102 protein-coding genes and 2 pseudogenes (2 of these 104 only partly in view) are annotated in these 112,779 nt (G+C 67.5%); 44 read left to right on the forward strand and 60 right to left on the reverse strand.

The window, feature by feature from the left end; all coding sequences use genetic code 11:
• Positions 1-6,625: the 3' portion of a non-ribosomal peptide synthetase gene (locus QFZ83_RS05810; protein ID WP_307503691.1), read on the forward strand. 722 nt of this gene lie to the left of the window's left edge; 6,625 of the gene's 7,347 nt are visible here — the last part of the coding sequence; its start codon lies beyond the left edge, outside the window; the stop codon is at positions 6,623-6,625.
• A gap of 85 nt (positions 6,626-6,710) precedes the next feature.
• On the opposite strand, the gene QFZ83_RS05815 is transcribed toward QFZ83_RS05810, so the two are convergent.
• The 3 genes from QFZ83_RS05815 to fhuF form a co-directional block, all read right to left on the reverse strand.
• Positions 6,711-8,864, reverse strand: a complete 2,154-nt coding sequence (locus QFZ83_RS05815) for a TonB-dependent siderophore receptor (RefSeq protein WP_307503696.1) — start codon at positions 8,862-8,864, stop codon at positions 6,711-6,713.
• 114 nt (positions 8,865-8,978) lie between these two features.
• Positions 8,979-9,824: a formyltransferase family protein gene (locus QFZ83_RS05820; RefSeq protein ID WP_307503698.1), complete on the reverse strand. Its 846-nt coding sequence runs from the start codon at positions 9,822-9,824 to the stop codon at positions 8,979-8,981.
• A 154-nt stretch (positions 9,825-9,978) separates the two neighbouring features.
• Complete coding sequence (gene fhuF / locus QFZ83_RS05825; RefSeq protein ID WP_307503701.1) at positions 9,979-10,800, reverse strand: siderophore-iron reductase FhuF; 822 nt, start codon at positions 10,798-10,800, stop codon at positions 9,979-9,981.
• 285 nt (positions 10,801-11,085) lie between these two features.
• Between fhuF and QFZ83_RS05830 the strand changes: the two genes are divergently transcribed.
• The 7 genes from QFZ83_RS05830 (at position 11,086) to QFZ83_RS05860 (ending at position 21,657) form a co-directional block, all read left to right on the forward strand.
• Positions 11,086-12,768: a cyclic peptide export ABC transporter gene (locus tag QFZ83_RS05830; protein ID WP_307503704.1), complete on the forward strand. Its 1,683-nt coding sequence runs from the start codon at positions 11,086-11,088 to the stop codon at positions 12,766-12,768.
• A gap of 65 nt (positions 12,769-12,833) precedes the next feature.
• On the forward strand, positions 12,834-14,135 hold the full coding sequence (locus QFZ83_RS05835) for a lysine N(6)-hydroxylase/L-ornithine N(5)-oxygenase family protein (protein ID WP_307503707.1): 1,302 nt from the start codon (positions 12,834-12,836) through the stop codon (positions 14,133-14,135).
• An 82-nt stretch (positions 14,136-14,217) separates the two neighbouring features.
• Positions 14,218-15,378 (forward strand): efflux RND transporter periplasmic adaptor subunit, encoded by a 1,161-nt coding sequence (locus QFZ83_RS05840; protein ID WP_307503711.1) that lies wholly within the window; start codon positions 14,218-14,220, stop codon positions 15,376-15,378.
• Positions 15,375-17,363 (forward strand): MacB family efflux pump subunit, encoded by a 1,989-nt coding sequence (locus QFZ83_RS05845; protein ID WP_307503713.1) that lies wholly within the window; start codon positions 15,375-15,377, stop codon positions 17,361-17,363. The genes QFZ83_RS05840 and QFZ83_RS05845 overlap by 4 nt, the downstream gene beginning before the upstream one ends.
• 16 nt (positions 17,364-17,379) lie before the next feature.
• Positions 17,380-18,816 carry an efflux transporter outer membrane subunit gene (locus tag QFZ83_RS05850; protein WP_307503717.1) on the forward strand — a complete coding sequence of 479 codons (1,437 nt, stop codon included), beginning with the start codon at positions 17,380-17,382 and terminating at the stop codon, positions 18,814-18,816.
• A 140-nt stretch (positions 18,817-18,956) separates the two neighbouring features.
• Positions 18,957-19,196, forward strand: a complete 240-nt coding sequence (locus QFZ83_RS05855) for a hypothetical protein (RefSeq protein ID WP_307503720.1) — start codon at positions 18,957-18,959, stop codon at positions 19,194-19,196.
• Positions 19,197-19,233: 37 nt separating this feature from the next.
• A complete protein-coding gene (locus tag QFZ83_RS05860) occupies positions 19,234-21,657 on the forward strand; it encodes a penicillin acylase family protein (RefSeq protein WP_307503723.1) in 2,424 nt (807 codons plus the stop codon).
• Between the two features lie 25 nt (positions 21,658-21,682).
• On the opposite strand, the gene QFZ83_RS05865 is transcribed toward QFZ83_RS05860, so the two are convergent.
• The gene (locus QFZ83_RS05865; protein WP_307503725.1) at positions 21,683-22,387 is read right to left on the reverse strand and encodes a glutathione S-transferase N-terminal domain-containing protein; all 705 of its coding nucleotides are present in this window, start codon (positions 22,385-22,387) and stop codon (positions 21,683-21,685) included.
• A gap of 66 nt (positions 22,388-22,453) precedes the next feature.
• Complete coding sequence (locus QFZ83_RS05870; protein ID WP_307503729.1) at positions 22,454-23,290, reverse strand: phosphate/phosphite/phosphonate ABC transporter substrate-binding protein; 837 nt, start codon at positions 23,288-23,290, stop codon at positions 22,454-22,456.
• A 255-nt stretch (positions 23,291-23,545) separates the two neighbouring features.
• Here QFZ83_RS05870 and QFZ83_RS05875 point away from each other — a divergent pair, with 255 nt between their 5' ends.
• The 4 genes from QFZ83_RS05875 to QFZ83_RS05890 all read left to right on the forward strand — a co-directional run bounded on the left by QFZ83_RS05875 (position 23,546) and on the right by QFZ83_RS05890 (position 29,110).
• Positions 23,546-24,865 carry an MFS transporter gene (locus QFZ83_RS05875; protein ID WP_307503732.1) on the forward strand — a complete coding sequence of 440 codons (1,320 nt, stop codon included), beginning with the start codon at positions 23,546-23,548 and terminating at the stop codon, positions 24,863-24,865.
• A gap of 67 nt (positions 24,866-24,932) precedes the next feature.
• Positions 24,933-26,381, forward strand: a complete 1,449-nt coding sequence (locus QFZ83_RS05880; protein ID WP_307503734.1) for an FAD-binding oxidoreductase — start codon at positions 24,933-24,935, stop codon at positions 26,379-26,381.
• 3 nt (positions 26,382-26,384) lie between these two features.
• Positions 26,385-28,016 carry a tannase/feruloyl esterase family alpha/beta hydrolase gene (locus tag QFZ83_RS05885; RefSeq protein WP_307503737.1) on the forward strand — a complete coding sequence of 544 codons (1,632 nt, stop codon included), beginning with the start codon at positions 26,385-26,387 and terminating at the stop codon, positions 28,014-28,016.
• Positions 28,017-28,096: 80 nt separating this feature from the next.
• Positions 28,097-29,110, forward strand: coding sequence for a LysR substrate-binding domain-containing protein (locus tag QFZ83_RS05890; RefSeq protein ID WP_307503740.1), 1,014 nt, complete (start codon positions 28,097-28,099; stop codon positions 29,108-29,110).
• Here QFZ83_RS05890 and QFZ83_RS05895 read toward each other — a convergent pair.
• Together QFZ83_RS05895 and QFZ83_RS05900 are read right to left on the reverse strand one after the other, a co-directional pair.
• Positions 29,095-30,711, reverse strand: coding sequence for a class I adenylate-forming enzyme family protein (locus QFZ83_RS05895; protein WP_307503743.1), 1,617 nt, complete (start codon positions 30,709-30,711; stop codon positions 29,095-29,097). The genes QFZ83_RS05890 and QFZ83_RS05895 overlap by 16 nt on opposite strands.
• Positions 30,712-30,865: 154 nt before the next feature.
• Positions 30,866-31,705, reverse strand: a complete 840-nt coding sequence (locus tag QFZ83_RS05900; RefSeq protein WP_307503745.1) for a hypothetical protein — start codon at positions 31,703-31,705, stop codon at positions 30,866-30,868.
• A 162-nt stretch (positions 31,706-31,867) separates the two neighbouring features.
• On the opposite strand from QFZ83_RS05900, the gene QFZ83_RS05905 reads away from it, so the two are divergent.
• The gene (locus QFZ83_RS05905; RefSeq protein WP_307503748.1) at positions 31,868-32,521 is read left to right on the forward strand and encodes a DUF1345 domain-containing protein; all 654 of its coding nucleotides are present in this window, start codon (positions 31,868-31,870) and stop codon (positions 32,519-32,521) included.
• Between the two features lie 9 nt (positions 32,522-32,530).
• Here the strand turns inward: QFZ83_RS05905 and QFZ83_RS05910 are convergent, their stop codons facing one another.
• The 3 genes from QFZ83_RS05910 to QFZ83_RS05920 are packed head-to-tail and all read right to left on the reverse strand — an operon-like array spanning position 32,531 to position 35,585.
• On the reverse strand, positions 32,531-33,463 hold the full coding sequence (locus QFZ83_RS05910) for a DMT family transporter (RefSeq protein WP_307503751.1): 933 nt from the start codon (positions 33,461-33,463) through the stop codon (positions 32,531-32,533).
• A 19-nt stretch (positions 33,464-33,482) separates the two neighbouring features.
• Positions 33,483-33,980, reverse strand: a complete 498-nt coding sequence (locus QFZ83_RS05915; RefSeq protein ID WP_013542683.1) for a methylated-DNA--[protein]-cysteine S-methyltransferase — start codon at positions 33,978-33,980, stop codon at positions 33,483-33,485.
• 6 nt (positions 33,981-33,986) lie between these two features.
• Complete coding sequence (locus QFZ83_RS05920) at positions 33,987-35,585, reverse strand: DNA-3-methyladenine glycosylase 2 family protein (RefSeq protein ID WP_307503756.1); 1,599 nt, start codon at positions 35,583-35,585, stop codon at positions 33,987-33,989.
• A gap of 110 nt (positions 35,586-35,695) precedes the next feature.
• Here QFZ83_RS05920 and QFZ83_RS05925 point away from each other — a divergent pair, with 110 nt between their 5' ends.
• Complete coding sequence (locus QFZ83_RS05925) at positions 35,696-37,078, forward strand: phosphomannomutase/phosphoglucomutase (protein ID WP_307503760.1); 1,383 nt, start codon at positions 35,696-35,698, stop codon at positions 37,076-37,078.
• Positions 37,079-37,083: 5 nt separating this feature from the next.
• Positions 37,084-38,466: a 3-deoxy-D-manno-octulosonic acid transferase gene (locus tag QFZ83_RS05930; RefSeq protein ID WP_307503762.1), complete on the forward strand. Its 1,383-nt coding sequence runs from the start codon at positions 37,084-37,086 to the stop codon at positions 38,464-38,466.
• Positions 38,467-38,609: 143 nt separating this feature from the next.
• Here the strand turns inward: QFZ83_RS05930 and QFZ83_RS05935 are convergent, their stop codons facing one another.
• From QFZ83_RS05935 to QFZ83_RS05950, 4 genes are all read right to left on the reverse strand, one after another.
• Positions 38,610-40,157, reverse strand: coding sequence for a TolC family outer membrane protein (locus tag QFZ83_RS05935; protein WP_307503765.1), 1,548 nt, complete (start codon positions 40,155-40,157; stop codon positions 38,610-38,612).
• A 22-nt stretch (positions 40,158-40,179) separates the two neighbouring features.
• On the reverse strand, positions 40,180-40,515 hold the full coding sequence (locus QFZ83_RS05940; RefSeq protein WP_307503767.1) for a rhodanese-like domain-containing protein: 336 nt from the start codon (positions 40,513-40,515) through the stop codon (positions 40,180-40,182).
• Between the two features lie 13 nt (positions 40,516-40,528).
• On the reverse strand, positions 40,529-41,206 hold the full coding sequence (locus QFZ83_RS05945; RefSeq protein WP_013542677.1) for a protein-L-isoaspartate O-methyltransferase: 678 nt from the start codon (positions 41,204-41,206) through the stop codon (positions 40,529-40,531).
• A gap of 92 nt (positions 41,207-41,298) precedes the next feature.
• A complete protein-coding gene (locus QFZ83_RS05950; protein ID WP_307503774.1) occupies positions 41,299-41,976 on the reverse strand; it encodes a TetR/AcrR family transcriptional regulator in 678 nt (225 codons plus the stop codon).
• A gap of 105 nt (positions 41,977-42,081) precedes the next feature.
• Here QFZ83_RS05950 and msrA point away from each other — a divergent pair, with 105 nt between their 5' ends.
• The 5 genes from msrA (at position 42,082) to QFZ83_RS05975 (ending at position 46,516) form a co-directional block, all read left to right on the forward strand.
• Positions 42,082-42,633, forward strand: coding sequence for a peptide-methionine (S)-S-oxide reductase MsrA (gene msrA, locus QFZ83_RS05955; RefSeq protein WP_307503778.1), 552 nt, complete (start codon positions 42,082-42,084; stop codon positions 42,631-42,633).
• Positions 42,634-42,653: 20 nt separating this feature from the next.
• Complete coding sequence (locus QFZ83_RS05960; protein WP_307503781.1) at positions 42,654-43,049, forward strand: hypothetical protein; 396 nt, start codon at positions 42,654-42,656, stop codon at positions 43,047-43,049.
• 78 nt (positions 43,050-43,127) lie between these two features.
• Entirely contained in the window at positions 43,128-45,230 is a 2,103-nt protein-coding gene (locus QFZ83_RS05965; protein WP_307503783.1) for a TonB-dependent receptor, read from the forward strand.
• 160 nt (positions 45,231-45,390) lie between these two features.
• The gene (locus tag QFZ83_RS05970; protein WP_013542672.1) at positions 45,391-46,341 is read left to right on the forward strand and encodes an AEC family transporter; all 951 of its coding nucleotides are present in this window, start codon (positions 45,391-45,393) and stop codon (positions 46,339-46,341) included.
• 16 nt (positions 46,342-46,357) lie between these two features.
• On the forward strand, positions 46,358-46,516 hold the full coding sequence (locus tag QFZ83_RS05975; protein ID WP_306883055.1) for a hypothetical protein: 159 nt from the start codon (positions 46,358-46,360) through the stop codon (positions 46,514-46,516).
• A gap of 6 nt (positions 46,517-46,522) precedes the next feature.
• Here QFZ83_RS05975 and pdxH read toward each other — a convergent pair whose 3' ends face one another.
• Complete coding sequence (pdxH, locus tag QFZ83_RS05980; protein ID WP_307503787.1) at positions 46,523-47,176, reverse strand: pyridoxamine 5'-phosphate oxidase; 654 nt, start codon at positions 47,174-47,176, stop codon at positions 46,523-46,525.
• A gap of 29 nt (positions 47,177-47,205) precedes the next feature.
• Here pdxH and QFZ83_RS05985 point away from each other — a divergent pair, with 29 nt between their 5' ends.
• Positions 47,206-47,781, forward strand: coding sequence for an NTP transferase domain-containing protein (locus tag QFZ83_RS05985; protein ID WP_373457492.1), 576 nt, complete (start codon positions 47,206-47,208; stop codon positions 47,779-47,781).
• Between the two features lie 19 nt (positions 47,782-47,800).
• On the opposite strand, the gene QFZ83_RS05990 is transcribed toward QFZ83_RS05985, so the two are convergent.
• The gene (locus tag QFZ83_RS05990) at positions 47,801-48,340 is read right to left on the reverse strand and encodes a superoxide dismutase family protein (RefSeq protein ID WP_013542668.1); all 540 of its coding nucleotides are present in this window, start codon (positions 48,338-48,340) and stop codon (positions 47,801-47,803) included.
• Positions 48,337-49,065 carry a gamma-glutamylcyclotransferase gene (locus QFZ83_RS05995; protein WP_307503793.1) on the reverse strand — a complete coding sequence of 243 codons (729 nt, stop codon included), beginning with the start codon at positions 49,063-49,065 and terminating at the stop codon, positions 48,337-48,339. The genes QFZ83_RS05990 and QFZ83_RS05995 overlap by 4 nt, the downstream gene beginning before the upstream one ends.
• A gap of 135 nt (positions 49,066-49,200) precedes the next feature.
• On the opposite strand from QFZ83_RS05995, the gene QFZ83_RS06000 reads away from it, so the two are divergent.
• From QFZ83_RS06000 to QFZ83_RS06025, 6 genes are all read left to right on the forward strand, one after another.
• A complete protein-coding gene (locus QFZ83_RS06000) occupies positions 49,201-49,764 on the forward strand; it encodes an OmpA family protein (protein ID WP_306883051.1) in 564 nt (187 codons plus the stop codon).
• A gap of 133 nt (positions 49,765-49,897) precedes the next feature.
• Positions 49,898-51,280, forward strand: coding sequence for a chromate efflux transporter (gene chrA, locus QFZ83_RS06005; protein WP_307503795.1), 1,383 nt, complete (start codon positions 49,898-49,900; stop codon positions 51,278-51,280).
• Between the two features lie 10 nt (positions 51,281-51,290).
• On the forward strand, positions 51,291-52,553 hold the full coding sequence (locus QFZ83_RS06010; protein ID WP_307503798.1) for an MFS transporter: 1,263 nt from the start codon (positions 51,291-51,293) through the stop codon (positions 52,551-52,553).
• A gap of 179 nt (positions 52,554-52,732) precedes the next feature.
• The gene (edd, locus tag QFZ83_RS06015) at positions 52,733-54,568 is read left to right on the forward strand and encodes a phosphogluconate dehydratase (RefSeq protein WP_307503800.1); all 1,836 of its coding nucleotides are present in this window, start codon (positions 52,733-52,735) and stop codon (positions 54,566-54,568) included.
• Entirely contained in the window at positions 54,559-55,203 is a 645-nt protein-coding gene (eda, locus tag QFZ83_RS06020) for a bifunctional 4-hydroxy-2-oxoglutarate aldolase/2-dehydro-3-deoxy-phosphogluconate aldolase (protein WP_013542663.1), read from the forward strand. The genes edd and eda overlap by 10 nt, the downstream gene beginning before the upstream one ends.
• Position 55,204: 1 nt before the next feature.
• Positions 55,205-55,933: a haloacid dehalogenase type II gene (locus tag QFZ83_RS06025; protein ID WP_306883047.1), complete on the forward strand. Its 729-nt coding sequence runs from the start codon at positions 55,205-55,207 to the stop codon at positions 55,931-55,933.
• Between the two features lie 4 nt (positions 55,934-55,937).
• Here QFZ83_RS06025 and QFZ83_RS06030 read toward each other — a convergent pair whose 3' ends face one another.
• From QFZ83_RS06030 to QFZ83_RS06055, 6 genes are all read right to left on the reverse strand, one after another.
• Entirely contained in the window at positions 55,938-56,510 is a 573-nt protein-coding gene (locus tag QFZ83_RS06030; RefSeq protein WP_307503804.1) for a DUF1697 domain-containing protein, read from the reverse strand.
• A gap of 18 nt (positions 56,511-56,528) precedes the next feature.
• A complete protein-coding gene (gloA, locus tag QFZ83_RS06035) occupies positions 56,529-56,942 on the reverse strand; it encodes a lactoylglutathione lyase (protein WP_307503809.1) in 414 nt (137 codons plus the stop codon).
• Positions 56,943-57,005: 63 nt separating this feature from the next.
• On the reverse strand, positions 57,006-57,704 hold the full coding sequence (locus tag QFZ83_RS06040; RefSeq protein WP_307503812.1) for a glutathione S-transferase family protein: 699 nt from the start codon (positions 57,702-57,704) through the stop codon (positions 57,006-57,008).
• A 101-nt stretch (positions 57,705-57,805) separates the two neighbouring features.
• Positions 57,806-58,489 carry an ABC transporter ATP-binding protein gene (locus QFZ83_RS06045; RefSeq protein ID WP_307503816.1) on the reverse strand — a complete coding sequence of 228 codons (684 nt, stop codon included), beginning with the start codon at positions 58,487-58,489 and terminating at the stop codon, positions 57,806-57,808.
• The gene (locus QFZ83_RS06050; protein WP_306883043.1) at positions 58,486-60,159 is read right to left on the reverse strand and encodes an iron ABC transporter permease; all 1,674 of its coding nucleotides are present in this window, start codon (positions 60,157-60,159) and stop codon (positions 58,486-58,488) included. The genes QFZ83_RS06045 and QFZ83_RS06050 overlap by 4 nt, the downstream gene beginning before the upstream one ends.
• A gap of 46 nt (positions 60,160-60,205) precedes the next feature.
• Positions 60,206-61,264 (reverse strand): Fe(3+) ABC transporter substrate-binding protein, encoded by a 1,059-nt coding sequence (locus QFZ83_RS06055; RefSeq protein WP_307503819.1) that lies wholly within the window; start codon positions 61,262-61,264, stop codon positions 60,206-60,208.
• 229 nt (positions 61,265-61,493) lie between these two features.
• Between QFZ83_RS06055 and QFZ83_RS06060 the strand changes: the two genes are divergently transcribed.
• Positions 61,494-62,309: an alpha/beta fold hydrolase gene (locus tag QFZ83_RS06060; protein ID WP_307503822.1), complete on the forward strand. Its 816-nt coding sequence runs from the start codon at positions 61,494-61,496 to the stop codon at positions 62,307-62,309.
• Positions 62,306-63,439: a PAS domain-containing sensor histidine kinase gene (locus QFZ83_RS06065; protein WP_307503825.1), complete on the forward strand. Its 1,134-nt coding sequence runs from the start codon at positions 62,306-62,308 to the stop codon at positions 63,437-63,439. Before QFZ83_RS06060 ends, QFZ83_RS06065 begins: the two co-directional genes overlap by 4 nt.
• Before the next feature lie 33 nt (positions 63,440-63,472).
• Here QFZ83_RS06065 and QFZ83_RS06070 read toward each other — a convergent pair whose 3' ends face one another.
• Together QFZ83_RS06070 and QFZ83_RS06075 are read right to left on the reverse strand one after the other, a co-directional pair.
• A complete protein-coding gene (locus QFZ83_RS06070) occupies positions 63,473-64,228 on the reverse strand; it encodes a hypothetical protein (RefSeq protein WP_307503828.1) in 756 nt (251 codons plus the stop codon).
• A gap of 229 nt (positions 64,229-64,457) precedes the next feature.
• A complete protein-coding gene (locus QFZ83_RS06075) occupies positions 64,458-65,006 on the reverse strand; it encodes a PaaI family thioesterase (RefSeq protein ID WP_013542652.1) in 549 nt (182 codons plus the stop codon).
• 75 nt (positions 65,007-65,081) lie between these two features.
• Between QFZ83_RS06075 and QFZ83_RS06080 the strand changes: the two genes are divergently transcribed.
• The 3 genes from QFZ83_RS06080 (at position 65,082) to QFZ83_RS06090 (ending at position 68,398) form a co-directional block, all read left to right on the forward strand.
• Positions 65,082-65,537, forward strand: a complete 456-nt coding sequence (locus QFZ83_RS06080; protein WP_013542651.1) for a MarR family winged helix-turn-helix transcriptional regulator — start codon at positions 65,082-65,084, stop codon at positions 65,535-65,537.
• Between the two features lie 94 nt (positions 65,538-65,631).
• On the forward strand, positions 65,632-66,951 hold the full coding sequence (locus tag QFZ83_RS06085; RefSeq protein ID WP_307503832.1) for an MFS transporter: 1,320 nt from the start codon (positions 65,632-65,634) through the stop codon (positions 66,949-66,951).
• Positions 66,952-66,970: 19 nt separating this feature from the next.
• On the forward strand, positions 66,971-68,398 hold the full coding sequence (locus QFZ83_RS06090) for an MATE family efflux transporter (protein WP_307503835.1): 1,428 nt from the start codon (positions 66,971-66,973) through the stop codon (positions 68,396-68,398).
• A gap of 59 nt (positions 68,399-68,457) precedes the next feature.
• On the opposite strand, the gene QFZ83_RS06095 is transcribed toward QFZ83_RS06090, so the two are convergent.
• From QFZ83_RS06095 to QFZ83_RS06115, 5 genes and pseudogenes are all read right to left on the reverse strand, one after another.
• Complete coding sequence (locus QFZ83_RS06095; RefSeq protein WP_307503838.1) at positions 68,458-68,778, reverse strand: hypothetical protein; 321 nt, start codon at positions 68,776-68,778, stop codon at positions 68,458-68,460.
• Positions 68,779-69,022: 244 nt separating this feature from the next.
• Positions 69,023-69,763, reverse strand: a pseudogene (locus tag QFZ83_RS06100) (aldolase); the annotation flags it as partial.
• 46 nt (positions 69,764-69,809) lie between these two features.
• Positions 69,810-70,451, reverse strand: coding sequence for a 2-dehydro-3-deoxy-6-phosphogalactonate aldolase (locus QFZ83_RS06105; protein WP_307503841.1), 642 nt, complete (start codon positions 70,449-70,451; stop codon positions 69,810-69,812).
• Positions 70,448-71,365, reverse strand: a complete 918-nt coding sequence (locus QFZ83_RS06110) for a 2-dehydro-3-deoxygalactonokinase (protein WP_307503844.1) — start codon at positions 71,363-71,365, stop codon at positions 70,448-70,450. The genes QFZ83_RS06105 and QFZ83_RS06110 overlap by 4 nt, the downstream gene beginning before the upstream one ends.
• 1 nt (position 71,366) lies before the next feature.
• Positions 71,367-73,103 carry an IlvD/Edd family dehydratase gene (locus tag QFZ83_RS06115; RefSeq protein WP_307503847.1) on the reverse strand — a complete coding sequence of 579 codons (1,737 nt, stop codon included), beginning with the start codon at positions 73,101-73,103 and terminating at the stop codon, positions 71,367-71,369.
• Between the two features lie 152 nt (positions 73,104-73,255).
• Between QFZ83_RS06115 and QFZ83_RS06120 the strand changes: the two genes are divergently transcribed.
• The 5 genes from QFZ83_RS06120 (at position 73,256) to QFZ83_RS06140 (ending at position 78,369) form a co-directional block, all read left to right on the forward strand.
• On the forward strand, positions 73,256-74,005 hold the full coding sequence (locus QFZ83_RS06120) for a FadR/GntR family transcriptional regulator (RefSeq protein ID WP_013542643.1): 750 nt from the start codon (positions 73,256-73,258) through the stop codon (positions 74,003-74,005).
• A gap of 105 nt (positions 74,006-74,110) precedes the next feature.
• Positions 74,111-75,496: an ABC transporter substrate-binding protein gene (locus tag QFZ83_RS06125; protein WP_307503850.1), complete on the forward strand. Its 1,386-nt coding sequence runs from the start codon at positions 74,111-74,113 to the stop codon at positions 75,494-75,496.
• Positions 75,497-75,555: 59 nt separating this feature from the next.
• Positions 75,556-76,428, forward strand: coding sequence for a carbohydrate ABC transporter permease (locus QFZ83_RS06130; protein WP_307503853.1), 873 nt, complete (start codon positions 75,556-75,558; stop codon positions 76,426-76,428).
• Positions 76,425-77,276 (forward strand): carbohydrate ABC transporter permease, encoded by an 852-nt coding sequence (locus tag QFZ83_RS06135; RefSeq protein ID WP_307503856.1) that lies wholly within the window; start codon positions 76,425-76,427, stop codon positions 77,274-77,276. Before QFZ83_RS06130 ends, QFZ83_RS06135 begins: the two co-directional genes overlap by 4 nt.
• A 19-nt stretch (positions 77,277-77,295) precedes the next feature.
• On the forward strand, positions 77,296-78,369 hold the full coding sequence (locus QFZ83_RS06140) for an ABC transporter ATP-binding protein (RefSeq protein ID WP_307503859.1): 1,074 nt from the start codon (positions 77,296-77,298) through the stop codon (positions 78,367-78,369).
• An 18-nt stretch (positions 78,370-78,387) separates the two neighbouring features.
• On the opposite strand, the gene QFZ83_RS06145 is transcribed toward QFZ83_RS06140, so the two are convergent.
• Together QFZ83_RS06145 and QFZ83_RS06150 are read right to left on the reverse strand one after the other, a co-directional pair.
• Positions 78,388-79,428, reverse strand: a complete 1,041-nt coding sequence (locus tag QFZ83_RS06145) for an endonuclease/exonuclease/phosphatase family protein (RefSeq protein WP_307503861.1) — start codon at positions 79,426-79,428, stop codon at positions 78,388-78,390.
• Positions 79,429-79,535: 107 nt separating this feature from the next.
• Positions 79,536-81,359, reverse strand: a complete 1,824-nt coding sequence (locus QFZ83_RS06150) for a DEAD/DEAH box helicase (protein WP_307503863.1) — start codon at positions 81,357-81,359, stop codon at positions 79,536-79,538.
• A gap of 300 nt (positions 81,360-81,659) precedes the next feature.
• On the opposite strand from QFZ83_RS06150, the gene ettA reads away from it, so the two are divergent.
• Positions 81,660-83,321: an energy-dependent translational throttle protein EttA gene (gene ettA / locus QFZ83_RS06155; protein ID WP_306883028.1), complete on the forward strand. Its 1,662-nt coding sequence runs from the start codon at positions 81,660-81,662 to the stop codon at positions 83,319-83,321.
• Between the two features lie 3 nt (positions 83,322-83,324).
• Here the strand turns inward: ettA and QFZ83_RS06160 are convergent, their stop codons facing one another.
• From QFZ83_RS06160 to QFZ83_RS06180, 5 genes and pseudogenes are all read right to left on the reverse strand, one after another.
• Complete coding sequence (locus QFZ83_RS06160) at positions 83,325-83,783, reverse strand: carboxymuconolactone decarboxylase family protein (protein WP_307503866.1); 459 nt, start codon at positions 83,781-83,783, stop codon at positions 83,325-83,327.
• A 30-nt stretch (positions 83,784-83,813) separates the two neighbouring features.
• A complete protein-coding gene (locus QFZ83_RS06165; RefSeq protein WP_307503869.1) occupies positions 83,814-84,212 on the reverse strand; it encodes a MerR family transcriptional regulator in 399 nt (132 codons plus the stop codon).
• 51 nt (positions 84,213-84,263) lie between these two features.
• Positions 84,264-85,969: pseudogene (gene pabB / locus QFZ83_RS06170) on the reverse strand (aminodeoxychorismate synthase component I).
• 67 nt (positions 85,970-86,036) lie between these two features.
• On the reverse strand, positions 86,037-87,437 hold the full coding sequence (locus tag QFZ83_RS06175; RefSeq protein ID WP_307503872.1) for a TAXI family TRAP transporter solute-binding subunit: 1,401 nt from the start codon (positions 87,435-87,437) through the stop codon (positions 86,037-86,039).
• 25 nt (positions 87,438-87,462) lie between these two features.
• Positions 87,463-88,497 (reverse strand): P1 family peptidase, encoded by a 1,035-nt coding sequence (locus QFZ83_RS06180; RefSeq protein WP_307503875.1) that lies wholly within the window; start codon positions 88,495-88,497, stop codon positions 87,463-87,465.
• Between the two features lie 48 nt (positions 88,498-88,545).
• On the opposite strand from QFZ83_RS06180, the gene QFZ83_RS06185 reads away from it, so the two are divergent.
• Positions 88,546-89,847: an FAD-binding oxidoreductase gene (locus tag QFZ83_RS06185; RefSeq protein ID WP_307503881.1), complete on the forward strand. Its 1,302-nt coding sequence runs from the start codon at positions 88,546-88,548 to the stop codon at positions 89,845-89,847.
• 21 nt (positions 89,848-89,868) lie between these two features.
• Here the strand turns inward: QFZ83_RS06185 and QFZ83_RS06190 are convergent, their stop codons facing one another.
• The 21 genes from QFZ83_RS06190 to QFZ83_RS06290 form a co-directional block, all read right to left on the reverse strand.
• Entirely contained in the window at positions 89,869-90,087 is a 219-nt protein-coding gene (locus tag QFZ83_RS06190; protein ID WP_307503884.1) for an addiction module protein, read from the reverse strand.
• Between the two features lie 54 nt (positions 90,088-90,141).
• Entirely contained in the window at positions 90,142-90,432 is a 291-nt protein-coding gene (locus tag QFZ83_RS06195; RefSeq protein ID WP_307503887.1) for a copper-binding protein, read from the reverse strand.
• A gap of 12 nt (positions 90,433-90,444) precedes the next feature.
• Positions 90,445-90,906: a DUF411 domain-containing protein gene (locus QFZ83_RS06200; RefSeq protein ID WP_307503890.1), complete on the reverse strand. Its 462-nt coding sequence runs from the start codon at positions 90,904-90,906 to the stop codon at positions 90,445-90,447.
• A 23-nt stretch (positions 90,907-90,929) separates the two neighbouring features.
• Positions 90,930-91,445, reverse strand: a complete 516-nt coding sequence (locus tag QFZ83_RS06205) for a cupredoxin family protein (RefSeq protein ID WP_307503892.1) — start codon at positions 91,443-91,445, stop codon at positions 90,930-90,932.
• A gap of 31 nt (positions 91,446-91,476) precedes the next feature.
• The gene (locus tag QFZ83_RS06210) at positions 91,477-92,859 is read right to left on the reverse strand and encodes a multicopper oxidase family protein (RefSeq protein WP_307503895.1); all 1,383 of its coding nucleotides are present in this window, start codon (positions 92,857-92,859) and stop codon (positions 91,477-91,479) included.
• A 1-nt stretch (position 92,860) separates the two neighbouring features.
• Positions 92,861-94,339 (reverse strand): TolC family protein, encoded by a 1,479-nt coding sequence (locus tag QFZ83_RS06215; RefSeq protein ID WP_307503898.1) that lies wholly within the window; start codon positions 94,337-94,339, stop codon positions 92,861-92,863.
• A gap of 77 nt (positions 94,340-94,416) precedes the next feature.
• Positions 94,417-94,842 carry a hypothetical protein gene (locus QFZ83_RS06220; RefSeq protein ID WP_307503901.1) on the reverse strand — a complete coding sequence of 142 codons (426 nt, stop codon included), beginning with the start codon at positions 94,840-94,842 and terminating at the stop codon, positions 94,417-94,419.
• Between the two features lie 24 nt (positions 94,843-94,866).
• Positions 94,867-95,145, reverse strand: coding sequence for a hypothetical protein (locus QFZ83_RS06225; protein ID WP_307503903.1), 279 nt, complete (start codon positions 95,143-95,145; stop codon positions 94,867-94,869).
• Complete coding sequence (locus QFZ83_RS06230; protein ID WP_307503905.1) at positions 95,142-96,134, reverse strand: glycerophosphodiester phosphodiesterase; 993 nt, start codon at positions 96,132-96,134, stop codon at positions 95,142-95,144. Before QFZ83_RS06230 ends, QFZ83_RS06225 begins: the two co-directional genes overlap by 4 nt.
• Positions 96,131-96,712, reverse strand: coding sequence for a DUF1439 domain-containing protein (locus tag QFZ83_RS06235; RefSeq protein WP_041942982.1), 582 nt, complete (start codon positions 96,710-96,712; stop codon positions 96,131-96,133). The genes QFZ83_RS06230 and QFZ83_RS06235 overlap by 4 nt, the downstream gene beginning before the upstream one ends.
• A 54-nt stretch (positions 96,713-96,766) precedes the next feature.
• Entirely contained in the window at positions 96,767-97,273 is a 507-nt protein-coding gene (locus QFZ83_RS06240; protein ID WP_307503910.1) for a GNAT family N-acetyltransferase, read from the reverse strand.
• A 15-nt stretch (positions 97,274-97,288) separates the two neighbouring features.
• Complete coding sequence (locus tag QFZ83_RS06245) at positions 97,289-97,774, reverse strand: ATP-binding protein (RefSeq protein ID WP_307503913.1); 486 nt, start codon at positions 97,772-97,774, stop codon at positions 97,289-97,291.
• Between the two features lie 193 nt (positions 97,775-97,967).
• A complete protein-coding gene (locus QFZ83_RS06250) occupies positions 97,968-98,753 on the reverse strand; it encodes an amino acid ABC transporter ATP-binding protein (RefSeq protein WP_307503916.1) in 786 nt (261 codons plus the stop codon).
• Positions 98,737-99,390, reverse strand: a complete 654-nt coding sequence (locus tag QFZ83_RS06255; RefSeq protein ID WP_307503919.1) for an amino acid ABC transporter permease — start codon at positions 99,388-99,390, stop codon at positions 98,737-98,739. The genes QFZ83_RS06250 and QFZ83_RS06255 overlap by 17 nt, the downstream gene beginning before the upstream one ends.
• A gap of 26 nt (positions 99,391-99,416) precedes the next feature.
• On the reverse strand, positions 99,417-100,079 hold the full coding sequence (locus QFZ83_RS06260; RefSeq protein WP_307503923.1) for an amino acid ABC transporter permease: 663 nt from the start codon (positions 100,077-100,079) through the stop codon (positions 99,417-99,419).
• Positions 100,080-100,094: 15 nt separating this feature from the next.
• Entirely contained in the window at positions 100,095-100,895 is an 801-nt protein-coding gene (locus QFZ83_RS06265; protein ID WP_307503926.1) for a transporter substrate-binding domain-containing protein, read from the reverse strand.
• The gene (locus tag QFZ83_RS06270) at positions 100,892-101,659 is read right to left on the reverse strand and encodes a GntR family transcriptional regulator (RefSeq protein WP_307503929.1); all 768 of its coding nucleotides are present in this window, start codon (positions 101,657-101,659) and stop codon (positions 100,892-100,894) included. Before QFZ83_RS06270 ends, QFZ83_RS06265 begins: the two co-directional genes overlap by 4 nt.
• A 96-nt stretch (positions 101,660-101,755) precedes the next feature.
• Complete coding sequence (locus QFZ83_RS06275) at positions 101,756-103,090, reverse strand: MFS transporter (RefSeq protein WP_307503932.1); 1,335 nt, start codon at positions 103,088-103,090, stop codon at positions 101,756-101,758.
• A gap of 25 nt (positions 103,091-103,115) precedes the next feature.
• Entirely contained in the window at positions 103,116-104,189 is a 1,074-nt protein-coding gene (locus QFZ83_RS06280) for a hypothetical protein (RefSeq protein WP_307503935.1), read from the reverse strand.
• A 191-nt stretch (positions 104,190-104,380) separates the two neighbouring features.
• Positions 104,381-105,148 (reverse strand): SDR family NAD(P)-dependent oxidoreductase, encoded by a 768-nt coding sequence (locus tag QFZ83_RS06285; RefSeq protein WP_307503937.1) that lies wholly within the window; start codon positions 105,146-105,148, stop codon positions 104,381-104,383.
• Positions 105,145-105,660: an ester cyclase gene (locus tag QFZ83_RS06290; protein ID WP_307503940.1), complete on the reverse strand. Its 516-nt coding sequence runs from the start codon at positions 105,658-105,660 to the stop codon at positions 105,145-105,147. The genes QFZ83_RS06285 and QFZ83_RS06290 overlap by 4 nt, the downstream gene beginning before the upstream one ends.
• A gap of 142 nt (positions 105,661-105,802) precedes the next feature.
• Between QFZ83_RS06290 and QFZ83_RS06295 the strand changes: the two genes are divergently transcribed.
• A complete protein-coding gene (locus tag QFZ83_RS06295) occupies positions 105,803-106,525 on the forward strand; it encodes a Crp/Fnr family transcriptional regulator (protein ID WP_307503943.1) in 723 nt (240 codons plus the stop codon).
• A gap of 13 nt (positions 106,526-106,538) precedes the next feature.
• Here QFZ83_RS06295 and QFZ83_RS06300 read toward each other — a convergent pair whose 3' ends face one another.
• Positions 106,539-107,516 carry a tripartite tricarboxylate transporter substrate binding protein gene (locus tag QFZ83_RS06300; RefSeq protein ID WP_307503946.1) on the reverse strand — a complete coding sequence of 326 codons (978 nt, stop codon included), beginning with the start codon at positions 107,514-107,516 and terminating at the stop codon, positions 106,539-106,541.
• 41 nt (positions 107,517-107,557) lie between these two features.
• Positions 107,558-107,998, reverse strand: a complete 441-nt coding sequence (locus QFZ83_RS06305) for an OsmC family protein (RefSeq protein ID WP_307503949.1) — start codon at positions 107,996-107,998, stop codon at positions 107,558-107,560.
• A 239-nt stretch (positions 107,999-108,237) separates the two neighbouring features.
• Here QFZ83_RS06305 and QFZ83_RS06310 point away from each other — a divergent pair, with 239 nt between their 5' ends.
• From QFZ83_RS06310 to fhuE, 4 genes are all read left to right on the forward strand, one after another.
• Positions 108,238-109,941, forward strand: a complete 1,704-nt coding sequence (locus QFZ83_RS06310) for a long-chain fatty acid--CoA ligase (RefSeq protein WP_307503952.1) — start codon at positions 108,238-108,240, stop codon at positions 109,939-109,941.
• A 102-nt stretch (positions 109,942-110,043) separates the two neighbouring features.
• A complete protein-coding gene (locus QFZ83_RS06315) occupies positions 110,044-110,547 on the forward strand; it encodes a sigma-70 family RNA polymerase sigma factor (RefSeq protein ID WP_307503955.1) in 504 nt (167 codons plus the stop codon).
• Entirely contained in the window at positions 110,544-111,593 is a 1,050-nt protein-coding gene (locus QFZ83_RS06320; RefSeq protein WP_307503957.1) for a FecR domain-containing protein, read from the forward strand. Before QFZ83_RS06315 ends, QFZ83_RS06320 begins: the two co-directional genes overlap by 4 nt.
• A gap of 73 nt (positions 111,594-111,666) precedes the next feature.
• Positions 111,667-112,779, forward strand: partial view of a ferric-rhodotorulic acid/ferric-coprogen receptor FhuE gene (fhuE, locus tag QFZ83_RS06325; protein ID WP_307503959.1) — the 5' portion only. It continues 1,380 nt past the right edge of the window; the window shows 1,113 of its 2,493 coding nt (coding positions 1-1,113); its start codon is at positions 111,667-111,669; its stop codon lies beyond the right edge, outside the window.

The following is a 112,779-nucleotide window of genomic DNA, read 5'->3' on the forward strand; positions in this document are numbered from 1 at the left end:
TGATGCCGAGCGGCCGCCGCGCCAGACCTTCAACGGCGCGCTGCATGGTTTCGCGCTGGAGCCGGAGCTTGGCATGGCGCTGCAGAAGTTCTGCCGTGCCGAGAAGTGCACGCCCTTCGTCATCCTGCTCGCGACCTGGCAGATGCTGCTGGGTTGGTACAGCGGGCAGAGCGACTTCGCCGTGGGCACGCCCAATGCGGGCCGCCACCGCGACGAGGTGCGAGACCTGCTGGGCTTCTTCATCACAACGCAGGTGTTCCGTGCGCGGCTCGCACCGCAGTTGAGCCTGCGCCAGATCTGCCGGCAGGTGCGGGCGGACGCGATGCATGCGCTGCAACATGCGGACCTGCCCTTCGAGGTGCTGCTGGCCAGTCGCAAGGTGTACCGCGACGCCGCGCGCAGCCCCTTGTTCCAAGTGATGTTCGGCGTGCAGATGGCTGATGGCGCGGTCGAGGTCGCGTTCGACAGCACGCGCGCGGAACTGATTCCGGCCGAGCACGTCGGTGCGAAGTTTGACCTGTCGCTCGATTTCCATATCGATGCGCGCAGCGCCTTCGCGCAGCTCGAGTACAACACCGACCTCTTCAGCCAAGCCACCGCGGCGCGGCTGGCGAACTGCTATGTGCGCCTGTTGGAAATGCTCACAGCCGATCCGGACCGCAGCTTTGCAAGCATCGACCTGTCGAGCGCCGCGGAGCGCGCGCAGTTGTCTGCGTGGGGTGTGAACGCGCAGAGCTACCCGCATGGCGAGCCGGTGCATGCGCTGATGGAACGGCAGGCGCGCCTGCGGCCCGAAGCGGATGCGCTGGTGCTCGGCGATCAGGTGCTCAGCTACGGCGAGCTCAATGCGCGGGCTAATCGCCTGGCACACCGGCTGATCGGCCTGGGCGTGGGCGCGGAGCACCGCGTGGGCATCGCGGTGGAGCGCTCCATCGAGATGGTGGTGGGCATCCTGGGCATCCTGAAGGCCGGCGGGACCTATGTGCCGCTGGACCCCGAGTACCCGGCCGAACGTCTGGCCTACATGATGGCCGACAGCGGGCTGGGCTTGCTGGTGACGCAGTCGCATGTGGCTGCACGCATGCCCACGGACGAGTCGATCGCGAAGCTCGCACTGGACACGCTCTCGCTGGACGACGAACCCGCGCACGACCCGCAGGTGGCGGTGCACGGCCACAACCTGGCGTACCTGATCTACACCTCCGGCTCCACCGGACGGCCCAAGGGCGTGGGCATCCCGCACCAGGCACTGGTGCAGCACGCACAGGAGTCGGTGCGCTTCTTCGGACTGACGGCGGCCGACCGGATGCTGCAGTTCTCGACGCTGAACTTCGACGGCTTCATCGAGCAGGTGTTCCCGCCGCTGGTGGCCGGTGCTGCCATCGTGCTGCGCGGTCCCGCGCTGTGGGACAGCGAGACCTTCTACGGCGAGCTGATCGATCGGCGCATCAGCGTGGCCGACCTGACCACCGCGTACTGGCACCTGCTGGCACAGGACTTCGCGCAGGATGCCGCGCGCCATGGTGTGCGCGACTACGGCGTGCTGCGCCAGGTGCACGCAGGCGGCGAAGCGATGCCGCCGGAAGGCCTGAAGGCTTGGCGCGAAGCAGGGCTTGCGCATGTGAAGCTGCTCAACACCTACGGACCGACAGAAGCCACGGTCACCGCGTCGGTGCTGGACTGCGCACCGTACCTGCGCGAGGGCGCAACGGTGCCGCTGCGCATGCCGATCGGCGAGCCGCTGGCCGGGCGCGCGCTGCGCGTGGTGGGCGCAGACCTGAGCCTGGTGCCGCAGGGCGTGGCGGGCGAGCTGTGCATCGGCGGGGATCTGCTGGCGCGCGGCTATCTCGGGCGCGCGGCGCTGACGGCCGAGCGCTTCGTGGCCGATCCCTTCGATGACGCGGGTGGTCGGCTGTATCGCACGGGCGACCTCGTGCGCTGGAACGCCGATGGGCAGTTGGAGTACCTGGGGCGCATCGACCACCAGGTGAAGGTGCGGGGCTTCCGCATCGAACTGGGGGAGATCGAGGCGCAACTGCTGGCGCAGCCCGAGGTGCGCGAAGCGGTGGTGGTGGCCAACGAAGGCCCCACCGGTGCGCGGTTGGTGGGGTACGTGTCGCTGCAGCAGGGGCAAGCCATCAAGACGACCCAACTGCGAGAGAGGTTGGGCCAGGCGCTGCCGGACTACATGGTGCCTGGCGCGCTGGTGGTGCTGCAGGCGCTGCCGCTGAATCCGAACGGGAAGGTGGACCGCAAGGCGCTGCCGCAGCCGGAGTATGCGAACGAGCAGGCGCACGAGGCGCCCGAGGGCGAGGTCGAGCAGGCGCTGGCGGCGGTGTGGGCGCAGGTGCTGGGCGTGGCGCGCGTGGGGCGCAATGACAACTTCTTCGAGCTCGGCGGCGATTCGATCCTGAGCCTGCAGATCGTGGCCCGCCTGCGCAACGCGGGCTGGAAGGTCACGCCCCGGCAGATCCTGGAACGCCAGACCATCGCCGAACTGGCGCTTGCCACGATGCGGGCCGGCGAGGGTGACCATGGCGGCGTGCAGCGCGCGATTCCTTTGCTGGGTACCGCGAACAGGAACGACGGGCTTGCACTGTCGCATGCACAGGCCCGCCAGTGGTTCCTGTGGCAGCTCGCGCCGTCGAGCATCGCGTATCACATCGCCGGCGGCTTCCGGCTGAGCGGCGAGCTGGCGGTCGATGTGCTGAGAAGCAGCTTCCAGGGTCTGGTGGAACGCCATGAATCACTGCGCACGGTGTTCCGTGCCAGGGACGACGGACTGGCCGACCAGGTCATCCATGCCGCTTTGTCGCTCGATGTGCCGCTGATCGACCTCAGCGGCCTGGACGCCGGCGCGCGCGAAGCGCAGGCCGAGGCGCATGCGCACAAGGTGCACCAGACGCCGTTCGACCTCGGCAACGGGCCGCTGCTGCGTGTGGCGCTGATACGGCTTGCGCCGACGGAACATGTGCTGGTGGTGGTGATGCACCACATCGTGTCGGACGGCTGGTCGATGCAGCTCATCGTCGACGAGTTCGTCAAACGCTACCGCGCCGGTCTGCGCGGCGAGGACGCGGCCCTCGCGCCGCTGTCGGTCCAGTATGCGGACTACGCGGCCTGGCAGCGGGACTGGCTCGCGAACGGCGAACGCGATCGGCAACTGGCCTACTGGCGCCAGGAACTGGGCACGGCCCAGCCGGTGCTGCGCCTGCCCACCGATCGCCCGAGGCTGCCGAATGCGAACTACACGGCGGCGCATTGCAGCACCGAGCTGCCGCTGGCGCTGGTCCAGGCGTTGCAGCGGCTGGTGAAGGCGAATGGCGCGACGCTCTTCATGTCCTTGCTGGCCGGCTTCAACGTGCTGTTGCATCGTCACACGGGACAGGAGGACATCCGCGTGGGCATGCCCGTGGCCAACCGCCACTGGATCGGCACCGAGGGCATCGTCGGTTTCTTTGTGAACACGCTGGTGCTCCCAGGGCGCATTTCGCCGCGGATGGCGCTCGGCGATGTGTTCCTCCAGACCAAGGAAGCCGCGCTGGGCGCGCAACTGCACCAGGACCTGCCGTTCGAACAACTCGTGGATGCGTTGCAGCCCGAACGGGACATGAGCCAGACGCCGCTGTTCCAGGTCATGGTGAATCATCAGAAGTTCCAGGCCAAGGCGGACTCGGACCTTCCCGGACTGGCGCTGCGGGACTACGCGCTGGGCGAGCGCGGTGCGCAGTTCGAACTGACGCTGGACCTGCTGGAAGACGAGCGCGGCAGCGTCCATGCCACCCTGAGCTATGCCAAGGAACTGTTCGAGCCCGCGGCCATGCAGCGCATGCTGGCGCACTACCTCGTGCTGCTCGATGGTCTTGCGCACAGCCCTCAGCAGGCCGTCGGCGACGTGGCACTGCTGGACGCCGCGGAGCGCGCGCAGTTGTCTGCGTGGGGTGTGAACGCGCAGAGCTACCCGCATGGCGAGCCGGTGCATGCGCTGATGGAACGGCAGGCGCGCCTGCGGCCCGAAGCGGATGCGCTGGTGCTCGGCGATCAGGTGCTCAGCTACGGCGAGCTCAATGCGCGGGCCAATCGCCTGGCACACCGGCTGATCGGCCTGGGCGTGGGCGCGGAGCACCGCGTGGGCATCGCGGTGGAGCGCTCCATCGAGATGGTGGTGGGCATCCTGGGCATCCTGAAGGCCGGCGGGACCTATGTGCCGCTGGACCCCGAGTACCCGGCCGAACGTCTGGCCTACATGATGGCCGACAGCGGGCTGGGCTTGCTGGTGACGCAGTCGCATGTGGCTGCACGCATGCCCACGGACGAGTCGATCGCGAAGCTCGCACTGGACACGCTCTCGCTGGACGACGAACCCGCGCACGACCCGCAGGTGGCGGTGCACGGCCACAACCTGGCGTACCTGATCTACACCTCCGGCTCCACCGGACGGCCCAAGGGCGTGGGCATCCCGCACCAGGCACTGGTGCAGCACGCGCAGGAGTCGGTGCGCTTCTTCGGACTGACGGCGGCCGACCGGATGCTGCAGTTCTCGACGCTGAACTTCGACGGCTTCATCGAGCAGGTGTTCCCGCCGCTGGTGGCCGGTGCTGCCATCGTGCTGCGCGGTCCCGCGCTGTGGGACAGCGAGACCTTCTACCGCGAGCTGATCGATCGGCGCATCAGCGTGGCCGACCTGACCACCGCGTACTGGCACCTGCTGGCACAGGACTTCGCGCAGGATGCCGCGCGCCATGGTGTGCGCGACTACGGCGTGCTGCGCCAGGTGCACGCAGGCGGCGAAGCGATGCCGCCGGAAGGCCTGAAGGCCTGGCGCGAAGCAGGGCTTGCGCATGTGAAGCTGCTCAACACCTACGGACCGACAGAAGCCACGGTCACCGCGTCGGTGCTGGACTGCGCACCGTACCTGCGCGAGGGCGCAACGGTGCCGCTGCGCATGCCGATCGGCGAGCCGCTGGCCGGGCGCGCGCTGCGCGTGGTGGGCGCAGACCTGAGCCTGGTGCCGCAGGGCGTGGCGGGCGAGCTGTGCATCGGCGGGGATCTGCTGGCGCGCGGCTACCTCGGGCGCGCGGCGCTGACGGCCGAGCGCTTCGTGGCCGATCCCTTCGATGGCGCGGGTGGTCGGCTGTATCGCACGGGCGACCTCGTGCGCTGGAACGCCGATGGGCAGTTGGAGTACCTGGGGCGCATCGACCACCAGGTGAAGGTGCGGGGCTTCCGCATCGAACTGGGGGAGATCGAGGCGCAACTGCTGGCGCAGCCCGAGGTGCGCGAAGCGGTGGTGGTGGCCAACGAAGGCCCCACCGGTGCGCGGTTGGTGGGGTACGTGTCGCTGCAGCAGGGGCAAGCCATCAAGACGACCCAACTGCGAGAGAGGTTGGGCCAGGCGCTGCCGGACTACATGGTGCCTGGCGCGCTGGTGGTGCTGCAGGCGCTGCCGCTGAATCCGAACGGGAAGGTGGACCGCAAGGCGCTGCCGCAGCCGGAGTATGCGAACGAGCAGGCGCACGAGGCGCCCGAGGGCGAGGTCGAGCAGGCGCTGGCGGCGGTGTGGGCGCAGGTGCTGGGCGTGGCGCGCGTGGGGCGTAACGACAACTTCTTCGAACTCGGCGGCGATTCGCTGATGGCGCTCAAGCTGCTCGCGAGAATGCAGCGCACCCAGGACCCGCGACTGAAGTTCTCGCTGCAGGATCTGCTCCAGAAACAGACCATCGCGAAGCTGACCGCCGGCCTGCCGGCCGACGCGCTGCCGCAGCCGTTGCTGTTGTTGAACACGGGTGCCGCACCCGTCGGCGCCGCACCGCTGTTCTGCATCGCGCCGGGGCTCAGAAATGCGCTCGACTACCAGCCGCTGGCCCGGCATCTCGAAGGCCAGCGTGCGGTCTACGGCCTCAGCTACACCGACACGACGCGGCTCGATTCCGTCGCGCAGATGTCGGCGTACTTCGTGGACCTGATCCGCGCGGCCAGGCCGTCCGGTCCGGTGGCTTTGCTCGGCTGGTCGCTGGGCTCGGTCATGGCCATGCACACTGCCAGCCTGCTCGAGCGGGAGGGCATCGAGGTTTCCTTCGTCGGCCTGGTCGACAGCTTCGTGATGGACGACGAATTCGATCCAGGCAGTTGGTACGACGACCTGAGGCAGTTCGTGGCCGAGGTCGCGACCGAGACGGCCGGTGCGGCGCAGGTCGAGGCGATCCTCGATCGCTTCGAATCGATTCGCAACGAATCCGAAGAGGTGGTCCACGGCGCCGTGAGCGAGATGATCGCGGCATTGGGCATTGACATGGGAGCGATCGATGTCGTCGGGCGGGTCGCGGCGGCGCGGCGTTTCAACGCGGCCACTGCGGCAATGCCGCCGCTGCCGAAGCTGGCGGCGGTTGCGCCGCATCTCTGGTGGAGCCGGCGCAGGACGGCCGAGGAGCGGGCGTTGCTGCTGCAGGACCTGGGCACGGCGCCAAACGCCAGCGTGGACCTCGACACGAATCACCAGGGAATCATTCGCCATGCGGCCTTGTTCGCCGGCGTGCGCTCGGCGCTTGCGGCCACCGAAGCGTCAGTGGCCGCCGGTGCTGATGGTGGCGAGACATGGGCCGCTGCGCGGCTGGAAATGGCGTGAGGCGATAGGGAAAGCAAAAGGGCCGCGATCCGAAACCCGGATCGCGGCCCTTTTCTTCAGGTTCGCCAGAACCTGGACGACGGCATCAGAACTTGTAGCGGGCCGTCAGCGTGATCGAGCGGCGGGCGCCGCTGTAGCACGAGTCCACATAGCAGCTCGCGATGTACTTCTTGTCGCCGAGGTTGGACACGTTGAGCGCATAGCGCCACGGGCCTTGTTCGTAGCGAATTGCGGCGTCCAGCACCGTGTAGCTCGACGAGAAGAAGGTGTTGTGTTCGTTGCCGGGGCTCCTGCCCACGTGGCGTACGCCGCCGCCGAAGCCCAGGCCGTTGCCCATCGTGTAGTCGAGCCAGACCGACGCGATTTCCTTCGGCTTCTCGGGCAGGCCCTTGCCGATTTCTTCCGGATCGGAACTGCTCGTGACCTTGACGTTCATGCGGGTGTAGGAGCCCGAGATGCTCAGGCCCGGCAGCAGTTCGCCCTTGGCTTCCAGCTCGATGCCGCGCGATCGCACCTCGCCGATCTGTCGGCCCTCGAAGGTCTCCGGATCGAAGGAGACCACGTTGGACTTGCGCAGGTCGAACACCGCAGCGGTCAGCAGCAGCCTGCTGCCCGCGGGTTGGTACTTGACGCCCACTTCCACCTGCTTGCCGCGGGTGGGTTTGAAGGGGTTCTTGTCGGCGTCGAGGCCGCCGCTGGGCAGGAACGATTCGGCGTAGCTGATGTAGGGCGCAACACCGTTGTCGAACAGGTAGGTGAGGCCGGCGCGGCCGCTGAACTTCCTGTCGGGCTGGATGGTGAGGCTGCTGTTCAGCGGGTCGTTGGTGATCTGGCGGACATGGTCCTTGCGGCCGCCGAGCGTGAGCACCCAGCGGTCGTCGAACTTGATCTGGTCCTGCAGGTAGTAGCCGATCTGCCGGGTGTCCTGCCGGTAGATGTTCAGCGGCGTGGTCGGATAGGGGATGTATTGGCCATAGACCGGCGTGTAGAAGTCCAGTGTGGGCGCGGGATCGCGGTACTGGTTCGCCGAGCCCTTCTGCTGGCTGAAGTCGACGCCCCACAGCATCGTGTGCTGCACCGAGCCGGTCTTGAACTTGCCTTCGACGCTGGTGTCCATGACCGATTGCGACATCGGATCGTTCCAGGTGCGGGCGACCCGGTCGAGCGTGCGGCCGTCTTCCTGGAGGCCGGTGGTCCAGACCACGCGGCGATGCAGTTCCAACTGCGAGAAACGGTAGTTCTGGCGCACCGTCCAGCCATCGGCGAATTCGTGCTGGAAGCGGTAGCCGATGCTCTTTTGCTGCTGCGCGATGGCGCTGAAGCTGTAGTCGCCCATCTTCAGCGCGGTGGGACGCAGCTCCTTGTCCGGAACGAAATAGGTGTCTTCGGCCGAACTGTTCTTGATGTATTCGCCATACAGCGTGAGCGAGGTCCTCGCGCTGGGCTTCCATTGCAGCGAAGGCGCCAGCACGGTGCGCGTGCGGTTGAGTTTGTGGCCGTCCGGATAGCGATCTTCGTCGTTGCTGTCCAGGCCCACGCCGATGAGGCGATAGCTCCAGTCGGAGGTTTCCCCGAAGCGATCGCCGATGTCGAAGGCCAGCTGCTTGCGCTGGTGGTTGCCGATCTGCAACTCGATCTCGCGGTTGCGCTCGCCCGATGCCAGCTTGGTGACGCGGTTGGTGATGCCGCCCGCATCGCCCTGGCCGAAGATCATCGACGACGGGCCGCGCAGCACCTCGACCCGCTCGAACATGTAGGGATCGCTTATGTAGTTGGTGACGTTGAAAGGCGACTGGGCCAGGCCGTTCTGATAGATGCTCAGCCCCGCGGGAAAGCCGCGGATCGAGATGTCTTCCCAACCCCGGTTGTCCGGGCCGTTGATGTTGGTGATCACGCCTGGGGTGTAGCGAACCGCGTCCATGGCGTTCTGCACGCCCCGTGCATTCATTTCGTCGCGGCCGATGACGGAAATCGACTGCGGAATCTCGAGGACGGGCGTGTCGGTCTTGGTGCCGCTCAGGCTGCGCTTGGCGGCGAAGCCTGTCACCGGACCCATCGGGCTTTCTCCCTCGGCCGTGACCCGCACTTCGGGCAACGCGCTGCCCGAAGCGGGCGTCGCCGGGGCGGGCGTCTGCGCCTGCGCCGAAGCCGCGGGGCTCCAGAGGGTCACGGCGGCGCCGAAGGCCGCTGCGAGCGAGGAACTCAGCAGACGCTGACGAGGCAGGGGAGGAGAGCGCATGGAAAGGACTTCTTAAGATTTAAACCGGGCGAATTTTAATGAGAATTGTTCTTATCTGATCGAACGTATTTCACAAACTAGTTGTGCTGTCGCAACGTTTGCCTGCGTCACGCCTCAGCCGAGCCGGCCCCGCCGTACGTGCGGCGCCAGCAGCGCCAAGCCTTGGTGCATAGCCGGGAAGAGGCTTCTGTTGAAGTTGTTCCAACGCAATTCGAGGATCGTGTCGTCGGGTGCTATGTCGGTTTCGAGCGCGTCGAAGATCACTTCTCCCGAGTCGATGCCGTTGTCGACGTAGTGCAGCGACGCACCTGTCTTCGAGACCGTCGGCACGGAGACTTTTTCCATCGTGGTCCAGTTCGCCACCTTCAGGCCCTGCGCGCCGTGCAGCGCGTCCAGCGTCGCGCAGGCGCCGCGGCGCTCGTACGGCGACTCGATGCGCGTGATGCCGGGATGAATATTGACCATGCTGCGGTGGAAGTGCGCGCCAGGACGCACCAGCTCATCGAGGATGACCAGGAGCCCATCGAGCAGCACCAGGTCGGCCTGCAGCGTCAGCAGCTTGTCGAGCAGCGCGCGTTCGAAGGCGCTCTTTCCCGGCACGCGCTCGGCCGAGTTCAGCGGCAGCCGCCGGTAGGCCGAGGGCACCGGATGCAGCATGTCGCGCAGCAGCTTGCCTTGTGCCCGCAGATCGGCGGGAAAGATCCATTTCCGGTCGGGATGCCAGGAGAAGCCATAGTCCGCCAGGGCGGCCTGGTCGCGGGGGGACTGTGCATCGTCGTCGTAGACGATGCCTTCGAGCGAGTAGGCATCGCCCAGCGGCGTGGTGTCGAGTGCCTCGGCCAGGTACTCGAGCGGCGACTTCATGTAGCGCTGTTCGCCCTTGTAAGCGATGTGCTGGCCGGCCTTGTCGGCGGCGGCATTCCTCAAGGACAGGATGTAGACGAGTTTTGCCTTGGACATGGATGTGTATGGTCTCGATGGGTTGAAAGCGGCGGGCGAACACGAACTGGCCTCTCGCCACTGGCCTAAAGAACGAGACGGAATGGCCCGCGATCTGTTCACCGGGTCGGCCGACGTGGCTCGATGCCGGAGGGCCTCGCTCCCTCCCCGCCCCTCAGGCCAGCGGACCTTCGAGCGCGCCCGCGTCCTCTTCTTCCTCTTCTCCCCCCTTGCGGTAAGCCGGCGAGAGCGGGCAGGCATTGCAATGGGTCTCGTGGGGAAGCAGGTAGTAGAGGCAGCACTGCCGGTGCAGCCGGAACGATGTGTGGCGCCCCTCGTGGACCAGGCGGATCTCGCGCTGGCGCCCGAAGAGGGGGTTGGTGCGCTGTTCCCCCGCTTCGGCTTCGGCGGCGTGCGGCCAGGTGGCGCTTTGCAGCAGGTACGCGATGTCCTGCGCGATGGGCTCGGAACCGCCGGTGAGTGCCAGCGCCTGGCCGAGGATGGGTTCCAGGTGCCGCGCTGCGTTGCCCCAGAGGATCTTCGGTGCGAGCCGGGTCAGGCTGGAAAGCGCCGAGAACAACGGCGCCAGGTGATGCAGCAGCAGCGGCGCGTAGCGTTCAGCCGTGCGCGTGTCGGGACGAGCGGTGCCGAGTTGCCTGATATGAAAGCTCACGGGGCCACCCCGGGCATCCAGCCGCAGCCAGATCTGGGCCGCCTCCACCGGAAACACGTGGTGCAGCACGCTGGCCGCGGCGACCACGGGCGGCAGCAGCGCCTCCAGGTAGTCGAGGGTCCAGGCCGAGGCGACGGCCCGCAGGTCGTCGCCGGAGCTGTGCCTGAAGCGGGCCTGCAGTTGCAGCACATCGAGCAGCCGTGCCCGCGACCCCACGAGGTCCGAAACGCACACGGCATCCGCGGGGACCGCGTCCGCGCATGCGAGCCGCTCGCCGAGCGGCGCCAGTTCGCCGCGGAAGATGGGCGCGAGCAGCGGGATCACGCGTCTGCCCGCCGCAAGACGGTGGAACGATCGAAGAAAAGAGGAAATGCGGCTTGCACACAGACAGGACGCGCGGGACCGCCGCATGTTCATTCCGGCGTGGAGGCCGCGATGCCCTGGTCTGCGTGAACCCGCGTGAACATTGGCGGGCTCGATCCGTCTATGAGGGAAGCGGCGCTGTGCCGACCGGAGGAGCGCTCGAAGAGGGCGTCTTCCAGCCATCTTGGTTCGGCCGCGCATGCGCGGTCGGTTGACGTCGCCTCGTGAAGGCGGAAAGAGTTCTGAATGACATCCAACAGCGGCAATGCCGCAGAAGTCGCGCGCCTGCTGAAGCCGTTCGCTCCCTGGATCGTGCTGTCCGCCATCACGGGCATCTGCGCGGGTGGCGCCACGGTGGCGCTCCTGCGCACGATCAACGAGGTCCTGAACCAGCAAGGGGGCATGGCCGGCGGGCTGCTGCTGACCTTCGTCGTGCTCTGCGCCGTCGCGTTGCTGGGGCGCATGGTCTCCGACGTCTCTACCAACTTCGTCGGCCAGCGCCTGGTGGCCCAGGTGCGCAAGAGCCTGGCCCAGAAGATCCTGTCGGCGCCCATCGACGCGCTGGAGCGCTATCGCACCCACCGCCTGATGCCGGTGCTGTCGCAGGACGTGGACATGATCAGCGACGCCGCCTTCGTGGCATCGTCCACGCTGATCTCCCTGGCCGTTGCACTGGGCTGCCTGGGTTACCTGGCCTGGCTGTCCTTGCCGCTGTTCGGCCTGCTGCTCGTGGCGCTGGTGATTGGTACGGCGATCCAGACCATCACCCAGACCCGCGGCGAAGCTGGCTTCTGGAAAGCGCGCGAGCAGGAAGACCAATTGCACAAGGCCTACCGCGCGATCAGCGAGGGCGCCAAGGAACTGCGCATGCACCGCGATCGCCGCACGCGCATGTTCAGCGGCCAGGTCGAACGCATCGTGGACCGGATTCGCGTGGTCAACGGCCGCGCGATCAACACCTTCGTGATGGCCACCGCGTTCAGTTCGGCACTGTTCTTCCTGCTGATCGCGCTGATCCTGGGCTGGGCCTCGTTCCGCACCACGGAGCCCGTGGTGCTCAGCGGCTTCGTGCTGGTGCTGCTGTTCCTCAAGGGACCGATGGACCAGATCGCGGGCACCCTGCCCAGCGTGGGCCGCGCCAAGGTCGCGTTCCAGCGCATCGCCGATCTCTCGGCGCGCTTCGCCACACCGGAGCCTCATCTGCACCTGGACCGCGCCTCGCAGCCCGTGACGCTGGCCGATGGCATCGGGATGCGCGGCGTGCGCTACGCCTTCGAGGGGGCCGAGGGCGGCGAGTCCTTCGTGCTGGGGCCGATCGACCTTGAGCTTCGGCGCGGTGAAATGGTTTTCGTGGTGGGCGACAACGGCTCCGGAAAGACCACGCTGATCAAGCTGCTGCTGGGCCTCTATGCGCCGCAGCAAGGCGACGTGCTGCGCGACGGTGTCGCGGTGACGCCCGAAACGCGCGACGACTACCGGCAGCTCTTCACGACGGTGTTCTCCGACTTCTACCTGTTCGAGGACCTGGTGGCGCGCGAGAAGGGCGAGTCGGGCGAGAGCGCGCTTCCGCAGGCCGCGCTGCCCTATCTGCAGCGCCTCGAGATTGCCCACAAGGTGAGCGTGAAGGACGGCTCCTTCAGCACCGTGGACCTGTCGACCGGCCAGCGCAAGCGTCTCGCGCTGGTGCATGCCTACCTCGAGGGCCGGCCGGTGCTGGTGTTCGACGAATGGGCCGCCGACCAGGACCCGACCTTCCGCCATCTTTTCTACACCGAGCTCCTGCCCGAGCTGCGTGCCAAGGGGCACCTGCTGGTCGTGATCTCGCACGACGACCGCTACTTCCACCTGGCCGACCGCGTCATCACGATGCGGGCCGGACGCGTGGCGGAAGACCGCAGCCCCGCGCACCTGGAAAGCCTCGCCGCATGAGCAGGAGGCCCGCATTTTCTCGGCCATCCAAGGCGCTCGCCCATCACCACAGGAGTTGAAGATTCATGCAACACATCCATGACCTGATCGGCGTCGGGTTCGGCCCGTCCAACATCGCGCTGGCCATTGCGCTCGAGGAAAAGCGCCATGGTGGCAAGCCGCTGGATGCCCTGTTCCTCGAGCGGCAGAACAGCTTTGCCTGGCATCCGCACATGCTGCTGGACCATGCGCACATGCAGATCTCGTTCCTGAAGGATCTGGCGACGCTGCGCAACCCCACCAGCCGCTTCACCTTCATCAACTACCTGCACGAAAACGGCCGGCTGCCCGACTTCATCAACCTCAAGAGCTTCTTCCCGAGCCGCCATGAGTTCAACGACTACCTCAGTTGGGCTGCGCGCCAGTTCAAGGAATCGTGCGCCTACGGCGAAGAGGTGTTCGAGGTGCTGCCCGAGAAGCAGGGCGGCGAGGTCTCGCTGCTGCGCGTGCGTTCGCGCAGTGAAGACGGCCGCGTGCAGGAGCGGATCGCGCGCAACCTCGTGGTGAGCATCGGCGGTACGCCCAACATCCCCGAGGGCTTTCGCGCCCTGCGCGCCGACGGACGCGTCTTCCACTCCAACAGCTACCTCAAGGACATCGCGCGCCACGGCCAGGCCCAGCGCGTCGCGGTCATCGGCGCCGGCCAGAGCGCGGCCGAGATCTTCATGGACTTGCAGGCGCGGCCGAATGCTCCGCAGGTCGACCTGATCATGCGCGCCCGCTCGATCCGTCCGGCCGACGACAGCCCCTTCGTCAATGAAGTCTTCAATGTGGATTTCACCGACTATGTGTTCAGCCGTCCGAGCGACGAGCGCGCCGCGCTGCTCGACGAGGTATCGCAGACCAACTATGCCGTGGCCGATCTCGACCTGATCCAGCAGATCTTCAAGGTCTTCTACAACCAGAAGGTGGCGCACGGCAATCGCCTGCGCATGCTGCGCCAGCACGACGTGAGTGCGGTGCGTGCCGCGGCGGACGGCATCCACCTGACGCTGCGCGACCAGGACGAGGGGCTCGAGAGCACGGCGCGCTACGACGCCGTCGTGCTGGCCACCGGCTACGCACGCGAGCAGCACAGGGACCTGCTGCAACCGCTGGAGGCCTACCTCGGCGATTTTTCAGTCGATCGCTATTACCGCCTGAAGACCTCGCCGGATTTCCATCCGGGCATCTTTCTGCAAGGTGCCTGCGAGGACAGCCATGGCATCAGCGACACGTTGCTGTCGGTGACTTCGGTGCGCACCGGCGAGATCGGCAATGCGCTGCTTGCCGCCACGCCGCGCATGCGCCAGGCAGTGCGCAGCGAGTCGCAGGCCGTTCAGATATAGATTGACAGAGACCGGCCCAGCGGGCGGTGCCTGCGCCACACGGCGCGGCGCCCGCAAGGCCTTGGCCCGTTGGCCCATCGACATGCGCAGAATCGCCTATCTCCTTCTCGTTTTTCTCCTGATCTCGGTTGCGACCGGCTATCTCTGGGCGCGCCGTCCCTCGGGCGAGGTCGAGTCGACCGCGGCGTGGCGTGCGTCCATCGAATCGAGCGTCACGGCGTTCGGCACATTGCAGCCGCGGCGCTATGTGGACGTCGGTGCCCAGGTCTCGGGACAGATCCTGCGGCTCAACGTCCAGCCGGGCGACATCATCGAGAAAGGACAGTTGCTGGTCGAGATCGATCCCAGCGTGCAGCGCGCCACGGTCGATGCCGGCCGCGCGTCGCTGGCCGGACTTCGTGCCCAGCTCGCCGACCAGCGCGCGCAGCACCGCCTGGCGAGTCAGCAGCATGCGCGCCAGCGCCAGATGGCCGCCGACGGCGCCACCCGCGAAGAAGACGTGCAGAACGCAGAGGCCGCGCTCGCTTCGGCCGCCGCGCGCATCGACAACCTCGAAGCCCAGATCGCGCAGACGCAGGCCACCCTCAAGGCCGACGAGGCGCGCCTTGGCTACACGCGCATCTATGCGCCGATGGCCGGCACCGTGGTCTCCGTGGCCGCTCGCGAAGGCCAGACGCTCAACGCCACCTACCAGACACCCGACGTGCTGCGCATCGCCGACCTGTCCTCGATGACCGTGTGGTCCGAGGTGTCCGAGGCCGATGTGGGACGCGTCAAGGCCGGCATGCCGGTCTACTTCACCACGCTGGGCAACAGCCGGCGGCGCTGGCACGGCAAGGTGCGCCAAGTGCTGCCCGCGCCGCCCCCGGCGGGTGTCAAGACCGGTGCCAGCGACAGCAGCACCGCGGCGCCCGCCGCGCCCAGCAAGGTCGTGGTCTACACCGCGCTGTTCGACATCGACAACGCCGACGGCGAGCTCATGCCGCAGATGACGGCCCAGGTCACTTTCGTGGAGTCGTCCGCCGCCGAAGCGGTGGTCGTGCCGGCTGCCGCCCTGGTGCCGGTGCCCGGTGCCGAGGCGGATCGCTTCATGGTGCGGGTGTTGCGCACCGACGGCAGCGTCGAGACGCGGCCACTGCGCGTCGGCGTGCGCAACCGTGTCGTCGCGCAGGCGCTCGACGGTATCCAGGTGGGCGACCGCATCGTGACCGGCCTGGCCGACGGCAAGACCGCGAAACCATGAGCGTGACGACGCCGGGCCCGGCGGCCATCGAGGGGTCGCCGCTGGTCGAACTGCAGGACATCCGCAAGTCCTACGGCCAGCCGCAGCAGACGGCCGACGATCCATCGCCCACGCAGGTGCTGCGCGGCATCTCGCTGAAGATCCGTGCTGGCGAGTTCGTTGCCATCGTGGGTGCCTCGGGCTCGGGCAAGTCCACGCTCATGAACATCCTTGGATGTCTCGATCGGCCGAGCAGCGGACGCTATCTGTTCGAGGGCAAGGACGTCTCGGGCTTCGATGCCGACGCGCTTGCGCGATTGCGCCGCGAGGCGTTCGGGTTCGTGTTTCAGGGCTATCACCTCGTGCAGACCGAATCGGCGCGCGAGAACGTCGAGATTCCCGCGCTCTATGCCGGCATGCCCGAGGCCGAGCGCCGCGCACGCGCTACTGCGTTGCTCGAGCGGCTGGCCATGGGCGCGCGGCTCGACCACCGGCCGCACCAGCTCTCGGGCGGCCAGCAGCAGCGCGTGGCGATCGCACGCGCGCTGATGAACGGCGGGCGCATCATCCTGGCCGACGAGCCCACCGGCGCGCTCGACAGCCAGAGCGGCGCCGAGGTCATGAAGCTGCTGCACGAGCTTGCCGATGCGGGCCATACGGTAATCCTGATCACGCACGACCGGCAGGTCGCCGCGCAGGCGGGCCGCATCGTGGAGATCCGCGATGGCGAGATCGTGGCCGACTCCGGCGATGCGCGTCCGGCTAGCGGAGTGGCCCTCGCGCACGAGGTCCGGCGTGGGCAGGGCCCCGGGCAGGCGTCGCTGTCCGCCGACCTGCATGAAGCGGCCCGCGCTGCCTGGCGCGTGATGTGGAGCAATCGCTTCCGTACCGGGCTGACGCTGCTGGGCATCGTCATCGGCGTCGCGTCGGTCATCGCGATGCTGGCCGTCGGCGGCGGCTCGCAGCAGCAGGTGCTCGCGCAATTCGAGACCTTCGGTGTCCGCACCATGTTCGTTTCCGCCCGCGAGAGCAGTGCGCGCGCACCGAGTGCGCCACTCACGCTCGACGACGTCGATACCGTGCGCAGCCTGCCGAACGTGGAAGCCGCCACGCCTTACATCGAGGACCGGGTGGTGGTGCGGCGCGGCAACGTCGACCATGGCTCGGAAGGCGGCGGTACCACGGTGGGCTTCACCCATGTGCTGGGATGGCGCATCACCGAGGGCGCGATGTTCGATGCCACGGACGAGGAGCGCGCGGCCAAGGTGACCGTTATCGGGCAGACCGTTCGCAAGACCCTGTTCACGGATGGCACCAATCCGATCGGCCAGGACATCCTGATCGACAAGGTGCCGTTCCAGGTGATCGGCGTGCTCGCCGCCAAGGGAACGACCGACGGCGAAGACCAGGACGATCGTGTCATCGTTCCGTTCTCCTCGGCCGCGGCGCGCATCTTCGGCCACCGCAATCCGACTTGGATCGCCGTGCAGATACGCGACATGAACCAAGCCACGGCCACGGCGAACGCCATCGAGGACCGGCTGGCGGAACAGCGAAAGGTGCGCGACGTGCATGTCTGGAATCGCGTCGAGGCGATCCGCGTGCAGTCCGAGACCGCACGCGCGATGACGATGATGCTCGGCCTGATCGCCACGATCTCGCTGGTCGTGGGCGGCATCGGCGTGATGAACGTGATGCTGATGACCGTGCGCGAGCGCACCCGCGAGGTCGGCATCCGCATGGCGACAGGCGCTCGGCAGATCGACATCCTGCGGCAGTTCATGACCGAGGCCGTGCTCGTGACTTCGGTCGGCGGCACCGTGGGCGTGATCGTGGGGCTCGCGATTGTCTCGATGCTGATGCTGGCTGACGTGCCGGTTGTCTTCTCGCTCCTTGCCAGCCTCGGCGCCTTCTGCTGCGCCGTGTTGACCGGCCTGATCTTCGGCTTCATGCCCGCGAGAAATGCGGCCCGGCTGGATCCCGTCGTGGCGCTGGCCTCGCAATAGTCGCACAGGGAGCACCATGCAGAAAATTGAAATGCGTTGGTTGCGGCGCCTCTCGCCCGTGACGTGGGTGGGCGCGTTGTGCCTCGCCGGTTGTGCCGCTCCCGCCGACGTGTCGCTGAACGCGGTGGAACTGCCCGCATCCTGGCAGCGTACGCAGCCCGACGCGAATGCCTCGACCGTCGATGCGCGATGGTGGAGCCACCTCGGCAGCACCGAACTCGATGCGCTGATCGCACAGGCGCAAGCGCGCAACCAGGACCTGGCGATGGCGCTCGCCCGTGTCGATGGCGCGAGGGCGCAGGCGCGCATCGCGGGCGCGCAGCGGCCGCCCGAACTGACAGGCCAGATCGACGCAAGCCGCCAGGGCCGCATGGGCGGACAGGCGGCGGTCGACGGCAACGCGCATGCGATCGGCTTCGCCGCGCGCTACGAACTCGACCTGTGGGGGCGCCAGGGCGCGCTGCATCGCGAGGCGCAGCAAGGCCTGCGTGCCAGCGTGTTCGAGCGCGACGCGGTGCAGCTCAGCGTGACGGCCGAAGTCGCGTCGTCCTGGCTGCAGATGGTGGGCTTGCGCGAGCGCGTTGCGATCGCGCGCAGCAATCTCGAGAATGCGCAGCGGGTCCTGCGGCTGGTGGAATCGCGCGGCCGCGCCGGTGCAGCCACGCCGCTGGACCTTGCCCAGCAGCGCGGCCTGGCGGCGGCGCGGGAGCGCGAACTCGCGCGACTGCAGCAACAGGCGCGCCATGCCGAGACCGCACTGTCTCTTTTGCTAGGCCTGCCCGCACCCGAACCCACAGCGACATCGGCTGCGGAGCGGACGCGGCTCGAAGCACTGCGGATTTCTCCCATCTCGGCGGGACTGCCGTCGCAACTGCTGGTGCGCCGTCCCGATCTCGCGCAAGCCGAAGCGCGGCTGGCGGCTGCCGATGCGAACGTGCGGGCGGCACGTGCCGCGATGCTGCCGCGCGTCACGCTGACGGCGTCTGTCGGCCTGCAAGGGCAGGCGCCCGGCGGTTTGTTCGACAACCCGATCTACAGCCTCGCTGCCGGCCTGGCCGCGCCCATCTTCGACGGCGGGCGGCTGGCGGGCGAACGCGACCTTGCCGAAGCGAGGCGCGGGGAATTGCTCGGCGCCTACCGCGCGGCCATCATCGGCGCCTTCGCGGATGCGCAGACAGCGCTCGACGCGGTGGCGGGCTCCGATGCGCAGGCATCGGCACAGGTCGAGGAACTGCTGCAGGCGCGCCGCGCGGCGGAACTCTCCGAGCTGCGATACCGGGCCGGTGCCGAGACGCTGCTCGTTCTGCTCGATGCGCAACGCGTGCTGTACAGCGCGCAGGATCTGGACGTCCAGTTGCGGCAGGGGCGGCTGCAGGCGCGCGTTGCGTTGTACCGGGCGCTGGGTGGCGGATGGCGCGACGAGGCCGGCGTGCTCGCGCAAGGCGAGCGCTGAAGACCCTGCGCGGCTTCGCTCGAATCGCCTGTCAGGTGAGCGCCTGCTTCTTCGGAGGACTCCGAAATGAACATATGCGAGGGCTCTGCGTCAATACGAAAGACAAAGCCAACCCCGGCACAGATCCAACGCAGTCGACGATGGCCACCAGAACTTCTGTTTCCGCAGCGACTGCCGTCGACACGGCCTGGTCGCTTTTTTGCCAGTTTCACGACGTGCCCTCGCACGTCCACGCAGAGCGGCTCGTCCACTGGCTCGGAGAGGACCCGCGGCACATGCGTGCGTTCGACGATGCGCTCACGTTGTGGGCGCTCGCGGGTGCCGGCCTGGTCAAGCCCGCGTTGGAAGAAGCGCGGCGCCGCGGCTCCGATCTGCAATAGCCGGTTTGCGTACCTGCTGCGCACCGTTCAAGGATGCATGAAAACAATCCCCAGACCTGGTGGCCGCGCGTGGCGTCGCGGTATCGCGGCGGTCGCCCTTGCCGCCACATTGACCGCCACGCTCATCGGCACCGCTCCGGCATGGGCCCGGCGTGAAGGCCAACCGGCGACGGCATCGATCGAGATACGCCGTACCGGCGATGGCATTCCCCACGTTCGCGCCACTACCTGGCGAGGCCTGGGCATCGGCTACGGCCAGGTGCAGGCCGAGGACGCGCTGTGCACGCTGGCCGATGCCTTCGTCACCTACAGCGGGCAGCGCTCCCTGTATTTCGGCGCGGACAGGAAGCCCGCCAAGCGCTCGACCTTCGGCATGCCCGTCAACCTCGATCTCGATTTCTTCTTCAAGGCCTTCGCCGGCCCCGATGCGGTCGAGGCACTCAAGCGCGAGCAGCCGGCCGATCTCGACGAACTCATCGCAGGCTACGCCGAGGGCTACAACCGGCATGTGCGATCGCTTCAAAAGAGCCGCGGCAAGGGTGCGCGGCACGCCTGCAGCGATGCTCCGTGGGTGCGGACCATCGAACCGGACGATGTCTATCGGCGCATGATCGCCGCCGCTCTGGCAGGCGGATACGCGCATTTCGTCTCTGAGATCGTGAATGCGAAACCCGCGGCAACCGCACCGCCTGTACCGTCGGACCATCTCTCGCTGTCGTCCCGGCTCGAGATCCCCGTGGGCGACGCGCGCGGCATCGGCAGCAATGTGCTGGCCTTCGGCCAGGCCGCCACAGGCGAGCGCGGCGGCAGCGTCCTGTTCGGCAACCCGCACTGGTATTGGGGCGGACCGGACCGCTTCTATCAGGCCCACCTGACGCTGCCGGGAAAGATGGACGTGGCGGGCGTGTCCTTCCTCGGCATTCCGGTGATCATGATCGGCTTCAACAACGACGTCGCCTGGAGCCACACGGTGTCGGCGGCACGGCGCTTCGGGCTGTTCGATCTGGTGCTGGACCCGTCGGACCCCACGCGCTATCTGGTCGACGGCGTGTCCGAGCGCATGCAGACCCGGCAGGTGGCAGTGGAAGTGCGCCGGCCCGACGGAATCGAGGCGGTTCACCGCACGCTCTACCGCACGCGCTTCGGGCCGGTGGTCGATCTGGGCGCGCGCAATCCGGCGCTCGGCTGGAGTGCCCGCAAGGCGATTGCGATGCGCGATGTCAATGCGAGCAATGCGCGCATCTTTCCGAACTTTTTCCGCTGGGGCCAGGCGCGTTCGCTGGACGAATTCATCCAGATCCAGAAGCAGGAGGCCGCGATGCCGTGGGTCAACACCGCTGCCATCGGGCGGGGCGACGGTCGCGTCTGGTACGCCGACATCGGTGCGGTGCCCGCGGTGCCGGACGATCTGCGCGCAGCCTGTGCAACGCCGCTGTCGAAGGCCTTCGCCGCAATCGATGCCGACGCGCCCGTGCTCGATGGCAGCCGATCGGCTTGCGAATGGAAGGCCGGCCAGGCTTCGGAGCAACCCCGTCGCATGCCCCCCGACCATATGCCAAGCCTGCTGCGCGAGGACTACGTGGCCAACATGAACGACAGCTACTGGCTTACCAACCCGGCGCAGCCGTTGACGGGTTTCGCATCGATCCTCGGCGGCGAGGGGCAGGCGCTGAGCATGCGCGGGAGAGAAGGGCATCGCATCGCGAGCGAGCTCTCGAATGCGGGCTCGACCTCGTCCCGGCAATTGGCGGAGCGCGTGATGCAGAAGACGCAGCAGGCCCGCTCCTATACCGCGGATCAGTTCAAGCAACCCCTGCTTGATGCCGCATGCGCAGCGTCCGGCCAGGTCGGGCCGACACCGGATATGCGGCAGGCCTGCCGAATCCTTCGCAATTGGTCGAACCGCGCCGGTGCACAGGATCGCGGGGCACTGCTGTGGGACGCCTTCTGGACCCGGCTGCAGCAGATTCCAGCCGGTGAGCTCTACGCGAAGGCGTTCTCGGCGGAGGCGCCGCTACGGACGCCGGCCGCCATCAATGCCGCAGACCCGCGCGTGGCGAGTGCACTCGCCGGCGCGGTCGACGACATGCGGCAGAAGGGCCGGGCGCTGGACGCGCCGCTGGGCACGCTGCGCTTCGCCCGAAGCGAAGGCCGTCGGATTCCGCTTTTCGGCGGCTGCGATGCCGAAGGCTATTTCACCATCGCCTGTGCCAACGAAGGCGACTACACCATGGGCGATCGCTCCCACGGCAACACCTACCTGCAGGTCGTGTACTTCGACCGGCGCGGCGTGCATGCCCGCACGCTGCTCGCGCACGGTGAAAAGGAAACCGCGGTAACGAACGGACTGGGCGCCGCACCGGTGGTGCGTTACGCGAAGAAGGACTGGCTGCGCTTCCCGTTCCACGAGGAAGACATCGCGCGCGATCCGGCGCTGGTGCGGCAGACGCTCCGGCCCTGATGAGGGCCAGCCAGTCGCCGGGTTCTCAGCCCCGCTTGGGAATATTGAGCCCCGTCACCACCGCAGGCCGCGCCACGAACGCCTCGAGCACCCGCGCCACGTTCTTGAACTCGCTGAACCCCACCAGCTCGCCCGCTTCATAGAAGCCGATCAGGTTGCGGATCCACGGGAACGAGGCGATGTCCGCAATCGTGTATTCGTCGCCCATGATCCATGCGCGATCCGCGAGGTGCTTGTCGAGCACGCCGAGGAGGCGCTTCGATTCGGCCACGTAGCGGTCGCGCGGGCGCTTGTCTTCGTAGTCCTTGCCGGCGAACTTGTTGAAGAAGCCGAGCTGTCCGAACATCGGACCGATGCCGCCCATCTGGAACATCACCCACTGGATGGTTTCGTAGCGGCCGGCGGCATCCTTCGGGATGAATTTGCCGGTTTTTTCTGCGAGGTAGATCAGGATCGCGCCCGACTCGAACAGCGCGAGCGGCTTGCCGCCGGGCCCGTCGGGATCGAGGATCGCCGGGATCTTGTTGTTCGGGTTGAGCGACAGGAACTCCGGCGACATCTGGTCCTGGGTCTCGAAGCTCACCAGGTGCGGCTCGTAGGCGAGGCCGGTTTCCTCCAGCATGATCGACACCTTCACGCCGTTGGGCGTGGGCAGCGAATAGAGCTGCAGGCGGTCAGGGTGCTGGGCGGGCCACTTGGCCGTGATGGGGAAGCTCGAGAGATCGGTCATGGGTGTTCCTGAAAAAGCGCAAGCGGGGGATTCTGCCCCCGCTTGCGCTTTTTCAGAGGCCGGGCTTCAGATGCCCAGCCAGCGCATCAGGTCCGCTTCCGAGTCGTTCGTGGGCGCGACGAACCCCGTGTAGTTCGATGCTGCGAGCGCACGCTTGCCCGCATCGCTCTGGCTGAGGCCGAGCAGCGTCTCGCGCACGGTCGCCACGGTGGCGGCATCGGTCTTGGTGGACATGAGCCACTGCTTGATCGGCACGCCGCGCGATTCCGCGCAGACCTTGCCGCCGCCGTCGGTCCAGGTCTTGATCACGCCGGCCGACGCGGTCGCGCCGTACGCGGCAAAGCCGTTGGTCACGTAGAAGGGCACGGCCTCCTGGAAGCGCGTGTTGGTCACCTTGACCGTCGACTCCGCAACGCCGTGCTCGCGCAGCATCGCGCGCGTGATGACCGAGGTGATCGAGTCCACCTCGGGCAGCACCAGGTTCTTGCCCGCGACCGTCTTCCAGTCGGAGATGGGCTGGGCCTGCTTGCACAGGAACGAGACCTTGTAATCGGTGTAGCCCGATGTGAAGGCCAGTGCCTTGTAGTTGCCCGACTTCACCGCTTCGAGCGCGACGTGGGCCGGGTGGATGAACACCAGGTCCACCTCTTTCTTCTTCAGCGCCTCGCGTGCCAGGTTGTACGAGATCAGCACCTTGATCGTCACCGGCTGCTTGAGCGCCTTGCTCAAGGCCTCGGCAATCGGCTCGAAACGCGGGGCGATCTGCGCCTCGGTGACCTGGTAGCTCACGCCTTCGGTGACACCGATCACGAGCGCATGGGCCGAGGCGCCGGCCGTGAGCAGCAGCGCCGCGAGCCCGCGTGCGGCCATGCGAAGCGACGAGGGGAGGGTGCGGAATTCCATCGGGGGCTTTCTTTCAGAGCGGTCCAAGATTGTTACAACATGTTGAATTCGATCATAGACAGCCGAAACGTTTGCGCCCTCACGGGTTAGTACCAAGGTGAACATTTCTGATGCGCACGGGCAACGCCTGCAGCCATCTCGTTCGGAGATATGCAGGTCTTCAATCCATATGAATCTTGCGTGTTAACCCGCTGCGGCGAGGCCGCCCGGCGCCGCGACCATCGTCTCCACAACGAAAGCGAGACACAAAACCCCATGAGCACACCCGCAATGACCCAGCCCTACGAGGGCCGCTTCGACAGCACCTCCGACGCGGTCTACCGCAAGGTCAGCTGGCGCCTGATTCCGCTGCTCTTCCTCTGCTACATCGTGGCCTACCTGGACCGCGTGAACGTCGGCTTCGCCAAGCTGCAGATGCAGGGCGATCTGCAGTTCAGCGAGGCGGTGTATGGCCTGGGCGCAGGTATCTTCTTCGTCGGCTACTTCCTCTTCGAGGTGCCGAGCAACGTGGTGCTGCACCGCGTGGGCGCGCGCCGCTGGATCGCGCGGATCATGGTCACCTGGGGCCTGCTGTCGGCGGCGACGATGTTCGTGAGTTCGCCGATGTCGTTCTACGTGATCCGCTTTTTGCTCGGCGCGGCCGAGGCGGGCTTCTTCCCCGGGATCATCCTGTACCTCACCTACTGGTACCCGGCCGCGCGGCGTGGCAAGGCGACCTCGCTCTTTCTCGCGGCGATTCCGTTCGCGGGCATCCTCGGAGGGCCGATCTCGGGCTGGATCCTGCAGGGCATGAGCGGCGTCAATGGCTGGGCGGGATGGCAGTGGCTCTTCCTGCTGCAAGGCCTGCCGACCGTGGCGCTGGGCGTGGTCGTGTGGCGCTACCTCGACGACCGCGTGAAAGATGCGCAATGGCTCACACCGGCGGAGCGCGAGCTCATCGCACGCGACATCGCAGTCGAAGACGCGGGCAAGTCCGAAGCGAAGATCCTCACCGTGCTCGCCAATCCCCGCGTGTGGCTCTTGGCGCTGGTGTACTTCTCGTTCGTCTCGGGGCTCTACGGCATCTCGTTCTGGCTGCCGAGCATCATCAAGGCGATCGGCGTGAAGGGCGCGCTCGATATCGGCCTCGTCAGCGCAATCCCCTGGGCGTTCGGCGTCGTCGCGATGTACCTGGTGGCGCGCAGTGCCGACCGCCGGCTCGAGTACCGCTGGCACAGCGCCATCGCGGCTGTGGTCGGTGCCATCGGGCTGGTGCTGAGCGTGGCTTTCCACGGCAACGCGGTGTATGCGATGGCCGGGCTCACGCTCGCCACGATGGGCATCATGGCCACGCTGCCTATCTTCTGGGGCATGCCGACCGCGTTCCTCGGGGGTGCGGCGGCCGCGGCGGGCATTGCCTTCATCAACTCGTTCGGGAACCTCTCGGGCTTCAGCGCGCCTTTCATGATCGGCTTGATCAAGGACGCGACCCAGAGCACCGACGCGGGCCTGCACATGCTGGCGGCGCTGCTCGTCATCGGCGCGGTGCTCGTGCTCTTCGTCAAGCCACAAGCCGCTTCTTCGAAGAAGCGCTGAGGCGTTCGTTCCCCGCACCGCGGCACTCGCCCGCGGTGCTTTCCCAGAGTTCAGGAAAGAAGACCCCATGGATGCGGTTGTGAGTCCCCCTGCGCGCGCGAAAAAACGCCGTGCCCCCTCGAGTGAATTGCTCGCGCAGCTGCAGCGCCGCTTCGGCGAACGCTGCTCGACCAGCCAGGCCGTGCTGCTGCAGCACGGCACCGACGAATCGGCCTACCTGCCGCAGCCGCCCGATGCGGTCGTCTTCGTGCAGAGCACCGACGAGGTGGCCTTCATCGTGAGGGCCTGTGCGCGGGAACGGGTGCCGGTCATCGGCTTCGGCGTGGGCTCGTCGGTCGAAGGGCATCTGCTCGCGGTGGAAGGCGGCGTGTGCGTCGACTTCTCGCAGATGAACAAGGTGCTGGCGATTCGTCCCGATGACCTCACGGCCACCGTCGAGGCCGGTGTGACGCGTGGGCAATTGAACGTGGCGTTGCAGGAAACCGGCTTCTTCTTCTCGGTCGATCCGGGAGCCGACGCGTCCATCGGCGGCATGGTCGCGACCGCTGCCTCGGGCACGAACACCGTGCGCTACGGCACGATGCGCGACAACCTCGTGAGCCTCACGGTGGTCACCGCCAATGGCGACGTGGTGCGCACCGCATCGCAGGCGCGCAAGAGCTCGGCGGGCTACAACCTCACGCAGCTCTATTGCGGCTCCGAAGGCACGCTGGGCCTCATCACCGAAGCGACCGTGCGGCTGCATCCGCACCCCGAGGCTTACGCGGCGGCGGTGGTGCACTTCCCGACAGTGGCCGCGGCGGTCGATTGCGTGATCGAGTCGATCCAGATGGGCGTGCCGCTCGCGCGCGCCGAGATGCTGGATGCGCTCACCATTCGCGCCGTCAACGCGCACAGCCGCACCGCGCTGCACGAAAGCCCCACGCTCTTCCTCGAATTCGGCGCGAGCAAGGCGCAGATCGACGAGCAGTCGGACATCGTTCGTGAGATCGCGGCCAATCACGGCGGCGGCGAATTCCAGTGGGCCAATCTGAAGGAAGAGCGCTCGCGGCTGTGGACGCCGCGTCATCACGCTTACTTCGCGTGCCTGCAACTGAAGGCCGGCAGCCGCAGCCTGACCACCGATGCCTGCGTACCGCTGTCGGCCCTGGCGCAGTGCGTGGAAGAAACGCAGGCGGATATCGCCGAGCACGGCCTGCTCGCACCCGTGTTCGGCCACGTCGGCGACGGCAATTTCCATTGCCTCGTGCTGGTCGATCCGAACAACGCGGCCGAGAACGAAGCGGCCGAGGCCTTCAGCCACCGGCTGGTGCAGCGCGCGCTGCGCCATGGCGGCACATCGACCGGCGAGCACGGCGTGGGGCTCCACAAGATGCAGTACCTCGTCGAGGAGCACGGCGTGCACACCGTCGGGCTGATGCGCGCGATCAAGCAGGCGCTGGACCCGCACGACATCTTCAACCCCGGAAAGATCATCGGCCCGCCCGAGGCTGTCCATACCCACCAGGAGACATAAGAAATGAACAACGCCAAGCGCACGCTGGTCTCGATCGCGGTTGTCATGTTTGCGGCCGGTTGCGGCGGAGGCGGGGCCAACGGGGGCTTCTCGCCAGTGCTGCTTCCGGCCGCTCCTCCTGCATCTGCCTCTCCTCCCCCCGCGGCACCGCCGCCGATGTCGCTCGCCGAAAAATGCCCCGCGCTGAAGGGGCAGACGCTGGGCGCAGGCGCCGTAGATATCGACGACGCCAAGGTCGTCGCTGCTTCGGCACCGCAGCCCGAGTACTGCGTGGTGACCGCGAGCTTCAAGGGCTCCACGCTGCGCTTCGAGGCGCGCCTGCCGACCTCGGGCTGGAACGGCAAGCTCGCCTTCATCGGCGGCGGCGGTTTCGACGGCCAGATGCCCACGGCCACCGCCGCGCAGTTCAGCGAATCGATCTTCACCGAGCGCTACGCGACCGTCGGCACCAACGGCGGGTACGACTATCCCGGCGCCACCGATCTCAACTACTTCAAGGGCGAGTTCGCACTCGATCCGGTCAAGCTGCTGGACTTCACGCAGCAGTCCGAACACCGCGCCCTGCCGCCGGGCAAGGAGGTGATCGCGCAGTTCTTCGGCACCGCGCCCACGCGCAGTTATTTCGAAGGCTGCTCGATGGGCGGGCACGACGCGATGATGCAGGCCCAGCGCTTTCCCGAAGACTTCGATGGCATCGTGGCGCGCGCGCCGGCGGGCAACATCATGGGCCTATTCATGCAGTTCAACCGCATCGCCAAGCAGGTGCGCGTGCCCGCCAACACGCTGAATCCGGCCAAGCAGACGCTGCTCGCCGACGCGGTGCTGGCGCAGTGCGACGGGCTCGACGGCGTGGCCGACGGCATCATCTCCAAGCCGGCGGCGTGCACCTTCAACGCGACGGCGCTGCGCTGCGCGGGCGGCGCGGACACCGGCGACAGCTGCCTGTCCGATGCCCAGATCGCCACGGTGAACACCATCACCTCGCCGATCTCCACGTCTGATGGCGCGTGGTCGCACACGGGCTACAACTTCGGCGCAGAGAACTCGGCCAAAGGCTGGGGCGAGTACATCTGGCCGCAGGCGGCGTTCGGTGGCGCTTCGGTGCAGGGGCTCTTCTCCGACGGCTTCGTGCGCTCGTTCATCACGCGCGATCCGGCGTTCGACACTTCCGGCTGGAACCCCGACCAGTGGCTTTCGCGCATGGGCATCATCGGCGGCATGTTCAGCGCGGCCGACCCGGACCTGGGGCGCCTGCATGCGCGCGGCGCGAAGCTGATCATGTGGAACGGCACCAACGACACCTCGGTGAGCGCACGCGACAACGCGCGCTACTACGAGCAGGTCGTCGGCACCCTCGGCGTGCAGAAGGCCGACGAGACGGTCGAGCTGTTCCTCGCGCCCGGCGTGGGCCACTGCTACGGCGGCGCAGGCCCCGACAAGGTCGACCTGCTGAAGGCGATGTCCACCTGGGTGGAGCAGGGCGTGCCCGCCTCGGCGCAGAAGCTGGTGCACCGCAAGGTCGATGGCGCAGGCGCCACCACGATGGCGCGCCCGATGTGCAAGTACCCCGCGTATCCGCGCTACAAGGGCGCGGGCGACGTGAACGATGCGGCGAGCTTCGATTGCGTGAGCTGACGAGCGGTTGGCCGAAAGTGCGGTCCTAGAATGACCGGCCGCCCGCTGCACCCCCGCAGCGGGCGGCCGGAGACACGCCGATGGAGTTGCGCCAGTTCAAGTATTTCGTCGCCATCGTGGATTGCGGCAGCCTCTCGCGCGCGGCGCAGCAGCTCTTCGTGGCGCAGTCGGCGCTCAGCAAGCAGATGGCCGAGCTCGAAGGCGAACTGGGCACGCCGCTGCTGCTGCGCAGCCGCAACGGCGTCACGGTGACCGAGGCGGGCAAGGTGTTCTACGAATACGCGCAGGGCATCACCAAGCAGGTCGGCGATGCGAAGGCCGCGGTGCACGTGGCGGCGGATTCGGTGGTCGGCTCGGTGGTGGCCGCGCTGCCGCAGAGCGTGTCGCCGATGATCGCGCTGCCGCTGATGCGCGCGGCTGCCAGGCGCTACCCGGACGTGGTGTTCCACCTCAACGAAGAACTCACCGGCAACATGGCCGACCAGTTGCTGCGCGGTCGCGTCGACGTGGCGATCTTCTCGCCCACCATGCCCGCGGAAGACATCGCCTTCACGCCGCTGGTGGAAGAGGACTTCGTCTTTCTCGAATCGCCGCAGGACCCGCGCGCGTTGCCGCCGGGCGACGTGAGCATCGAAGAGGCCACGGCGCGTCCGCTGGTGTGGCCTGCCAATGCACATGGCCATTGCACGCGCTGGCTGGTGGATGCGGTGCTCGAAGCGGCGGGTCAGCCGCCGGCGCGCGTGGCGGCGGAAATCAACTCGGTCTACACGCTGAAGGCGGCGGTGGAGGCGGGGCTCGGCGCGACGATCATGCCGCTCGGCCTTGCGCAGCGCGAGGTGCGCGAAGACCGGTTGAGGGCGCACCGCATCGACTCGCCCGCGATGTTCCGCACGCTAGGGTTGTGCGTGTCGGTGCACCTGCCGACGACGAATGCGAAGCGCGCGATCTGCAACCTGATCGGCGACGTGATCCGCGACCTCTGCACCAGCGGCCAATGGGAGGGCACGCGACTCGCCGAGCCCGTCGGCAAGGCGAGAAAGGAAGTGCGCGCCTCTGCACCGCGACCGCCTTCACCGCTTCAGCCGCGCCGATAGTGTTCCTGGTGCGCCTGGCGCAGTTCGAACTTCTGGATCTTCCCGGTCGACGTCATCGGCAGCGCGGGCAGGAAGACGATTTCCTTAGGTACTTCGAAGCCGCCAAGGTGTTCCCTGCAATGCGCGGCGAGATCCGCCGCGGTGAGCTCCGCCGCCGCATCGGGCCGCCGCGTGACGAAGGCGGTGATGGCCTCGCCCCAGTGGTCGTGCGGCAGCCCGACCACCGCCGCGTTGAGCACGGCGGGATGCCGCAGCAACACCTCCTCGACCTTGAGCGATGGCACGTTCTCGCCGCCCGACTTCACCATGTCCTTCAGCCGGTCGAGGAAGATCAACTGGCCGTCGTCGTCGAGCTTGCCGAGGTCGCCCGAGTGGTGCCAGCCGAAGCGCTGCGCGTTCGCCGTCGCCTCGGGGTCTTTGTAGTATCCGAGCATCACGTTGGGACCGCGAAAGACGATTTCGCCGACCTGGTTCGCGCCGAGCAGTTCGCCGCCGTCGCCCATCACCGCGACCTCGTTCACCAGCGTGCCCACGCCCCAGTAGGAGCCGAAGCGCTGACGCTGCTCGTGCACCTCGAAGATCGTGGCGCCGGGGTACATCTCGGTCTGGCCCGAGACCAATGCGAAGTTGGGGCAGAACTCGTCGAGCAGGCGCAGCAGCAGCGTGCGGGACATCGGCGCCATCGCGTAGACGCACAGGCGCAGGCTCGAGAGGTCGCGCGCCGCGCGCTGCGGATGCGCGAGCAGCGCGCCGTACATCATCGGCAAGCCGACCACGACGGTGATGCGGTGGCGCTCGATGGCTTCGAGCACCGCGCCGGGATCGAAGCCCCGAAAGATGACGAGCGCGCCGCCGACCGCGAGCGCCGACATCAGCACCGTGTGCTGGCCGCAATGAAAGAGCGGCAGCACGCTGCTCCACACGTCGCAGCGCTCGGGGCTGCTGCCCCACTCGACCATGTTGCTCAGCAGCACCGAGTGCACCGAGGCGTGCGAATGCATCACGCCTTTCTGCCGGCCGGTGGTGCCGCTCGTGTACATGATGAGCGCAAGCTGCGTGCTGTCGATGTCCACTTCGGGCAGCGTGGCGGCGCCCGTAGCGATCGCTTCCGCCACGGTGGGAATTCCCTCGGGCGGCGCATCGCCGTCGAGCACGCAGAGCATCGGCGTGACGCCTCGGTCCTGCAGCAGATCGCGCAGCGCGGGCTTGGCGTGCAGGGCCGTGTCGATCACGATGTGGCGTATCTCCGCATGCGCGAGGATGTAGCCGATGGCATCGACCGCGAGCGCGGTGTTGATCGGCACCCACACCATTCCGGCCTTCTGGATGCCGAGCATCGCGACGACCATCTGGATCGAGTTGTTGCACAGCATGCCCACGCGCTCCCCGCTCGGAAGGCCGAGGCCCAGCAGGTGGTGCGCGAAGCGGTTCGATGCGGTGTCGAGCTCGCTGTAGGTCATGCGGTGCGCCCCGTCGATCAACGCGGTGCGCGCGCCGAAGCGACGCGCGGAACGGTGGAGCACATCGCCCAGCGCGATGCGCGAGATGCGTGCAATGGAGGGGGATAGCTGAGGTGTGGGCGCGGGGCGGACTGCGGGCATGGCTTCGTGTCTCCGGTCTTCGGTCGGTCGTTGATCGATCTCGCGGCCAGAGGCTAAGGCTCGCCCGGCGCCGCGTCTTGCGAAGAGTGGCTACACGAAGAAAGGCCCGCCGAAGCGGGCCGCCTGCCGATTCAGGATTTGGCTCGACCGCGCGTCAGAAGCGCGCCTTCAGGAAGGCCGAGGGCCCTTGCAGCCGCACCTTGAGCCGCGAGTCGGCGGTGCTGCCGTCGCGGGTCAGGTCGATGTTGGTCACGCCATAGGAGACCACGAGGCCCACGTTCTTCACCGGGAACCACTCGACGCCGGCCGAGGCGTTGTAGATGTTGCCGTGGAAGCGGCCGCTGCTCTTCCACACGCCCGAGGCGTCGGCGAACAGGCGCAGGTCGGGCGTGATGGCGTGGCGCACGCCAATTTCGAGCAGCGGCGCGACCGCGTTGTCGCTCGAGCTTTCGTTCAGCGTGCCGACCTGACCGTTCACCGCGGCAAACGCGGTGACGCCCAGCGTGGCGCGGTAGTAGGCCGCGCCGGCACCGAGGCCGAACACCGTGTTGCCCGAGCCGAGCCACCACTTGTACGAGAGCTTGGCGAAGTCGAGCTTGGTGTTGAGGTTCGCGTTGCCGAGGGTGCTCAGCGTGCCGAAGGGGCCGAGCGAGGTGTTGTTGCCGAACTGGCCCCCGTAGTCGCGCTTGTACTGGTAGTAGTCGAAAGAAATGCCGTGGCTGTCACCGATCAGCAGGTCGGCGGTGATGCGGGGCATCGTCACCCGGCCGGGCTTGATGTCGCCCGTCTGCAGCGTCCCGTAGGGCGTGGCCACCGAGGCGTCGAGCTTCGGATCGGCGCTGAAGCCGCCCACCGAGAAACTGAACCGGTCCAGTGCCGGCGAAGGGTCGGCCAGCGCGGGCGCGGTGGCGAAGAAGAAACCGGAACCCACCAGCGCACCGAGGGCGCCGAATCTGAACGTCCAGTCGAGCGGACGGGAGCGGAACGACAGCATGAAGAATCCTTCGGAAATTGAAGAAGCCCCGGGCATTGCCTCGGGGCCAGACTCCTTTGAACCGCAGTACCTTAGTGAGGCGGCGGAACGCGTCGAATGCGCGGAATGCGGCTCTTCTTGTAGGAATTTCTTGATGGTGCGGGGGCGGCGCTACAGTGCCGCATGCGCAAACACCTCTCCACGACCACGGGCCCGCAGCGTCTTCTCTACGGCTCCGTTGTCGGGGCCGCCGTGGCGCTGGCACCGTGGCCCGTCGGCGGCATGGCGCGCGGGCTGGCGGGCTGGTGCGCGGGGGTGCTGGTGTACCAGGTGCTGACCTGGTGGCTGATCGAGACCTTCGACGCGCGGCGCACGCGCGAGCGCGCGCAGTCGCTGGACCAGCCCAACCTGATGATCCTGGTGTCGATGCTGGTGGTGGTCGCCGTGAGCGTGATCGCCATCGCGATGCTGCTGCAGCAGGTGAAGCAACTGACGGGCTGGGAGCGCGCGGGCCACGTCGTGCTCGGCGTGGTGGCGCTGGCCGGCTCCTGGCTGATGATGCACACGATCTACGCCTTTCACTACGCGCACCGCTACTACATCGACCAGAAGGGCGGCTCGCCTGATGGCGGCCTCGACTTTCCGGGCAAGGACGACCCGGACTACTTCGACTTTCTCTACTACTCGTACGTGATCGGCATGACCTCGCAGGTGTCCGACGTGCAGGCCACGTCGCGCGAGATGCGGCGCATCACGCTGGTCCACAGCGTGCTGGCCTTCGCATTCAACATGCTGGTGCTGGCGCTCTCCGTCAACGTCGTGGCTGGCGCTATCTGATCGCCGCCATCAGGCCGTCTTGGGTTTGGGGCCGAGCCGGACCACGCCGGTGGAGAGCGCCACGCCGCACACGATCACCACGGCGGAAATCAGCATCCACTGCGTGATGCTTTCGCCGAGGAACACCGCGCCGTAGAAGAGCGCGAACACCGGCACCAGGAAGGTCACGGTCAGTGCGCGGGCCGGGCCGGCGCGTTCGATCAGGCGGAAGAACAGGATGTACGCCACGCCCGTGCAGGCGATGCCCAGCGCCAGCAGCGCGAGCCATGCGCGCAGGCTCGGCATCTGCGCGGGCCAGAGCCAGATGGCCGGCAGCGCGAGGAAGAGCGTGGCGCCCAGCTGGCTGCCCGTCGCGGTGGCCAGCGGCGGCACACCGCCCAGGTAGCGCCGGGTGGCGCTGGCCGAGATGCCGTAGCACAGGCACGCCCCGAGGCAGGCGATGACGGCCCACAGCGCGGCGTTGCTGCTCGCGCCGGCGTGCAGGCCGGCGCTCCGGCTCGCGAGCATCGCGACGCCGGTAAAGCCGATAACGAGGCCGACGATGCGCGAGCCGCTCGGCCGCTCGCGGAACCACGCCCATGCAACCAGCGCGCCGAACATCGGCACGGTGGCGTTGATGACGGCCGCGAGGCCGGAGTTGATGGTCAGGAGCGCAAAGCAGAAGAGCGCGAACGGCATTCCCGAGTTGAAGACGCCGACGCCGAAGGTGGCCTTCCAGTGCGTGGCGATGGCCGGTCCCTGGCCGCGCACGAGCGCGATCGGCAGCAGGAACAGCGCGGCGATCGACACCCGCACCGCTGCCGTCGGCAACGCGCCGAACTCGGCCGCACCAATGCGCATGAAGAGAAAGGATGCGCCCCAGAGCGCACCGAGCAGCACGAGGTCGATGAGCCAGGGCTTGGCGATGCTGGTGGCAGTGTTGTTCTGTGTTGTTGTGCGCATGCGTCTCTCGGTTCTTTTCTTATCTCGCGCCTTCCAGTTCGAGGAGGGCGGTCTTGCGGTGAAGCCCGCCAGCGTAACCGGTCAGCGAACCGTCGGAGCCGAGCACGCGGTGGCACGGAACGATCACGCTGATCGGGTTGCGCCCCACGGCCGCGCCCACCGCGCGCACCGCGGCCGGGTTGCCCACATGCACGCTGAGCGCGCCGTAGGTCATCGTCTTGCCGGCGGGAATCGCGAGCAGCGCCTGCCACACGCTCTGCTGGAACGCGGTGCCGTGCGAGAGGTCGAGCGGCATGTCGAAATCGCCGCGCTTGCCGGCGAAGTAGTCGCGCAGCTGCGTGCCGGCTTCGATGAGCGCCGGATGGTCGTCCTTCGCGATCCAACCCGTGGTGTCGGGCCAGTGGCGCTGCTGGTCGAACCAGACGCCGGCCAGGCCCTGGTCGGTGGCCGCCATCGTGATGCCGCCGAGCGGCGTGTCGATGTGCGAGGTGTAGATGGCTTTGCTCTTGAACTTCATGACATTTCAGGCTGCGACGCCTGCCGTTGTGATGTGGGGAGAATCCGCCGCCGCTTCTTCAGTGGCGGCTGGGGGAGAAGAGGGCGCGTACCAGGCCCGCAGCGCCGCATAGCTGCGCCAGGGCCGCCATGCCTGCGAGGCCTCGCTGGCCGCGCGCGCGGTGGTCACGCCCAGCGCCTTCTGCAGGGCGACGTCGCCGGCCGGAAATGCATCGGGCCAGCGCAGCGCGCGCATCGCGATGTACTGCGCGGTCCAGGCGCCGATGCCGGGGAGTTCCTGCAGCGCGGCGATGGTCGCGGGCACGTCGGCGCCCGCATGCAGCGCCAGCTTGCCGGCCGCCACTTCGCGCGCGATGGCCTGCAGGGCGGCTTGGCGTTGCCGGACGATGCCGAGCTGCCCCAGCGCATCGCCGCTCGCCGCCGCGAGTGCCGCGGGTGTGGGAAACAGCTTGTCCAGCCCTTCGATGGGCGTGGCGATCGGTTCGCCGAACGCCTCGACCAGCCGCGAGCCCAGCGTGCGCGCCGCGGCCACAGTGATCTGCTGGCCCAGCACCGCGCGCACCGCGAGCTCGAAGCCGTCGACCGTGCCGGGCACGCGCAATCCATCGCCATGCGGAAAGGCCGCATGCAGCGCCGCGTTGATCGCCATCGGCCCGGCGTCGAGATCGAGCATGGCGCGTGCCCGGCTGATCACGATCGGCAGCACCGCGGCGAGGGAATCGCTGACCGACAGCAGCATCTGCTCGCGTTCGAGGTCGAAGCGCAGCTGCAGCCATCCGGCATGGGCCTGCCCGCCTTGCTGCACGCGCAGCGTGCGGGCCAGGCGCACATAGGTTGGCGTGCCGCCCTTGGCGGGTGCCTTGCCATCGGCCGTGGTCGCCACCTCGACACCGCGCAGGGCGCGGCGCGCGAAGAAGCCGAGCATCGCGCCCACGTCGTAGGGCGGACGAAAGCCCAGCCGCACTTCGATCGCCTTGCCTTCGCCGCCCTGCGTGCCGCCCGCACGCCGCAGCGCACTGGGGTTGAGGCCGTAATGCTCGACGAACGCGGCATTGAAGCGGCGCACGCTCGCGAAGCCGCTGGCCAGCGCCACCTGCGTCATCGGCAGGCGCGTGTCGGCGATCAGTTGCTTGGCGGCCAGCAGGCGGCGCGTCTGCAGGTATTGCAGCGGGGAGACGCCGAACTGCGCCTCGAAGATGCGCCGCAGGTGCCGGTCGCTCACGCCCAGGCGCGCCGCGATCTGCGCCGCGCCGGGGCCGTTGTCGTCGCCGTGGGTCCATGCATCGGGTTCGTCGATCAGCCGTGCGGCCTGCAGCGCGAGGATGCGGGAGGAGTCTTCGGTCGACCAGCTGGCCGCGCGCGGCGCCAGCTCGGGCCGGCAGCGCAGACAGGGGCGGAAGCCCTCGGCCTCGGCCTGTGCCGCATGCACGAAGAACCGGCAGTTCTCGCGCCGCGGCAGCTTCACGCGGCAGACCGGCCGGCAATAGATGCCGGTGGAGGTCACCGCGGTGAAGAACGAACCGTCGAAGCGCGCATCGTGCGTCTTCATCGCCAGGTAGCAGGCGTCGCTCTCGAGCGCTTCAGAGGGGGCTTGGGTGGAAGGCATGGACAAATGATACGGTTTCGAGTCGTTTCAACTGGCCGTTTTCGGACATGTGGGCACGCGGGGCGTTGCCTACAATCCCCGTTCCAAAAACCCACAGGGAAACGCCTTTTATGCAACTCAGCGCGTCGATCTTCAAGGCCTATGACATCCGCGGCGTCGTGCCCGTCACCCTCGATGCCGAGGTGGCCGAAGCCCTCGGGCGCGCGTTCGGCAGCGCCGCTCGCGCCGCTGGCGAGAAGACGGTGGCCGTGGGACGTGATGGACGCCTGTCGGGCCCCGCACTCGCCGAGGCGCTGATCAAGGGCCTGGTGGCCACCGGCGTCGAGGTGATCGACGTGGGCGCGGTCACCACCCCAATGCTCTACTTTGCGGCCCACACGCTGTGCACCAGCGGCATCCAGGTCACCGGCAGCCACAACCCCAAGGACTACAACGGCTTCAAGATGGTGCTGGCCGGCCGCGCCATCTACGGCGACGAGATCCAGGGCCTGCGCAAGACCATGGAAGACGGCACCGCCAAGCTGGCACCGGGCGGCAGCGTGCGCAAGGTCGATGTGACCGACGCCTACGTCAAGCGCATCGCGGGCGACATCAAGCTTGCGCGCCCGATGAAGATCGTGGTCGATTCGGGCAACGGCATCGCGGGCGCCACGGCCCCCGCCATCTTCCGCGCCATCGGCTGCGAGGTGGTCGAGCTCTTCAGCGAGGTCGACGGCGATTTCCCCAACCATCATCCCGACCCGAGCAAGCTGGAGAACCTCAAGGACCTGATGGCCGAACTGGCCAAGGGCGAAGCCGAACTGGGCCTGGCCTTCGACGGCGACGGCGACCGCCTGGGCATCGTCACCAAGGACGGCCAGAACATCTTCCCGGACCGCCAGATGCAGCTTTTCGCGCAAGACGTGCTCTCGCGCGTGCCCGGCGGAACCATCGTCTACGACGTGAAGTGCTCGCAGCGCCTCGCGCCCGCCATCGAGGCCGCGGGCGGCAAGCCGATGATCTACAAGACGGGGCACTCGCTCATCAAGGCCAAGATGAAGGAAATCGATTCGCCGCTGGGCGGCGAGATGAGCGGCCACATCTTCTTCAAGGAACGCTGGTTCGGCTTCGACGACGGCACTTACGCCGGCTGCCGCCTGCTGGAAATCTTGAGCAAAAGCCCCGATGCGAGTGACGTGCTCAACGCGCTACCCACCAGCTTCTCGACGCCCGAACTCAACGTCGCCTGCGCCGAAGGCGAGCCGCACACGGTGGTCGACACGCTCGTGAAGGGCGCGAGCTTCGCGGCACCCGCCAAGGTCTCGACCATCGACGGCCTCCGCGTGGACTGGCCCGATGGCTTCGGGCTCATCCGCGCCTCCAACACCACGCCCGTGCTGGTGCTGCGCTTCGAAGGCCAGACCGACGCGGCGCTCCAGCGCATCCAGGCCGAAATGCTCGCACTGCTGCGCACCGCCAAACCCGACGCCAAGCTGGCCGAAGCTTCCCACTGACACCTGTGCGTTCCCTGCTGCTGCGCCTGTACGGCGCCTTCACCACCGTCGTGCAACCGCTGGTGCGCCGCAAGTTGCGGCGCCGCGCGGAGGCCGAGCCGGGCTACGCCGTGGCCGTCGAGGAGCGCTTCGGCCACTACGACGAATCCATCACCGGCGAGGCCCAGTGCTGGGTGCACGCGGTGTCGCTCGGCGAAACGCGCGCGGCCGCCATCCTCATCGCCGAACTGCGGCGGCAGTACCCGGGCATTCCGATCCTGCTCACGCACGGCACCGCCACCGGCCGCGAGGAAGGCGCCAAGCTGCTCGAGCCCGGCGACACGCAGGTCTGGCAGCCGTGGGACACGCCGGGTGCCGTCGCGCGCTTTCTCGATCGCTTCAAGCCGCGCATCGGCGTGCTGATGGAAACCGAGGTCTGGCCCGAGATGGCCGCGGCCTGCGCCGAGCGCCGCATTCCGCTGGTGCTGGCCAATGCGCGTCTCAACGAGAAATCGCTGGCCGCGGCCGAGCGCCTGGGCTGGCTCGCGCGGCCCGCGTACTCGGCTCTCGCGGCCGTGTGGGCGCAGACCGAAGCCGACGCGCACCGGCTGGTGTCGCTTGGCGCCAAGGTGGCCGGCATCTACGGCAACCTCAAGTTCGATGCGACGCCGGATGCGCGGCAGCTCACCGCCGCGACCTCGCTGCGCGAGCGCCTGCCCAAGCCCATGGTCGTGCTCGCGAGTTCGCGCGACGGCGAGGAGCGGCTGCTGCTCGAGGTGCTCAAGCGCTTCGGCGCCACCTCGCCCGTGCCGCCCGAGCAGGGCGCGATCCGCTCGATCGCCAAGCGCGTGCATGACGTGCAATGGATGATCGTGCCGCGCCATCCGCAACGTTTCGACGAAGTGGCGGCACTGATCGAATCGCAAGGTTTCGCAGTCGCACGCCGCAGCGCCGCGGGCCAGCCGACCGATGCGGAAATCTGGCTCGGCGATTCGCTCGGCGAGATGGCGCTGTATTACGGCCTGGCCGACGTGGCGCTCCTGGGCGGCAGCTTCGAGCCGCTGGGCGGGCAGAACCTCATCGAGCCAGCCGCCTGCGGGTGCCCGGTGGTGATGGGCCCGTCGACATTCAATTTCGCCGAGGCGGCGCAACTGTCGCTGGCGGCCGGTGCGTCGCTGCGGGTCGAAGGCATGGAGCAGGCGGTGACGGCGGCGCTGAAGCTGGTCGAGAACCCCGAGCGGCGAGCGGCGATGGCGGAGGCTGCGCTGGCGTTCTCGTCGTCGAACCGCGGAGCGGCCGAGCGCACGGCGGCTGCTGTGCTGGCGATTGCGCAGGCGGCGGAGCCTGTGGTGGCGGAGGGCGTGCCGTTGGCCACCGAACCCGAGCGCGCGGAACCAACTCTGGACTGAACCCGCTTTGCTCCTTCCCCTTCCGGGAGAAGGCTGGGATGGGGGCAAGCGCCCAACGAGCGCTGTGTAGGGGTTGTAGCCGTCGTGCCCCCACCCCGACCTTCCCCCGTAAGGGGAGGGAGAAGAAAAGACCTAACCCTCGTTCAGCGCACCGGCGGATTCACGATCACCGGCGGCACCGGAGCCGTCGGCATCGTCGGCGGCGTCGGGTTGAACGGCTGCACCGGCACCGGCGGCACCACCGGAATGCTGGGCGGCGTCACCGTCGTCGAAGACGGCGCAGGCGAACGATCGGGCGTCGTTGTCACCGAAGGCACCGCCGGCGTGCTCCCGTTGCTCGCCAGCGTCGCGTTGATCGCGTTCATGTCCGCGGTCGTCAGCGTGCCGTTGGCCTGGCGCAGCTTCAGGTTGCCCAGCAGCACGTTGTAGCGCGCCTGCGCGAGGTCGCGCTTGGTCTGGAACAGCTGGCTCTGCGAATTGAGCACGTCGATGTTGATGCGCACGCCCACCTGGTAGCCGAGCTTGTTGGCATCGAGCGCGCTCTGGCTCGAGGCCTCGGCCGCTTCCAGCGCTTTCACCTGGCCCGCACCCGACACGAGGCCGAGGTACGCCGCGCGCGTGGCCTGGGCCACGCTGCGCCGGGTGCCGTCGAGCACGCTGCGCGACTGGTCTTCGAGCGCCAGTGTTTCCTTGATGCGGTTCTCGGTCGCGAAGCCCGCGAAGAGCGGCAGGTTGAACGTGACGCCGACCGTGGCGGCGTTGACGCGCGTGCCCACGGTGCTGGTACTGGTGCCCGTCGGGTTGCGCGTGACGTTGTAGCCCAGGTTGGCGTCGAGCGTGGGCTTGTGGCCGGCCTGCGCCTTCTGCACTTCGAGCCCGGCCACGTCGAGTCCGAGGCGCGCCTGCTGGATCGCGGGATGCACCTCGTCGGCCTGCGCGACCCAGGCGTTGATGTCCGCGGGTTGGGCAGTCGGCAGCACGACCGGCACGGCCAGCGGCACCGGAACGCTGCCGGGGCGGCCGACGAGCTGGTCGAGCACGATCTTCTTGACCTGCAGGTCGTTCTCGGCGGCGATCTCTTGGGCGATCACCAGGTCGTAGCGGGCCTGGGCTTCGCGCGAGTCGGTGATGGTGGAGGTGCCGACTTCGAAGTTGCGCTTGGCCGACGCAAGCTGCTCGGCCACGGCGACCTTCTGCGCGCGCACCAGCGCCAGGCTGTCCTGGCTCGCGAGCACGTCGAAGTACGCCTGGCTCACGCGCACGATCAGGTCCTGCTCGGCGGTGGTGAGCACCGCCAGCGCGATCTCCGTCTGGCGCTTGCCCTGCTCGTAGGTGGCCCAGTTGGCGGGGCGGTAGAGCGGCTGCGTGGCGTTGATGCCGACGTTCTGCGTGTTGAAGTCGCGCGAGGCGCTGGCGCCGCGGCTGGTGCCCGTGAGGGTGTCGATGTCCAGGTTGCTGCGGTTCACGCCGGCCGTGAGCCCGACGGCCGGCAGGATGCCGGCCTTGGCCTGCGCGGCGCGCGCGAGGTTCGCGTCGTACTGCGCCCGTGCGCCCTGGTACGTGGCATCGTAGCCGCGGGCGGAGTCATAGAGTTCGTTCAGTGTCTGGCCTTGGGCCGGCAGTGCAAGCAGAGTCGCGATAACGCTGGCGAGTGCTGCGGAAAGTGGCAGAAGCCGGGGCCTTGGAGGCATTGAACGTCCTTGAGGGAAAGAATCAGTAGCGCGGGACCGAAGGGTCGTGCGACGACCAGGCGTCGATGCCACCCGCCACGTTGGCGAGCTGGTCAAAGCCGTTCTGGTTCAGGAAGGCGGCCACGCGCTGGCTGCGCGCGCCGTGGTGGCAGAGACAGGCAATGCGTTGGCCTTCGCCCAACTCGGAGAGGCGGCCAGGGATCTCGTTCATCGGGATCGCCACCAGCGTGAAGCCCGCGGGCGCGACGCTCGCCGTCTGCAGTTCCCACGGTTCGCGCACGTCGAGCAGCACCGGGGCGGCATCGGCGTCCTGGGCGAACCAGGCGGCAAGGTCGGCGGGGCGGACTTGGTCGATCATTCGTGCGGCCCGCTCAGAACGAGAAGCGCGAGGGCTCGGGGAAGTTCAGGAGGCGCGGCGCGACGGTGTCCCAGGGCTGGACCGTGTCCCACTTGCTTTCGCTCGAGCGGGTGACGAAGTGGGCGCGCATCATCGGCTCCTCGCCCACGATGGCGGCGAGGCGGCCGCCGACCTTGAGCGATCCCAGCAGGTTCTGCGGAATGCGGGCGACCGAGCCGCTCAGCACGATCACGTCGAAGCTCGGGCCGCTGGGCAGGGGCACGGCGCCGTCGGCGTGGCGCACTTCGACGTTGCTCACGCCGTTCTGGCGCAGCGTCTCGGCGGCGCGGGCGGCCAGCACGGGGTTGATTTCGAGCGACAGCACCTGGGCGGCGCGGGCGCCGAGGAGGGCGGCCATGAAGCCCGAACCGGTGCCGATTTCGAGCACCGACTCATGTTTCTGCACTTTCAGGTCGTGCAGCATGCGGGCCTCGACCTTGGGGGACAACATGATCTCGCCGGGCACGGAGCCGTCGAGGAGGGGCAGCTCCATGTCGAAGAAGGAGAGCGTGCGGTGGGCTTCCGGCACGTAGTCTTCCCGGTGGATGGTGGCCAGCAGGTCGAGGATGTCCAGGTCCAGCACATCCCAGGGGCGGATCTGCTGTTCGATCATGTTGAAGCGCAAGCGCTCGAGGGTGGGGGTGGGGTTCATGGCGTGGCTTTCCTTGTGGGCTCAGGACAAACCTTCAATTTTAGGTGGCCCGGATGACGCCATCGGCCCGCTCGGCCATACAAACGACTTCTTCATGCCTTGCCTCCCGGGCGCACGCTGAGCCCGTAGAGCACGGTTTCGGCCTGGGTGGCGAGGAATTTCTCTGGGTCCAGGGCGCTTTCTCCGTCGACGCAGACCATGGCCGAGTGCTTCCAGAGCATGAGAAAGACCATGGGGGCGATCACCGAATAGATCGCATGGTCGATGTCGACCGGCGCGAATTCGCCGCGGTCGATGCCGCGCTGAAGGATGCGCCGCAGCAGGTCGTGGCCGGGGCGCACCACCTGCTCGCGATAGAACTCCGCCAGATCGGGGAAGTTGCCGCCTTCGCTCATCATGAGCTTGGTCAGGCCGGAGGCCTTGGTCAGGCCCACGCGCTCCCACCACACATTCATGCAGTAGCGCAGCATCTCGGCGGTGGTGCCCTCGAAAGCCTCGAACTCGGCGTTCCACTCGGTGAAGCGGCCGCCGAGGTTCTCCATGATCACGGCCTTGAAGAGCTCTTCCTTGCTCGGAAAATACAGAAAGAGCGTGCCCTTGGAGACCCCGGCACGCGCCGCCACTTCTTCCGAACGGGTGGCGGCAAAGCCTTTTTCGACGAACAGGTCGAGCGCGGCGGCCAGCAGTTCGCCGGGGCGCGCTTCCTTCCGGCGCTCGCGCTTGGAGCGCACCGGGCAGAACTTGTCGACAAGGGAACGGGGAGTGGGCATGTGGGTTAATGACTCGCGGGTTAGTAATGTAGTGACCGGCATCCGTCACGTCAAGCCGCGACAATATCGGGTTCGCCGTTTTCCAACCCAGCCGGAGCCGTGCCCATGTCTTCTTCACCGTCGCCCACCGAAACCATCGTGATTGGCGGGGGCTGCTTCTGGTGCACCGAAGCGGTCTTCGACCGTGTGCAGGGCGTACTCGACGTGGAGTCGGGTTATTGCAACGGTCAGGTGGTCAACCCGACCTACGAGCAGGTCTGCACCGGCCGCACCGGCCATGCCGAGGTCGTGAAGCTCGAATTCGATCCCGCCCAGATCAGCCTGCGCGAGATCCTGGAAATCTTCTTCGTCGTGCATGACCCGACAACGCTCAACCGCCAGGGCAACGACGTCGGCACGCAATACCGCAGCGGCATTTACTACACGAACGACGCGCAAAAGCAGGTCGCCGAAGACGTGATCCGCGAGATCGAGGCCAGCAAGACCTACAGCGCGCCGGTCGTGACCGAGGTGGTGCCGCTCGCCAACTACTCGACGGCCGAGGCCTACCACCAGGACTACTTCCTGAACAACCCGAACCAGGGCTACTGCGCGTTTGTCGTCGGCCCCAAGGTCGAGAAGTTCCAGAAGACCTTCGCCTCGCGCGTCAAGGCCTGATCCGCCAGCCCTCCGTTTCCGTGCAGCTCGCTACCCGCCAATCCCCCCGCTTCTCGACCCGCGCGATCCTCGCCGTGCTGGCGATCGCACTGTGGTTCGCGGGCACGCTCGGCGTGATGCACCGCTCGCTGCACGTGCCCGGCCTGCCGGCTGCGGCGGCCGCGGTCCAGGTGGCACAGGCCGACAAGGGCGTCCACGTCCACGCGGGCCACGGCGTGGTCAGCCTCTTCGGCGATCACACCGACGCCGAGTGCCGCCTGTACGACCAGCTCTCGCACGGATCGAGCGCCCCCGGCGTGCCGCTGGTGGTGCTGCCGGTGCTGCTGCCCTCGGCCACTTTTGCCTATCTGCAGGGCGAAGCCATCGCCCGCTGGGTTGCGCTGTTCGACGCGCGCGGCCCGCCTTCCACTCGCTGAATCCCCCCGTGTTCCGGTCGCCGTGCCTGCCTTGTGCGGGCAACGGCGTGCCGTCCATTGATTCAACGAGTGTTCACCATGATTCCCAATTTCCGTCGCAACGCCATCGGCGCTGCCGTTCTTTCGCTCGCCTTCGCCGCTGCGTCCCACGCACAGGACACCACCCAAGTCCAGGTTCAGGCCCAGCCTGCCGATGCGGCCAGCCTGCCCGCGGTCACCGTCACCGGCAATCCCCTCGGCGCCAGCGACCTGATCGCGCCGACCGTCACGCTCTCGGGCGAAAAACTCCTGCTGCGCTCCGACTCGACGCTCGGCGAAACGCTCAACAACCTGCCCGGCGTGAGCAGCAGCTACTTCGGCCCCAACGCGAGCCGCCCGATCATCCGCGGGCAGGACGGCGACCGCATCCGCATCCTGCAGAACGGCGGCGGCGCCCCCGACGCCTCGGCGCTGAGCTACGACCACGCGGTGCCGGTCGACGCGCTGGTCACCGACCGCATCGAAGTGCTGCGCGGCCCCTCGGCGCTGCAGTACGGCGGCAGCGCCGTGGGCGGCGTGGTCAACGTGATCGACAACCGCATCCCGACGGAGCCCATCAACGGCTTCGGCGGCCGCGCCGACCTGGGCTTTTCCACCGGCAACAAGGAGAAGAACGGCGGCGTGGTGCTCGAAGGCGGCAACGACCGCTTCGCGCTGCACGTCGACGCCTTCAACCGCGACTCGAAAGACGTCTCGGTGCCCATCGACCTGAACTGCGAGAAGCCCGGCTCGCCCTGGCGCGCCCGCAAGATCTGCAACTCGGCCAACGAGGCGAACGGCGGCGCGGTCGGCGGCACGCTGTTCTTCGACCAGGGCTGGATCGGCGCCTCCGCCAGCACCTACCGCAGCAACTACGGCACCGTGGCCGAGGACGACGTGACCATCCGCATGAAGTCCGACCGCTATGCGCTCGAAGGCGAGTGGCGCCCGGGCGGCATCATCAGCAGCATCCACGCGAAGGTGAGCCACACCAACTACCGCCACACCGAGTTCGAAGGTCCCGAGGCCGGCACCACCTTCTCGAACATGAGCAACGACCTGCGCATCGAGGCGCGCCACCAGAAGATCGGCAACTTCGAAGGCCTGGTCGGCTTCAGCAGCGAAACCAACCGCTTCGCCGCCGACGGCGAGGAGGCCTTCGCGCCGCACAGCCGCACGCGCTCGAACGCGCTCTTCCTCTATGAAGAGTACGGCGCCTCGTGGGGCAAGCTGAGCTTCGGCGCGCGCACCGAGAAGGTCCGCATCCGTTCGCTGGGCTATCCGGACGATCCGTCGATCACCCGCTTCGCCATCGGCGAGCGCACCTTCAATCCGCACAGCGCGGCGTTCGGCGCGCTGGTCAACCTCACGCCGCAATGGCAGCTGACCTCGAACCTCGCCTACACCGAGCGCGCACCGAAGGACTACGAGCTGCTTGCCAACGGCCCGCACGTGGCCACGGCCGCGTGGGAAGTGGGCGACCCCAACCTGAAGAAGGAAAAGTCGACCGGCCTGGACCTCGGCGCGCAATGGAAGTCCGGTCCCACCACGGCCCGCGTGAACGCCTACGTCACCCGCTTCAGCAACTACATCGGCCTCACCGCCTCGGGCCGCACGCTCGATGAAGAAGGCCAGGTGGCTGCACCGGACGCGACCGACACGTTGGCCGAGTACGTCTACAGCGGCGTGCGCGCGCGCTTCACCGGCATCGAAGCCAGCGGCAACCTGCGCCTTTTGGGCAACGACGGGTTCGCGCCGATGCCCGATGCGTCGACGCTCGACCTCGAATGGCGCGGCGACGTGGTGCGCGCGAAGAACCTGGACACCGGCGAGCCGCTGCCGCGCATCGCGCCGTTCCGCACGGGCGCGACGCTGGTCTACGGCAACGGTCCGTGGAGCGCGCGCCTGGGCTTCGACTACAACGCCGCGCAGCGCCATGTGCCCAGCGTCGGCGCGCGCGAGACCGACGCCTACACGCTGTGGAATGCCGCGATTTCCTACCGCATGAAGGTGCAGCGCGCCAACCTCACCTGGTATGCGCGCGTCGACAACATCACCAACAAGCTGGCCTACAGCCCGACGTCGATTTTGACGACGACGGTGTATCCGAACTCGCCGTTGCCGGGGCGTTCGCTGAAGGTTGGGCTGCGCGTGACGTTCTGATCGTGGTGTTTCTCCCTCCCCTTTCGGGGGAGGGCAGGGGTGGGGGCTCGCGGCCTGTGATGAGGCCGCAGCTTCCACAAGCGCCGCTTGCCCCCATCCCGGCCTTCCCCCGGAAGGGGAAGGAGCAAGACAACAGAAATCGCTCGGCTATCCTCGCCGCGTGAACTCCTTCGTCATCTCCTCGCTGCTCCCCGTCGTCATCCTCATCGCCGCGGGCTACCTGGCCGGCAGGCGCCGATGGATCGGCGCTAACGCGGTGAAGGACCTGTCCAATCTCATCTTCCTGCTGCTCGCACCCGCGCTGCTTTTCCGCGCCATGAGCACGGTGCATGTGCAGGAGCTCAGCCTCAAGCCGGTCGCCGCCTACTTCATCGCCTCGGGCCTGCTGTTCGCCGGCACACTCGCGTTGCGCGGATTCAACCGCACGGCCGCGGTGCTCGCGCTCGCCAACACCTACAGCAACACCGTGATGATCGGCATCGCGCTCGTCGGCCTTGCCTATGGCGAGGCAGGCATGGTGGTGCTGCTGACGCTCATCTCGCTGCATTCGCTGGTGCTCATGACCAGTGCCACGCTCGTGCTCGAACTGGCCGTCGCGCGTGAGCATGCGGTGGTGAGCGGCGAAGAGAAACGCTCGATGGCGCGCACCGTGCTGCGTGCCTTGCGCAACGCCATCATCCACCCCGTGCCGCTGCCGATCATCGCGGGCCTGCTGTTCGCGCAGACCGGACTCGTGATGCCCGAGGTGATCGACAAGCCCATCCAGTTGCTCGGCCAGGCCTTCGGCCCGGTGGCGCTCGTCATGGTGGGCATCACGCTCGCGCTCACGCCCATCGGGCGGCACTGGCGCGGCGCGCTGGTGCAGGCGCTGGTGAAGAACCTGCTGCATCCGCTGCTGGTCGCCGGCATCGGCTGGCTGCTCGGCGTGCGCGGCATCCCGCTCACCGTGATGGTGGTGGCGGCGGCGTTGCCCATCGGCGCCAACGTGTTCCTGTTCTCGCAGCGCTACCGCACGGCCGAAGACCTCGTCACGGCCAGCGTGGCCGTGTCGACGGTGCTGGCGCTGGGCACCCTCACGCTCGTGATGATCTGGGTGCAGTGGCTGCCGTGAGAGGCTGATCCTTCGGTTGTTCCCTCGCAGCCCGCTCGCGGTCTTTGGCCTGCGCGAAACGGCCCACGCCCGGCAATGCGATGCCCTCGACCAGGCCGTTAACCAGGCGCTCACCGAGGCGGCGGACGACTTGATGGTGAAGAAGCAGAAGCTGCCGGTGGCCTGCGAGGCCTGACGTGACTCAGGGCGCGAGCCGCTCGCGCACCCAGTCGCTGCCTTCGAGCCGATAGCGCAACCGGTCGTGCAGCCGGCTCTTGCGGCCCTGCCAAAACTCCCACCGATCCGGCACCAGCCGATAGCCGCCCCAATGCGGCGGGCGCGGCGGCGAGAGCAGGTGCTTCGCCGCGGCCACGGCCGCGTTCTTCACCAGCACATCGCGTCCGCTGATCACTTCGCTCTGCGGGCTGGCCCAGGCGCCGATGCGCGAATCGAGCGGGCGGCTCGCGAAGTAGGCATCGCTCTCGTCGGCGCTGGCCTTCTCGACACGGCCCTCGATGCGCACCACGCGCTCGAGCTCGACCCAGTGGAACTGCAGCGACGCATACGGATTGCCCGAAAGCTCGCGGCCCTTGCGGCTTTCGTAGTTGGTGTACCAGACGAGGCCGCGTGCGTCGTAGCCCTTGATGAGCACGATGCGGCTGGAGGGCCGAAGGTCGCTGCCGACGGTGCACAGCGTCATCGCATTGGGTTCGGGCACCTGCGCGTCGATGGCCTCGGTGAGCCAGCGTTCGAATTGCTTCAGTGGATCGTCCGCGCTGTGGGCTTCGCCGAGCTCGGCGCGCTCGTAGCTCTTGCGCAGCGCGGCCAGCGCTTCGTTGGAGAGAGGGGAAGTCATGCCGGGATTGTTGCGCACATACTCCGCCCATGACGATGAAGGCGACAAAAGCGAACTCTCCGTTGGTGATCGTGCTGGCCTCGGGCCGGGGCGAGCGCTTCATTGCCGCCGGCGGCACGGGCTCCAAACTGAAGGCCCTGCTCGCGGGCAAGCCGGTGCTGGAGCACACGCTCGATGTCGTGCGCGCGAGCGGCCTGCCATGGCGTGTGGAAGACGCGGGCCATCCGGGCATGGGCGACTCGATTGCCGCCGCGGTGCGCGCCACGCCCGATGCTGTCGGCTGGCTGATCCTCCCGGGCGATCTGCCACTGGTGCGGCCCGAGACATTGCAGGCGGTGGCTGCTGCGCTCAACGGCCGGGTGAACGCCGTGCAGCCGCAGTTCATGGGAGAGCGGGGCCATCCGGTCGCTTTTGCCGCCGGATGCCGCGCACAGCTCGCGGCGCTGGAGGGAAACCTGGGCGCGGCGCCGGTGCTGCGCGCCATGCGGGCCATCGATTCGGTCGCCGACCTCGCGGTGGACGATGCCGGCATCGTCACCGACATCGACACGCCCGAGGCCCTGGCGCGCGCCGAGGCCCTGTGGCTCGAACGCGCAGGCCGTTAGCCGGCTGAAGTCGGCTGGATCAGCCCTTCGGAATCACCGCGCAGGCGATGCGCGGGCCCGAGTTGCCGGCCGGCTGCGTCGTGAAGTCGTCGCGGTCGCGGTGAACCACCAGCGCGCGGCCCACCACGTTGTTGGCGGCGCCGTCGGTCAGCGAGATCGAGTGGTCGTCCACGCTGAAGCGCGCCACGCCGCCGGCATCGGCCACCAGGCTTGGCAGTTCGCCGGCATGGCTTCCCGGCGCGGCGAACTTGCCGTGCGTGCCGCCAGTCGGGTTGAAGTGGCCGCCCGAGGCGTTGCCGTTGTCGCCGCAGTCGCCCTTTTCATGGATATGGAAGCCGTGCTCGCTGCCCGGCACGAGGCCGCGCACTTCGCCCGAGACGCGCACGCCGTGGTCCAGCGCGGTGAGCTTGACCGTGCCGCGGGTCGGGTTGGGCGTGATCGCGGCGGTCGGCACCAGCTCGACGGCCGTGCTGGGCTTGCCGCCCATGCTGCCGCAGGCGGCGAGCACGGCGGTGGCGAGGAGGGCGGTGCCGGTGGCGAAGAGACGACGATGGTTCATGGTTTTTCCTTGGACGGTCCGGACGAGGGCCCGGATGAAGGTTGGGAAGAAGAATTGTCGGAAGACCCCGGAACATATACCGAAGGCGGGGGCGTGTCGCAATCAGCGGCTGCCGCGGATGCCTGTTGTTGCGCCTGCAGTTCCTGTTTCGCCTCGGCCAGCGCCAGCAGCCGCGCCAGTGCCGCATCGTGGATCGAATGCCGCTGCAGCTCGAGCAGCGTCTGCTGCGCATAGTCGAGCGAGCTGCCGTAGCGGCCGACCGCGTTGGCGAAGATGTGGCGGTAGCGTTCCTCGCTCAGTTCGCCGGTGAAGTTGGGGCTGCGCCGCGAGAGCGTGAAGGCCAGCGCGCGCACCGTGCCCTCGGCGGTGTGGCAGTGCAGCCACTTGGGGTCGTACACGCCGGTGGGCATCTCGCGCAGCCAGAGGCGCTTCAGTGTTTCCAGTCCCTCAGCCTTGGGAATCCGAAACACCATGCCGCGACAACTGCCGCCCGAGAGCAGGCCGAACACGAGGCCCGGCGTCTGCACGCTGCCGCGGTTGACCCGGCTCCACATCTTGAGCGCGCGGTGCCAGCCATGCACCCAGGCCGGGCGTCGCTCGATGAAGCCGAACTCCGGCCGCCAGATCAGCGAGCCGTAGCCGAACAGCCAGAGGTCGTCGTGGCCGCCCCAATCGGCAATCGCGCGCTCGAGCATGGGCTGCGGATCGCGCAGGGGCTTGGGCATGGGATCGAGGCCGGGCGGTCCCGGATTCGGCGCGGGGTCCGACACGGGCCTGTCAGGAGCGCCGCCTACAATTTCGGAGTCATGGTTCACCGCACCATTATTTACCGACCCCTCAATTACGGAGCACGCCCACCCATGAGCGACGACGACGGCCAGCAGAATTTCATCCTCGGCTTTCTCATGGCGCTGATCGCGCTGGTCATCTTCTTCGTGGTGGGCATCGTCATCTGGCACAAGGGCCACAGTGCCTCTGGCGCTGCCATTGCGGCACAGGGCAAGCCCCCGGCCGTGGTGATCTCGTCGCCCGCGCCGGGCGAAGCGCCCAAGCTGGCCGAAGTGACCGAAACGGTGACGGTCACGATCCCCGACGGCGCGAGCATCCGCGTGGTCAACGGCGTGGTGAACTTCTACTTCGCGACCGGCAGCGCCGACCTCGCACCGGGCGCCGCCGAGGCGCTGGCCGCTGTCATCAAGGGCGTGGAGAGCGGCCGCAAGGTGGTGGTCTCGGGCTTCCACGACACCACGGGCGATGCCGCCATCAACGAATCGCTCGCGAAGAAGCGGGCCGAGATGGTGCGCGATGTGCTCGTGGGCCTGGGTGTTCCGGCCGCCAAGGTCGACCTGCAGAAGCCCGAGGTGACGGCGGGTTCGGGCAACAACGCCGAGGCGCGCCGCGTCGAGGCCAGGCTGGTGGACTGAAGCCTGCCCACCGAGCAGGCCTCGCCCCGATTCAAGCTGCTACGATCCGCCGCACGGGAAAACAGCCTCCCGGTCTGAAAAGATAGACGGTGTCCCGTCCAAGTGCTGGTGACGCACAACGGAGCCTCCTGCCGTGGACACCGACTTTTCTGACGCCCCTTCCGCATCCCCAGCGCTTTCTGCGCCGCTCCAGCCCGTTTCCTTCGCAGAGGCTTTCCGCTTCTGGCTCAAGCTCGGCTTCATCAGCTTCGGCGGCCCCGCCGGGCAGATCGCGATCATGCATGCCGAGCTGGTCGAGCGGCGGCGCTGGATCAGCGAGAAGCGCTTTCTTCACGCGCTGAACTTCTGCATGCTGCTGCCCGGCCCCGAGGCCCAGCAGCTCGCCACCTACATCGGCTGGCTGATGCACCGCACGCGCGGTGGCATCTTGGCCGGGGCGCTGTTCGTGCTGCCTTCGCTGTTCATCCTGATCGCGCTGTCGTGGATCTACCTGCGCTTCGGCCATGTGCCGGTGGTGGCCGGTATCTTCTACGGCATCAAGCCGGCCGTCACTGCACTGGTGCTGCATGCGGCGCACCGCATCGGCAGCCGCGCGCTGAAGAACCGGTGGATGTGGGGCATTGCCGCCGCCGCGTTCGTGGCGATCTTCGCGTTCGACACACCGTTTCCGGCGATCGTGCTGGCAGCCGGCCTGATCGGTCACTTCGGGGCGCGCTGGGCGCCCGGGGTTTTCGCACTCGGCGGCGGGCATGGCGGCGCCAGTCAGAGCTACGGTCCGGCGCTGATCGACGACGACACGCCGACGCCGCCGCACGCGCGCTTCTCGCGCTCGCACCTCGCCAAGATCCTTGCGATCGGCCTGGGCCTTTGGCTGCTCGCCATGGGCGTGCTGATCGCCACGCAGGGACTGCAGGGCACGCTCACGCAGATGGGCTGGTTCTTCACCAAGGCGGCATTGCTGACCTTCGGCGGCGCCTATGCCGTGCTGCCCTACGTCTACCAGGGCGCCGTCGAAAACCACCAGTGGCTGTCGGGCGCGCAGATGATCGATGGCCTTGCGCTGGGCGAGACGACGCCGGGTCCGCTCATCATGGTCGTGGCCTTCGTCGGCTTTGTCGGCGGATGGCTGAAGCAGGTGCTGGGGCCGGATTCGTTGTTCCTGGCGGGGGCGCTGGCCGCAACCGTCGTGACCTTCTTCACCTTCCTGCCCTCGTTCATCTTCATCCTCGCCGGCGGGCCCGCCATCGAGGCCACCCACGGCAAGCTGGGCTTCACGGCGCCGCTGTCGGCGATCACCGCGGCGGTGGTGGGCGTGATCCTGAACCTGGCGCTCTTCTTCGCGTACCACGTGCTCTGGCCGCAGGGCTTCGGCGGCCGCTTCGACGCCGTCTCGGCGCTGATCGCCGTCGCGGCGGCCGTCGCCTTGTTCCGCCTCAAGGTCGGCGTGATGCCGCTGCTCGGGGCTTGCGCGGCCATCGGGTTGGCGGTGACCCTGTTGCTGCCTTCGCTGCGCTGACATGCCTCCGATGCATATCGCCAGCGCGCCTCGCCCGCGCACGGGTCTCGCGCGCCTGTTGCCTTCCGGTGTCGATCCGGAGGCCTTGCCATTGCTTGTCGCGCGCGGGCTTCGCGCCTTCGCGGACGGGTACATGGCGGTGCTGCTGCCAGCCTACCTGCTGTCGATCGGATTCGGGACGCTGGAGGTCGGCATTGTCAGCACGGCGACGATGCTGGGCTCGGCGCTCGCGACGCTCGCGGTCGGCGCTTGGGGATACCGGTTCGGAGGCGGCCGGCTGCTGCGCTGCGCGGCGCTGCTGATGGCCGCCACGGGCCTGGGCTTCGTGGGCCTGACCTCGTTCTGGCCATTGCTGGTCGTCGCGTTGGTCGGCACGCTCAACCCCAGTTCCGGCGATGTGAGCGTGTTTCTTCCCCTGGAGCACGCCCGCCTGGCCGCGGCCGCGCAAGGCCACGCCCGAACAGCCTTGTTTGCGCGCTACAGCCTCCTGGGCGCCCTGTGCGCCGCGCTGGGCGCGCTGGCCGCTGCCGTGCCGGACTGGCTGGTTCGTCACAGCGGACTCGCGCGGCTCGACGCATTGCGCGGGATGTTCGTGGTCTACGCCGTGATCGGGTTGATCGTCTTCTGGGTCTACCGCAGCCTTCCCGCCCAGGCCCGAGCGAACAATGCGAACAGCCTGCCCGTGGCACCGACACCCCTCGGGCCATCGCGCGCCGTCGTGAGGCGACTGGCGGCACTCTTCAGCGTCGACGCCTTTGCCGGCGGGCTGGTGGTGAACGCGCTGATGTCCTTGTGGCTGCTGGAGCGATTCGGTTTTTCTCTCACGCAGGCCGGCATCTTCTTTTTCTGGACCGGCTTGCTGGGGGCGGCGTCGCAGCTCGCGGCGCCTGTGGTCGCGCGGCGCATCGGGCTGCTCAACACCATGGTCTTCACGCACCTGCCGGCCAACGTCTGCCTGGTGCTGGCGGCACTGTCGCCCAACCTGCCGGTCGCCCTGGTCTTGCTGACGGTCCGAAGCGCGCTGTCGTCCATGGACGTTCCCACGCGGACGGCCTACGTGATGGCCGTCGTGACGCCGCCCGAGCGCACCGCGGCCGCCAGCTTCACGGCGGTGCCCCGGAGCCTGGCGGCCGCCGTCAGCCCGACCCTCAGCGGCGCGCTTTTCGCAGCCGGGTGGATCTCGCTGCCGCTCATCGCGTGCGGGCTGCTGAAGATCGCCTACGACCTCACGCTCTGGCGCGCCATGCGGCGGGATCGACTCGACGGGGATTAGCGTCGACGCGCTCGAGCGAACTGGCCGATACCGGGCGCAGCAAATCCGCCCGGCGATGCCCGAGTAAATTCGTATCGTTTGGCGCCCGGATTTCATCGGCTGTTTGCGCCTGCCTTGGTACGATGAGCTTCCAGGCCACCAGTCGCTCCGGCGACACGCAGCAAGAGCCATCTACCCCCATGAGCAGCACACACCCCACCGTCCGCGACGTCACCGATCGCATCCGCGAGCGCAGCCATGGCACGCGCAGCGCCTACCTCGCACGGCTCGCCGAAATCCGCGGCCGCGACCGCGGTTCCGAGCGCATGGGCTGTGCCAACGTGGCGCATGCCGTGGCCGGCATCCCGGCCAACGACAAGTTCAAGGTGGTGACCGAGCGCGCGCCCAACCTCGGCATCGTCACCGCCTACAACGACATGCTCTCGGCCCACGCGCCGTACCAGGGCTACCCGGACATCATCAAGCAGGAGGCGCGGCGCCTTGGTGCCACCGCGCAGGTCGCCGGCGGCGTGCCGGCGATGTGCGACGGCGTCACGCAGGGCACGCCCGGCATGGAGCTGAGCCTCTTCAGCCGCGACGTCATCGCCATGAGCACCGCGATCGCGCTCACGCACGACATGTTCGACGGCGCGCTGATGCTCGGCGTGTGCGACAAGATCGTGCCGGGCCTCCTGATCGGCGCGCTGCACTTCGGCCACCTGCCGACCGTGTTCGTGCCCGCGGGGCCGATGCCCTCGGGCCTCTCGAACAACGCCAAGTCGAAGGTGCGGGAGCAAGCGGCGCAGGGGCTCGTGGGGCGGCAAGGGCTGCTCGATGCCGAGATGGCGGCGTATCACACGGTGGGCACCTGCACCTTCTACGGCACCGCCAACAGCAACCAGATGTTGCTCGAAGCCATGGGCCTGCATGTGCCGGGCACGGCCTTCATCCAGCCCGGCGATGCGATGCGCGAAACGCTCACGCGCGAGGCGGTGCGCACGGTGCTGGGCAAGGCGGGCGAGACTGCCTTCAACTGCCCGCCCATCGGCGAGATGGTCGACGAGCGCTGCATCGTGAATGCCATGGCCGCACTGCTGGCCACCGGTGGTTCGACGAACCACCTGATCCACTGGGTGGCCGTGGCCCGCGCCGCGGGCATCGTGATCGACTGGGACGACTTCTCGAAGCTCTCCGACATCATTCCGCTGCTCACTCGCGTGTACCCCAACGGCAGCGCCGACGTCAACGAGTTCCAGGCCGCGGGCGGCCCCGGCTTCGTGATCGGGGAACTGGTCGATGCGGGCCTGATGCACGGCGACGTGCTCACCGTGCGCGCCGGTGGCATCCGCGAATTCGCCAACATCCCGACGCTGGCCGACAGCGGCGAGCAGCGCTTGAGCTGGACGCCCGCGGCCCCGTCGAAGAACGACGCGGTCGCACGCCCGGTGGCCGAGCCGTTCAGCGCCACCGGCGGCCTGAAGCTCCTCAGCGGCAACCTGGGCCGCAGCGTGATCAAGGTCTCCTCCGTGCCCGACGACCGCCACGTGATCGAAGCACCCGCCCGCGTGTTCGACTCGCAGGCTGCCCTGCATAAGGCTTTCACCGCCGGCGAACTGGAGCGCGACGTGGTCTGCGTGGTGCGCTGGCAGGGCCCGCAGGCCAACGGCATGCCCGAGCTGCACAAGCTCACGCCGCCACTGTCGGTGCTGCAGGGCAAGGGCTTCCGCGTCGCGCTGGTCACCGATGGCCGCATGAGCGGTGCGTCGGGCAAGATTCCGGCGGCCATCCACGTGTCGCCCGAAGCGGCCGCGGGCGGCCCGCTGGCCAAGGTGCGCGACGGCGACGTGATCCGCCTCGATGCAGTGGCGGGTACGCTCGCCGTGCTGCTGCCCGAAGACGAATGGGCCGCGCGCGAAACCGCGACGCTGCCCGAAGCGCAGCGCATCGCCGACGGACACGGCCTCGGCCGCGAACTGTTCGCCGGCATGCGCCGCAATGCACTCACCGCTGAAGAAGGAGCCTGCTCATGGCTGTAGACAACAACAAACTCACCGCCCTCGACGTGATGCGCGACGCGCCGGTCATTCCGGTCATCGTGCTCAACGATGTGAAAGACGCCATTCCGCTGGCGCGCGCGCTGGTGGCCGGCGGCATCCGCATGCTCGAGGTCACGCTGCGCACGCCGCAGGCGCTGCAGTGCATCGAGGCCATCGCCAAGGAAGTGCCCGAGGCCGTGGCCGGCGCGGGCACCATCCGCAGCGCGGCCGATGCGCAAGCCTCGGCACTGGCCGGCGCGAAGTTCGGCGTGAGCCCGGGCTACACGCGCGCGGTCGGCAAGGCCTGCCACGACCTCGGCCTGCCGCTCTTGCCCGGCGTGGCGACCGGAAGCGAAATCATGACGGCGCAGGAAGACGGCTACACGCAGCTCAAGTTCTTCCCCGCGCTGCAAGCGGGCGGCCTGCCGATGCTCAAGGCCTGGCAAGGCCCGTTCGGCGACGTCACCTTCTGTCCCACGGGCGGCATCCATGCGGGCAACGCGGCCGAGTTCCTCGCGCTGTCGAACGTGGCCTGCGTGGGCGGCTCGTGGATCGTGCCGACCGACGCGATCCGCGACGGCGACTGGTCCCGCATCGAACAGCTGGCACGCGCCGCGAGCCAGCTGTCCCGCTGACATGCGCGCCGAATTCGACGCGAGCGACCTGAAGGTCATCGCGTTCGACGTGTTCGGCACGGTGGTCGACTGGCACAGCGGCATCGCGGCCGAAGTCGAGCGCGTGCTGCCGGGCGTGGAAGGCGCGACCTTCGCGCTCGCATGGCGCGCCGGCTACCAGCCTGCGATGAAGGCGGTGATGGAGCGCATCGCGGCGGGCGAGGGCGGCTTCACGCTGCTCGACGAGCTGCACCTGAGCATGCTCGAGCAGGTGCTGCGCGACTTCGACCTGACCGACCGCTTGGACACCGCTGCCAAGCGCGACCTGAGCCGTGCATGGCACCGGCTGCCGGCATGGCCCGATTCGGTGGCGGGGCTCACGCGGCTCAAGAAGAAGTTCACCATCTGCACGCTCTCGAACGGCAACATCGGCTTGCTGACCGAGATGGCCAAGCGCGCGGGCCTGCCCTGGGATTGCGTGCTGTCGGCCGAGGTCTTCAAGGCCTACAAGCCCGATCCGCGCACCTACCTCGGCGTGGCCGGCGTGTTCGATGCGACGCCGGGACAGGTGATGCTGGCCGCGGCGCACCACGACGACCTGGCCGCCGCACGCGTGTGCGGCCTGAAGACCGCCTACATCGAGCGCCCCCACGAGTTCGGCCGTGCGCAGCCGAAGGATGTTTCGCCGCAGCCGGACAACAGCCTGCATGCGCGCGATATCGAAGCGCTGGCCGACCTGCTGGGCTGCTGACCGATCAGTCCGCGATGAGCTTCTCGACCGTGCGCAGGTTGCGCGTCGTCGTGCTCGATTTGTAGCGCGTTTTCGCCAGCAGCTTGGCCACCGGCGTGTCGGTGCTCTCGCCGCGCGGGCATTGCCAGTACAGCACGCCCTTGCCTTCCTTCAGCCGTTCGAGCTTCGCATCGACGGCGCCGGCTTTTTCCATCACTTCATCGAGCATCGCGGGGTCGGAGCCGAACACGAGGTACGGATGCCGCTCTTCATCGATGCGTTCAAAGGGATAGGCCGCGGCCATGTCGGCCACCTGCTTCTGCGTGAGCAGCACGATCCACGCGTCGTAGCTGAAGCGCTTGCGCAGCGCCTGCTCGATGCGAGTGCGCAAGGCGCCGGCATCGCGCTCGTCGGTGTCGAAGAGCACGTTGCCGCTCGCGAGCACCGTGCGTACCGCATCGAATCCGAGTTCGACGAAGAGCGCCTTCAAGTCGGCGCTCTTGATCGTGATGCCGTTGACGTTCGCGCCGCGCAGCAATGCGACGTGGCGCGTTGCTGTCGTCGTTGTCTTCTTCTGTTCTTTCTTCGGGCTGGCCATGGCGTTACCCGAAGCGCTTCAGCGCAGGCCCGCGCCTTCAGCGGATTCAGCGCGCTGGATCAGCTCGATCTTGTAGCCGTCGGGGTCCGTCACGAAGGCGATCACCGTCGTGCCGCCCTTGACCGGACCGGCCTCGCGCGTCACGTTGCCGCCCGCCGCCTTGATCTTCTCGCAGGCCGCATACGCATCGGGCACGCCGAGGGCGATGTGGCCGTAGGCGGAGCCCAGGTCGTAGCTCTCGGTGCCCCAGTTGTAGGTGAGCTCGATCTCGGCCTGGTCGGGGTTGCCCTTGTCGAAGCCGAGGAAGGCGAGGCTGTACTTGTACTCGGGGTTCTCGGAGGTGCGCAGCAGGTTCATGCCGAGCACCTTTGTGTAGAAGTCGATGGAGCGCTGGAGGTTGCCAACGCGCAGCATGGTGTGAAGAAATCGCATCTCGTGGTGCCGTGTAGTTGTATGAAAAGGGGAGCCGCTATTGTCGGCTTCCCGCCGCGGCGATCAAGCCGCCGCCGTGAGCAGGTGGGACTCGTGGCGCTTGAGGAATTCCATCAGGTGCTGCGGATACTCGGGCACCACCGCATCGCGCACGCTCGGGCGTGCAGCCAGTGCCTTGCGCCAGGCATCGACCTTGGGCAGCGCGGCGAAGATGCGCGAATCGATGAGCGTGTCGAACACTTCGAAGTAGCGGAACACCGGCGCGAACACGGCATCGACCAAGCTGAAATCCTTGCCCGCAAAGTAGGGGCCGGCCCCGAGTGCGGCTTCGACGCGCTCGAACTTGGCGACGAGCGCGAGGCGCTTCTGCTCGAACACCTTCGCATCCTGCGTGGTCTCGTACCCCCAGAGATCGGAAAGGATGGCCGAGCCGAACTCCATCCACGCGCGGTGCTCGGCGCGGGTGAGCGGGTCTTCGGGGTGCAGGCGGGCGCCGGGTTGCGTCTCTTCGAGGTACTCGCAGATCACGTTGCTCTCGAACAGCACGGCCTCGGTGCCGTCGGCGCGCTGCACCTTCAGCAGCGGCACCTTGCCGAGCGGCGAGATGTCGAGAAACCACTGGGGCTTGTTCGCGAGGTCGATCACGACGCGCTCGAAGGGCACGCCTTTTTCACCGAGCGCGATGGCCGCGCGCTGGACGTAAGGGCACAGCAGGTGGCTGACGAGGGTGAGGGGCTGGGAGGGTTGGGCGTGTTGGGACATGGGGGCTCTCCGTCTTCGGTTGTGTGGTTCGGTCGCCGCGATTCTTGCGGTCCCGAACAACCTTTTCCCGGAAAGCCCATTCGCCTTTTGAGCGCCTTGTGCTAGGTCGCGGTTGCCAGCCAGTGCGTGATGCGGCCGTTGTGCATTACGCCAATGCGGTCCGCCATCGCATGCGCTTCGGCCTCGTTGTGCGTGACCAGGATGGCGGTCTGGCCGGCCTGCTTCAGGATGCCGCGAACCTCGGCGGTCAGGCGTTCGCGCGTGGCGCCGTCGAGGTTGGAAAAAGGTTCGTCAAGCAGCAACAACGCAGGCGAAGGCGCGAGCGCGCGGGCCAGCGCGATGCGTTGCTGTTGCCCGCCCGAAAGCTCGTGCGGATAACGCTCGCCCGCATCGGCGAGGCCGACCAGCGCCAGCATCTCGGCCACGCGCGCCTGCTGCGCCGCGCGACCGAGGCGGCGCAGCCCGAAGGCCACGTTCTTCGCGGCCGAAAGATGCGGGAACAGTGCGTACTCCTGGAACATCATCCCCACGCGCCGCTGCTCGGGCGGCAGGTGCGATCGCGCGGACGAGAGCACCACTTCGTCCAGGCGGATCGTGCCCGCGCGCAGCGGCTCGAAGCCCGCGATGGCGCGCAGCACCGTGGTCTTGCCGCAGCCCGAGGGCCCGAACAGGCAGGCGATGTCGCCGGCCGCGAGCGACAGCGAAAAGTCGTCGACGACGGTGTGCGGGCCGCGCGGCGTGTCGTACGCGAGCTGGATCGATTCAAGGTGCAGTGGCGAACTCATGCGTGTTCCGGAACAGGGGCGATCAGCGGCGTGCCCAACTGGTTGCGCGCCAGCAGCACCACCGGCAGAAGGCCGGCCAGCACGATAGCGAGCGCCGCGATCGCGCCTTCTTCATAGGTGCCACGCGCGGCCTCGGCATAGAGCCAGGTGGCCAGGGTGTCGAAGTTGGCGGGGCGCAGCAGCAGCGTGGCGGGCAGCTCCTTCATCGCATCGACGAAGACCAGCAGCGCACCCGCGGCAATGGCGGGCTGCAGCAGCGGCAGGTGCACGCGGCGCAGGGTGCCCGCGGTGGTTTCGCCGAGGAGGCGCGAGGCCTGCTCGATGGCCGGCGGAATGCGCGCAAGGCCGGCCTCGATGCCACCCACCGGCATCGCGAGAAAGCGGATCGCGCAGGCCACGACCAGCACGATGCCCGCGCTCATCAGCGGCAGGCCCTGCCAGCCGAACACGGTCGCGAGCGCGGCATCGAAGGCCAGCGCCGGCGTGAGCAGGCCGATGGCCAGCACCGTGCCCGGCACCGCATAGCCCAGCGTGGCGGCGCGTGCCTGCCAGCGCGCGCGGTTGATGCCCGAGCCTTGGCTGCGCGCCGCCCACGCGACGACCAATCCCGCAGTCACTGCCATCACGGTGACGCCCGCAGCGAGTGCGAGCGTGTTGCCGAGGCTTGCGACGAGGCCGTGCGAAACGCCACCGCCCTGACGCAGCCGCTTTGCGCTTTCCCAGACCAGATACAGCGCAGGTGCCACGAAGCCGATCAGCACCGGCAGCGCCGTGACCGCCGTTGCGGCCCATCCTGCGCCGCCATGCAGGCGCCGCGGCTGCACCGCGCGCATGCGCTGCGCCGAGCCGAAGCGCTGGTGCCGGCGGCCATTGCGTTCGAGCCAGACCAGCGCCACCACCACGAACAGCATCGCGCACGCAATCTGCGCCGCGCCGGCCAGGTCGGAGCGCGTGATCCAAGTCGTGTAGACCGCGACTGTCAGCGTGTTGACCCCGAGGAATTCCGACGCGCCGATGTCGTTCAGCGTTTCGAGCAGCGCGAGGCTCAGGCCCACCGCAAGCGCAGGGCGCGCGAGCGGCAGCGCCACGCGAAAGAACGCGCCGAGGCGGTTCTCGCCGAGCGTGCGCGCGGCTTCCAGCAGATGCGCCGGCTGCGTCATGAACATCGCGCGCGCCGTCATGTAGACGTACGGATAGAGCACGAAGCCGAGCACGAAGATCGCGCCGGGCATCGAGCGCAGGTCGGGCAGGCGGAACTGGCGCGGGCTGTCGAAGCCCAGCACCCAGCGGATCGCGCCCTGCACGGGGCCGATGGGATGCAGCAGATCGAGGTAGGCGAAGGCGACGATGTAGGTCGGCATCGCCAGCGGCAGCAGCAGCGCCCAGTGCAGTACGCCGCGCCCCGGAAAGTCATGCGCGGTGACGAGCCACGCGCAGCCCGTGCCGATCACCAGCACCAGCGTGCCGACACCGGCCAGCAGCAAAGCCGTGTTGAGCGTCGCTTGCGGCAGCACATGCGCGAAGAGCGGCCCCCAGTGCCCGATGCCCGAGCCGAACGCGAGCCACAGGAGCGTGAGCACCGGCGCGAGCACGCCGATGGCGATCGCGAACGAGGCAAGGCGCCAGACCGGTCCTGCAGCTTGCAGGGCCGGTGGCTGGCGCCGTGTCATTTGCATTTTTCTTCAGGCGCCGGCAAGGCGGGCCCGACCGTCTCGATCACTGGTCGAAGCCGACCTTGTCGACGAGCGCACTGGCTTGCTTCCTGTACTTGGCGATCTCGGTGAGCGGCAGCGGATCGACCTTCAGCTCGCCGATCGTCTGGCCGATGATCGGATCGAGCGCCACGCCCTTGCGCACCGGGTATTCGTAGTTGGTCTGCGCGTAGAGCGCCTGTGCCGGCTCGGACACCAGGAACTCGAGCAGCTTGACCGCGTTGGCGCGCTGCGGCGCGTTCTTCGCCACGGCCGCGCCGCTGATGTTGACGTGCGTGCCGCCGCTCTTTGCGTTGGCGAAGGTCGGGCGGATCACCTTGATTGCATCGCCCCACTTGCGCGCGTCGGTGCCTTCCTTGGCGCTCTTCATCTGGCCGACGTAGTACGAGTTGGCGATGCCGATGTCGCAGATGCCGCCGAGGATGTCGCGCGCCACGTCGCGGTCGCCGCCCGTGGCCTTGCGCGCGAGGTTGGCCTTCACGCCGCGCAGCCACTGCTCGGCCTTGGCTTCGCCGTCGTGCGCGATCAGCGCCGCGACCAGGGCCGTGTTGTAGGGATGCTGGCCCGCGCGGATGCAGACCTTGCCCTTGTATTTCGGGTTGGCGAGGTCTTCATAACGGAAGCTGGTGAGCGGCTGCGCCTTGTCGGCATAGAGCACGCGGGCGCGCAGCGAGAGCGCGAACCACTGGCCGTCGGCGCCGCGCAGGTTGGCCGGAATGGCCGAGTCGAGCGCGGGCGATTTCACGGGCTGAGTCACGCCGCCGTCGACGAGGTCCATCAGGTTGCCGATGTCCACCGTCATCAGCACGTCGGCCGGCGAGCGTGCCCCTTCGGCCTTGACGCGCTCGAGCAGCCCGTCCTTCACGAACACGGTGTTGACCTTGATGCCGCTCTGCGCGCTGAAGGCGGAGATCAGCGGCTGGATCAACGCGGCCTCGCGCGTCGTGTAGAGCGTGAGCTCTTCGGCGGCGTGCGCGGGCAGGGCGGCGAGGGCCAGCCAGGCCGTGGTGGCGCCGATCAGGGCGTGCGCAGCGCGGGTCGAGGCGCCGGAGCGTCGGGTCATGGGAGATCCTCCAGTGGGTTGATGTGTTCTTGCGGAGATACGGCGGACCAGGCGAGGGGGCGCCGATGCGAACGATTATCAGCAGGCGGGGAAAGGGGCGAGTCTTTTGGACTTACAAGGCGAAGGCCTACTTGAAGCACGCCGCGGCCTTCGGCCGCATCGCACCTGGTCGAGGCGTTGTGGCGCCAGAGCGCAAAATATCCCTTTTCAGACGCTCGAGATTCGTCCTGTGAACATCCGGCAACGCAACAACGTCCACGTCTTCGGCGCTGGAGACCGCACGATGATCTTCGCCCACGGCTTCGGCTGCGACCAGAACATGTGGCGCTTCATGGCCCCGAAATTTGCCGAACGCTTTCGCGTGGTGACTTTCGATTTGGTCGGCTCCGGGCAGTCGGACCTCGGCGCCTATGACAAGGCCAAGTACGCGACCCTTCAGGGCTATGCCGACGACCTGCTGGAAATCGCGAACGAGTTCGCGACCGGTCCCGTGATGTTCGTCGGCCACTCGGTGAGCGCCATGATCGGCGTTCTGGCCGACCTCAAGGCACCAGGCACCTTTGCCGCGCACATGATGGTCGGTCCGTCGCCGTGCTACATCAACGACGGCGACTACATCGGCGGCTTCACGCGCGAGGACATCGATTCGCTGCTCGACACGCTGGAGAGCAACTACCTCGGCTGGGCCTCCAGCATGGCGCCCGCGATCATGGGCGTGCCCGAGCGGCCCGAGCTGGGCGCCGAGCTCACCGCCAGCTTCTGCCGCACCGACCCCGAAATTGCCAAGCAGTTCGCCAAGGCCACCTTCCTGTCCGACAACCGCAAGGACGTGGCGAAGCTGCAGACGCCCACGCTCGTGATCCAGTCGTCCGAAGACCTGATCGCTCCCTTGCCCGTCGGCGAATACATGCAGCGCACGCTGCCCAACGGCACCTTGCGGGTGGTGGTCAACACCGGGCATTGCCCTCACCTGAGCGCGCCCGACGCGAGCTGCGAGGCGATCGAGGATTTCCTCGGCGCGCTTGGCCTGCCGCGCGCCCAATGAGCCAGCCCCTTCCCGAAGCGGCCGACCTCTTCGAAGAAGCGCCTTGCGGCCTGCTGGTCACGGCGTTGGACGGCACGATCCTCAAGGTCAACGCCACCTTCTGCGGCTGGGTCGGCTTCGCACGCGAAGAGCTTGTCGGCCTGAAGCGCGTGCAGGACCTGTTCACGATGGGCGGCCGCATCTTCCATCAGACCCACTGGGCGCCGGCCCTGCAGCTTCAGGGCTCGCTGGCCGAGGTGAAGTTCGAGGTCCGGCATCGCGATGGCCAAGGCATTCCGATGATTCTCAATGCGCGTCGGCGCAATCGCGAAGCGGGCGAATTCGACGAGATCGCCGCTTTCGTCGCGGAAGACCGCAACCGCTACGAGCGCGAGCTCATGAGCGCGCGCAAGAAGGCAGACGCCTTGCTGCAGGCGGAGCGCGACACGCAGCATCTGTTGAGAGACCGTGCGCTCTTCGCCGAGCAGATGGTGGGCATCGTGAGCCACGATCTGCGCAATCCCCTGTCGGCCATTCTCATGGGCATCCAGTTGCTGGGGCGGACGGAAGGCGAGCGCCAGGTTCGCGTGCTCGGCCATGTGCGCAACTCGGCCGAACGTGCGCAGCGCCTGATCGAGGAACTGCTGGACTTCACCCAATCGCGCATCGGCAAGGGCTTGAGCGTGAAGCCGGGCGCCACCGACCTGCATGCGATCGCGGCGCAAGCGATCGACGAGTTGATGCTCGCCTATCCGGCGACAAGAATCGTTCATTTGCAGAGCGGACCGGGCGCGTGCATTGCCGATACGGATCGGCTGGCGCAGCTCATCGGCAACCTCGTGAGCAACGCGGTGGCCTACGGCCATCGCGGCACGCCCGTCACCGTGCGCTCGCAAATAGAAGGGCCGAAAGCCACGGTGGTGGTGCACAACGAAGGCGACCCGATTCCGCCCGACATGCTCGCCACGGTGTTCGAGCCGATGGTGCGGGGCGCGACCGAAGGGAGTTCGGCCCGCAGCGTGGGCCTCGGCCTTTTCATCGTGAACGAGATTGCGAAGGCGCACGGTGGCGCAATGGAGGTGGCGTCGTCTTCTGTCGGTGGCACCGTGTTCACGCTGCAATTTCCCACGCACCACCAGCGCGCTGACTAGCGCGTCGCGCCAGATTGCCGGTTAATTAATTAATTAATTCACACCGGCAACAAGTGATTGCGCGGTGCTTCTGGAAAGCGATTTGATATAGCCATCGATCGAGGCGGCCACGGGCGAGAATTCGGTGGTGGTCAAACGCTTGAAATCGCGCGGGTCCGCAAAATCATTCAATTGCCGGACTCGGGTTCTTTGAATTGTTTTCAGCGGCTCGTAGGCTGTGATTTCCAATGGATCATTCAGCGTGAAGATTTTCAATTCCATGGCGGGCACGGCGAAATATCTCGTGGACGCAAACATGCCGCGGGTGAAAAGACCGGAATTCTCCATATAGCTCTCGGCGCACGGTCCTCCTGTGCATTCCATTCGCGTGAGCGTTCTTTTTCCCTCGACCACGACCACGGCCGATATTTGCTCTTCCTTCAGTTTCTTCGCTGACCATTCCTGTCTCGGATTGGCAATCCAGCGGCCGTCTTTTTCAATGGCCAGCGCATTCACGCTGGTGGTCGCGTAGCTTGTCAATCTGACGACCTGGAATCCCGCTTTCTCCAGCTCGGATTGAAATGCCTCGTAGGTCCTGACGGTCGGATTCCATGGGAATTGATAAGGCGTCGAGAAATTATTGAAAACGGTGGTGCCGACGTGCATATGCTGCGCCGGCGCGGGCATATAGACGAGCAATCCGATTTTCGAGCCTTTGGCGATTTTCCCGGAATTGGGGGGAATTGCGGGTGCGGTGGTGCAGCCGGCCAGAATCAAAAAACAGACAATTGCGAAAATCCGATTCAGCATTGCGTTTCTCCTCGTATTTATGATTGCGGAAATCATTGGCGCATCGAACGACCTGAAAGTCGCGCGGGGCAATGATTTCCTGCGTGCATCATAGCGACGGAGCGGCTGCTCCGTATTGCCGGCGAGAAGAGAAATGCTTTAAAGGGCGCCTGAACCGGAATTAAATAAATCGCGGTCTTTGGAATTCAGGCCGGTCGCTTTTCCAATTGAATAGCCGCGGCGTGAATCTTCAGCGGCCCGCAGGAATCTCGAACACCAGGCAGGTCGTCGTCGCATGCGCATACAGCGTGCCGTCGGCGCCGACGAGCCGGGCCTCGGCGGTCGCGAGCTGCCGGCCGCAATGGATCACCTTGCCTTCGGCGCGCACCCGCTGCACCTTCGGCGTGAGGCCCTTCACGTAGTTCACGCTCAGCTCGGCGGTCGTGTAGCCGCGGCCGGGCGGCATCATCGTGTGGACCGAGCAGCCCAGGGCCGAATCGAGCATCGTGGCGACCCAGCCGCCGTGGATGGTGCCCAGCGGGTTCAGGTGCTGCGCGAGCGGCGTGCCCTGGAAGATGGCGACGCCCTTGCTGACCGAGACGATCGTGAAGTCGAGCGTCTTGGCGATGGCCGCATAGGGAATCTCGCCGTTCAGCATCGCCTGCATGACTTCGAGCCCGGTCTTGCCGGCGATCTGCTCGGGGCGGGCGAGTCCGGGGCCGGGGCCGCCCTCGAGGCGGTCGATGATCGCGCGTTCCTCGGCGATCCATGCGTCGATCTGGCTGGTGGGTTGCGTCATGCCTGTGCTGCTCCTGGGGGCTTTGAATGAGGTCGTGAATTGTATATGCAACAGTTGCACCTACAATCGTCGCCCATGGACATCCAGACAAAGCCCCGCGGCTGCACGAGTTTCAAGGTGCGACAGCTCATGCGTCGCCTGTCGGCGCACTACGACGCCGAGGTGTCCAAGAGCGGCCTCAAGACCACGCAGTATTCGCTGCTGTCGCAAGTCAAGCGACTGGGCCCCGTTCGCCCGGTCGATCTGGCGGGCGAGCTCAAGATGACTGCCTCCACCTTGAGCCGCAACCTGCAACCGCTGATCGCCGCCGGCTGGATCGTGCAAAGCGCCGGCGCCGATGCGCGCAGCCTCCTCGTGGCGCTCACGCCCGAGGGCGAGGCCAAGTGGCGCGAAGCCCAGCATCACTGGAAGACCGCGCAGCAGAAGCTCAATGCGCTGCTGGGCGTGGAGCGCGTGCTGGCGCTGCACCAGCTCATCGACGAATCGCTCGAACTGCTGGGCGCGGACGACGCCGCGGACCTGCAGGACTGAAGGCGCACCCAACCACACCAGACAGTCGCGCCGATCGCAGCGCGGACCGGATTTCCTTTCCTCCTCCACATCCCACTCCAACAGCAGAGGCCCCATGTTCGCCACCCAAGTTTCCGCATGGCTGCAGCGCCGCGGTATCCACTACGGCTGGATCGTCGCCGCCATCACCTTCCTGACCATGCTGACGATGTCGGCCGCGCTCGGCCTGCCGGGCGCGATGCTGCAGCCGCTGGGCAAGGAGTTCGGCTGGAGCACCGAGCAGATTTCCTCGGCGCTCGCGCTGCGCTTTGCGCTCTTCGGCCTCATGGGTCCGTTCGCCGCGGTGCTGATGGAGCGCTACGGCCTTCGCGCCGTGATCTGCACCGGCCTTGCGCTGGTGGGCCTCGGCATGGCGCTGGTGACCATGGCTTCGCAGCTCTGGCAGCTCTTCGTGCTGTGGAGCCTGATGCTGGGCCTGGGCACCGGCATGACCGCGCTGGTGCTCGGCGCGGTGGTGGCCAACCGCTGGTTCGTCGCGCGCCGCGGGCTGGTCATCGGCATGCTCACCGCCAGCTCGGCGACGGGGCAACTGGCCTTCCTGCCGTTCGCGGCCTGGATGATCGAGCACTGGGGCTGGCGCTCGGCCATCGTGCCGATCGTGATCGGCAGCGTGCTGATCGCGGTGCTCGCACTGTGCCTGGTGCGCAACCGGCCGTCCGATGTCGGCCTGCTGCCCTACGGCGAAAAGCCCGGCACGCAGCCGGCCGCACCGGTCGCGCCCGCGGTGGTGATGAACTTCGCCACGCCGTTCCGCGTGCTGAAGGAAGTGGCGACCAATCGCACCTTCCTCATCCTGGCCGGCACCTTCTTCATCTGCGGCCTCAGCACCAACGGCCTGGTACAGACGCACTTCATTTCGCTGTGCGGCGACAACGGCATGGGCGCCGTGCCCGCGGCCTCGGTGCTCGCGATGATGGGCGCGTTCGACTTCGTGGGCACCATCCTCTCGGGCTGGCTCTCTGATCGCTACGACAACCGCAAGCTGCTCTTCTGGTACTACGGCCTTCGCGGCCTGTCGCTCTTCTGGCTGCCGCATTCGGAATTCACGATCTATGGCCTCGGCCTCTTCGCGATGTTCTACGGCCTCGACTGGATCGCCACCGTGCCGCCGACCGTCAAGCTCGCGGGCGCGACCTTCGGCCCGGCCAAAGTGGGCCTCGTGTTCGGCTGGATCTTTGCCGCCCACCAGCTGGGCGCCGCCACGGCCGCGTACGGCGCGGGCTTTGCACGCACGCTGCTCCTGACCTACACGCCGGCACTGTACGCAGCCGGTGCCGCCTGCCTCGTTGCGGCAGTCATCGTGATGATGATCCGCCGCCCGGCCGCGAAGGCCGGCACGCCGGTGGCGCCCGCCGCGGCAAGCGCACGCGCCTGACGACCGGGACGACACAGCCATGACCACCTCCGCGACCACCGCCAACACCGAGCTCGACCCGCGCACGCGCCTCTTGCTCGAAGCGCCCATCGTGCCCACGCTGCTGCGCCTCGCAGCTCCCAACGTGCTCGTGATGGTGGCGCAAGCTTCCGTCGGGCTCATCGAGACCTACTTCGTCGGCAAGCTCGGCACCGATGCGCTCGCGGGCATGGCGCTCGTGTTCCCGATCGTGATGCTGATGCAGATGACCTCCAGCGGCGCGGTCGGCGGCGGCATCGCTGCCTCGATTGCACGCGCGCTCGGCGCCCGCCGCCGCGACGACGCCAATGCGCTCGTGTGGCATGCCGTCGTCATCGCGCTGGGCTTCGGCCTGTGCTTCACGCTCGCGCTGCTGTTCGGAGGGCGCTGGCTCTACGGGATCATGGGCGGCACGGGCGCTTCGCTCGATGCGGCGCTGACGTACTCGAACTGGGTGTTCGCGGGCGCGGTGCTGGTGTGGCTCTTCAACTCGCTCGCCGCGATCATTCGCGGCACCGGCAACATGTCGGTGCCTGCCAACGTGACGGTGGTGGGCGTGGTGTTCCTCATTCCGGCATCGCCGCTGCTCATCTTCGGCTGGGGTCCGATTCCGGGCATGGGCATCGCGGGCGGCGCGATGGCGCTGCTGCTGTACTACCTGCTGGGCTCCATTGCGCTCATCGTCTACCTGCGCTCGCCGCGCAGCCTGCTCAAGCCGACGCTCTCGGCGCTGAAGCTGCGGTGGCCGCTGTTCCGCGACATCCTGCGCATCGGGCTCGTGGGTGCGGTGTCGACGGTGGCGACCAACCTGTCGATCGGCATTGCGACCGCGCTCACCGGGCACTTCGGCCCGGGCGCCTTGGCCGGTTATGGCACGGCGTCGCGGCTTGAATATCTTCTGGTGCCGCTGGTCTTCGGCCTGGGCGCGCCGCTGGTCGCGATGGTCGGCACCTGCATGGGCGCGGGACAGCGCGAACGCGCGCTGCGCGCCACCTGGGCCGGCGCGGCGCTGGCCTTTGCGCTGACCGAGACCATCGGCCTCGCGGCGGCGCTGTTCCCGCGTCCGTGGCTGCTGCTGTTCGGCAACGACCCGGCGATGCTGGAGACCGGCGCGCACTACCTGCGCGTGGTGGGGCCGTTCTACGGCTTGTTCGGCGTGGGGCTCGTTCTGTACTTCGCCTCGCAGGGCGCGGGCCGGCTGATGTGGCCGGTGCTCGGCAACATCGCGCGGCTCGCCGTGGCCGGCACCGGCGGCTGGCTCGCGCTGCGCTGGGGCGGCGGGCTCACCGGCGTGTTCGCTGCACAAGGTGTTGCGCTGGTCGTGTACGGCATCGTGATCGCATCGGCGATCGCGGGCGGCGCATGGTTCGGGCGCGTGGGCTGGCCACGTACGCCGACGGGTCTGCTGCGGCGGGTTGCGCAGGCCTGATTGCGCAACGCCGCAAAAAAAACCCGGGCGCGAGGCCCGGGTTTTTTCGTTCTGGTCGATCAATAACGGTAGGGGTTGTTCGGCCGGCGGTCGTAGCGGTTGGGCACGCCGTCGCGGTCGTTGTACCGGCGGCCGCCGTAATGGCGGCGGTCGTCCCAGCGGCGGCCATGGTCGTAGTGACGGCCATCGCGGTAGTAGCCCGGGTGGTAGTGGCGCGGCGGAGGCGGCGGTGCGTAGTAGCGGCGCGGGGGCGGCGGTGCGGGCACCACGTACACCTGGGCCTGGATGAAGCGGCCACCGGTCTGTGCCCGCGCCGGTGCGCTGAGTGCAGCCAGCGACATCAGTGCGGCTGCGGCGAATGCAAAAGTGAGCTTTTTCATGGCAACTCCCGTGGAGTGGTTGGAAGCCTCATCGTCGTCGCCTTGTGTGAACCTTGTGTAAGGCTGAGGCGAAATCGGATGAAGAGCTGTAAGCAGCCCGTAGACGTGTGACGTGGCGTCCTCCGGTGCGCGTGCAACGATGCTAATGCGTCGTGCGCCCGCCGGGCGCTGTCGCAGGTGTGCCGTTGGTTGTAGGCCGAGAGGCCGTGTGCACGTCCGCTTGCGCGCGCGTGCTCACACCTTCTCAGGCGTGCGGCGCGGGCAGCATGCGGCGCAGCGCTTCGAAGAACAGGTCCGACTGCTCGCGCTCGCCCTGGATCTGCGCCGCCACATGCGCGGCCAGCTTCGCATCCACCGGCACCAGCGGCCGCCCGGTCGATTGCGCGATCACCTGGTGCAGGCACGCCCGTTCGAGGTAGTACAGATCGTCGTAGGCATGGGCGATGGTCGCGCCGCCCACGATCACGCCGTGGTTCGCGAGGAACGCGATGTCCTTGCCGGCCATCGCACGGGCGATGCGCTCGCCCTCCGCATCGTCGAGCGCGAGGCCGTTGTAGACCGCGTCGATCGCGATGCGATTCATGTAGCGCATCGCGTTCTGGCTCGCCGTTGGATCGAGCGCACGGTCGACCGTGATCGTGAGCGCGGTGGCGTAGGGCATGTGGCAGTGCAGCACGACCGCATGGCCGCTGAGCCGGTGCACCGCGCCGTGGATGAAGAGGGCGGTGGGCTCCACGCGATGGCGGCCGGCGAGCACTTCGCCGTGCACGTCGATCAGCACGATGTCGTCGGGGCCGATCTCGCTCCAGTGCAGTCCGCGCGGGTTGATGAGGTAGCGGTCCTGCGCGCCCGGCAGCATCACGCTGAAATGGTTGCACACGCCTTCGGAGAGCCCGTGGTGGGCGGCGGCGCGCAGGGCCAGCGCGAGGTCTTCGCGCAGCTTGCGAACGGCGGGGCTGGCGTAATCGGATTCTGCGGTCATCGTGTCTCCTTCTTTTTTCTTGCGAACAGGTGCTGGATCAGGCGTGCGATCAGGATTGCGTGGTGCCCGTCCAGGCCGAGATGAATTTCTTCGCATCGTCGCGCACCGCCGAGGCCTGCTTGCCCGGCTTGTAGAGCGCGGAGCCGATGCCGAAGCCTGCAGCGCCCGCCGCGCGCCACTCGCCCATGTTCAGCGGCGTGATGCCGCCCACGGGCATCACCGGCGTGCCGGCCGGGAGCACCGCGAGCAGCGCCTTCACCACGGCGGGCGAGGCCAGCTCGGCCGGGAAGAGCTTGAGCCCCGTGGCGCCGGCAGCGAGCGCGCCGAAGGCCTCTGTCGGCGTCATCACGCCGGGCAGGCACACCATGCCGAGCTTCACCGCTTGGGCGATGACCGCGGCGTTGAAGTTGGGCGACACGATCAGCTCGCCGCCGGCCGCGTGCACATCGCGCACCTGCTGCGCATCGAGCACCGTGCCCGCGCCGACCAGCGCCTGTGGAAAGCGCTTGCGCATCAAGGCGATGCTGTCCAGCGGCTGCGGCGAATTGAGCGGCACTTCGAGCAGCCGGAAGCCGGGCTCCACGATGGCGTCGCCGACATCCGCGGCCTCGGCCGGCGTGAGGCCGCGAAGGATGGCCACGAGCGGCAGGTCGCGCACCGCGGCATTGAATTTTTCGAGGGGGGTGGTCATGGCTGGATTCCGTTGCTGTCTGCTGCTGCAAGAAAGCCGGACAGCGCATGCAGTCCGGCCCAGGTGGCTTCGGCGCCGAGCGTGCGCGTGGCGACGCCGGCGGCGCGCAGGGCCAGGGTGTAGCGCTCGGTGAGCACCGGCGAGCCGATCAGCACCACCTCGCCGACGGCTTGCAGCGACTGGGTGCGCAGTTCTTCGCCGATGAGTAGGCCCGAGAGGTAGCTCGACAGTTCCTCCTTCGGCATGCGCTCGAACAGCGCGAGCGTGCGCGCGCCGAAGGCGTTGTGCAGCAGGCCGTGGCCGTTCTCGGATTGGGTCACACCCTGGAGGAATGCCGCTTCGTCGAGCGGCGCGGCGGCATCGAGCGTGCGCGCGAGGATCGAGTGCTGGCTCAGCAGCGCATAGAACTCGCCCGTCATGCAGGTGCGAAAGCCGGCGACGCGGCCCTTGCGAACGGTGGCCCATTTGTTGTGGGTGCCGGGCAGCACGAAGAGGCCGTCGCTCGCACCGGTGAGCGCCATGGCGCCGAAGATCTGCACCTCTTCGCCGCGCATCACGTCGGGCACGCCGTCGTGTTCGTCGCTGAGGCCGGGCACGATCGCGATGCGCGCACCGGGAATGGCGTCGATGCGGATGATCTTGCGGCCGACCTCGACGCGGCCCGCGGGGCAGGCGCAGTACGGCGCCTCGACCCAGCCCTGCTTGCTGCCGGCCATACCGGAGATGAGGCACTGCGCGCCTTCGAGGCGCATCCAGTCGCCGAACAGCGCCTCGAAGACCGCGGGGAATCCGCCTTCGGGGACCTTGAGGATGCCGCGCGCATCGCTGCGTTCTTCGATCACCTTGCCGTCTGCATCCAGCAAGGCGCCGCGCAGGGAACTCGTTCCCCAGTCGATTGCTACCAGTCTTGTCATCTCAATGATTGTCGCGCGGTACGAATGCCCCCCTTCGTCCGCGCAGGAAAGCCAGGTCCGCGCCCTGGTCGGCCTGCAGCACCGTGTCGACATAAAGCTTCCAGTAGCCCGAGTCCAGAGGCGCCTTCGGTGCGACCCATTTCTCGCGGCGCTTCGCCAGCTCTTCGTCGCTCACATGCAGGTGCAGCTTGCGGTTGGGCACATCGAGCTCGACGATGTCGCCGTTCTGCACCAATGCCAGCGGGCCACCCGCGGCCGCTTCGGGCGCCGTGTGCAGCACCACCGTGCCGTAGGCCGTGCCGCTCATGCGCGCATCGCTGATGCGGACCATGTCGGTGATGCCCTTGCGCAGAACCTTCGGCGGCAGCGGCATGTTGCCGGCCTCGGCCATGCCGGGATAGCCCTTGGGGCCGCAGTTCTTGAGCACCATGATGCAGTGCTCGTCGATGTCGAGGTCTTCGTCGTCGATGCGCTTGTGCAGGTCGTCGGCGTTCTCGAAGACCACCGCGCGGCCCTTGTGCACCAGCAACTCGGGCGTGGCCGCGCTCGGCTTGATGATGGCGCCGTTGGGCGCGAGGTTGCCGCGCAGCACGCAGATGCCGGCCTTCTCCTTGAAGGGCTCGGCCAGCGGGCGGATGACCTGCGGACCGTAGTTCTCGGCGTCCTTCACGTTGTCCCACAGGCTCTGGCCGGTGACGGTGAGGATGTCCTTGTGCAGGTGCTGGGCGATCTCCTTGATGACCACCGGCAGGCCGCCCGCATAGCAGAAGTCTTCCATCAGGAACTGGCCCGAAGGCTGCAGGTTCACGAGGCAGGGCAGCTCGGAGGCGAGGCGGTCGAAGTCGTCGAGCGTGAGGTCCACGCCGATGCGGCCTGCGATGGCCAGGAGGTGGATCACGAGGTTGGTCGAGCCGCCCACGGCCGCGTTCACCTTGATCGCGTTCTCGATCGCCTGGCGCGTGAGGATCTTCGACATGTTCATGTCCTCATGCACCATGTCCACGATGCGCCGGCCCGCCTGCCGCGCCAGCACGTTGCGGCGACCGTCGACGGCAGGGTAGGCCGCATTGCCCGGCAGCCCCATGCCCAGCGCCTCGACCATGCAGGCCATGGTGCTCGCGGTGCCCATCGTCATGCAGTGGCCGTGGCTTCGGTGCATGCAGCTCTCGGCCTCGAAGAAGTCCTGCAGCTTGAGCGTGCCGGCGCGCACCTGCTCGCTCATCTGCCACACGCCCGTGCCCGAGCCCAGCTCCTGTCCGCGCCATTTGCCCGAGAGCATCGGACCGCCCGAGACGCCGATGGTCGGCAGGTCGACGCTGGCCGCGCCCATCATCAATGCGGGCGTGGTCTTGTCGCAGCCCATGAGCAGCACCACGCCATCGAGCGGATTGCCGCGAATGCTTTCTTCCACGTCCATGCTCGCGAGGTTGCGATACAGCATGGCGGTGGGGCGCAGCAGCGTCTCGCCGAGCGACATCACCGGGAACTCGAGCGGGAAGCCGCCCGCTTCGTACACGCCGATCTTCACCTGCTCGGCGAGCGTGCGGAAGTGCGAGTTGCAGGGCGTGAGTTCGCTGAAGGTGTTGCAGATGCCGATGACCGGGCGGCCATCGAACTGGTCGTGCGGAACGCCCTTGCCTTTCATCCAGCTTCGGTAGATGAAGCCGTCGCGGTCGTGGCGGCCGAACCATTGCTGGCTGCGCAGTTCGCTCGCCTTTTTCTTGGGGGAATTGCTCATCGGTCTTGTCTCTCTTTGTTGCCGATTTCGAAGGCAAACCTCAGGGTTTGTCCTGCCGAATCGCGTTTTCAATCATCATATGATAAGAGTTGAGACAGGCCCGGAGCCTTGATGTTTTCAGCCTCCGGGATATCGAAATTCACATCGCACCCATGATCAAGAACATCCACGGTCGCACGCTCGAATTGCTCGGCGAAGCCATCGTGGCAGGTCGTTATGCGATCGGTGCGTCGATACCTTCGGAGCCCGTGCTCGGTGAAGAACTCGGCGTGAGCCGCACCGTGGTGCGCGAGGCCATCAAGTCGCTCGCGGCCAAGGGTTTGATCGTCACCGGGCCCAAGGTCGGCACGCGCGTGCTGCCGCAGGACAAGTGGAATTGGTTCGATCCCGATGTCATCACCTGGCAGTCGCGCGCGGGGCTCACGCCCGAGTTCCTGCGCGACCTGCAGGACCTGCGCCGCGTGGTGGAACCGGCGGCCGTGCGGCTCGCGGCCGAGCGGGCCGAAGAGAAAGACATCGAGGAAATCGAGCGTGCCTACGCGGGCATGAAAGAGGCCATCGAGAACGGTGGCGACTACGTCACCTTCGACCTGCGCTTTCACAACGGCCTGCTCAGCGCCGCGCGCAACCGCATGCTGGCGCAGATGAGCAAGGCGCTCAACGCGCTGCTGCGCACCAGCTTCGAGATATCGACCGCCAAGCCCGACGGGCCCGCGCTCTCGCTGCCGATGCACCGCGCGGTGCTCGATGCGGTGATCCTGCGCAATCCCGACAAGGCCGAGCGCGCGGTCATTCGCCTCATCGACGGCGCGCGCCAGGACATCGAGGACGTGCTCGGTTCACGCGGACGACGGCGCCTGCCGAGGCTCAGCCGCCCGCCGCCAAGACTCAAGGCCAGCTAGCCGGCCGCCGCGGTTTGCGGCACCGGCCAGCGCACATCGATCGCATTTGTTTTCCACCCAACGCTCGCACCCCCGAGCACCACCACCCAAGAAGAAGGAGACATCATGAGAGTCGTGAAATCGCTGATAGCGCCGACGTTGTTCGCGCTTGGATTGCTCGCATCGGCGGGCCCTGCCGCCGCGCAGGAAAAACTCACCGTCTGGTGGGTCAAGGGCTTCTACAAGGCGGAGGACGAAGCGCTCTTCGCCGCGATCAAGAAGTTCGAGGACAAGAACAAGAACGTGAAGATCGAGCTGTCGCAATACCCGATCCAGGACATGATCCCCAAGACCGTGTCCGCGCTCGACTCGGGCAGCCCGCCCGACGTTGCCTATGCCGACGTGTACGACTTCCAGGTCACAGGCAAGTGGGCCTACGACGGCAAGCTCGAGGACATCGGCAGCGTGCTCACGCCCATGAAGGACCGCTTCGCGCCCAACACGCTGGAGACCACCTTCCTCTACAACGAGCAGACTAAGAAGAAGGCGTACTACGCGTTCCCGATCAAGCAGCAGACGATGCACATCGAGTACTGGAACGACATGCTGACGGAGGCCGGCTTCAAGGAGTCCGACATCCCCACCACATGGAAAGACTACTGGTCGTTCTGGTGCGAGAAGGTCCAGCCCGCCAGCCGCAAGGCCAGCGGCAAGCGCACCTTCGCCATCGGCCAGCCGATGGGCGTGGATTCGAGCGATTCCTTCTATTCGTTCCTGACCTTCATGGACGCCTACAACGTCAAGCTGGTGGACGACAACGGCAAGCTGCTGGTCGACGACCCGAAGGTGCGCGCCGGCCTGATCAGCGCCGTGACCGACTACACCAAGCCCTACCTCACGGGCTGCACACCGCCGTCGTCGACGAGCTGGAAGGACCCGGACAACAACGTCGCGTTCCACAACAAGACGACCGTGATGACGCACAACGCGACCATCTCGATCGCCGCCAAGTGGCTCGACGATTCCAACAACGCCACGCTCACGCCCGAGCAGCGCGAGGAAGCCCGCAAGAACTACACCGAGCGCATCCACACGGCCGGCTTCCCCAACAAGCCTGACGGCAGCAAGATGGTCTATCGCACCGCGGTGAAGACCGGCGTGGTGTTCAAGGACGCGAAGAACAAGGCGCGCGCCAAGGAGTTCGTGGCCTTCCTCATGCAGGAGGAAAACCTCACGCCGTACGTCGAGGGTTCGCTGGGCCGCTGGTTCCCGGTCACCAAGGCCGGGCAGGCGAGCGAGTTCTGGAAGGCCGACCGGCATCGCCTGTCGGTGTTCAACCAGTACGCCGCGGGCACCGTGACCTTCGAATTCACGAAGAACTACAAGTTCACCGTGCTGAACAACGAGAACGTCTGGGCCAAGGCCATGAGCCGCGTCGTCACCGACAAGCTGCCGGTGGACAAGGCGGTCGACGAGATGATCGCGCGCATCAAGACGGTGGCGGCGCAGTAAGCCGCACGCGGGCACCACCGAAGTAAGTCACGGACACCAGCTTCCATGAGGCGAACTGCATGAGCACTACCACCGCCGCGCCGGCTTCGGCGCCTGTTGCCAATCTCGGAGCGCGTCATGCGCGCTGGCAGTTCTGGGGCGCTGTGATGGTCGTGCCCTACCTGCTGGTGTTCGTGGTGTTCGTGCTCTATCCGGTGGGGTACGGGCTCTGGCTCGCACGCCATCCGCAGAGCTACGTGAAGCTGGTCGAAGACCCGATCTTCTTTCGCTCGGTGATCAACACGGCCATCTTCCTGATCGTGGCGATCAACCTGAAGATGATCGTGGCGCTGGTGCTCTCGGGCTTCTTCGTGACCTCGCGCTGGTGGATCAAGATCGTCTCGGCGATCTTCATCCTGCCCTGGGCGATGCCCTCGATTCCGACCATCCTGTCGATCCGCTTCATGCTGAACCCGGAGTGGGGCGTGATCAACAGCACCATCTTTCGCCTGACCGGGGCCGATGGCCCCAACTGGCTCAACGACCCCTCGCTGGCGCTGGCCTTCGCGATGGTGGTGCATATCTGGAAGTCGCTGCCGTTCTGGACGCTGATCCTGGTGGCGGGGCGGCTGGCCATTCCCTCCGAACAGTACGAGGCCGCGTCGGTGGACGGCGCCTCGAACTGGCAGAAGTTCCGCTTCGTGAGCTGGCCCGCGTTGAAGACGCTCTACATCACGTCGCTCATCCTCTCGATGATCTGGACACTGGGCGACTTCAACAGCGTCTACCTGCTCACCGGCGGTGGCCCTGCCGATCTGACGCACGTGCTCGCCACACTGGGCATCCGCTACCTGCGGCTCGACCAGGTGGACCTGTCGATGGCTTCCATCGTGGTGGCGATGCCGCTTGTGCTGCCGCTTGTCTATTTCATGATGAAGAGGCTCTCGAAATGAAGCGCTGGACCCCCAAGGCCGTCGCCACAGAGGCCAAGCTGCTGCTCATCGGCATTCCGGTGCTGCTGTGGACGCTGATCCCGGTCTATCACATGGTGCTCTTCGCGATCTCGTCGAAAGACTCCGCGACCTCGGGCCACTTGTGGCCCAAGAACCCGACGCTGGACAACTTCCGCATCGTGTTCCAGCAGAAGCACTTCTACCTCGACCACTTCTGGCTGCAGCTGTGGAACTCGCTGCTGATCGCGGTGTCGGTGGGCGCGCTCACGCTCTTCGTCGCGACCACCGCGGCGTTCGCGATCAGCCGGCTGCGCGTGCGCGGCGGGCGCACGGTGATGAACCTTGCGCTCTTCACCTATTTCATTCCCGCAGCCTTCCTTGCGGTGCCGATGTACAAGACCATGGGCAACTACGGCCTGCTCAACAGCCAGTGGGCGCTGATCCTCGCGATGGTGACGATCGCGTCGCCCTACTGCATCTGGGTGCTGAAGCAGGCGTCGGACAAGCTGCCCTACGAACTGGACGAAGCCGCGCGCATGGACGGCGCTTCGCCGCTGCAGCTGTTTCGCCTCGTGTACCTGCCGCTGATGGTGCCGTCGCTCGTGGCGGTGGGCACGTACTCGCTGCTGCTCGCGTGGAACGAGTACCTCTATGCGTTCCTGCTGCTGTCGAACGACAAGAGCGTGACGCTGGCGGTCGCGCTCGGCAACTTTCTCTCGGCCGACGATTCGCCGTGGGAGCTGCTGATGGCCACGGGGCTGATCTACGCATTGCCGCCCGCGGCCATCTACTACGCATTCAAACGCTACATGGTCGGCGGCCTCACTGCCGGTGCCGTCAAGAGCTGAGCGAACCCAGGAATCACAAATGGCATCCGTATCCTTTCGCAATATCCAGAAATCCTTCGGCAAGGTCCAGATCATCCAGGGCCTGAGCTTCGACATCGTCGACGGCGAGTTCGTGGTGCTGGTCGGGCCTTCGGGCTGCGGCAAGTCGACGCTCTTGCGCATGCTCGCGGGCCTGGAGGACATCAGCGGCGGCGAGATCCTGATCGACGGCCGCGTGGTCAACGACCTCGAGTCGAAGGACCGCGACATCGCCATGGTGTTCCAGAGCTACGCGCTCTATCCGCACATGACGGTGGGCGAGAACATGGGCTTCAGCCTGCGCCTTCGCAACGCCGAGAAGTCGGTGACCGACGAGCGCGTGATGCGCGCGGCAAAGATCCTGAACCTCGATGCGCTGCTCGGACGCTATCCGCGCGAGCTTTCGGGCGGGCAGCGCCAGCGCGTGGCGATGGGGCGCGCCATCGTGCGCGACCCGAAGGTGTTTCTCTTCGATGAGCCGCTCTCCAACCTCGACGCCAAGCTGCGCGTGGCGATGCGCGCCGAGATCAAGGCGCTGCACCAGCGGCTGAAGACCACCACCGTCTACGTCACGCACGACCAGATCGAGGCCATGACCATGGCCGACCGCATCGTGGTGATGCACGACGGCATCGTCGAGCAGATCGGCACCCCGCTGGACCTGTACGACCGGCCCGACAACCTGTTCGTCGCGCAGTTCATCGGCTCGCCGTCGATGAACGTGATCGAGGGCACGGTGCGGCGCGCGGGCGGCGAATGCCATGTCGAGGCGCAGGGCGCGCGCTGGCCCGTGCCGGCGGGCACGTCGGCCGCCGACGGCCAGCCGGTGCACTACGGCATCCGGCCGGGCGACATCACGCTGGGCGCGGCCGGCAGCGGCGTGAACGCGCAGGTGGTCGTGGTCGAGCCCACGGGCGCCGAGACCGAACTGCTGGTGCAGGTCGGCGAGGCGAAGCTTGTGCTGGCCGTGCATGGCCGCGTCGATGCGAAGCCCGACGAAACCGTGGGCCTCGCCATCGACGTCGAGGCCGTGCACCTGTTCGACCGGCAGACCGGCAAGCGCATGGGCCGCTGAACGCCGACCCCGGGAGCGTCAGTCCGTGCGCAGCCTCAGCAGTGCGCGCACGAAGCCGTGGTCCGAGCGCGAGCGGTCGCGGCCTTCGTGCAGGTGGTCGTTGAAGTAGTCGACCCGCCGCACGTCGCCCAGGCTGTGCCGGCTGCTGGCGATGAATTCCTCGCTCACCAGGATCTGGTCGAGCACGTCCGGAAAACCCTGGTGGATGTGCGAATAGGCCACGTCCTTCTTCAGCGCCGACTCGCCCTGCATCTCGTAGGCGTTGAACAGCGCCACGTCGCGCGCGGCCTTGTCGTAGGCCACCTCGGAGGTGGCGGCCACGAGCTGCGTGGTCACGCTGTGCGGGTTGTCGTTGAAGTCGCCCATCACCACCAGCGGCGTGTTCGTGCCCTGCAGCAGGTCGATGACGATGCAGCGCAGGGCGGCGGCCTCGGCACCGCGCATCAGCAGGGAGCGCAGCGAGGCCATCACGCCGACCTTGCGGTCGTCGCGGTCCTCCAGATGGTTGCCCTGCGCGTCCTGCAGGAACTTGGGGCGCTTGGACTTCAGGTGCACCGTCAGCACATGCACCTGCTGGCCGTGCTTCATGCGCAGCGTGGCCAGGAGAGGAGGGCGCTCGAAGCGCGTGTGTGGGCCGAGGCCCGGCACGTCCACGCCGAAGCCCGGCGGGAAATCGACGAAGGACTGGACGTTGTCCACCTGCAGCCGCGTCGCGATGCCCACGCGCGGGTTGCCCTGGGCGCCCGGCCTGGGCGGCGTGCCCGGCGGGCTGCCGGGCGGCGGCGTGTTTTCGGCACCCGGCACCGAAACGAAGTCGTATCGCAGGCCGCTGCGCGCGATGGCGGCTTTCAGCGCCGCTTCGTCCCACACCTCCTGCACCGCGAGCACATCGGCATTGAGCGCGTGGAAGCGCTCGCCGATCCAGTCGATCTTTCGCTCGTACTCGCGCTCGTTGTAGGCGTCCTGGTTCTCGTAGTACACCCGGTTCGGGTTCGCGAGGTTGAGCAGGTTGCAGGTGGCTACGAAGAGGGTGGCGTAGTTGGGCGGGATGTATTGCATGGCTTGACGATTGTGTCTTGCCTGCAAAACAAGAAGAAGGCGCCCAAAAGAAAAGGGCACCGAAGTGCCCTTGTTCATTTCGTGGCAGGTGTCCCTGCCCGCAATGCTCAGCGCCCGAAGGAGCGGCCACCGCCGCCACCGCCGGAACGGTTGCCACCGCCACCGCCGCCGTAGCCGCCGCCGCCACCCGAACGGCCACCGCCGCCCGAGCGATTGCCGCCGTAGCCGCCACCACCGCCACCCGGGCGTCCGCGACCGCGTCCGCCACCCATGTGGTCCACGCTCGTGCGCAACGGATCCGGCTGGCCGTCGCCACCGGCGACCGCTTCGGCACGCAGGTGCGCGACCTGGTTGGCTTGCGTCGGGCTGTGGCTGTTGCCGTGATGGCGCGGTTGGCGCTCGTCGTGCGGCAGATGGTTCTGTTGTTGATGCTGCGGCGCATGGTGCGGCGTGCGTGCCGGACCTTGCGGGCCACGGCCTTGCGGTGCGCGTGCACCCTGGCCGCGCGGGCCTTGGCCCTGGCCTTGACCGCCGCCATTGGCGTTGCGGCCTTGACCACCGCCACCACCTTGGCCGCCACCACGGCGTTGACCGCCGCCGTTGCCGCCACCACCACCGCCAGCGCGTTCACCGCCGCCTTGGCCGGCCTTGTTCTCGCGGATGCGCGACAGCATTTCGGTGCGCGCAGCCTTGGCGGCCGCCTGCATCACGTCGCGGCTCGGCGGACGGCCGGCACCGCCCCAGATCGTCTGGCGACCCATGGCGATCGGCTCGGCGCGTTCGCCGTCTTCAGGACCGTAGCCTTCGACGATCTGCACTGGAATCGTCTGCTTGGTGAAGCGTTCGATTTCCTGCATGAAGCCTTCTTCGTCCAGGCACACGAAGCTCACGGCCTCGCCGCTCGAACCGGCACGGCCGGTGCGGCCGATGCGGTGCACGTAGTCTTCGCTGACGTTCGGGATTTCGTAGTTCACGACGTGCGGCAGCTCGTCGATGTCGATGCCGCGGGCCGCGATGTCGGTGGCCACCAGCGCGCGGATGTCGCCGCTCTTGAAGCCGGCCAGCGCCTGCGTGCGGGCGCTCTGGCTCTTGTTGCCGTGCAGCGCCATCGCCTCGATGCCGTTCTTGGTGAGGAATTCGGCCACGCTGTTGGCGCCGAACTTGGTGCGCGTGAACACGAGCACCTGGCTCCACTTGTTCTCGTTGATGATGTGCGCGAGCAGCGCCTTCTTCTTGCCGCGGCCCACGGGGTGGATCACCTGGGTGATGCGCTGCACCGTGGTGTTGCGCGGCGTGACCTGGATGCTCTGCGGGTTCTTGAGCAGCGTGGCGGCCAGGTCGCGGATTTCGTCGCTGAAGGTGGCCGAGAAGAGCAGGCTCTGCTTTTCCTTGGGCACGAGCGCGAGGATCTTCTTCACGTCGTGGATGAAGCCCATGTCCAGCATGCGGTCGGCTTCGTCCAGGATGAGCATCTGGACCTGGCTCAGGTCCAGCATGCCTTGCTGCTGCAGGTCGAGCAGGCGGCCGGGGGTGGCCACGAGGATGTCGACGCCCTTCTTGAGCTTGCTGATCTGCGGATTCATGCCGACGCCGCCGAAGATCACGGTCGAGTCGAGCTGCAGGTATTTGCCGTAGGTACGGACGGATTCCTCGACCTGGGCCGCGAGTTCGCGGGTGGGGGTCAGCACGAGGGCGCGGATGCCGACGCCGCCGAACTTGTTGGTGGCGCTGCGGCTCATGGTGAGCTTGTGCAGCATCGGCAGCGTGAAGGCTGCGGTCTTGCCGGTGCCGGTCTGGGCGCCGCCGAGCAGGTCGTGGCCTTCGAGAACGGCGGGGATGGCTTGCGCCTGGATGGGGGTGGGGGTGTCGTAACCGTGCTCGTGCACAGCCTTCAAGATGGCGGGAGCCAGCTTCAGTTCATCAAAATTCATTGGAAACAATAAGCGCCATACACGGCGCAGTGGCATCGGCCCGCTTGGCGTCTTAATGTTGACGCCGAGCCAGTCAAGGCAGATGAAGGTCAGGGGTGGGCGCCGGAAAACCCGTTGCAAGAAGGGTCTTCTTCGTCCCCGGCAGAGAGCCGGTGTTGCGGGCAACTGGACCCGGCAACGGTGCCAATTGTCGCATGAGTCGATAATCGGTGGTTTGCCGCGCCCGAATGCATCCCCGAATGCCTTGTTCCGGCACCCGCGCTTTCCCCTGATCTTTGTACCCTAGGTAACTATCCACAGATGGCTCAATACGTCTATTCGATGAACCGTGTCAGCAAGACCGTGCCGCCCAAGCGGCAGCTCTTGAAAGACATTTCGCTCTCTTTCTTCCCCGGCGCCAAGATCGGCGTGCTCGGCCTGAACGGCTCGGGCAAGTCCACGCTGCTCAAGATCATGGCGGGTGTGGACAAGGAATTCGAGGGCGAGGCGCTGCCCATGCCGGGAATGACGATCGGCTACCTGGAGCAGGAACCCAAGCTCAACACCGAACACACGGTGCGCGAATCGGTCGAGGAGTCCATGGGCGCGGTGTTCGCGGCCAAGGCGCGCCTCGAAGAGGTGTACATCGCCTACGGCGCCGAAGACGCCGACTTCGACGCGCTGGCGGCCGAACAGGCCCAGCTCGAAGCCATCATCGCCACCGCCGGCACCGATTCCGAGCATCAGCTGGAAATCGCCGCCGACGCGCTGCGCCTCCCGCCGTGGGACGCCAAGATCGGCCTCTTGTCAGGCGGCGAAAAGCGCCGTGTGGCGCTTTGCCGCCTCTTGCTGTCCAAGCCCGACATGCTGCTGCTCGACGAACCGACCAACCACTTGGACGCCGAATCGGTGGAGTGGCTCGAAGTGTTCCTGCAGCGCTTCACCGGCACCGTGGTGGCCATCACCCACGATCGCTACTTCCTGGACAACGCGGCCGAGTGGATCCTGGAAATGGACCGTGGTCGCGGCATTCCCTGGAAGGGCAACTACAGCACCTGGCTCGAGCAGAAGGGCGAACGCCTGGCGCAGGAGCAGAAGAGCGAAGAAGCCCACGCCAAGGCCCTGAAGAAGGAACTGGAGTGGTCGCGCCAGAACCCGAAGGCACGCCAGGCCAAGAGCAAGTCGCGCCTCGCCCGCTTCGAAGAGCTGAGCGACATGGAATACCAGAAGCGCAACGAAACCCAGGAAATCTTCATTCCTGTGGCCGAGCGACTGGGCCAGCAGGTGTTCGAGTTCCACGGCGTCAGCAAGTCCTTCGGCGACCGCATGCTGATCGACAACCTGAGCTTCACCGTGCCGCCGGGCGCGATCGTCGGCATCATCGGCCCGAACGGCGCCGGCAAGTCGACGCTCTTCAAGCTGCTCGCGGGCAAGGAAAAGCCGGACACCGGCGAGGTCATCATCGGCTCGACGGTCAAGATGGCCTTCGTGGACCAGCACCGCGACGAACTCGCCAACAACAAGACCGTGTGGGAAGACATCTCGAACGGCCTGGACATCATCAATGTCGGCAAGTTCCAGATGGCCAGCCGCGCATATGCGGGCCGTTTCAACTTCAACGGCGCGGACCAGCAGAAGAAGGTCGGCACGCTGTCGGGCGGTGAACGCGGCCGCCTGCACCTGGCCAAGACCCTGATCGCGGGCGGCAACGTGCTGCTGCTGGACGAACCCTCGAACGACCTGGACGTCGAAACCCTGCGCGCGCTCGAAGACGCGCTGCTCGAGTTCGCCGGCACGGTCATGGTGATCAGCCATGACCGCTGGTTCCTCGACCGTATCGCCACCCACATCCTCGCGGCCGAAGGCGACAGCCAGTGGACCTTCTTCGACGGCAACTACCAGGAGTACGAAGCCGACAAGAAGAAGCGTCTCGGCGAAGAAGGCGCCAAGCCGAAACGGATGCGCTACAAGGCGCTCAAGTAAGCCTCAGATCGCTTCTTCAGCAAGAGCGCGCGGTTCCGCAAGGGACTGCGCGCTTTTTTTATCGTCCGCCGCAAACACCTCGCGCGCCGCGGTGATGCCGTTGAGCGCCGCCGGAAAGCCCGCGTACACGGCCATCTGCATGATGATTTCGATCACTTCGGTGCGCGTGACGCCGACATTCAGCGCGCCCTGGATATGCACCTTCAGTTGCGGCGCCGCATTACCCATGGCCGTGAGCGCCGCCACCACCGCGATCTCGCGGGAGCGCAGGTCCAGCCCGGGGCGCGAGTAGATGTCGCCGAAGGGAAACTCGATCAGCAGGCGCGCGAAGTCCGGTGCGATGTCCGCCAGACTCTCGACGACCTTGACGCCGCCTTCACCGTCGATTTCCTGCAGCTTGGCCAGGCCGCGCTCGTAGCGCAGGTTGTCGTGGCCGGTCTGGTTTGCTTGTGTGTTCGTCATCGCTCGTCTTTCTTTCCGGGGCAGTGCCCATCACGGAGTACGCGAGGGGCGCTTCGTCTTGACCTTGGCCTCGATCGCACGGTAGTGCGCGATCTTGGTCGAAAGCACCTGCATCGATTGCTGCAGCGCCTCCACCCGGGCCTGGACCTCGGCGAGATGCGCTTCGAGCATCTCGCGCCGTTCACCGACGCTGGCGTCCCCCTGGCTTCGAAGCCCGGCGAAGGCCTGCATGCCCTGGATGGGCATGCCGGTCTCGCGCAGGCGCAACAGGAAAGCCAGCCAGTCCATGTCGGCGCTCGCATAGCGGCGCTGGCCGCCCGGTGCGCGAGACACCGCGGCGATCAGGCCGATGCGCTCGTAGTAGCGCAGCGTGTGGGCCGTGAGGCCGGTGCGCTGTGCGACTTCCGCGATGGTCAGGCTGGTTTCCATGGCATCGATTCTCAAAGTTGGAGCGCGCTCTAAGTCAAGCGCTTTGGCAAACTATTTTTGCGGGGCCAGAAGATCGGCGTCGAGCCAGCCGCGCAGGCTGTTGACGAAGGCGACGGCCTGCACGCGGGGCAGATCGTCCACCCGCACGACGGCTTCGGCAAGCTGGCCGCTGTGCAGGCGATGGGCGCGGCCGATGCCATCGAGTAGCCCGCAGCGCAGCGGCGGCGTGACCCAGCGGCCGTCGATCAGCAGTGCGATGTTGCCGCGCGTGCATTCGGTGATCTCGCCGTGGCGGTTCCAAAGCAAGGTGTCGAAGACGCCCGGCGATGTGGGCACGAAAGCCTCGTAGTGCGCGCGGCGCGTGGTCTTGAAGCGGGAGAACTCGCTGTCGGCCTCGTCGAATGCGCGGGCCGCCAGTCGCAGTTGCACGCGGGGCGGTGGTACGTCCATCGCGAAGGCTTCTGCGCGCGGTTGGCCTTGGGCATCGAGCAGAAGGCGCACGCGCCATGAACCCGTCGGATGCGCGTCGGTCAGGCGGTCGAGGCATGCCGCCACGTCTGCGTCGTTCCATGCATAAGCGAAATGTGCAGCCGCCTTCTGCATGCGCGCCAGGTGCGCGGGTGCATCGCGCAACGCACCGTCGATCAGTGCAAGGGTTTCGAGCAATTCGAAAGAACTCATGGCTTGGACGATACAGGCGCGTGGCGCTGTGCCAGAAAGGCCCGCTTGTGCCGCCATTCGTCCCACTCCGCATCGGCCTGCGCATCGGCCGTGATGCCGCTGCCGATGCCGCAGCGCGCCTGGGTGCCGCGCAGTGTCACGGTGCGGATCGGCACGTTGAAGGTCGCATGCCCGCCGGGCCGCACCACGCCGACAGCGCCGCAGTACACGCCACGTGCCTCGGGTTCCAGGTCGCGAATCATGCGCATCGCGCTGACCTTCGGTGCACCTGTGATCGAGCCGCAGGGGAACAACGCGGAGAACACCTCCACCAACGTGACGCCATCGCGCACTCGCGCCTCGACGTCGGAAGTCATTTGCCATACGGTGGGCAGTGCCTCGGTGTGAAAGAGCCGCGGCACGCGCACCGAAAAAGGTTGAGCGATGCGCGAGAGATCGTTGCGGATCAGGTCCACGATCATCACGTTCTCGGCGCGCTCCTTGGGCACAGTGCGCAGCCGCTGCGCCATCGCCTCGTCTTCTGCGGCGGTCGCGCCGCGCGGGGCGGTGCCCTTCATGGGGCGGGCGAGGATCCGGTCGCCTTGCCAGTTGAAGAACAGCTCGGGCGACACCGACAGCACCTGCTCGTCGCCGGTGTCGATGAAGGCGGCGTAGCCATCGGGTTGCGCCTTCAGCAAACTCGCGAACCAGTCGCGCGCGTCGCCCCGGAATTCGGCGCGCAGCGGCGCGGTGTAGTTGAGCTGGTACAGCTCGCCGTTCGCGATTGCGCGGTGGATGGCCTGCATGTTCCGGTCGAAGCTGGCCCGCGACAGGCCGGCTTGCCAATCGACGGCAGGCACATCGCCGGCCACGGATTCGGGCCAGGGCTCGGCGGCATCGTGCACACCGAACCACGCCAGCGGCCCGTCGCCCGCATGCACCGCGAACGCATCGTCGAAAGCCGCAGCTGCCTCGTAGCGCAGATAGCCCGCGCACCAGCGCCCCTCGCGCGACAGCGCCTCGACGGCCTCCAGCACCGGCTTCACTTCTTCAGCGGTACGCGCAACGAGCACGCGCGAAGGCACACCGAAAGCCATGCGCAGCCGCGTCGCGCCGTTGCCGCGCGGCTCGGCGAAATCGATCAGCGTTTGAAAGACCAAGGCGTCAGACAGATTCCGCAGGCTTTGGCGGCACGGCAGGCGCTTCCGTCGATGCGGCGGCGCCCTTCGCCGAACCGGCCAGCACGCGCTTGCGCACTGCGTAGATGTTGTTGCGCAGCGCATAGAGCTCGTCGGCATACGACAGCGGCACCGCCACCTTGTTGACCACGCGATCGAGGTCATCGAGCTCCTTGAGCAGCGTGTCGCGCTCGCCCGTCTTGCCATCGACCTTGCTCTCGATGTCGCGCAGCCGCGCATACCAGCGGAACACGCGCCGGCGCACGCGGAACTGGTAGAGCGGCGGAATCACGCGGCTCAGCGGCAGCATTAGCACCAGCAAACCACCCAGCACCAGCCACATGCGCTCGACGAGGTTGCTGGCCCAGAACGGCAGGTAGCGCTGCCAGAACGGCGGCGTGCCGTTGATCGCGCGGTCGCCCTCGGGGCTCACCGGCAGTTCGCTGGTGCGCGTGTTCGGAAAGTCGCGTGCCCGGTTGAACCAGCCCGCGCCGCTGTGCACCGTCTGCGCCGATTGCGCGAACAGTTGGCGCAAGGCAGGGTGGGTTTCCTCGCGCGACAGCAGCGAGGTGGTGGCCGCAAGCAGAGACACGTCCGAGGGCGGTAGGTCTTTCGACAGATCGACCACGCCGCGCGGCAGTGTCACGGCCGAGAGAAACGGGAAGCGCCGCGAGTAGGCATCGGCCTGGCCGAAGTCCATCAGCTTGATGTCGCCCGCGCGCAAGAGCCGCTGCACCTGCGGCGATTGCGGCGCTGAAGACAGCACGATCGCATCGAGCAGTCCGGCCTGCAGCGCCTCGGCGGCGGCGGCTTGCTCCAGGTTCGACAGCAGCACGTCGTCGGGCCCGATCCGGTTGGCCTTGAAGAGCCGTTCCATGATCTCGGGCAGCCCGCTGCCGGGCATGTCGACGTTCACGCGCAGGCCGCGCAGTTGCGTCAGCGAGGTCAGCGTGCCGGTCTTCTTGTCGACCTTCAGCGCGCTGTCGGCGCGGTAGAAGAGCCAGATCGGTTCGTAGAACAGGCTGCCGAGCGAACTGAGCCCCGCCTCTTCGTCGGCCACCGGGTCGGCGCTGCCGCCGCCGCGCACGAAGCCCACGTCGGCGCCGCCCTTGCGCAACAGCTCCAGGTTTTCCGAGGAGCCCGAAGTGGGCTTCAGCGCGACCGTGATGCCGTTGGCCTTGAGCGCCGCCGCATAGCGCTTGCCGAACTCCGCATAGGCGCTGCCGGTGGGGCCGGTGGCCAGCGTCACGTGCTTGGGCGGCTGCGGCTGCAGGTACCAGTACGCAGCGATCAGGAGGCCGATCACAAGAAAGATGATGGGCCCGGCCGAGGCGATCAGGTCGCGGATCGACAGCAGGATCAGCTTCAGGGTTCTGGGGAACGCCATGGTGGTCCTTTCTTTGTTGGATGCGTCAGGGGCGCGCTGCGGCGAAGTCGGTCGCCGACGGAATGTGCAGGTCGCCCACCGTCACCGATTGCGCCGCGCGCACGGCGCGTAGCGTGGCGATGGCGACCGCTTCGGCCGCCATGGTGCCGAGCACCGTCATGCCCGGTGCGTTGCCTTCGAGCGGCACGCGGCCGGTGGCCAGCGCGAACAGGGTGTCGCCGTCGCTCATCGTGTGCACCGGGTTGATGGCGCGCGCGAGGCCGTCGTGCGCCACGTTGGCCAGGCGATTGGCCTGCACCTTGGTCAGCACCGCGTCGGTCGCGACCACGCCCAGCGTCGTGTTGGTGCCCGCGAGCAGCGGCTTGGGCAGGTCGCCGCGCAGCAGGGCGCGGCGGGTGTCGAGCAAGGCGGTGCCGTCTTCGGTGCGGGCACCGGCGACGGGTTGGGCGGTGTTGTGGTCGATCACGTCGCCCAGCGAGTTGACCGCGATCAGCGCCCCCACGGTGACGCCGCCGACGGTGACCGATGCGGTGCCGATGCCGCCCTTCATCGCGCGGTGCACGCCGAAGAGCTTGCCCACCAGCGCGCCGCTGCCGGCGCCCACGTTGCCTTCGGCGGGCGCGGCGTTCGAGGCCGCATCGCAGGCCGCATAGCCGGCCGCTGCGTCGGGGCGGATGCGCGCGTCGCCCATCGGCAGGTCGAACAGCACGGCCGCGGGCACGATGGGCAGGGTGCCGAAGCGCACATCCATGCCGATGTCGCGTTCCTCGAGCCAGCGCATCGCACCTTCCGCGGCCGCCAGGCCCCAGGCGCTGCCGCCCGCGAGCATCACCGCATGCACCTGCTGCACCAGGTTGCCGGGCGAGAGCAGGTCGGTCTCGCGTGTGCCGGGGGCGGCGCCGCGCACATCGACACCGGCCACCGCGCCTTCGCGCGCCATGACGACGGTGCAGCCCGTGGGGCGGCGGGTGTCGGAAAAATGACCGACTTCGATGCCGGCGACGTCGGTGATGGCACCGGCGGGATGGGAGGGGGAAGAGGGGGAAGACGGGGCTGGCATGGCGGCCGATTATGGGACCGCACCTTCGCGCCCTCTACGATGGGCGCCATGACAGTTGCAAGAAGTGGTTTCTCCTCCGGGGGCGATGGGCGGCGCCATGTGGTGGTCATCGGCGCGGGTGCGGTGGGCTGCGCCACGGCCATCGAGGCATTGCGCGCGGGACTGCGCGTGACCCTCCTCGAACCCGAGGCACCCGGCGGCCCGCACGCGACGAGCTATGGCAACGCGGGCTGGCTCTCGTCGCATTCGGTGGTGCCGCCCGCGCTCCCCGGTGCCTGGCGCAAGGTGCCGGGCTGGCTGGCCGATCCGCTCGGGCCGCTCGCGGTGCGTTGGCGTTATCTGCCGCGCGCGCTGCCGTGGCTGCTGCGCTACCTGGCTTCAGGCTGGACCGAGGCGCGCGTGCAGCGCACCGCCGATGCGCTGCGCACGCTGCTGGCGGACGCGCCCGCGCTGCATGCGCAGCTCGCGGCCGAGGCCGGCGTGCCGGAGGTCATCGAACGGCGCGGGCTGCTGCATGCCTACCGCTCGCGCGCCGAGTTCGAAGACGACGCACTGGGCTGGCGCGTGCGCGGACGCGTGGGTGTGCAGTGGGAGGAGTGGTCGGCCGACGAGCTACGCCGCCGCGAGCCAGACCTCGATGCGCGCTACACGCTCGGCATCTTCGTGCCCGAGGCTGGCCATTGCCGCGATCCGGGTGCTTACGTGGCCGCGCTGGCGCAGCACGCGGTGAACGCCGGAGCGGAGCGGGTCTTCGGCCGCGCCACCGGCTTTCGCATCGAGGGCGGCCGATTGCGTGCGGTGCGCACGAATGATGGCGAGATCGCGTGCGATGCCGCCGCCATTTGCGCTGGCGCCTATTCCGGCCCGCTGGCCGCGGCCGCTGGTTCGCCGGTGCCGCTCGATACCGAACGCGGCTACCACGTGGTCATCGAAGGCGCGACTGTGGGCCCGCGCACGCCAGTGATGGTGGCCGACGGCAAGCTCATCGCGCACTGGATGGATGGCGGCCTGCGCGCAGCGGGCCAGGTCGAGATTGGCGGACTGGATGCGGAACCCGACTGGCGCCGCGCGGAGATCCTGCACCGCCATCTGCAATCGATGTTTCCCGCGCTTGCAGAAACAGGCGGCGCCAAGACGTTCAAGCACTGGCTCGGCCGCCGCCCCAGCATGCCCGATGGATTGCCCTGCATCGGACCCGCGGCCGCGAGCGCGGACATCGTGCTCGCGTTCGGCCATGGGCATGTGGGGCTGTGCGGCTCGGCGCGCACGGGGCGACTGGCGGCGCAGTTGCTTGCGGGCGTTGAACCCGAGACGCCGCTTGCGCCGTTCGATCCGGGGCGGTTCAAGTAGGGCGTGCGGGAAGCAGGCGGGTCAGGGCTTCAGTGACGCCTTCACCTGACTCCAAGGAACGACGGCCTGCACGTCGGTTCGATGCTCGGCGCGACGCAGAACGATTTCGCGCTGCTCGCGCTCACCCAGTCCTTGCGATTCGGCATCGAGAGCGATGCTGTCCCACAATTTCACGGCGAGTTCGATGCGCTCCTCAATGCCCAATGAAGAAAGAGCCAATTGCAGATCGGAGTTTCTCAATTTGACCTCTTGATGCGTTGGTGTCGTTTCTCGGAGCCGTCGTAAGGCTGCCGATCAACCCTCCGGCTCGATCGACAGCACCGTCAGCGCCCCATCGACCTTGTCCGCCGTGAAGCGCACCTTGTCGCCGGGCTTCACCTTGCCGAGCAGCTCAGGGTCTTTCACGCGGAAGACCATCGTCATGCCGGTCATCTCAAGGTTCGGGATGTCGCCGTGCTTCAGCGTGATCTTCTTCGCGTCGGTGTCTATCTTGCGCACTTCGCCTTCGACGGCGGGCAGGGCGGCCTGCGCGAAGGCGGCTGCGGCGAGGAGGGTTGCGGAGAGGGCGGTGAGGAGTTTCTTCATGGTCGTGTTCCTTCAGCGATAGCTTTGATAGACGCGCGTGCTGCCGTCGGCCAGCACGAGCAGCACGTCGTACGGATCGCGCTGGTCGCCGTAGGCCGGGCCGTCCATGCCCGGCGAGCCGACCGGCATGCCGGGGACCGCGAGGCCGACGGCCTTGGGCTTTTCCTTCAGCAGGCGCTGAACTTCGCGTGCGGGCACATGGCCTTCGAGGGCATAGCCGCCGATCAGCCCCGTATGGCACGAGCCCAGCTTGGCGGGCACGCCGAGCCGGGTGCGCGCGGCCGCGTTGCCTTCGTCATGAACCTTCGTGGCAAAGCCGTTCTTGTTGAGGTGCTTCACCCAGTCCTGGCAGCAGCCGCAGTTCGGGTCTTTCCAGATATCGACCATCGGCGCGGCGGCCATCGCGGTGAGCGGGAGGGTGGATGCGAGCGCAAGCAGCGGCGCGGCGCGCTTCAAGAGAGTTCGTCGTTGCATGGTGGTCTCCTTGATTCGTTCATTCACGATTTCTTGGGCGCGGCGGCCAGCACGCGGATGCGGCCGGCCATGCCCAGTTCGAAGTGGTCCTTCACGAGGCAGGCGAAGTCGAAATCGCCAGAGCGGTTGAAGGTCCAGACCATCTCACCGGTCTTGCCCGCGGGCACATGCACCATCCATGGGTCGTCGTGTTCCATGTCCGGGAATTTCTTCATCATGGCCGCGTGGTTCGCGATCTCCGACTCGGTGCCGAGCACGAGTTCGTGCAGTTCCTCGCCCTTGTTCTTCAGGCGCAGGCGGATGGTGTCGCCCTCGCGCACTTCGATGACCGACGGTGTGAAGGTCATGTCGTCGGCCATCGCGATGTCGATGGTGCGGCGCACGTTGCTCGCCTTGCCCTCGATGCCCCAGGGCTTTTGCTCGGGGGCGAGCGTGGCCGTGCCCTTCGGTTTCGGCATGTGGTTTTCATGGGCTTGCGAAGCGGTCGCAGCGGCGATGAGCGCGACGCACAGGGCAATGGACTTGAAGGTCTTGTTCATGAGTTGAACTCCAGAATGAAAGTGAATGAGGTCAGTGGTTGTTGTGCGCGCCCGAGGGCCTGCGCACAGTCGCGTCGGTGTTGTTGTTGCTGCCCGGCGATGGCGCATTGCGCGTGGCCGGCGGCACGGCGGCACCGGGCACTTCGCGCGCCACCGTGCCGGCCGGGTGCTTGAACCAGCCCGGGTCCCTGTAGTCTCCCGGCTTTTGGTCGCGCCGCACCTTCAAGAGCGTGAACATGCCGCCCATCTCCGCCGAGCCGAAGGGGCCCGCGCCGGTCATCATCGGCATCGTGTTGTCGGGAATGGGCATCTCCATCGCGCCCATGTCGGCCATGCCCTTGTCGCCCATCACCATGTAGTCGGGCACGAGCTTCCTGATCTTCTCGGCCACGCCCTTGTGGTCCACGCCGATCATGGTCGGCACCTCGTGCCCCATCGGCCCCATGGTGTGGTGCGCCTTGTGGCAGTGCAGCGACCAGTCGCCTTCCTCGTCGGCGATGAATTCCATCTGCCGCATCTGGCCCACCGCCACGTCCACCGACACCTCGGGCCAGCGCGCGGTGCGCGGCACGGGGCCGCCGTCGGTGCCGGTCACCTCGAACTCGTGGCCGTGGATATGAATCGGGTGGTTGGTCATCGTGAGGTTGCCCACGCGGATGCGCACGCGGTCGCCCTTGCGCACATTGAGCGTGTCGATGCCCGGGAACACGCGGCTGTTGAAGCTCCAGATGTTGAAGTCGGTCATGGTGTTGACCTTGGGCGTCGCACTGCCGGGCTCCACGTCGAAGCTGCCGAGCAAAAAGCAGAAGTCGCGCTGCACGGGCTCGATGAGCGGATGGTTTTCCTTCGGGTGCGTGACCCAGAAGCCCATCATCCCCATCGCCATCTGCACCATCTCGTCGGCATGGGGGTGGTACATGAAGGTGCCGGGGCGGCGCGCGGCGAACTCGTAGACGAAGGTCTTGCCCGGCGGAATGTGCGGTTGCGTGATGCCGCCCACGCCATCCATGCCGTTGGGCAGGCGCTGGCCGTGCCAGTGCACGGTCGTGTGCTCGGGCAGCCGGTTGGTCACGTAGATGCGCACGCGGTCGCCCTCGACCACTTCGATGGTCGGGCCCGGCGACTGGCCGTTGTAGCCCCACATGTTGACCTTGAAGCCGGGCGCCATCTCGCGCACGATGGGTTCGGCGACGAGGTGGAATTCCTTGACGCCGGCGTTCATGCGCCAGGGAAGCGTCCAGCCGTTAAGGGTGACGACGGGGTTGTAGGGGCGGCCGTTCGGGGGCGCGAGCGGCGCTGCGGTGGCGGTGGAGCTTTGCGTGACGGGTTCGGGCAAGGCAGCCATCGAGACGCGGCTGACGGTGGTTGCTGCGGCGGCGGTGGCGGCGCCTGCGAAGAAGTTGCGGCGGTTCATGTCAGTGGCCTCCCGCTGCAGGCGCATCGCTGGCCGTGGCCGTCTGCAGCGCCGTCATGCCGCCGGGCGAACTGCCCGTGAGCGCGAATTGCAGGTCGGTGTCGGCGAGCCAGAAGTCGCGCTGCGCCTCCATGCCCGCGTTCACCACGAGCATGCTCGCGCGGGTTTCGCCGAGCAGCTCCCACACGCTGGCGAGCATGCCGTTGTAGCGCAGCACCATTTCCTCGTTGACCTTCTTGCGCAGCGGCAGCACTTCGTCGCGGTAGCGGCGCGCCTGCGCATAGGCGGTGTTCCAGCCCTGCCAGGCTTCGCGCGCCTCGCTCGCGGCCAGCACGCCCACGTCGCGCACGCGCGCGGCCGACTGCATGTACTGCGCCTCGGCACGGCCGGTGCGGGCCTGGCCCCAGTCGAACAGCGGCAGCGGCAGGTCCAACTCGAAGCCGCGCTGCGTCGAGCGCGAGCGGTCGGCGTCGTTCTCGAACGTGGTGTTGCGCACCACGCCGATCTCCATCGCGTTGATCACGCGGGTGGCGCGCGTGAGGCCGAGTGAATCGGCCACCGCCGTGTTCTGCGCTTGCGCCGAGCGCACGTCGAGCCGGTCGCGCAGTGCGCGGGCCTGCACGTCGCCCAAGTCGGGCGCGGATTGCGGCAGCGGGGGCAGGCGATCGGGCAGCGTGTAGCTGGTGCGCGCGCCATTGAGGCCAAGCAGCCGCGTGAGCTGCTCGCGCGTGGCAACGGCGGTCTGCTCGGCGCGCGCGAGCTGCGCTGCCGCGTCGGCCAGCAGCAGCTGTTCGCGCGTGCGCTGCAGCGCGCTCCAGTTGCCGACCTGGGCCATGCGGTGCGCGAGTTCGGCGCCGGCTTCGGCCGCATCCTTCGCATCTCGCAGGTACGCCACGCTCTGCTGCGCCGACACCGCGCGCACCCAGGCGCGGCGCGTGTCGGCGGCCAGCAGCAGCACGCTCTGCGCGGCCTGCAGCTTGGCCGCCTCGTGCCGCTGGCCGGCCCAGCGGGCCTGCCACGGCAGCGTGACGAGCCCGATCACGTTGAAGCTCAGCATCCGCTCGAACTCGCGCTCGCGGCCTTGTGCAAGGCGGCTGAACGAGAGCACCGGGTTCGGCAGGCTCGCGGCCTGCACGCGGTCGGCATCGCTGATCTGCAGCGTGGCAAAGGCGTCCTGCACGCGCGGGCTGTTGACGAGCGCGATGCGCACGGCAGCCTCGGCATCGAGCGGCTTGGCGAGGAGCGTGTCGATGCGCTTCTGCGAGGCCTCGTCGGGCACGCGATGTGCGGTGCTGCCCGCCATCAGTGGGTTGTTGCCGACCAGCGCCTGCACGTCTGCAGCGCCGCCGTCGGGCGAAAGGCTGGCGCAGCCGGCCAGCACGAAAGCGCTGCCGAGTGCGGCGGCGCGCTTGAGCAGTGCGCTGCTACTTCTTCGATAGCAAAGGGGGCCGGCAAGCTGCCGGCGGACAAAGGGGTTCACGCTCGATCTCCATGAGCAATACGACCAACGCCGAGAGCCGGAAAAGGCTCACTGCGGACGGACTACGGGCAGGGAGATCAGGAAATGGGCGGCTTCAGGCCCAGGACGGGCTCTGCGCTCGCGAAGCGGGCCGCACGGGCGGCCGGCGGCGCCTGGGGGGCGCTGTGTGCAATGTCGACCAGAGGCATGCCGCCGAGCGCCACCGTGTGGCAGACCTGGCAGGCGGTGCAGGTGCCGCAGCCCTGGTGGTCGGTGCCGTGGTCGCTGCCGCTGCTGTTGCCGTCGTCGTGGTGGTGCGCCATGGTGTCCATGCCGCTGTCGTCGGTTGCACCCATGGCTTCATGGCAATGCGCATCCGCCGCCACAGAGACCGAGGAGGCCTCTTGTGCGACGAGCGACGCGGCCGGCAGCGAGTGCCGCACCATCTCCACCGCCATCGCATCGCCGAGCCAGCCGCGGATGGGCAGCAGGGCGATCATGAGGGCGAGCAGCAGGGTGCGCATGGGGCGGGATGATAAACCGGTGCCCTAAGACACCAGTTGCCCGCGGGCCTTGTCGACCCACATCTGCAGGTTGTCCAGGAGGTCCTTCTGGCTGAACGAGCAGCTTTCCTCGCTGAAGAGCGCGCTCGATTCGAGGCGGTCGAGCAGGTTCAGCAAGACCTCGCCATAGCGCGGTGGCAGGGCGCCGAGCAGGTCGGTGCTGGCGCGGGCTTCGTTCGAAAGCGTGGTGACCGATCCGCTGCCACCGCTGAGCGCCGCGATGCGGACGGCGATGGCGTCGAGCTGGTGTGTCGCGCTGCTCATGACGATGCCTTTCCCGAAGGCGGCATCGACAGCCCGCGCTCGCGCATCAGGTCGCGCAGCACATCGGGGTAATCGGTGATGAGGCCGTCCGCGCCCCAGTCCATCAGCCGCTGCATGTCGGCGCGCTGGTTCACGGTCCAGGGCAGCACCTTCATGCCGAGCTTCTGTGCTTCCTTGATGACGGCGGGCGTCAGGTCCGCATAGGCCGGCGACCAGATCACCGGGCCCGCGCTCTTGCCCGCGGCGGCCTGGACCAACTGCGGCACAGAGGCGAAGCCGGCCGCATCGAGGCCCGCGGTCCAGCGGCTGTCCTTGAGCGTGCGCGCCGTGCTGAGGTAAGCGCGCGGCAACTGCGGCGCAAGCTGCCCGACCAGCGCCAGCGTGCGCCAGTCGAAGCTCTGGATGGTCACGCGGTCGGCCATCTTCGCCTTGTCGATTTCGGCCAGCAGCGCGCGCACCATGGGCTCGGGCGCCGCGGTTTCGTCGGGCTTGTTCGGATCGATCTTGGTCTCGATGTTGAAGCGCACCGTGCCTGCGGCGGCGCCGCGTGCCTGCACCAGCGCGAACAGCGCGGCGAGCGTCGGAATGCGTTCGCCGTCGCGCGGCTGCTGCAGCGCGAACTGCTTGCCGTAGTTGCTTATGGGGTTCAGGCGTCCTACGTCGTAGGTCTGCAATTGCGCCAGCGTGAGCGAGCGCACGGCGGCGCCGCTCTTCGCCGCGAGCCAGTTGCCGCCGGCATCGCGTGTGTGATCGGGGTTGAGCGCGGTGTCGTGCGAGATCACGACCACGTTGTCGGCCGTCAGGCCGATGTCGAGTTCCAGCGTGGTCACGCCCAGGTCGATCGCGTTCGAGAACGCGGCCAGCGTGTTCTCGGGTGCGAGCCCGCGGCCGCCGCGGTGCGCCTGCAGGTCGAAGTGCTGTTTCGCGGTGGGAGCGATGGCGGCACAGCCCGCGATCAGCAGCGCGGCGACGAGCAGGGGGTATTTCATTTCAGCTGCACCTTGATACCGTTGTCTTGCACGGTGATGTCACCGATCTCGTAGGTCTTGCGGCCCACGGTGAGTTCGTCGGCGGTGAAGCTGCGCAGCACCTGGCCCTGCAGCAGTTCCTGCGCGACGATTGAACCTACCTTCTGCAGCCGCTCGGCATCGCGGCCTTCCACGCCCTGCAGTTCGAGGCGCTCGGACTTCGGGTGATCGAGCCGCAGGGTGCGCGTGGGCGCGTCGTAGCGCAGCGCGCTGCTCATCGATACGACACCCTGCACCGGCGACGCGGCCAGGAGGGGGCTTGCGATCGTCAGCGTGGCGGTGAGCGCCGCGCGGTTGGCACCGGCATCCAGCCCCAGTTGCGGATCGCGCAGCCCGACCATGAAGATCTCGGCATAGCGCTCGGCCACCGGAAAGCGCTTGGCGATCATCGCCTGCAGCTCATCGCGACTCGCCGTGTATTCGCTGGTGAAGAAGTTGAAGCCGGCCAGCGCCGCGAACGGGGCCTGCAGGGCGGCCGTGCCGAGCAGGGCCTGGAGCATCCGGCGACGGGAGGTGAGGGACGGAGTGCGGAGGTTCATAGGGATTCCGAGCTTGCCACAGGCCGACGCGTTCCCGCCAGCGCCGGCGCGGCGCTACCGCCTGTCGGACGGTGAGCCGTCGACGCGCAATTCATAGCGGGCGAAGGACCCAGTTCCTTTCTGGATGACGCTGTGCAGCACGAAGCCGAAGCCCTCGTACAGCGTGCGCAGCGCTTGCCGGTCCGCCACGCAATCGAGGCGCAGGTACCGGCGGCCCAGGCCGCGGGTGCGTTCGCGCGCGAAGGCCAGGAGGGTGGTCGACACGCCCTTGCCGCCCCACGACCTGCGAACAGCCAGCTTGTGCACGAACGCGGAGCTTCCGGCTTCGATCTCGGGCCAGAAGAACGGGTCTTCCATGTCGATCCGCACGACCCCGGCCACGTCGCCGTTCTCGCGAGCGATGAAATAGCGGCCGGCATCGGTGTCGCGCTGCACGCGTTCGATGGCGACATCGGCAGCCGACCACAGCGGACGGCCTTCGGTGGCGAGCCATTGGGCGGCTTCGTTGAGGACTGCGGCGACAGTGGCCGCTTCGGCAGGGAGGGCTTGGTCGATGTGCATCGCGGCGGATCTTAATCAGGCTTGCGCGGCGTGGACCACGTGAAAGCCTTCCGCCTCCGAGGGCGCAACGAAGTGGCGGGTGATGAGGTCGAACTCGGCATCGGTCGTCTCGAAAGGGTGCTCGCCGCTTGCATTGCGCGCGCGAAGCCGCGCCTTGCAGACCTCGTCGGGCACATCCAGGAAATGGAGCCGGTGCGCCACCCCCGCCTTCTCGAAGATGCCGCGCGCCCAGGCCCGGCTGCTCGCGGTGTTGGCGGGAAAGTCGAGCACCACGGACACCCCGGCTTCCAGGAGCGCCACGACGTGCTCCGCCATGACCTGCTTGAGCCGGGTTGAGGTCCGCACGTAGTCGGGCAGGTCGACGATTTCTCCGGGGTACAGCGCGGCAAGCCACGCATCCTCGCTGATGAGCACCGTGGCGGGTGCATCCGCCAGGCGCCGGGTGAGCGTCGATTTTCCGGCGCCGATCTTGCCGCAGACCATGTGGAGCATGGGGGTCATTTCTTTTCTCCTGTGACGTGGATCAAGACCCCAGGAGGCAAAAAGAAACCCGCCTCGTGGGGCGGGTTGCATGGCGTGAAACTCTTGCGGATCGCGCGCTAACCCACCATCTTTTCGATGGTGCGAATAATCGACGCGTTCTGCAGAAAGGCCATGGACCGAGGATAGCCGAGGCCCGTCGGAGGCGAAACCCTCAGTCGTGCAGCGACGACAAAAACTGCTTCAACTCCGCCGTCTGCGGATTCCCGAACAGCTCCGCCGGCGGCCCCATCTCGTGCACGCGCCCCTGGTGCATGAAGATCACCCGGTCGCTCACCTTGCGCGCGAAGCTCATCTCGTGCGTCACCATCAGGAGCGTCATGCCTTCGTCGGCCAGCGACTCCACCACGCGCAGCACCTCGCCCACCAGTTCGGGGTCGAGCGCCGAGGTGATCTCGTCGCACAGCAGCACGGCCGGCTCCATCGCGAGCGCACGGGCAATCGCCACGCGCTGCTGCTGGCCGCCCGAAAGCTGGTCGGGCATGGCATCGAACTTCTCGGCGAGGCCGACGCGGTCGAGCAGCTTGCGCGCCTGCGAGGCGGCTTCCATCGACCCGCGCTTCTTCACCAGCGTGGGCGCGAGCATCACGTTCTTGCCGACCGTGAGGTGCGGAAAAAGATTGAAGCTCTGGAAGATCATCCCCACGCGCTGGCGCAGCTCGCGCATGGCCATCGCGCTCTCGTGCAAGAGCGGCTTGCTGTCGACGGTGAGCGAGCCTTCCTGGAACACTTCGAGCCCGTTGATGCAGCGAAGCAGCGTGCTCTTGCCCGAGCCGCTCTTGCCGATGATGGCGATCACCTCACCGCGCTTCACATCCAGGTCGATGCCCTTCAGCACCTCGTTGGTGCCGTAGGACTTGCGCAGCGCCGTGATGCGCACGATGGGCGCGGCGAACGTGCTCGCGGGTTCGGTGTGGGATTGGTCAAGCACGGCGGCCATGGGTCTTCCTCTCGAGGTTCTTGGCGTACAGGCTCACGGGGAAGCACAGCACGAAATAAAGCAGCGCCACGCAGCTGAACACCACGAAGGGCTGGAAAGTGGCGTTCGAAATCATGCTGCCGGCCTTGGTGAGTTCGACAAAGCCGATCACCGAGGCGAGCGCCGTGCCCTTGATCACCTGCACCAGAAAACCGACCGTCGGCGCAATCGCGATCTTCACGGCCTGCGGCAGGATCACATGGCGCATCTGCTCGCCGAAGCTCAAGGCCAGGCTGCCCGAGGCTTCCCACTGGCCCTTCGGAATCGAGGCCACGCAGCCACGCCAGATCTCGGTGAGAAAGGCACTGGTGTAGAGCGTGAGCGCCACGCTCGCCGCGGTCCACGCCGACACATCGATGCCGAACAGCGCAATGCCGAAGTAGGCGAGAAACAGCTGCATCAGCAGCGGCGTGCCCTGGAAGAGCTGCACGTAGAGGCCGACGGCCGTGCCGGCGATCCTGCCGCCGCGCAGACGCAGGAACAGCAGCAGCCCGCCCACGATGCCGCCGCCGACGAAGGCGATCAGTGAGAGCACGACGGTCCAGCGCAGCGCCATCAGCAGGTTGCGCAGGATGTCCCATAGAGAAAAATCACTCATGACGATGGGTTTCCTTCTGTGTGCGTTCAGCGGCCGAAGAAGAACTTCGGCCCTGCCCAGTTGAGCAAACGCCGCAGCGCCACCGACAGCGCGAGATAAATCAGCGTGGCGATGATGAAAGCCTCGAACGCGCGGAAGTTGCGGCTCTGGATCAGGTTGGCCGCGTAGCTCAGTTCCTCGGTCGAGATCTGTCCGCACACCGCCGAGCCCAGCATCACGATGATGATCTGGCTCACCATCGAGGGCCACACCTTCTTGAGCGCAGGCGGCAGCACCACGCGCAGGAACACCTGCGACTTGCTGAGCGCGAGGCTCACGGCCGCTTCGATCTGACCCTTCGGCGTGGCCTCGATGCCCGCGCGGATGATCTCGGTCGAATACGCGCCCAGGTTCATCACCATCGCGATCACCGACGCCACCTCGGGCGAGAGCTTCACGCCCGCCGCCGGCAGCCCGAAGAAGATGAAGAACAACTGCACGATGAAGGGCGTGTTGCGGATCAGCTCCACGTAAGTGCCCACGATGGCGCGCAGCCACGCCGGCCCGCCCGAGCGGGCCCAGGCGCAGAGCGTGCCCACGATCATGCCGAGCACGGTGCCGATGGCGGTGAGGCCGATGGTCCACGCCACGCCGCGCAGCAGCAGCGGCCATTCGGCGAGCACCGCGCCAAAGTCAAACTCGATGTTCATGGCCGCGTGGCTCGATCAGACCGGCAGGTCGCCGGCTGCCTTGCCGAGCCACTTCTTCGACATGGCGTCCAGCGTGCCGTCCTTCTTGGCGGCGGCAATGATTTCGTTGACCTTGGTCTTCAAGGCGGTTTCGCCCTTGGCGACACCCACGAAGCAGGGGCTGTCTTTGAGCAGCAGCTTGAACTCGGCGCTGACCTTCGGATTCTTGGCGAGCATGTCGCCGGCGACCGCCGCGCTGGTCGCGAGGGTTTGCGTCTGGCCGGCCACGAAGGCCGCGATGGTCGCGTTGTTGTCCTCGAAGCGGCGGTAGTCGACGTTCGCCGGCGCCACCTTGTTCAGCTCCTGGTCTTCCATCGCACCGCGCGTCACGGCGACGGTCTTGCCGGCCATGTCGGAAAAGGCGGTGAGCTTCATGCTCTTGGCGGCGTACACGGCCTGGAAGAAGGGCGCATAGGCCGAGGTGAATTCGATCACCTTCTCGCGCTCGGGGTTCTTGCCGAGCGTGGAGATCACGAGGTCGGCCTTGCGCGTCTGCAGGTACGGAATGCGGTTGGCGCTGGTCACGGGCACCAGCTCGATCTTCACGCCCAGCTTGGTGGCGATGAGCTCGGCCATCTCCACGTCGAGGCCCTGCGGCTTCATGTTCTTGTCGACCGAGCCGTACGGCGGGTAGTCGGTGGGCACGGCGATCTTGATGGTCTTGGCCTTGAGCACGTTGTCCAGTGCGTTCTGGGCGTACGCGCCCCCGGCCGTGGCCAGCAGGGCGACGGAAGCGAACGCGAGGGCGAGGTGGCGTTTCGATGCAGAGAAAGTCATAGCAGGGCTCCTAGGTAAGTCGATGAATCGGGGTCGTTGGTGGAAGGCGAGGGCTTGCGGCGCTTGGGTTTCGTCGAAGCCGTGTTCTGCAGCGGCGCCAGCGCATCGCGCAGCTGCGCGAGCGGATCGGTCGGCGCCTGCACGCGCAGCGCCGACTGCACCGTGCCGATGTGCGTGGCCATCAGCGCCTCGGCGGCGGCATGGTCGCCGCGCTCCAGTGCCGCGACGATCTGTACGTGGTCTTCGCACGACTGCACCGCGTCGTGCGTGCTCTGGTAGAGCATGGCGATCAGCGTGGTGCGCGCGGTGAAGTCGCGCAGCGTATCGGCCAGGAGCGTGTTGCCCAGGCACTCGGCCAGGCACACGTGGAAGTCGCCGAGCAAGAAGCTGCGATTGCCGACGTCGCTCTCTTTCAGTGCGGCCTTTTCACGCTGAAGGTGCGCCTTCAATTGACGCAGGGCGGGTTTGTCGAGCTTGCCGGTGGTGCCTGCGCTGCGGATAAGGCCCAGTTCGATGACGCGCCGCGCCTCGAAGGCTTCGCGTGCTTCTTCCTGCGAGGGCTCGATCACGAACCAGCCGCGCCGTGCGCTCACGGTGACGATGCCGCGGGCCGCCAGCCGGGTGAGGGCCTCGCGCACGATGGTGCGGCTGCAGTCGAAGAGCATGGCCAGTTGCTGCTCGCCCAGGCGTGAGCCGGGCGCGAGCTTCTGCGCCATCACCGCTTCGACGATGCGTGCACTGATTTCGGATGCGGATGTAGACATTCGCCTGCATACCAGCAGCTTTTGTGCCAACTGGTATGCAAGATCTGTGCACCGAAATGGATCGGTGCCGTGCGCCGTTGGTGCGGCGCGTGCGCGCTACCGCTTGGCCAGGGCGCTCGCGGGCAGGGCCAGCAACATCAACAGCGCCGACAGCACGAGCGCCCCGCTCAGCACATAAAGGCTGGCCGTGAAGCCACCGGTCAGCGTCTTGAGTGCGCCGACCATCATCGGTGCGACCAGCCCCGCGCTGCCGCCGATGGTGCTGATGAGCGCAATGCCCGCGGCCGCCGCGCTCCTGGACATGAAGTTGCCCGGAATGGCCCACAGCACGGTGAACGCGCTCGAGATGCCCATCGACGCCAGCGCCAGGCACAGCACGGCCGCGAACGGGCTCTGCATGAAGAGCGTGGTCAGCGCGAGGCCGGCCGCACCCACGAGCGCACCGATGGCGAAGTGCCAGCGCCGTTCCTTCTTCCGGTCGGAATGCCGCCCGACCACGATGTTGGCCGCGATGCCCGCGACCGCCGGAATGACCGAATAGAAGCCGATCTGCAGCACGCTCAGCCCCATCGATTTCAGGATGGTCGGCTGCCAGAACGACAGCGCATAGATGCCCAGGATGATCAGGAACGACATGAAGCCGATCAGCCAGACGCGCCCGTCGCGCATGGCCGCACCGAAGGTGTGCCGCTCGGCGGCACCGTGCGCGGCCTGGTCCTCGGCCAGCAGACGCGCCACGCGCTGCTTCTCGGTGGCGGTGAGCCATGGCGCCTGCGCCGGGCTGTTCGAGAGCCAGCGGAAGGCCGCAATGCCCAGCATCACGCTCGGCAGCCCTTCGAGCAGAAACAGCCACTGCCAGCCACGCAGCGCGAGCACACCGTCGAGGTAGGTCATCGTGAGCCCGGCGATGGGCCCCGCGACGATCGGCGCTGCGCCGAAGGCCATGAAGAAGAGCGCGGTTGCCTGCGCGCGGCGGTGCGAGGGAAACCAGAGCGTCAGGTAGAACAACACGCCGGGCGCGAAGCCTGCCTCGAACACGCCGATCAGGAAGCGCAGCACATAGAACTGCATCGGCGTCGTCGCGAACATCATCGCCGCCGAGGCCAGGCCCCACAGGCCCATGATCCGCAGCAGCGTCGCGCGCACGCCGATCTTCGCGAGCATCAGGTTGCTCGGAATCTCGAACACCGCATAGCCGATGAAGAAGATGCCGGCCCCCAGGCCGAACACCGCGTCGCTGAAGCCCAGCTGGTCCTTCATCTGCAACTGCGCATAGCCGACGTTGGTGCGGTCCAGGTAGTTCAGCACATAGCAGGCGCACAGCAGCGGCATCAGCCGCCAGGTGATCTTGCGGAAAAGCGCGGCGTCGTCGCGCGCATCGGCCGAGGCGGGTGTGCGCGCATCGGCGGCATCGAGGGTGGCAGTGTTCATGGGTATGTCTCCTTCTTCTTTTTTCTCAGGGCCGGGCCAGCGCGCCGAAGCTCGTCTCGCCCCAGAGGTGACTCGTCGGCGCCCCCGGAAAAAGCCAGTGCGGCGAGCATTCGCTGGACGGCACCACGTTGCTGAAGCCATGCGACGACGAGGTGCCCGCGAGCGTCTTCTCCAGCACCATCGACAGGTACTGGTCGTTGCTGCTCTCCTGCGTGTTGCCGTTCAGGATCACCTCCGCGCCGGTCGCCTGCGCATAGCGGCGGATGCCGTTGTGGCGCGACTGCAGCGGCGCCCAGCTGTCGGCCGCCACGCCGTTCTCGCTGCTCACCCGCAGGCCGTCGGCGGTGCGATAGACCAGCGAGTGGTTGCCTTCGGTGTGCCCCGGCGTGTGCACCAGCGCAAGCCCGCGGCCAAGCTGGATGCTGCCGTCGAAAGCGACGATGCGTTCGGCCGGCACGCCGTCGAGCCCACGCGGGCAGTACCACTCGGCCTGCACCGGCAGCAGGCCCTGCACGTTCGCGAGTTCCTGCCGGTGCACCAGCAGCCTCGCGTTCGGCAGCAGCCCGGGCGTATTCGCGCCGCCGAGCCAGCGGCGCACATCCTGCGTGTGCAGGTGGTCGTAGGTGATGTAGTCGATCTGTTCGGGCGCCACGCCGCAGCTCGCCAGCGCCTGCGGCACCGTCTGGTAGACCGGCGCGATGGTCTTGTGCAGGAACTTCGGCGTCTGCTCGCTCAGCCGCTTGAAGTAGGGCGTTTCGTTGCCCGCCTCGAAGTCGGCCGGCGTGAACAGCAGCGTGCGCAGGCGTCCTTCGAAGTCGTCGTACTGGATCAGTACCGTGCGCGCCAGCAGATGAACCATGTGCGGCTTGAGCAACTGCTGCGAATACACCCCGGTGAAAGCGAACCAGGCCGGATACGGAATGCGCAGCAGGTTGAAGCTGCGCGCAAAGCGCACCGGCGGTGCATCGAGCAGTTGCTCGCGCAGCGCTGAGGCCCCATGACGGATGGCGCGCAAGCGGTCTTGCGGCATCGCCGCGCTGCGCGCGCCGTCGAAGTGCGCCAGTTGCGCGAACCCGGTGGGTTCTGGATCTCGGATCATGGTCGTCTCCTGAAAATTGAGGACATGCTTTTCGATTCGATGCGGTTCGTCGATCGGCCAGCACAACAACAGCGCCTGGTGTACGCAGGGCATCGGGTGCTCCCCGCAGCGAAATCAAGGAGGAGGGCGAAGCCCGGGGGACATTCGCGGAGGGGAGTACCCGGTGGCCTGCGTACACGCCCTGAAAAAGCTCAGTACATCGAGCGCCCACCCGAGATATCGAACACAGCCCCCGTACTGAAAGAGCAATCGTCCGAAGCCAGCCAGGCAGCCATCGCAGCCACTTCATCGACCTCGACGAACCGCCCCATCGGCACGCGCGCAAGCAAGGCGTTTCGCAGCTGCTCGCGGTGCTCCACAGGCACGTCCGCGAACACAGCCGTATCGGCCGCCGACGGCGTGATGCAGTTCACCAGCACGCCGGACAACGCGAGCTCCTTGCCCAGCGATTTCGTCAGCGAGATCAGCCCCGCCTTGGACGCCGAGTACGCCGCGTTGAAGCCGTTGCCTTCCTTGCCCGCCACCGAGGCGATGTTGACGATGCGACCGCGCTGCCTGGCCCGCATCACCGGCACGATGGCGCGGCAACAGAGCCATGCGCCGGTGAGATTGATGTCCAGCACGTTGCGCCATTGCGCGGGTGTGTGTTCCCACGCCGAAACCGTGGGCCCGAGCACGCCCGCGTTGTTGACGAGGATGTCGATGCCACCGAAGCCTTCCTGCGCCTCCGAGGCTGCGCGTGCGATCTGCCCTTCGTCGCGCACGTCCACGAGCGCCGAGGCCGCGGTGCCCAGCGGTGCGAGCTGCCGCACCGCTTCGGCCAGCGCCTCGGCTTCGACGTCCCACAGCGTCACGCTCGCGCCATTCGCCATGCAGCGCCGCGCAATCGCAAGGCCGATGCCGCGCGCGCCGCCGGTGATGACGGCGTGACGGCCTTCGAGCGGCCGCGCGGTGGTCATGCGACGGCAGCCTCGGCCTTGGGCGTTGCAGAAGGCTGGCCGAGCAGCCCTTGCACCAGCGCGCCCACCATCTCCGGCGGCACGCCGACCAGCAACTGCCGCAGCATCGTCAGCGTGTCGAAGTACACACGCTCGCAGACCAGCGTGTCGCCCTCGAAGATGAAGAAGGCGTTCATGCGGCAGCGGAAGGCATTGCCCGTCGGCGGAATGCCCTTCAGCGGCCCGCGGTGCGTGCCCAGCAGCCAGAACTCCACGATCACCGAATCGTCGGCGTGCCGCAGCTGGATGATCTCGTGGCGCTGATCGGGGAAGGCGCGGCGCGTCTCGGCGTAGTACTGGCGCACGTTGTCGTTGCCATCGTGCACCTCGCCGCTCGGGATCAGCTCGTAGTGCGGATGCGGGAAGGTGCCGAGCACGGCATCGAAGTCCTGCCGGGTTTCGTCGGCGAAGTGGTCGAGCACGATGCGCTCGCGGCGGGCTTGAAGTGCGGTGAGTTGCGTTTGGTTGTTCATCGGGGTGTGCTCCGTGAGACAGTGAAGACAGGTGACGTCGGGTTGCCGCGATTGCGGCCACCCGGGCTCGCTGCGTACTATCGGCACCCCCACGCACCAAGACTGTCCGTTGTTGGCATTCGCCACCCCGGGCAAACCCGCGATGCCACGCACGCCCCCTTCATCCCGCCTCGCTGCCACCGAAGTGACGCCCTCGCCGTCGGAAGCCAGCGACATGCGCCTGGCCGACGACGTGCAGCAGCGCCTGCTCGCGGTGGCGCACCGGCGCACGCTGGCGCGCGGCGAATCGCTGTTCCACAAGGGCTCGTCGCCCGATGCGCTGTTCGGCGTGGTGAGCGGATCGCTGCGCGTGAGCGTGGTCGCGCCGGGCGGGCGCGAAGCGGTGATCGCGATGCTCGAACCGGGGCACTGGTTCGGCGAGGTGTCGCTGCTCGTGGGGCGCGAGCGCGTCTACGACACCTTCGCGGTCGATGCCACCGAGATGGCCGTGGTGGCCGCGGCTGACTTCCATCGGCTGATCGCCGACCACCCCGATGTGCACATGGCCTTCACGCGGCTGGTGTGCCTGCGGCTGCGTCAGGCGCTCGCGTGGATCGACGACGTGATCCTGATGCCGCTGCCCGTGCGGCTTGCGCACCGGCTGCTGACGCTCGATGCGCGCGCCGCCGTGCCGGGGGATGCGAGCGGCGGCACCACGCTCGGCGTGTCGCAGGAAGACCTGTCGTTCATGCTCGGCGTGTCGCGCCAAAGCGTGAACCGGCAGCTGAAGCTCTGGGAGGAAGACGGCACGCTGCGCGTGCGCTACCGCAGCATCGAACTGCTGAGCCGCGCGCAGCTCGAGCGGCACGCGGCCGCGCTGCGTTGAACGCTGGCGCGGTTCAGTCCATCCGCGCGCCCGAGGCCTTCACCGCCTTGTCCCAACGCGGCGTTTCCGTCGCCAGGAAGCGCGCGAAGTCTTCGCTGCCCAGGTACGCCGGGTCCGCGCCCTGGCTCACCATGCGCTCGCGCACCTCGGGGCTGGTCAGCACCTGCCGGAACGCGTCGCTCAGCTTGGCGACCACGTCTTTCGGCGTGTCCTTCGGCGCAAGGAAACCGTAGAAGCCCACCACCTCGAAGCCTTTGACGCCCGACTCGATGACCGTCGGCACGTCGGGCAGCGCGGGGTTGCGCTCGCGGCTGGTCACGGCCAGCGCGCGCACCTTGCCCTGCTTGTGATAGTTGGCCGCTTGCGGAATCGACTCGGCCATGAACTGCACCTGCCCGCCCATCAGATCGGTGAAGGCCGGCGCGCTGCCGCGGTAGGGGATGTGCACCATGAAGATGCCGGTCGCGGTCTTGAACATCTCGGGCACCAGGTGGCTGATGCCGCCGTTGCCCGCCGAGCCGTAGTTGACCTGGCCGGGCCGCGCCTTGGCGTAGTCGATGAATTGCTTCAGGTTCTGCACCGGCAGCTTGGGCGTGACCAGAAGGGCGAGCGGCTGCATGGCAGTGCGTGCGATCGGCACGAAGTCGCGCTGCGTGTTGTAGGGCAGCTTGCTGTAGAGCGCGCCGTTGATCACCGCCACTCCGGTGTTGGCCAGCATCAGCGTGTAGCCGTCGGCCGGGCTCTTGGCGACCGCATCGGCGCCGACCGAGCCGCCCGCGCCGGGCTTGTAGTCGACGATCAGCGGCTGGCCGAGCACGGCCTGCAGCTTGTCGGTGAGCAGGCGCGCGTGCTGGTCGAGCGGGCCGCCGGCCGGGAAGCCGATGACGACCTTGATGGGCTTGTCGGGGTAGGCGGCCGTGACCGCCGTTGTGCCGAGCGTGCCGAGGGCCAAAGAAAGGACCGCCAGTGCGGTCCGGGTGGGCTTGTTCATGATCCGTCTCCTTGTTGTGGAGACGATCATAAGCAGCGCTGTCAGCTCGCCAGCGTGGCCTTCAGCGTGATCTCGGGCACGCTCGCGAGCGCCTTCGAGAGCGGGCAGCCGGCCTTCGCGGCGGCCGCGATTTCCTGGAACTTCGCTTCATCGAGATTTGGCACGGCGGCGTCCAGTTCGAGCTGGATGCGGTCGATCTTGAAACCGGCGCCGTCCTTGGCCAGGCGCACGGCGGCCTTGGTGTCGATGCGCGTCGCGGTCAGGCCCTGCGCTTCGAGCGCGAAGGCGAAGGCCATCGTGAAGCACGCCGCATGGGCCGCGCCGACGATCTCCTCGGGGTTGGTGCCGCGCTTGTCGTCCTCGAAGCGGCTTGCGAAGCCGTAGGGGTAGTCCTTCAGGGCGCCGGTCTCGGTGCTGATCTGGCCCTTGCCGGTCTTGCCGGCGCCTTCCCAGTGAACGCTTGCGTGCTTGTCTGCTGCCATGGTCGTGGTCCTTCGGTCGGGTGGTGGTGAGGTGGTGAAGACGGAAGCCGCAGCTTCCCGCGGAAAGCGGCCTCTGTCTGTAGTCGCACCGCGCATGTGCGCGCGCCATCGGTGTCAGAAAAACAGGCGTCGCCTAGGTGACGGTCCGGGGGCTTCCCCCATTGGGCGGCAGGGGCCGCGCGGCTTAGGCTGGCGTGCCGCCGGCACTCATTTCCCTTTTTCCGCCCGTTCTTCCCACCATGCAGCAGCAAACACGCCCGCACCACAAGTTCTGGCCCAAGCGCCTTCCGCATTCGATCACCGTCCCCGCCACCTCGCTGTGGCACAACCTCGCCACCTCGGCCGCGCGCTATCCCGACAAGGCGGCGCTGGTGTTCTTCGGCCGCGTGCTGAGCTATCGCGAGCTTGCCGACCAGGTCGAGCGGTTGGCCGGCGCGCTGCATGCGCTGGGCGTGCAGCGCGGCGACCGGGTGGTGCTGAACATGCAGAACTGTCCGCAACTGGTGATCGCGCATTTCGCGATCCTGCGTGCCAACGCGGTCGTGGTGCCCGTCAACCCGATGAACCGGGCCGAGGAGCTCAAGCACTACATCGTCGACCCCGATGCCAAGGTGGCGCTGACCACCGGCGACCTCGCGGGCGAACTGGCCAAGGCCAGCAACGCGCTGCCGCCCGAACAGCAGCTCTCGCACATCGTCGTGACCCAGTTCACCGACGCCTTCGATGCCGGCGTGACCGGCGACGACGCGCCCGCGCCGGCCTGGGCCGACTGGCTCGGCACGCGCCATCCGCTGCCATCGCTGGCGAACGGCAAGGCGATCGCATGGACCGACGCGCTCGAGGGCGGCCATCCGGCGCCGGCGCATGCGGTGGGCGCCAACGACATGGCGCTCCTGCCTTACACCAGCGGCACCACGGGCCTGCCCAAGGGCTGTGTGCATCACCATTCGAGCCTGATGCACAACGCCGTGTCGGGCCAGCTCTGGAGCCAGGCCACGTCCGAAGCGGTGGTGCTCGCGGTGGTGCCCATGTTCCACATCACGGGCGTGGTGAGCATGATGCACACCGCCATCCTCGCGGCGGCCACGCTGGTCATCATGCCGCGCTGGGACCGCGACCTGGCGGGCCGGCTGATCTCGCGCTGGAAGGTCACGAGCTGGACCAACATCCCCACCATGGTCATCGACCTCATGGCCAGCCCCAATTTCGCGAACTACGACATGTCGAGCCTGAGCTACATCGGCGGCGGCGGCGCCGCGATGCCGCAGGCGGTGGCGCAGCGCCTGTTCGAGCAGTACGGCCTGAAGTACCAGGAGGGCTACGGCCTCACCGAGACCGCCGCGCCCTCGCACACCAACCCGTCGGACCATCCCAAGCAGCAGTGCCTGGGCATTCCGTTCATGAGCACCGACGCGCGCGTGGTCGATCCCGACACGCTCAAGGAAATGCCCATCGGCGAATCGGGCGAAATCATCATCCACGGGCCCGAGGTGTTCCAGGGCTACTGGAAGCGGCCCGACGCCACGGCCGCCGCCTTCGTCGATTTCGAGGGCAAGCGCTTCTTCCGCTCGGGCGACATGGGCCGCATGGACGAGGACGGCTACTTCTTCATCACCGACCGCCTGAAGCGAATGATCAACGCCAGCGGCTTCAAGGTGTGGCCGGCCGAGGTCGAGCTTTTGATGTTCCGCCACCCCGCGATCCAGGAGGCCTGCGTCATCTCGACCAAGGACGAATACCGCGGCGAATCGGTCAAGGCGGTGGTGGTGCTGCGCGCCACGCACAAGGACACCACCGAGCAGGAGATCATCGACTGGTGCCGCGAGAACATGGCGGTCTACAAGATCCCGCGCAAGGTGCAGTTCGTGGATGTGCTGCCCAAGAGCGGCAGTGGCAAGGTGATGTGGCGGTTGCTGCAGGAAGCCGAGCAACCGGCGGCTTGAACACGGGCGGATGAGGCGGGCAGGCCGGCAACGCGGACTTTTTGCTTAAAATGAGAATAATTCGTATTTGTAGGCGGAGCTTCCGCCCCCGTGCCGCCCGCCATGCCCGCTGCCGAAGCCGCCTTCCAGCAAGTCCACACCCTCTACAGCGACCACCACGGCTGGCTCCAGTCGTGGCTGCGCAAGAAGCTCGGCAACTCGTGTGACGCGGCCGACCTGGCGCAGGACACCTTCGCACGGCTGCTGACGGCGCGCAACCCCGAGGTCATTGCGCAGCCGCGCGCCTACCTCACGAGCGTGGCCAAGAACATCCTCGTGAACTGGTACCAGCGCCAGGCGCTGGAGCGGGCCTACCTCGAGGCGCTGGCCGTGATGCCCGAGCCCGAGGCGCCGTCGCCCGAGCAGCGACTCGTGATCCTGCAGACGCTGCACGAGATCGACGCCATGCTCGACACCCTCAAGCCGCTTGCGCGCCGGGCCTTCCTGCTGTCGCAGCTCGACGGCATGAAATACGAAGACATCGCGCGCGAGCTGGGCGTGTCGCTCGTCACCGTCAAGCGCTACATGCAGCAGGGCTTCCGCGGCTGCCTGGCGGTGATGGAATGAGCGCGCTCAAGTTCGAGACATCGACGCTCGCGCCTCGCGTGCTCGACGAAGCCGCCGAATGGCTGATGCGGCTGCACGACCGCGCCGTCACCGACGAAGACCGCCGCGCCTGCGAGCGCTGGCGCCAGAGCCATCCCGACCACGCCCGCGCCTGGGCACGCGCCGAGCTGCTGATGAACAAGCTCGGCGGCCTGCCACCGGCGCTGGCCATGTCTTCACTCGCGCGGCCCGCGCGCGGCAACGCGAACAGCCGCCGCGCCACCCTCGGCCGGCTCGCCGCGCTGCTGGCGGCCGTGCCCGCCGGCTGGCTCGGCTGGCAGGTGGTCGAGATGGCGGACGAACGCGGCTGGATGGCCGGGCACCGCACCGCCACCGGCGAGCGCCGCGAGCTGCGGCTTGCCGATGGCAGCCGGCTCACGCTCAACACCGCCAGCGCGGTCGACGTGCACTTCGACGGCACGCAGCGCCTCGTGGTGCTGCGCGCGGGCGAGATCTTCATCGCCACCGCGCCCGACCCCGCCGGCGTGCACCGACCGTTCCGGGTGGCCAGCGCCGGCGGCACGCTGGAAGCCTTGGGCACGCGCTTCAGCGTGCGCAAGGAAGAAGCGGGCGGCGCCACCCACATCGCCGTGCTCGAAGGCGCGGTGCGCATCACGCCCGACCGCGCCGCCGCGCGCGTGCTGCCAGCCGGGCAGCAAGCCCGATTCGCCGCCGACGGCATCGACAGCATCACTCCAGCGGATGCCTCGGTGCTGGCCTGGACGCAGGGCATGCTGCTCGCCGACGGCATGCGGCTGGCCGACTTCGCCGCCGAGCTGTCGCGCTACCGCCCCGGCGTGCTGCATTGCGATGCGGCCGTGGCCGACCTGCGCATCTCGGGCGCCTTTCCGCTGGCCCACACCGACGGCGTGCTGCGCATGCTGGTGTCGACCTATCCGGTGGACGCGGCGACGCGCCTGCGCGGCTACTGGGTCACGCTCGTGCCGCGTGCGGCAGAAGAAGAAGGCGCGACCGGCGCCTCGAAAAATATTTCGACCCGGGGGTGAGACTTTTTTTCGTTTCGGCTGGCAAGGAGGGTGAAGAACCCACTGTCGTTGCCCAACCGAAAGGTCCGTTTCCATGTCCGTATCCCGCCCGCCCGCCTTGCGCCCGTTCGCAGAGCGCCGCCTGAACACCGTCCTTCGCCATGCCCTGATGGCGCTCGCCCTCGGCGGCCTGGCCGGTGCGGGAGGGCCAGCCTTCGCGCAGGCGTCGCCGTCGTCCCCGTCATCGCCTTCACTCGATGCCGCCGCGTCCCGCGCCTACGACATTCCCGCCGGCCCGCTCGGCCGCACGCTCGCCACCTTCGCGGCCGGCAACGGCATCGCGCTGTCGTTCGACCCCGCGCTGACGCAGGGGCGCAGCAGCCCCGCGATTTCGGGCCGCTACACCGCTCGCGAAGCCATCGAGCGCCTGCTCGCGGGCAGCGGCCTGCAGGTGGTCGCGCGCACCGACGGCAGCTACACGCTGAACCGCCGCGAGGGGGGCGCGCCCGCCGCAGGGGCCGTCGGCACCGACACGCTCGCGCCCGTCACCGTCACGGCCGAAGCCGACCGCAGCGGCATCACCGAAGGCACGGGCGCCTACACCACGCGCGCCACGGCGGCAGCCACCGGGCTGGCGCTGTCGCCGCGCGAGACGCCGCAGTCGGTTACCGTGATCACGCGCCAGCAGATCGAGGACCAGAACCTGCTGTCGCTCGGCCAGGCCATGCAGAGCGTGCCCGGCGTGTTCGCGGTGAGCTCCGACAGCGACCGCACCGACCTGTACGCGCGCGGTTTCTACATCGACAACTACCAGTACGACGGCGTGCCGACCTCGGTCACCACCGACTTCTTCGGCGCCTCCACCAACGACCCGGTGCTGTATGACCGCATCGAGGTCGTGCGCGGCTCGACCGGGCTGCTCACAGGCGCGGGCAACCCGTCGGCCTCGGTGAACCTGGTGCGCAAGCACGCCGACAGCAAGGTGTTCGCGGGCAGCGCGTCGCTCGCGCTGGGCTCGTGGAACCTGCGCCGCGGCACCGTCGACCTGCAGACGCCCGTCACGAAAGACGGCCGCGTGCGCGCCCGCATCATCGGCATGACGGAAGACCGCGACTCCTTCATCGACATGTACCACGGCCGCAAGCACGTGCTGTACGGCGTGGTCGACGCCGACCTCTCGCCGAGCACCACGCTGAGTGTGGGCATC

The organism is Variovorax sp. W1I1 (assembly GCF_030815625.1).
GTDB lineage: Bacteria > Pseudomonadota > Gammaproteobacteria > Burkholderiales > Burkholderiaceae_C > Variovorax > Variovorax paradoxus_C.

Coding starts and splice junctions, on each gene's coding strand:
- QFZ83_RS05905 (WP_307503748.1), top strand. CDS start 31,868: ATGCGCAAACACCTCTCCACGACCACGGGCCCGCAGCGTCTTCTCTAC.
- QFZ83_RS05845 (WP_307503713.1), top strand. CDS start 15,375: ATGAGCGTGACGACGCCGGGCCCGGCGGCCATCGAGGGGTCGCCGCTG.
- QFZ83_RS06030 (WP_307503804.1), bottom strand. CDS start 56,510: ATGGCCAGCCCGAAGAAAGAACAGAAGAAGACAACGACGACAGCAACG.
- QFZ83_RS06245 (WP_307503913.1), bottom strand. CDS start 97,774: ATGACCCCCATGCTCCACATGGTCTGCGGCAAGATCGGCGCCGGAAAA.
- QFZ83_RS06240 (WP_307503910.1), bottom strand. CDS start 97,273: ATGCACATCGACCAAGCCCTCCCTGCCGAAGCGGCCACTGTCGCCGCA.
- QFZ83_RS06255 (WP_307503919.1), bottom strand. CDS start 99,390: ATGAGTGATTTTTCTCTATGGGACATCCTGCGCAACCTGCTGATGGCG.
- QFZ83_RS06280 (WP_307503935.1), bottom strand. CDS start 104,189: ATGATCCGAGATCCAGAACCCACCGGGTTCGCGCAACTGGCGCACTTC.
- QFZ83_RS06285 (WP_307503937.1), bottom strand. CDS start 105,148: ATGACCACCGCGCGGCCGCTCGAAGGCCGTCACGCCGTCATCACCGGC.
- QFZ83_RS06045 (WP_307503816.1), bottom strand. CDS start 58,489: ATGAGTTCGCCACTGCACCTTGAATCGATCCAGCTCGCGTACGACACG.
- QFZ83_RS05820 (WP_307503698.1), bottom strand. CDS start 9,824: ATGTCCAAGGCAAAACTCGTCTACATCCTGTCCTTGAGGAATGCCGCC.
- QFZ83_RS06270 (WP_307503929.1), bottom strand. CDS start 101,659: ATGTCTACATCCGCATCCGAAATCAGTGCACGCATCGTCGAAGCGGTG.
- QFZ83_RS06075 (WP_013542652.1), bottom strand. CDS start 65,006: ATGACGCAACCCACCAGCCAGATCGACGCATGGATCGCCGAGGAACGC.
- QFZ83_RS06090 (WP_307503835.1), top strand. CDS start 66,971: ATGACCACCTCCGCGACCACCGCCAACACCGAGCTCGACCCGCGCACG.
- QFZ83_RS06095 (WP_307503838.1), bottom strand. CDS start 68,778: ATGAAAAAGCTCACTTTTGCATTCGCCGCAGCCGCACTGATGTCGCTG.
- QFZ83_RS06070 (WP_307503828.1), bottom strand. CDS start 64,228: ATGCTGAATCGGATTTTCGCAATTGTCTGTTTTTTGATTCTGGCCGGC.
- QFZ83_RS06295 (WP_307503943.1), top strand. CDS start 105,803: ATGCCACGCACGCCCCCTTCATCCCGCCTCGCTGCCACCGAAGTGACG.
- QFZ83_RS06195 (WP_307503887.1), bottom strand. CDS start 90,432: ATGAAGAAACTCCTCACCGCCCTCTCCGCAACCCTCCTCGCCGCAGCC.
- QFZ83_RS05855 (WP_307503720.1), top strand. CDS start 18,957: ATGGCCACCAGAACTTCTGTTTCCGCAGCGACTGCCGTCGACACGGCC.
- QFZ83_RS05815 (WP_307503696.1), bottom strand. CDS start 8,864: ATGCGCTCTCCTCCCCTGCCTCGTCAGCGTCTGCTGAGTTCCTCGCTC.
- QFZ83_RS06315 (WP_307503955.1), top strand. CDS start 110,044: ATGCCCGCTGCCGAAGCCGCCTTCCAGCAAGTCCACACCCTCTACAGC.
- QFZ83_RS06275 (WP_307503932.1), bottom strand. CDS start 103,090: ATGAACACTGCCACCCTCGATGCCGCCGATGCGCGCACACCCGCCTCG.
- QFZ83_RS06055 (WP_307503819.1), bottom strand. CDS start 61,264: ATGACCCGACGCTCCGGCGCCTCGACCCGCGCTGCGCACGCCCTGATC.
- QFZ83_RS05875 (WP_307503732.1), top strand. CDS start 23,546: ATGAGCACACCCGCAATGACCCAGCCCTACGAGGGCCGCTTCGACAGC.
- QFZ83_RS05915 (WP_013542683.1), bottom strand. CDS start 33,980: ATGAAGTTCAAGAGCAAAGCCATCTACACCTCGCACATCGACACGCCG.
- QFZ83_RS06025 (WP_306883047.1), top strand. CDS start 55,205: ATGCGCGCCGAATTCGACGCGAGCGACCTGAAGGTCATCGCGTTCGAC.
- QFZ83_RS06065 (WP_307503825.1), top strand. CDS start 62,306: ATGAGCCAGCCCCTTCCCGAAGCGGCCGACCTCTTCGAAGAAGCGCCT.
- QFZ83_RS05860 (WP_307503723.1), top strand. CDS start 19,234: ATGAAAACAATCCCCAGACCTGGTGGCCGCGCGTGGCGTCGCGGTATC.
- QFZ83_RS05850 (WP_307503717.1), top strand. CDS start 17,380: ATGCAGAAAATTGAAATGCGTTGGTTGCGGCGCCTCTCGCCCGTGACG.
- msrA (WP_307503778.1), top strand. CDS start 42,082: ATGTCTTCTTCACCGTCGCCCACCGAAACCATCGTGATTGGCGGGGGC.
- QFZ83_RS06115 (WP_307503847.1), bottom strand. CDS start 73,103: ATGAGCAATTCCCCCAAGAAAAAGGCGAGCGAACTGCGCAGCCAGCAA.
- QFZ83_RS06300 (WP_307503946.1), bottom strand. CDS start 107,516: ATGAACAAGCCCACCCGGACCGCACTGGCGGTCCTTTCTTTGGCCCTC.
- QFZ83_RS06085 (WP_307503832.1), top strand. CDS start 65,632: ATGTTCGCCACCCAAGTTTCCGCATGGCTGCAGCGCCGCGGTATCCAC.
- QFZ83_RS06135 (WP_307503856.1), top strand. CDS start 76,425: ATGAAGCGCTGGACCCCCAAGGCCGTCGCCACAGAGGCCAAGCTGCTG.
- QFZ83_RS06160 (WP_307503866.1), bottom strand. CDS start 83,783: ATGACGAACACACAAGCAAACCAGACCGGCCACGACAACCTGCGCTAC.
- QFZ83_RS05885 (WP_307503737.1), top strand. CDS start 26,385: ATGAACAACGCCAAGCGCACGCTGGTCTCGATCGCGGTTGTCATGTTT.
- QFZ83_RS06000 (WP_306883051.1), top strand. CDS start 49,201: ATGAGCGACGACGACGGCCAGCAGAATTTCATCCTCGGCTTTCTCATG.
- QFZ83_RS06140 (WP_307503859.1), top strand. CDS start 77,296: ATGGCATCCGTATCCTTTCGCAATATCCAGAAATCCTTCGGCAAGGTC.
- QFZ83_RS05965 (WP_307503783.1), top strand. CDS start 43,128: ATGATTCCCAATTTCCGTCGCAACGCCATCGGCGCTGCCGTTCTTTCG.
- QFZ83_RS05950 (WP_307503774.1), bottom strand. CDS start 41,976: ATGCCCACTCCCCGTTCCCTTGTCGACAAGTTCTGCCCGGTGCGCTCC.
- QFZ83_RS05920 (WP_307503756.1), bottom strand. CDS start 35,585: ATGCCTTCCACCCAAGCCCCCTCTGAAGCGCTCGAGAGCGACGCCTGC.
- eda (WP_013542663.1), top strand. CDS start 54,559: ATGGCTGTAGACAACAACAAACTCACCGCCCTCGACGTGATGCGCGAC.
- QFZ83_RS05995 (WP_307503793.1), bottom strand. CDS start 49,065: ATGCCCAAGCCCCTGCGCGATCCGCAGCCCATGCTCGAGCGCGCGATT.
- QFZ83_RS06050 (WP_306883043.1), bottom strand. CDS start 60,159: ATGACACGGCGCCAGCCACCGGCCCTGCAAGCTGCAGGACCGGTCTGG.
- QFZ83_RS05940 (WP_307503767.1), bottom strand. CDS start 40,515: ATGATCGACCAAGTCCGCCCCGCCGACCTTGCCGCCTGGTTCGCCCAG.
- QFZ83_RS05900 (WP_307503745.1), bottom strand. CDS start 31,705: ATGCTGTCGTTCCGCTCCCGTCCGCTCGACTGGACGTTCAGATTCGGC.
- QFZ83_RS05890 (WP_307503740.1), top strand. CDS start 28,097: ATGGAGTTGCGCCAGTTCAAGTATTTCGTCGCCATCGTGGATTGCGGC.
- ettA (WP_306883028.1), top strand. CDS start 81,660: ATGGCTCAATACGTCTATTCGATGAACCGTGTCAGCAAGACCGTGCCG.
- QFZ83_RS06110 (WP_307503844.1), bottom strand. CDS start 71,365: ATGACAAGACTGGTAGCAATCGACTGGGGAACGAGTTCCCTGCGCGGC.
- QFZ83_RS05840 (WP_307503711.1), top strand. CDS start 14,218: ATGCGCAGAATCGCCTATCTCCTTCTCGTTTTTCTCCTGATCTCGGTT.
- QFZ83_RS06125 (WP_307503850.1), top strand. CDS start 74,111: ATGAGAGTCGTGAAATCGCTGATAGCGCCGACGTTGTTCGCGCTTGGA.
- QFZ83_RS05945 (WP_013542677.1), bottom strand. CDS start 41,206: ATGAACCCCACCCCCACCCTCGAGCGCTTGCGCTTCAACATGATCGAA.
- QFZ83_RS06185 (WP_307503881.1), top strand. CDS start 88,546: ATGACAGTTGCAAGAAGTGGTTTCTCCTCCGGGGGCGATGGGCGGCGC.
- QFZ83_RS05880 (WP_307503734.1), top strand. CDS start 24,933: ATGGATGCGGTTGTGAGTCCCCCTGCGCGCGCGAAAAAACGCCGTGCC.
- QFZ83_RS06080 (WP_013542651.1), top strand. CDS start 65,082: ATGGACATCCAGACAAAGCCCCGCGGCTGCACGAGTTTCAAGGTGCGA.
- QFZ83_RS06145 (WP_307503861.1), bottom strand. CDS start 79,428: ATGCAATACATCCCGCCCAACTACGCCACCCTCTTCGTAGCCACCTGC.
- QFZ83_RS05895 (WP_307503743.1), bottom strand. CDS start 30,711: ATGCCCGCAGTCCGCCCCGCGCCCACACCTCAGCTATCCCCCTCCATT.
- QFZ83_RS06260 (WP_307503923.1), bottom strand. CDS start 100,079: ATGAACATCGAGTTTGACTTTGGCGCGGTGCTCGCCGAATGGCCGCTG.
- QFZ83_RS06200 (WP_307503890.1), bottom strand. CDS start 90,906: ATGCAACGACGAACTCTCTTGAAGCGCGCCGCGCCGCTGCTTGCGCTC.
- QFZ83_RS05865 (WP_307503725.1), bottom strand. CDS start 22,387: ATGACCGATCTCTCGAGCTTCCCCATCACGGCCAAGTGGCCCGCCCAG.
- QFZ83_RS06120 (WP_013542643.1), top strand. CDS start 73,256: ATGATCAAGAACATCCACGGTCGCACGCTCGAATTGCTCGGCGAAGCC.
- QFZ83_RS05910 (WP_307503751.1), bottom strand. CDS start 33,463: ATGCGCACAACAACACAGAACAACACTGCCACCAGCATCGCCAAGCCC.
- QFZ83_RS06105 (WP_307503841.1), bottom strand. CDS start 70,451: ATGACCACCCCCCTCGAAAAATTCAATGCCGCGGTGCGCGACCTGCCG.
- QFZ83_RS06150 (WP_307503863.1), bottom strand. CDS start 81,359: ATGAATTTTGATGAACTGAAGCTGGCTCCCGCCATCTTGAAGGCTGTG.
- QFZ83_RS05835 (WP_307503707.1), top strand. CDS start 12,834: ATGCAACACATCCATGACCTGATCGGCGTCGGGTTCGGCCCGTCCAAC.
- QFZ83_RS06130 (WP_307503853.1), top strand. CDS start 75,556: ATGAGCACTACCACCGCCGCGCCGGCTTCGGCGCCTGTTGCCAATCTC.
- QFZ83_RS06230 (WP_307503905.1), bottom strand. CDS start 96,134: ATGAAATACCCCCTGCTCGTCGCCGCGCTGCTGATCGCGGGCTGTGCC.
- QFZ83_RS06175 (WP_307503872.1), bottom strand. CDS start 87,437: ATGGCGTTCCCCAGAACCCTGAAGCTGATCCTGCTGTCGATCCGCGAC.
- QFZ83_RS05830 (WP_307503704.1), top strand. CDS start 11,086: ATGACATCCAACAGCGGCAATGCCGCAGAAGTCGCGCGCCTGCTGAAG.
- QFZ83_RS06250 (WP_307503916.1), bottom strand. CDS start 98,753: ATGGCCGCCGTGCTTGACCAATCCCACACCGAACCCGCGAGCACGTTC.
- QFZ83_RS06010 (WP_307503798.1), top strand. CDS start 51,291: ATGCATATCGCCAGCGCGCCTCGCCCGCGCACGGGTCTCGCGCGCCTG.
- QFZ83_RS06310 (WP_307503952.1), top strand. CDS start 108,238: ATGCAGCAGCAAACACGCCCGCACCACAAGTTCTGGCCCAAGCGCCTT.
- QFZ83_RS05925 (WP_307503760.1), top strand. CDS start 35,696: ATGCAACTCAGCGCGTCGATCTTCAAGGCCTATGACATCCGCGGCGTC.
- QFZ83_RS06290 (WP_307503940.1), bottom strand. CDS start 105,660: ATGAACAACCAAACGCAACTCACCGCACTTCAAGCCCGCCGCGAGCGC.
- pdxH (WP_307503787.1), bottom strand. CDS start 47,176: ATGACTTCCCCTCTCTCCAACGAAGCGCTGGCCGCGCTGCGCAAGAGC.
- gloA (WP_307503809.1), bottom strand. CDS start 56,942: ATGCGATTTCTTCACACCATGCTGCGCGTTGGCAACCTCCAGCGCTCC.
- QFZ83_RS06180 (WP_307503875.1), bottom strand. CDS start 88,497: ATGCCAGCCCCGTCTTCCCCCTCTTCCCCCTCCCATCCCGCCGGTGCC.
- edd (WP_307503800.1), top strand. CDS start 52,733: ATGAGCAGCACACACCCCACCGTCCGCGACGTCACCGATCGCATCCGC.
- QFZ83_RS06225 (WP_307503903.1), bottom strand. CDS start 95,145: ATGAGCAGCGCGACACACCAGCTCGACGCCATCGCCGTCCGCATCGCG.
- QFZ83_RS06220 (WP_307503901.1), bottom strand. CDS start 94,842: ATGCGCACCCTGCTGCTCGCCCTCATGATCGCCCTGCTGCCCATCCGC.
- QFZ83_RS06210 (WP_307503895.1), bottom strand. CDS start 92,859: ATGAACCGCCGCAACTTCTTCGCAGGCGCCGCCACCGCCGCCGCAGCA.
- QFZ83_RS06265 (WP_307503926.1), bottom strand. CDS start 100,895: ATGACTTTCTCTGCATCGAAACGCCACCTCGCCCTCGCGTTCGCTTCC.
- QFZ83_RS06165 (WP_307503869.1), bottom strand. CDS start 84,212: ATGGAAACCAGCCTGACCATCGCGGAAGTCGCACAGCGCACCGGCCTC.
- QFZ83_RS05990 (WP_013542668.1), bottom strand. CDS start 48,340: ATGAACCATCGTCGTCTCTTCGCCACCGGCACCGCCCTCCTCGCCACC.
- QFZ83_RS06305 (WP_307503949.1), bottom strand. CDS start 107,998: ATGGCAGCAGACAAGCACGCAAGCGTTCACTGGGAAGGCGCCGGCAAG.
- QFZ83_RS06205 (WP_307503892.1), bottom strand. CDS start 91,445: ATGAACAAGACCTTCAAGTCCATTGCCCTGTGCGTCGCGCTCATCGCC.
- QFZ83_RS05985 (WP_373457492.1), top strand. CDS start 47,206: ATGACGATGAAGGCGACAAAAGCGAACTCTCCGTTGGTGATCGTGCTG.
- QFZ83_RS06320 (WP_307503957.1), top strand. CDS start 110,544: ATGAGCGCGCTCAAGTTCGAGACATCGACGCTCGCGCCTCGCGTGCTC.
- QFZ83_RS06040 (WP_307503812.1), bottom strand. CDS start 57,704: ATGTCCCAACACGCCCAACCCTCCCAGCCCCTCACCCTCGTCAGCCAC.
- QFZ83_RS05935 (WP_307503765.1), bottom strand. CDS start 40,157: ATGCCTCCAAGGCCCCGGCTTCTGCCACTTTCCGCAGCACTCGCCAGC.
- QFZ83_RS05870 (WP_307503729.1), bottom strand. CDS start 23,290: ATGGAATTCCGCACCCTCCCCTCGTCGCTTCGCATGGCCGCACGCGGG.
- QFZ83_RS06235 (WP_041942982.1), bottom strand. CDS start 96,712: ATGAACCTCCGCACTCCGTCCCTCACCTCCCGTCGCCGGATGCTCCAG.